Consider the following 114,186-nt stretch of genomic DNA (forward strand, 5'->3'; position numbering starts at 1 on the left):
GTTCGCGATCGCCTCGACGATGATCGCCAGCACCGTCGAGCCGAGGATGCCGATGAGGATCGCGCCCCGCACGCGGCGGGCCACCAGCACCAGCGTCAGCAGCAGCCCGACCACGAAGACCAGCAACGGCCAGCTCGTCAGCTTGCCGCCCACGCCCAGGCCGACCGGCACGGTCGTGTTCGCGACGTCCGGAATCCGCCGCACGAAGCCGGCGTCGACCAGGCCGATGATGGTCAGGAAGAGGCCGATGCCGACGCCGATCGCCGTCTTGAGCTGCGTGGGCACCGAGCGGAACACCGCGGTACGCAGGCCGGTCAGCACCAGCACGGCGATGATCACACCCTCGATCACCACCAGGCCCATGGCGTCCGCCCAGGTCATCTCCGGGGCGATCTCGTACGCGACCAGCGCGTTGACACCGAGGCCGGCCGCGAGGGCCAGCGGGAACCGGCCGACGACCCCCATGAGGATCGTCATCACACCGGCGACCAGCGCCGTCACCGCGGCGATCGCGGGAATCGGGAGGGTTTTGCCGTCACCGTCGACGGCGCTACCGAGAATGAGGGGGTTGAGCACCACGATGTAGGCCATCGTGAAGAAGGTCGCCAGGCCGCCGCGTACCTCGCGGCTCAGCGTTGAGCCACGGGCGGAGATCTCGAAGAAGCGGTCGAATCCGTTACGCGGGCGAGCGGGGTCGGGTGGTGTTCGGTTCTCGGGCGGCGCTACTGCCATCAGGTCCTCGCAGGTGATCTTCCGTCGGTCGCGCGCATCGTCCCAGATCAACGGCCGGCCAGGAAAGTTGATCGCGTACGCTTGCCGCGTGCCGAAGGAGCAACAACCGCGCCCGGAGCCGCTCGACCCGCCCATGGTGCCGTTCGCGATCGCCGGAATGGTGGGCTGGGCGATCGTCGGTCTGGTCCTGCTGGTCTTCTTCCGGGACTGGCTCACCGAGCACGGGCACGAGAACTGGCTCTGGATCTGCCTGGCCGGTTTCCTGTGGGGGATCCCCGGTCTCGCCGTGATGATGCGGCACGACGCGAACCGTCGCCGCCGTCGCACCGCACGCGCCTGACCCGAGCCGACCCCCGCTGACCTGCGCGGACGGCTCGGGCCGCCGGATCAGGGGTGGCCGTACGGCTCCGCCGGCTCGGCCGCCTCGACCGACCCTTGGGCGCGGCTCACCGCGACCGTCTCCACGGCGCTGTCGTCGTAGACCGTCGGCATCTCGTCGACGGACGTCTCGGCGGCCTCGATGAGCGTCTCCGAGTGGGCGCCGCAGCCGTGGTCGGCGCTCACCACGCGACCGTCGTCCGGGGCGTAGAAGTTGCCGCAGGCGCCGAAGGCCTGGCGCAGCGAGCCGGCCAGCGGCAGGTAGAAGCCGCAGGTGCCGCAGCGGGCGGACGCCGGAGCGGCCGTGGAGATCGGCGCCGAGGGGCCGTGCTCACCGTCGTACCACCGCTGGGCGGCCTCGGAGCGGCCCTCGCGGGACAGCACCCGGGCCCGGCCCAGGCCCAACTCCCACGCGGTCTCCTCGACCGCCGGGTCGTCGGAGAGCACATAGCCGGGGGCCAGCCGGTCGTCGTCCGGGGGCGTGGGCAGCAGGTCGCCGGGGCCCAGGTCGCCCGGCTTGAGCCGCTCCTGCCACGGCAGCCAGCCGGGCGCGAGCAGCGCGTCGGTGCCGGGCAGCAGGACCGTCTCGCAGATGGTCACGGTGCGGCTGCGGGGCACCCGGGTCACGGTGACCGCCCACCGCCAGCCGCGGTAGCCGGCCAGCCGGCACTCGAAGTAGTGCGTGACGAGCCGTTCGCCTTCGGCGACAGCCTGGAGGTGGTCGCCGACGTCGGCGGGGTCCACCTCGGTGATGCCGGCGCGGGCCACCTCTACGGCGGCGGCGCAGACCTGGTCGAGGCGGGCGGCACGGGTGGAGGCGGGCCTGGTCACCCGACCATTGTTCCCCATGCGTACGTCCCCGTGTCAGGGACTCCCCGACCACCTTCTGCTCAACTGGTGCGGCATACGGCCATCGGATCGGAGAGGATGGTGCACATGTCGCCGTCCTCCCGCCCCGAGCGTTCCGTCCTCGGGCGGACCGTCGGCACCGGCATCCGCGCGACGCGTCTGCTGCTGCGCGGCTCGGTGGGCGGCGGGCGGTGGGTGACCCGGCGGGCCGGCCGGGCCCGGGCGCGGGGCGCGGGCGGCGAGGTCGGCATGGTCCGCCTGTTCGACCTGCACGCCCTCTCCTGCGCCGGCGACACGCTCATCGCCATCGGCCTGGCCGGGACGATCTTCTTCAACGTGCCGCTCGGCGAGGCACGCAGCAAGGTCGCGCTCTACCTGCTGATCACCATGGTCCCGTTCGCCATGCTCGCCCCGGTGGTCGGGCCGCTGCTCGACCACTTCCGGCACGGCCGCCGGTACGCGCTCGCCACCACGATGCTCGGCCGGGCCTTCCTGGCCTGGCTGATCTCCGACTACATCCACGGCTTCGGGCTCTACCCGGCGGCCTTCGGGGTGCTGGCGCTCTCCCGGGCGTACGGGGTGGCCCGCTCGGCCGCGGTGCCGAGGCTGCTGCCCGAGGGGCTGGGCCTGTCCCAGGTGGGCGCCCGCGCGAGCGTCTACGGCACGGTGGCCGGCGCCCTCGTCGCCCCGATCGGCCTGGCCGCGTTCTGGTTCGGGCCGCAGTGGCCGCTGCGGGTCGCGTCCGTGATCTTCCTGGTCGGCATGGTGATCTCGCTGCGGCTGCCGCCGAAGGCCGACTCGGAGCCGCCCGAGCGGGTGCCGCGGGCCCTGCGGGCGCTGGGCCGCCGCTCGGGCGAGCGCCCGCTGGGCCGGGGACGGCCCGCCGGCCGGCTGGTGATCGCGACCCTGATCGGGGCGGCCACCCTGCGCGCGGTCTACGGCTTCCTGCTGCTGTTCCTCGCCTTCGCCATCAAGAAGGGCGACCTGACCACCGTCGTGTTCGGCCGCGATCTGACCGACGAGGCGGCGCTGGGCCTGGTGGGCGCGGCGCTGGCCGTGGGCACCTTCCTGGCGACGGCGATCGGCACCCGGCTGCGCATCCACCGCCCGACGGCCATCCAGTCCAGCAGCATGATCATCGTGGCCGGCGTGGCGGTGCTGGCCGTACTGAAGTTCTCGCTGCCCATGGTCGCCCTGTTCTGCCTGGTCGCCGCCCTGTTCAGCGGCCTCGCCAAGCTGGCCGTGGACGCCTCGATCCAGGAGCGGATCCCCGAGCGGCTGAGGGCCAGCTCGTTCGCCCACTCGGAGACCGTCCTCATGCTCGCGTTCGTGGTGGGCGGCGGGCTCGGGTTGGTGCCGTTCGCGGGCCGGATGGGCATCGCGGTGGCCGCCGGGGTGGGTGTGCTCGCCGCGATCCGGGGCGTGCTGGTCGCGGCGCGGCTCCGCGGCGAGCGGCTGGAAGGCCGGCCGCTCGGCGACGACGAACTGGCCGAACAGCTCGCCGAGGAGCCCACGGTCGCGGAGGCCGACGACCCACGCCCGACGTCGCCGCCACCGGCGCCCAGCGACTCGGCAGGCTACGAGCCCGGTCTCGCCCCGCCGGGCTACCACATCTACCGCCCCTCCTCGTCCGTGGGCGGGCCGGGCGGCAGCGACGACGACACCCGCCACGAACCCCGCGGACCGCGCCCGTGACCGGCCTGCTGGTGGTCACCGCCGTGCCGGCCGAGGCGGACGCGATCCGGGCAGGCCTTCCCGACCCCTCCGTGGCCATCACCCCGGTCGGGGTGGGCCCGGCCGTCGCCGGTGCCGCCACCGCCCGCCTGCTGGCGCTGGCCGAGGCGGCCGGCCGGCCGTACCGTGCGGTGGTCAGCGCCGGGGTGGCGGGCGGTTTCCGCGGGCGCGTGGCCGTGGGCGGCACGGTGCTGGGCACCGCGAGCATCGCCGCCGACCTGGGCGCCGAGTCGCCGGAGGGCTTCATCCCGATCGACGCGCTCGGCATGCCGCCGGCGCTGCTGGGCGGCGGCAGCGTCGTCCCGGCCGACCCGGAACTGCTGGCCGCGCTGCGCGCCGCACTGCCGGACGCCACCATCGGCCCGGTGCTCACGGTCAACACCGTGACGGGCACCGCGGCCAGCACCGAGCTGATCGCCGGGCGCTACCCGGACGCCGTGGCCGAGGCCATGGAGGGGTACGGCGTGGCGGTCGCCGCCGCCCAGGCCGCCCTGCCCTTCGCCGAGCTGCGTACCGTCTCCAACCCGATCGGCCCGCGCGACCGCGACGCGTGGCGCATGCGCGAGGCGCTGGCCGCCCTCACCGAAGCCGCGTCCGCCCTCGGCCAGCTCGCGCCCGGGCTCAGCCGCGTTCCCTCCCCCACCCGGGACGCTGCCGCCGGTCCAGGCGCAGCGCCGTCGGCCGGCTCGCCTCCAGCGCGAACCCGCACGCCATCAGGAAGCTGACCCCGCCGGACCCGGCCGTCGCCCGTGCCGTCCGGATGCCCGCCCGCGCTCCGGGGCCAACCCTGTGATGGTCCCGACCGCGGGACCCGGCTTCAACAGCCCACTCGTACCTGTGGACAAGTCTGTGGACAACCCAGCCACACCAGGCTCGCTGCACGGCCACGCGCATGATCGACTCGACATCCTTGAAGTCGCGGTGTCCACCGGACCCGGACACCGCGATATCCACGCAACCCGTGTCGATCACCGTCCACCTGCCAGACGAGGCCACCCGACCCCGGACCGGCGCCCTCGCCGCCCACCTGCCTGGTCAGCTGAGCATGATCCACACCGGATCGGCGATATGACGGCATCCAATCCGCTGGGACCCCGCCACATCGGCGGAATGGAGTCGATCAAGCGGGACAGGCCGTCCACAACCGCATGATCGACTCGACATCCTTGAAGTCGCGGTGTCCACCGGCGCCGGACACCGCGACATTCACGCAACCCGTGTCGATCACCGCGCGTGACCGCCGGGCACATGTCACAGTGGTCGGCCCCCGAAACGAGGGTTGGAACGGCGGCGGGTCTACGGTGGGGGTGTGGCGCTCTCCCTCGCGTTCTCGCCCTGCCCCAACGACACCTTCGTCTTCCACGCGCTCGTGCACGGCCGGGTGGCCGGCGCGCCGTCGTTCGACGTGACGTACGCCGACGTGGACGTCACCAACACGGCGGCCGAGCGCGGCGCCTTCGACCTCGTGAAGGTGAGCTACGCGGCGCTGCCGTGGCTGCTGGACCAGTACCACCTGCTGCCCTGCGGCGGTGCGCTCGGTCGCGGCTGCGGCCCGCTGGTGCTCACCCGCGGCGACCGGGCGGACCTCACCGGCGCGACCGTGGCGGTGCCCGGTGACCGGACCACGGCGTACCTGCTGTTCCGGCTGTGGGCGGCCGACCGCCCGCCGGCGCGCATCGAGGTCGTGCCGTTCCACGAGATCATGCCGGGCGTGGCCGCCGGCCGGTACGACGCCGGCCTGGTGATCCACGAGGCGCGGTTCACGTACCACCGGCACGGCCTGACCGCCCTCGTCGACCTCGGCGAGTGGTGGGAGGGCGACACGGGCCTGCCCATCCCGCTCGGTGCGATCCTGGCCCGGCGCGGCGCCGTCGACCCGGAGGCCGCGGCCGCGTGGATCCGGGAGTCCGTCCGGCAGGCGTGGGCCGACCCGGCGGCCAGCCGGGAGTACGTGCTCGCGCACGCCCAGGAGATGGAGCCCGACGTGGTGGACCGGCACATCGGCCTCTACGTCAACGAGTTCACCGCCGACCTGGGGGACGCGGGATTCGCCGCCGTGGAGGCGCTGCTGGGCCGGGCCGCCGACGCCGGGCTCGTGCCTCAGACCTCCAGCTCGCGCGCCACGGCGTGGACCAGCTGAGCGATCTTCTGGGCCGTACGCCGGTCGGGGAACCGGCCGCGGCGCAGGTCCGGCTGGACCTTCGCCTCCAGCACCTTGATCATGTCCTCGACGAGGCCGTGCAGCTCCTCCGCCGGCCGGCGGCGCAGCTCGGCCACCGACGGGGGCGCCTCGAGCAGCTTGACCCCCATGGCCTGGGCGCCCCGGCGGCTGTCCACCACGCTGAAGTCGACCCGCTGCCCGCCCTTGAGGTCGGTGACGCCAGCCGGTAGCGCGCCCTTCGGCAGGAACACGTCGCCACCCTCGTCACTGGTGACGAACCCGTATCCCTTGGCCGCGTCGTACCACTTCACTCGACCCGTAGGCACCTGAGATCCCCTGCTTCGCTTGAGCCGTCTACTGCTCCAAGGCTAGCCGGATCATGCCGTCGAGCGCCGCCGGGAATCCGGTGAGATCATCGAGCACCACGTCCGCGCCCGCCTCGCGCAGCTCGTCCGCCGAACACGGGCCGGTCGTCACCCCGATGCCCGGCACCCCGGCGGCCGCTGCGGCGACCATGTCGGCCACGTGGTCCCCGACGTAGTGGGTCGCCCCGTGCTCCCGCAGGGCGACGGCCTTCTGCTCGGCGAACAGGTCGCCCGCCACCTCGTCCACCTCCAGGCCGAGGTGGTCCAGGTGCAGCCGGGCCAGCCGGCCCATCTTCGAGGTGACCACCAGCACCCGACCGCCCCGCGCCCGGACCGCCTCGATCGCCTCCCGGGCACCGGGCAGCGGGACGGTCGGGGTGATCGCGTACGCCGGGTACAGCTCCCGGTAGAGGACCACGGCCGACTCGATCTGCTCCGGCGGGAACCAGCGAGCGATCTCGGTGCGCAGCGGCGGACCGAGCCGGGACACCGCCGCGTCGGCGTCCACCGGCACGCCGGTGCGCGCGGTGAGCGCCCGGTAGGCGGCGGCGATGCCGGGACGCGAATCGACCAGGGTCATGTCGAGGTCGAACCCGACCGTCGGTGCGAGCATGCGCAGACCGTACCCGGGCCCGTGGACGAGCCGGACGTCCGAGGGGCGGGAGCACCCACCGCCGGGCTAGCGTGGAACGACGATGACCACCTCACTCGCCGACCACCTCCGGTCGCTGCCCGACGAGTCCCTGGCCGCGCTGCTCCAGCTGCGGCCGGACCTCGTCGTACCCGTGCCGTCCGACATCTCCGCCCTCGCCACCCGGGCCCAGTCGCGGGTGTCGGTGGCGCGGGCGCTGGACGGGCTGGACCAGTTCACCCTCCAGATCCTCGACGCGGCCCGGCTCACCCGTGACCCGGCCGACGGCACCACCTCCACCGACGCCGTGCTCGCCCTGGCCACCGCCGGGCCGCGCCCGCCCGCGCCGACCAGCGTCCGCGGCGCCGTCAACCGGCTGCGCGCGCTCTTCCTGCTGTACGGCCCGGAGGGCGCCCTCACGGTGGTGGCGAGCGTCGACGAGGTGTCCCCGTACCCCGCGGGGCTGGGCCGGCCGGCGGCGGAGTTGGACCCGCGCACGGCGGCGCTGTGCGCGGACCCGGCGAAGCTGCGGCGCACGCTGCTGGCCGCGCCGCCCTCCGCCCGCGCGATCCTGGACCGCCTCGCGGCCGGCCCGCCGGTCGGCAGCGTCCCGCCGGGGGCGCTGCAGGCCCCGGCGGTCGGCGCGGAGGACACGCTCCCGCCGGACCCGGTCAACGGCGGCGCGCCGACCGGTTCGCCCGTGCGCTGGCTGGTCGAGCACCGGCTGCTCGTGCCCGTCTCGGGCGGTAAGTCCGGCTCCACGGGCACCGTCGAGCTGCCCCGGGAGATCGGGCTGCTGCTGCGGCGCGACAGCGGGCCGCTCGGCCCCCTGCGCACCAGCCCGCCGGAAGTCGCCGCCACCCCCCGCGAGGCGAAGGCCGTCGACTCGGCCGGTGCCGGGCAGACCATGGAGGTCGTACGCCACACCGAGGCGCTGCTGGAACAGCTCGCCGCCGATCCGGCGCCGGTGCTGCGGTCCGGCGGCGTCGGGGTGCGTGACCTGCGCCGGCTGGCCCGCACCGGCGGTCTGGACGAGCCGACGACCGCGCTGCTGATCGAGGTGGCGTACGCGGCCGGGCTCCTCGGCGAGCTGGAGCTGCCCGGGGTCACGACGACCCGGTACGGCGCCGACCAGCAGGTGCTGCCGAGCGCCGGGTACGAGGTGTGGCGTGCCGCGTCGCTGGCCCAGCGCTGGGAACAGCTGGCCCGCGCCTGGCTGACCATGACCCGCCAGGTGGGGCTGGTGGGTCAGCGCGACGACCGCGACCGGCCGATCACGGTGCTCTCGGCCGAGGCCGAGCGGGCGGGCGCACCGGGTGCCCGGCGGGCCGTGCTCGGGGTGCTGGCCGACCTGGAGCCGGCGACCGCGCCGACCCCCGACGAGGTGCTGGAACTGCTCGACTGGCGGGCGCCGCGGCGCAGCCGGGGCCGGGAGGCCGCGCACCGGGAGGTGTTGGCCGAGGCCGCCCAGCTCGGGGTGACCGGTCTGGGGGCGCTCACGTCGTACGGGCGGCTGCTGCTGGCCGACGTGACCGACGGGGACGCCCGCGCGGACGACCCGCTGGGGCTGCACGCGGAGGCGGACAGCGAGGAGCCGTCGACGGCCGTACGGGCGCTGGACGCGCTGCTGCCCGCTCCCGTGGACCATTTCCTCGTGCAGGCGGACCTGACCGTGGTGGTGCCCGGCCCACCGGACCCGACGCTCGCGGCCGAGCTGGACGCGGTGGCCGAGCCGGAGTCGGCCGGTGGGGCCAGCGTGTACCGCGTGACGACGGCGAGCGTGCGTCGGGCGCTGGACGCCGGCTACACGGCCGACGACCTGCACGCCCTGTTCCGCCGGCGGTCCCGGACGCCGGTGCCGCAGGGGCTCACGTACGTGATCGACGACGTGGCCCGCAAGCACGGCGGGCTGCGGGCCGGTTCGGCCGGGGCGTACCTGCGCAGCGACGACGAGGCGCTGCTCGCCGAGGTCTTCGCCGACCGGCGGTTGGAGTCGCTGGCGCTGCGCCGGCTGGCGCCCACGGTGCTGGCCACCCCGTACCAGGTGGGGCGGCTGCTGGGCGCGCTGCGCGACGCCGGGTACGCGCCGGTGCCGGAGGACGCGAGCGGCGCGGCCGTGCTGTCCCGCCCGAAGGCGCGCCGCGCGCCGGCCCGGGTGTCGGTGGCGACCCGGACGTTGGACCCGCTGGCCGCGCCGCGGGTGCCGATGCCGCGCCTGCTGGGCGTCGTGGAGCAGATCCGGCGCGGGGACGCGGCGGCGCGCGCGGCCCGGCGGGCCCCGGCGGCGGTACGCGGCGGCCCGCGGAGCGCCACCGGCCCGACGCCAGTGCAGGGGCACAGCGACGCACTCGCGGTGCTGCAACAGGCGGTACGCGATCGGGCGCTGGTCTGGGTCGGCTACGTCGACGCGCACGGGGCGACCGCGTCCCGGCTGGTCAAACCGGTGTCGATCGGCGCGGGCTACCTGCGCGCCGAGGACGAGCGGACGGAGATGCTGCACACGTTCGCGCTGCACCGGATCACGGCGGCCGTGCTGGCCGACTGACCTCAGCGGCGGCTACGGCGTACGGTGCCGACGACCGAGATGATCAGCAGCAGGGCGAACCCGGTGCCGGCCGCCTCGCCGACCGAGTTGATGAAGCCCTGGCGCAGCACCAGCCAGCCGTAGAGGAACCAGCCGAACAGGACCACCGCGGCGACCGTGTACGCGATCACGGTCGCCGTGGACACCTGGTCGCCGGCCCGGTCGTGCTCGCGGGCCACCTCATGATCGAGCGCCATTCGCGCCTCCCCGTCCGGTACGACGCCGGTGTCCAGCGTGGCACCGTCGGGGCGGGAGTGACAGGGGATAAAACCCTGGCTTCCAGCCCGCTGACCAGCCGCTCAGGTGCCGGGGCGACGGCCGACGAGCACCACCTTGCTGCCGACCTTGCCGAGTTCCCAGTAGCGGACGGCGTCGGCGTGCAGCAGGTTGACGCAGCCGTGCGAGCCGATCGACTTGTTGTGCAGGTAGGTGGTGGTCTCGTGAAAGCCCATGCCCTGGGTGAAGTGCTGCCAGTAGGGCAGCCAGACCTCGTACGGGTTGGACCACTCCTTGATGTTGCGGTAGTTGATCGTGTAGGTGCCGGACGGCGTCCGGTAGCCGGGCATCCCCGTACGGGTCACCGTGGGCTCGACGAGTACCTTGCCGTTGCGCATCACCCACGTGGTCTGCCGGGTGAGGTCGATGCAGAAGGTGGTGCCGGAGCCGGCCTCGCAGCGACCGGTGTCGGTGGTGGCGAGCCGCTTGGCCACGTCGTACGTGGTGGGCCCGGCGCGACCCTCGACGGGGCGGATGCCGTACCTCTTCTGGAACTTCTTGATGGCGGCGCAGTCGGCGGCGGACTGCCTGCCGTCGACGGTCACGCGGCCGAACCCGCCCAGCTGCGCCAGGTACGTCTCCACGGCGCGCTGGTGCTCACCCTGCGGGCAGCCGGCCGGCGTCGCGCTGGTGGTGGGCTTCGGCGTCGTACGGCTCGGCTTCGGCTTGGGCGGCGGCGTCGGCTTCGTGGGCGGGGTCATCCGCGTCGGCGTCGGCTTGGGTTTCGCGGGCGTCGCGGGCCGCTGGCCCGGCCCGGGCGTGCCGCTCGCCCCCGTTACCTGCTCCGCCGCGCCGACCGGGGTGGTGCCCCCGCTCCCACTCCCGCCGGCCTGCGGATCGAACGCGCACGCACCAGCGCCGACCAGCGTCACCACGATCAGGGCGACCACCCGGGAAGTGGACCGGACACGCTTCATGACGCCTCCCCTGGACAGTCGTCCCATTGTTAGACGTTTGGGAGTGCCGGCACGGTTGCGCCCGGTGCGCATTTTTCTGCCGGCATCCGGCCGCGTGCAACACTGGATGGTCGGCCTGCGGCGCGGTCAGCCGCGTGGCGGGTACTCGACGGCCATCCCCGAGAAAGGACGCTGGCGTGAGCGGTGGACCCCTGATCGTGCAGTCGGACAAGACCCTGCTGCTGGAGATCGACCACCCCGACGCGCAGGCGTGCCGGATGGCCATCGCGCCGTTCGCCGAGCTGGAGCGCTCCCCGGAGCACGTGCACACGTATCGGCTCACCCCACTGGGCCTGTGGAACGCCCGGGCCGCCGGCCACGACGCCGAGGGCGTGGTCGACTCGCTCATCAAGTACTCGCGCTACCCGGTGCCGCACGCGCTGCTGGTCGACGTGGCCGAGACGATGGACCGGTACGGCCGCCTCCAGCTCGCCAACGACCCGGCGCACGGCTTGGTGCTGCGGGCGCTGGACCGCGTGGTGCTCGTCGAGGTCGCCAAGAGCAAGAAGCTCGCCGGCATGCTCGGCAACCGGATCGACGACGACACCATCGCCGTGCACCCGTCCGAGCGCGGGCGGCTCAAGCAGGCGCTGCTGAAGCTCGGCTGGCCCGCCGAGGACCTGGCCGGGTACGTGGACGGCGAGGCGCACCCCATCGACCTCGCCGAGGCCGGCAAGGACGGCCGCAAGCCGTGGACGCTGCGGTCGTACCAGCGGGAGGCCGTCGAGGCGTTCTGGGCAGGCGGCTCCGGTGTCGTGGTGCTGCCCTGCGGCGCCGGCAAGACCCTCGTGGGCGCGGCCGCGATGGCCGAGGCGAAGGCCACCACGCTGATCCTCGTCACCAACACGGTGGCCGGGCGGCAGTGGAAGCGCGAGCTGGTCGCCCGCACGTCGCTCACCGAGGACGAGATCGGTGAGTACTCCGGCGAGCGCAAGGAGATCCGCCCGGTCACCATCGCGACGTACCAGGTGCTCACGTCGCGGCGCGGCGGCGCCTTCACCCACCTCGACCTGTTCAACGCCCGCGACTGGGGTCTCGTCATCTACGACGAGGTGCACCTGCTGCCCGCGCCGATCTTCCGGTTCACCGCGGACCTCCAGGCCCGCCGCCGGCTCGGCCTCACCGCCACGCTGGTCCGGGAGGACGGTCGCGAGGGCGATGTGTTCAGCCTCATCGGCCCGAAGCGGTACGACGCGCCGTGGAAGGACATCGAGTCGCAGGGCTGGATCGCCCCGGCCGAGTGTGTCGAGGTACGCGTGACGCTGACCGACGCGGAACGGCTCGCGTACGCGACGGCGGAGGCCGAGGAGCGCTACCGGATGGCGTCGACGGCGCGGACGAAGCTGCCGGTGGTGCGTGCCCTCGTGGAGCGGCATCGCGACGACCAGGTGCTCGTCATCGGCGGGTACATCGACCAGCTCCACCAGCTCGGTGAGTACCTGGACGCGCCCATCGTGCAGGGTTCGACGACGAACAAGGAGCGGGAGCGGCTGTTCGACGAGTTCCGCTCCGGGTCGCTGCGCACGCTGGTGATCTCGAAGGTCGGCAACTTCTCCATCGACCTGCCCGAGGCGGCCGTCGCCATCCAGGTGTCCGGGACGTTCGGGTCGCGGCAGGAGGAGGCGCAGCGGCTGGGACGCGTGCTGCGACCGAAGGCGGACGGCCGGCAGGCGCACTTCTACACGGTGGTGTCCCGGGACACGATCGACACCGAGTACGCCGCGCACCGGCAGCGCTTCCTCGCCGAGCAGGGGTACGCGTACACGATCGTCGACGCCGACGACGTCCTCGGCCCGAAGCTCCCGACCGTCGACTGACGCTTGCCGATGCCGTGCGGCCGGAGCGGCCGCGGCTGCTTGATGACGTCGCGGATCGCCTGCTGAGTCGGCAACCGAGGCCTCGCCGCCGACGCTGGTGGCTCTCTGCAAGCATGGCGGCCATGGCGAGCTTCCACGCGCGGTACGTGTCCGGTGATCCCGACGACGTATGGCGCGACCTGCGCGGTCTCGGCCTACGGGTCTTCGACGCCCCGTACCGCGAGGACGCCGAGGCGGTGGCGCGCGAGTTCGCCGACCGTGCCCGCAGGAACGTCGAGACGCTCGTTGAGCGGCTGCAGGCGCGGGGCTTCCGTGCGGAGGAGAACGACGACGAGGGAACGCCGTGTAGCGCCCACGTTCCCCCGTCGCCGGGCGCGCCCGCGCTGGCCGACTGGCTGGAGGTGACGTTCGCGCCGTTCCCGATGACGATCAGCGCGTGGATCCGGCAGGTGGGCGATGTGTGGCTCGTCGGGGAATTGCCGGGTTGGCCGGCCAGCGTGCTCGCGGACCCGTTGGTGGTGCAGTTCGAGTGGGCCGAGCGGGGCGGCTCGCGCTCCTACTACGAGGCCGAGCACGCCGCGTACCTCAGGGACACCGCGCGCCGGGACGCCGGCATCCCGTTCCAGCTCGACTACGCGCCCGACGAGCTCCACAAGGCGAACATCAGCGGCGACGCGCCCTACGGCATCGACCTGCCCGGCCCCGGAATCGACGGGAAGGTGGGGCCCGCGATCTGGTTCGTCGACGATCTCAACACTGCGTTCGCGGCCGGCGGCTTTCCCGGTGCGCTGTGGGACGAGGGCTACCAGGAGCCGCCCGCCGGATTGCGTGAGTCGCTCGCCGCGGGGCTGCTGCGGCTCTGAGGCCGCCAGACGGCAACGGCGTCTTGATCGGCTCCGCTTCCTGGAAGTCGCGGTGTCCATGTCACTCGGACACCCCCACTTCAAGGAAGCGGAGCCGATCTCCGCGGGATGCGGTCAGTACCGCGGTGTGATGAAGATGCCCGCCTGGTCGACGATCGCGTGGGTGGTGCCCGAGCTGTTGTTGTAGAGCTTCAGCCCGCCGCTGGTGCCGACGATGGCGAGATTCGAGGCGGTCTCGCTCGCCACGAAGTTGACGTTCGACACCGCCGGGCGCGCCGCGTTCCCTGGATGCGCGATGAGGAACCCGGCCGCGGTCGGCTTGGTGACGGTAAGGTTCGCCACCATCGCGACGGCCACGCAGCAGTCGCTCGGATAGACGGTGACCGTCTCCCGCGGCTGGAGCGGCTTCGCGCCCCCACGGTAGGGAAGGCCCGTGGCATCCCGGCTGTCGGCGATCCGCAGCGGCCCGTTCGGAACGTAGCCGAGCTGGCCGTCCGACCCGAAGTACCCGGCCAGGTCCGCCACCACGTGGGTGCTGCCGGAACTCTGGTTGTGGATGCTCAGCTTGAGGTCCTTGACGGGCACGATCACCAGATTCGGGATGGTCTGGCCGGTGACGAAGTTCAGGTTCGACGCGGTCGGTACCGGCGATCCGTACGGGAACACCTTCAGCACGCCGTTGGCCCGCGGCGCGGTGACCGTCACGTTGAGGACGACGGCCGTGGCACCCGGGGAGACCTTCAGGTCCAGGTCGAGTGTCCGAGTGCTGTTCGGCGCGAGCGCACCACCCCCGGTACGGGTGTCCAGGACCCGCTTCGGCGTCTGCGTGGCGAAGCCCTGGCCGGCGGCCCCGTACCAGCCCTGGAGGTCGGCGACGACGTGCACGGTGCCGCTGCCGCCGCTGTTCCGGATCCTGATCTTGCCGTTGGTCATCGGCACGGTCACCAGGTTCGGCACCGTCTCCTTGGCCACGAAGTTCACGTTCGAGGCGGTGGGCAGGCTCGTGCCGTCGGGATAGACGGTGAGGAAGCCGGAGGTCGTCGGCTGGGTCGCGGTCACGTTCAGCACCACCGCGCTGATGTCCGCCGCCGGCACCCCGCCGATGCTGGGGATCGAGAGCACCACCTCCGAGTAGGCCGGCACGGGGGTGGTGGTGCCGACGCCGATCGCGGACCGGGTGTCCAGCAGGCGCGTCGGCGCCACCGCCGTGTAGTGCGCACCGAGCGTCGTGCAGGTCCGGGAGCTGCCGCCAGCACTGGACCGGAAGCCACTCCAGCTGACGTACACCAGCACGCAGGCAGCCCCCGCCCGACGGAACCGGTGGTTCACGTCCAGGGACGGCCCGCTGACCCCCCAGAGGGGCGAGTCTTCGTACTTGTAGGCGAAGGAGCCGACGGGTCCGTCGGTCGTCCACTGGTTCGAGGTATGGCCGCGGAGCGTGGTGTCGAACGGACCGGCGCCGATCGTCCGGTGGAGAGGCTCGAGAGAGGAGCCGCTTCCCCCGATCAGCTCGACCGCCCCCCGGTCGTGAAAACCGTTGCCCGAGCCGGTGTTGGCCTGGGTCGGATCATCGGCGTGCGAGTTGCCGAACAGGTCGGTGGCCGGAACGCCGCGCGCATTCGCGTCGGCCGAGTCGATGCCGGGAGAGCCCGGCTTCAGCGGGAGGTAACCGCGGTCACCGGCCTTGGTCAGGTCGAGCAGCGGGTCGGCGGCGATGTCGTTCGCGCCCTGCCCGGTGGCCGTTCGGAAGTCGGCCAGGGTCGAGTAGGTCGTCCCGTCCCAGGCGTACGGCGCCCAGCCGGCGGTGGGATCGATCAGATTGTGGTGCGCGACCGTTCCCGGCACCGACCCGGCCGACACCACGACGGCCGTCTCGACGACCGGCTGGATACACGGCAGTTGGTCGGCCAAGGGTTGAACGACGTTGTTCGCGATGACGGCACCGGGTGAGGTGCCGCTGACGTCGATACCCGGTCCGCAATAGGCCAGGACAGTGTTGTTGGTGACGGTGGAAACCGGCGCGTCCGTGAGGACCATGGTGCCGAACGGGATCTGGTTGGCGACCAGGGTCGTGCCCGTCGCTCCCTCCTCGACGACCAGCGCCGGCCTGCCGGCATTGTTCAACCAGTTCCGGCTCACGGTCACGTCCTGCGATCCGCCGGTGACGCGTACCGTAGCCGGCGCACGCACCTGGTTGACGGCCAGGCCGTCGACGGTCACCCGCGACGAGCCGTCCACCACGACGGCCGGAGTCTTCCCGTCGCCGTGGAGGGTGAATCCCTCGACGACCACGTCGTGCACCTGGCGGATGCTGAAGATCGTGCCGGAGACGGCGGTGGTGTTGAGCCGTCCCACCCGGACCATGCCGCCCCGGATGTTGACGGCCCGGAACGTGATCGGTGCCGCCTCGGTGCCCGACCGGGTGAAGGCCACGTTCTCCTGGTAGATCCCCGGCTGCACGAGCACGGTCTGACCGGGCTGCACGACGGCTGCGGCGGCCGAGATCGTGCAGAAGGGCGCGTCCGGGCTGCCATCGCCGCCGGGCGCGCAGTTCGTCTGGCTGACGAACAGCTCCGACCCGCTGTATGCCGCCGGGGCGGGGGCCGCGACGGCGGCGGGTGCCACCGGCACGACCAGACCTGCCGCTCCGATCAGGGGTACGAGCGCGAGCAGGGAACGGACAGGCCTCTTCATGAGCACCCCGTGATGATCAGCGAATGACGTGCCGCGGGAGCGTACCCCGGCGCACGGGCGCGCGATGACCGCCGATCGGTGGCCGACGGGTCAGCGCCGCTTGGATTCCGACACGAAGACGCCACGACCTGGGCGGCCCACCAGCACGCCCTGCTTCCGCAGCCGCGCCACGGCTCGGCTGATCGTGGACTGCGAGACGTCGTACTCATCTGCGAGCGCTCGCCCGGATGGCAGCTGCGATCCAGGTGGATACGTCCCGTTCTTGATTCTCTTCAACAGATCGTCGAGCAGCTCGTCCATTGTGGGCGGGATAGGCACGTCAGGCCCCTTGCAGTCGGTTGGCCCGCTCAGTATCGATCAAGCGCTGCGCTACAGGCAACGCATGTAGCGCTGGTGACATAGGTGGGTAGCTGACTCGAAGACATGCTTGACATAGGTGACTCGGTGGCAATACCGTCGCTCTCGGTGATGCGGTGCCGCTGCGGTCGGTTGGCGCCTCTCGTACCGGTCTCGCATCGCCGCCGAGACCTCACCCTCCGCGCTCCCCCGGCGCGGCCCTGCCGCCGCACCATCACACCTGAGGCGGCAGGGCGGGGCGGCCTCCGTCGACCGCAACCGGCGGAGGCCGCCCCCTCCCACAGCTCACGAGACCCCGACGAAGGGCGATCACCCGTGCGCGACCTGATCCGCCGGCTGGCACGCCGGCGCGACGAACCACGCCCGGCACCACCGGCCCCGCACCCGACGCGGATCCGCCCCTGGCACATCCGAGAGCGAACCTTCAACGTCCGCCGTCGCGGCCTCGATCCGGTCGAGATCCGCGCGTTCCTCCACCAGGTGGCCGACGAACTCACCGTCGCGCAGACCGCCCTGGTCGCGGTGCAGGAGGAGAACGTACGCATCAAGAGCGCCCTGCGCGCGTGGCAGAGCGCCCAGTCGGCGGACCGCCGCTACCGATGACCGAGCGCTGGGTGATCCACCTGCCGGTCACGGCGACCGACCTGCGCCGCGCCCGGCTCTACGCCCGCACGGCCGCGCGGGTGCTGGCCCGGCTGAACCCACGGGTCGAGCCGGGCGGGGTGACCGTGTCGGCCGAGGACGAACAGGGCGTACGCCATTGGGTCTTCTGTGACCGGTCACTACCCGGCGGCGGGCGGTGTGCGCTGCCGGCCGACCACCTGTCGGCCTGCTCCCGCCGGCCGCTCCGGTTGCCACGGAATCGACGCCTGTAGCGCTGGTCCGGCATCGGCGCAACCCGACGAAGATCGGTTTACCGGGCGGAAAGCAGTCGGCAACATCAATGTGACCGCTCATGCGTGACGATCCTCGCGGCAGCGGCACCTCGGGCGGTCACACGCCGCCTTCCTGGCAGACGGGAGCCTTCATGCGCAACGGAACGACAACCCCCTCCACCGTCGACGACACCCGGTCGGGCGTCAGCCGTCGCACCCTGCTCGGCGGCAGCGCCGCCGCGGCGGGCGCCACCGTGGCCGGTCTGGCCGCCGCGCAGCCGGCCGCGGCGGCGCCCGAACCCACGTCCGACCTGCTCAAGCACCTGCCCCCGGTCGGCCAGATCCCGCGCCGGTCGCGCCTCGTGGACTACGAGGTGAGCGAGCTGATCGTCCTGCTGCGGGCGCGGAAGGTGACCTCGGTGGAGCTGACCGAGGCCTACCTCGACCGCATCGCGCGGCTGAACGGTCCGTTCGAGGTGTACGGCGACAACGGCGGCTACAACGCGTTCGTCCGGATCGACCGGGACGGCGCGCTCGCCCAGGCGGCGGCCGCGGACAGGCGGCTGCGTACCGACCGGAAGGCGCCGCCGCTGTGTGGCATCCCCTTCGGGATCAAGGACTCGATCGCGGTCAAGGGACTGGAGGCGAAGAACGGCACCCACGCGTACGACGGAAACCTGTCGCACCGCGACGCGACCCTCGTGGCACGGCTGCGCGACCAGGGCGCGGTGATCATCGGGCACACCATCGCGTCGGCGTTCTCCGGCACCATCGCCGGCACGTTCGCCGGCAACGCCTGGAACCCGCGCTTCATCCCGGGCGGCTCCAGCCAGGGCTCCGGGGTGGCGACCGTGGCCCGGTTGGCCGCGGCCACCATCGGTGAGGAGACCGGCGGCTCGATCATCATGCCGTCGGCGGCGAACGGTGCGAGCGCCATCAAGCCGTCGCTCGGTCTCGTCTCGACCGGCGGGGTGATGCCGCTCTCCCCCGGCTACGACGTGGTCGGCCCCATCGCCCGCTCGATCCGGGACGCCTCGCTCGTGCTGGCCGCCGTCCTCGGGCCGGACCCGGCGCCCGACCCGCTGACCCTGTCCGCCCCGCACCCCTTCCCCGCACTGCCCCTGGCCGCCCGCGACGGCCGGCGGCCCCTGACGGGCACGACCATCGGCATCCCGCAGACCGACTGGATGACGCGGGGCGGCACCGGCGTCGCGCCCGCCGAGACGTACGACGGCGACTACCTCGCCGCGTTCGAACGGTTCAAGGCCGAGCTGGTCGCGCTGGGGGCCACGGTGAAGGAGTTCCCCGGCCTCGACGTGACGGTGCCGGAGAACGACCCCTACTTCCGGACGAACGAACGCCTGCCACTGCCCGACGGCAGCGTGGTGTCGCCCGCCACGGCGGTGCTCAACCCGAACCGGTACGAGATCCGGTACTGGCAGGCGGTCCAGGCGTTCGCCGAGTCGCACCCGGCGAACGCCGAGGCGTTGACCCGGCAGTTCGGCGACTTGGCCCGGGCCACGGCCGCGGCCGGAGCGATCCCCACCGCCGTACGGGACGAGGGCGAGCGACGCCGCCGCACGTTGCAGGCCAACTACCAGCGTGCGCTCGACGAGGCGGGCGTCGACTTCATGCTCGTGCTGCCGATCGGCGCGCAGATCGGGCCCCGCTTCGGCGGCACCCAGCTGCGCAACTACCGCAGCTTCTACCAGCTCCCCAACGCACTCACCTGGCCGATGGTGACCTTCCCGATCGGGTACGACAGCACCGAGGGGCTACCGATCAACGCCGCGTTCTGGGGGCCGCGCTTCTCCGAGCCGGCACTGATCCAGGCTGCCCTCGACTACCAGGACCGGCACCCGCAGCACCACCGGGCGGCACCGCCGGACCCGGTCTTCCCGCCGCCGCAGCGGGCGGGACGCCTCGCGCCCGTCGAGGAGACCGTGCCGCCGGAGCTGTCCAACGACCCGCTGGTCGCCGAGGAGGCCTGGTCATGACGGAACCGTTCCTGACCGTCGAGTGGCAACCGCTGCGCAACGCGGGCCTCCCGCTGCGGGACCCCGACGACGAACCTGAGCCGGCACTGACCGTCGAGTGGAGGCCGAAGCTCGGCACGAGCTGGTACGCGTACGGCGACCACCTCGCGGAGGACACCGACGCCCGTTGACGGACCGGCCGGCCTCCCCTTCCCGGGCGAGGCCGGCCGGACGTCCTCGTGTGTGACCTGGCGCGGCGATGCTCCCCGTCGATCATGCAGTTATGGTGCCCCACAAAGGGGGCATAACCGGGCCGATCGGGCACCACAAGTGCATGATCGACGGCTTGAAAGCGCGGGGCCTACAGCACTCGGGTCACCTGTTCGGCGCTGATGCGGGTGTCCAGGGTGGACCGGTCCAGGTTCGCGCACAGGACCACGGACGCGCCCACGGACAGCGGCGCGAGCAGCCACTTCAACGGCTGCTCGTGCTCGGCCGCGTCGATCAGGAGGCGGTCACCGGCCCGCAGCTCCCACCTGTCGGCCATCTCCCGGGCGAGCGCGCCCCACTGGCCGTACGTGGTGCCGTCGGGGCTGGCCGCGTCGGTGGGGCGGATCGCGGCGTGGTCCGGCGGGACGTCGGTGTGCCGCAGCACCTCGGTGGACCAGTCGAGCCAGCCCACGGGGACGTCGGTCAGCGGCTCCCGCCGGGTGCCCACGAGGTAGCGGTGGGTCCCGTCCGGCACGTCCTCGAGCCAGTCGTCGAGGCGTTCCGGCGTCACGAACACCGCGTCGTACGGCGTGTTCCCGCCCGGCTCGAGCACCGGCAGCCCGGCGGTGGCCCGCGGCCGGAACGACACCGCGAGGCCGAGCGACCAGGCGCCCAACAGCACCGCGGCGGTACGCCAGTGCGGCGGCAGCAGCACCGCGACCCGATCGCCGGCGGCGAGGCGGCAACCGTCGCGCAGCAGGCCCGCGCTGCGCGCCGCCCAGTTGCCGAGGTGCTGCGCGGTGAGGTCGACGCGCTCGCCGGTCGCGTCATCGAGGTAGGTGAGCAGGGGCCGTTCCGAGCCGACCGGAGGCGTGCCGGTGGGCAGGGCCGACAGGTCGGCCGCGACGGATCGCTGCATCTTCACCCTCCCGGAGACGACGTCCCGCCCACCCTAACCACCCGTCGACGCACTTAGCGCCGCTAGCCATTCTGTCGCCGCTCTGCTAGCGTCGCTCCTGCATCTAGCGCTGCTAGCAAACGGAGTCGGACATGCTCAGCCCCCTCGCCTACGGCCTCGCCGTCGTCCTCAGCCTCTTCGTGGTCTTCATCGGCGCCCGCTTCCTCCTGGCACCGCAGGCCTCGGCCGCCGGTTACGGGGTCCCGGCCGCTCCGAACGGCGACCCCGCCTACCTCACGATCAAGGGACTGCGCGACCTCAGCTACGGCCTGCTCGGCCTCGCCCTGATCGCCTTCACCACCGCCGACGCGGTCGCCTGGTTCATGTTGATCGTCGCGCTCAACCCGCTGGGCGACACGCTCGTCGTGCTGAAGCACGGCGGTACGAAGGCCACCGCGTTCGGCATCCACTTCGCCACCGCGGTCGTCGTCCTCCTCGACGCCGCCCTGCTGTTCGCCCTGTGAGCACCTGCGAGGGCCGGCTTCTCGGCCGTGGCCGTGCCTGGGCGGTGCCGCGTGGGGCTGAGACGACCTTCGCCGACTGTTCACGTACGCGCAAGCTGATGATCCCCCACGGGTGCCAGCCTCCGTCCGGGCACGACCCTACGGAGGAAGTCCTTGACATTCAGAAGAACATTCACCGCGCTCACCGCGGTCGGCGTCGCGGCCGCGAGCCTGACCGGCGCCACCTCCGCCTCGGCGGGCGGACACCACCACGGCAAGCCGCTCGCCTTCGACCGTGTCGCCACGTTCCCGGTCTTCCAGAACCGACCGGCCGGTGAGGACCCCACGTCCCCGACCGTCGCCGAGATCTCGACCGTCAGCCAGGACGGCCGCACCCTCATCTACACCGACGCGCTGGGCCGACGGATCGGGTTCCTCGACATCTCCGACGCCGACAAGCCGCGCGGCCTCGGCACCCTCTCGCTGTCGCAGCTCGGCGACGCCGAGGACGAACCCACCTCGGTCGCCGTGGTCGGCCCGTACGTGCTCGTGGTCGTCAACACCAGCCGCAGCTACACCGAGCCGTCCGGACGGCTGGACGTCATCGAGCTGGCGACCCGCGAGCGGGTGCGCAGCCTCGAGCTGGGCGGCCAGCCCGACTCGATCGCCATCAGCAAGGACCGCCGCTACGCGGCCATCGCCATCGAGAACGAGCGGGACGAGGAGGCCACCCCGCCCGGCGGCGAGGAGGGCGACCTGCCGCAGCAGCCCGGCGGCTTCGTGCAGATCGTCGACCTCACCGGCGCGTCGCCGGCCGGCTGGCGGTTGCGGCCCGTACCGCTGACGGGCCCGAACGGTCAGGCCCTCCCCGCGCTGGTGGAGGCCGGCCTCGCCGCGCCGACGGACCCGGAGCCGGAGTACGTCTCGATCAACAGCCGCAACCAGCTGGCGGTGACCCTCCAGGAGAACAACGGCGTCACGCTGATCGACCTGCGCAGCGGCCGGATCGACCGGGTGTTCAGCGCGGGTACGGCGTCCATCAGCGGCATCGACACCGACGACGACGGCACCATCGACCTGACCGGCAGCATCACCGACGTGCCGCGCGAGCCGGACGCGGTGGCCTGGATCGACGACCGCTACCTCGCGACCGCCAACGAGGGCGACTGGCGGGGCGGCACCCGCGGCTGGTCCATCTTCGACAGCCGCACCGGCCGGGTGGCCTGGGACGCCGGCAACACGTTCGAGCGGCTCGCCGCCACGTACGGCCTCCACAACGAGGACCGCGGCGGCAAGAAGGGCACCGAGCCCGAGGGCGTGGCCGTCGCCGAGTACGACGGTGTCCGGTACGGCTTCGTCGGTTCGGAGCGCAGCAACTTCGTCGCCGTCTACGACCTGAGCGACCCCACCAGGCCGGCCTTCCGGCAGGTCCTGCCCTCCACCAACGGGCCCGAGGGGCTGCTGCCCATCCCGTCGCGCGGGCTGTTCGCCATCTCCAGCGAGGAGGACGACGCGTCGGTCAACGTCCGGGCCTCGGTCTCGCTGTACCGGCTGGGCCAGGGCACGCCGGCCTTCCCGACCATCGTGTCCGCCTCGGACAAGCGCGGTACGCCGATCGGCTGGGGTGCCCTGGGCGCGCTCAGCGCGGTGCCCGGCAAGCGTGACCAGCTCGTGAGCGTCACCGACGCGGCGTACTCGCAGACCCGCATCCTGACCATCGACGCGAAGAGGTCCCCGGCCGTCATCACCGGGACGCTGGCCGTCACCGACGCCGCCGGCACGCCGGTCGGCTACGACGCCGAGGGCATCTTCGCCCGTCCGCAGGGCGGCTACTGGCTCGCCGTCGAGGGCGCCAAGGGCTCGGAGAACGCGCTGGTCCGGCTCGACTCCGCCGGGGTCACCCGGCAGGTCGTGCCGCTGCCCGCGGAGGTCGCCGCCGGTCTCGGCAAGCAGGGCCTGGAGGGGGTCACGGCCAGCACCGACCGGAGCGGCCGAGAGGTCGTCTGGGTGGCCGTACAGCGGGAGCTGTCCACGGACCCGGCCGGCATCGTGCGGATCGGCCGGTACGACGTCGCGGCCGGCACCTGGAGCTGGTTCGGCTACCGGTTGAACACCACCACCGTCGCCGGTGACTGGATCGGCCTGTCCGAGATCACCGTGGTCGGTGACCGGCTCGCCGTGATCGAGCGGGACAAGCTGAACGGCCCCGCCGCCGCCCTCAAGCGGGTCTACACCGTGCCGATGCCCGACGCGGCCGCGGTGCCCGGCCCGCTGCGCGTGCTGCCGAAGACGCTCGCCGTCGACGTGCTGCCCGCGCTGCGCGCCACGAACGGGTGGACGCAGGAGAAGCTGGAGGGCTTCACCGTGGCCGGCAACGGCGAGGTGTACGCGGTCACCGACAACGACGCGCTCCAGGACGCCACCGGCGAGACGGTGTTCCTGAGGCTCGGGTCCAGCCGGAAGATTTTCGGGCGCGGCTGACCCGTAGCGGCCCGGCAGCGGTCGGCTGGGCCGCCCGGCCCACCGCTCCGTCGATCATGCAGTTGTGGTGGTAGACGAAGACGGCATATGGGGGTGGGCCGGGCACCACAAGTGCATGATCGACGGGCTTCAGGCCCGGAGCAGGTAGCGCGCTCGGCGGCCGGCGTCGGCGAAGCCCAGGCGCCGGTAGAGCGCCGCGGCCGGATTGTCGTCGTTGACGCAGAGCCACGCCTCCGGGGCCCCGTCGGCCGCGAGCGACCGCAACGCGCACGCCACCAGGTACGCCCCGACGCGCCGCTTCCGCCACTCCGGTACGACACCGACCTGGTCGATCCACGTGCCGATCACGTTGACGAAGCCGATCGCCCGCCCGTCCGGGTCACGGGCCAGCAGGGAGAGGTCCGGCCGGTACTCGTCGTCCTCGCGCAGCTCCCCCAGCCACTCGTCGGCATCCGGGAGGCTGAAGCCGGGCCGGTCGGCGAAGGACCGGTGGTACGCCTCGAACAGCTCCGGGCCAGCCTCCCAGGTCACCGACTCGGTGCGTACGCCGTGGGGCGCGGCCACCTCCGGGAGCGCGGCGAGGTCGTGGCGCAACACCCACTCGACGAACGTGCGCTCGAAGCCGCGCGCGGCGAACAGGGCCTCGCCGCCCGCGCTCCACGTCTCGGTGGTCACCAGCAGGTCCTCACGGCCGGCCTGTTCGCCCGCCCAGCCCAGCAGCCGTCCGCCGAGGCCCCGCCCCCGCCAGTCGGGGTGCACGAGGCCGGTCGCGGTGACGGGCCGGCGGTCGGCGTCGACACCGACCGCCGCCACGAGGTGGCCATCGTGCCAGGCACCGAGGGTACGGCCCTGGAGCAGGCGCGCCCGCAGCAGCGGCGGCCGGGTGAACAGCGGCAGCCCGCCGTCGGCCGCGAGGCACGCCTCGGCCAGCCCGGTCAGGGCCGGAAGGTGGTCCTCGCCGAACGGCGTCCAGCTGAGGGAGGTGTCGGTCCGGTCCACCGTGGTCCTCCGTGATCCGCGCCGCGGCCCGGTCGGCCAGGCGTCCGCGGAGAAGTAGGCGCGCGGACGGGTGCCGACGTCAACCGGATTCGACCGCGGCGTCCGGCGTCCGGCGTCCGGCGTCCGGCGTCCGGCGTCCGGCGTCACTTAGTGTGATGTTCTCCCACACTATTGCCCACCTGGTTCGGACGCTTTGCTCTGCACCCCTATAAGCAACAGTGACGGTCGGTCACCGACCGCCACCGACCGCCTGCGGGCGGAAGATGGATACGCGCAGCTCAGAGCGGTGTTGCATATGTGGGTGCAGAGCAAAGCGGGCGAAGGCCGGTAGGCCCACCGGCCAGGGGCGGTGACTCCGAGTTATCACACCCTGTGCCACGCTGAGTGACCCGGCTGGCCGCCGTGGCACCGGTCCGGGCGCTCAGCCCTCCGGCAGCTCGGGGCCGCCGTCGAGGATCGGGGCGAGCAGGTCCCCCGACTTCTCCACCCGCTTCAGCACCTCGCCCGCCGTGTACGGCTTCGCCGCCGGCCGCTTCCCGGCCGCGCCCGCCTCTACCTCGTCCCACGTCAACGGCGTCGACACCGACGGCACCGACTGTGCCCGCAGCGAGTACGGCGCGACCGTCGTCTTCGCCGCGTTGTTCTGGCTCCAGTCGATGAAGACCTTGCCGGGGCGGAGGTTCTTCGCCATCTTCGACACCACGAGCTTCGGATGTGCCCGTTCCAGCTCCTGGGCGATGCGTTTGGCGTACGCGGAGACGTCGTCGGAGGACTGGGTGCCGGCGATCGGGCAGCAGAGCTGCATGCCCTTCTTGCCGGAGGTCTTCGGGTAGCTGTCGACGCCGTCGTCGGCCAGCCGGTCCCGCATGAGCATCGCCACCTGGCAGCACTGCTTGAGCGCGGCGGGGGCACCCGGGTCCAGGTCGACCACCATCATGTCCGGGTGCTCGCCGACCTTCCACTGCGGCGTGTGCAGCTCCAGCGCGGCGAGGTTGGCCAGCCAGACGAGCGTCGGCAGGTCGTCGGCGACCACGTAGTCGATCGTCTCCCGCCCCTTGCTCGACCCGGGCGCCGGCAACGTCTCGGTACGCACCCAGTCGGGCGTGGCGGCCGGGGCGTTCTTCTCGAAGAACGAGCCGCCGTCGACGCCGTTGGGGTAGCGGATCCGAGTGAGCGCCCGATCCCGTAGGTGCGGCAGGAGCACCGTGGAGATCCGGGTGTAGTAGTCGATCACCTCGCCCTTGGTGAACCCCGCGGCCGGAAAGAGCACCTTGTCCAGGTTGGACAGCTCCAGCGAGCGGCCCTCGACGTCCACCCGGAACCGGTCAGCCGGCATCGTCGACCTCCTCGGGCGGTTTGTCCGGTCGGAGCCGGAGCACCCGGGGAAACCGTAGCCGCCCGTCGGGGGTGCGCTGGCCGTACTTCACCTCCACCACGACCCGGGGTGTTACCCAGATCGCCGTGCGCGCATCCTCGCGGGGCACGTCGCCGGCGAACGGCGAGGTGGGCGTACGCAGCGGCTCCAGCTCGGCGAGGAGCTGCCGCTCGACGGCCGCGCCGATCCCGCCGCCGACCCGGCCACGGAACGTGAGCCGACCGTCCGGGCGGGGGACGCCGACCAGCAGCCCGCCGATCTTCCGCGCCCCGGGCCGCCAGCCACCGACCACGAAGTCGCCCGTCACCTCCAGCTTGACCTTCACCCAGTCCGGCGAGCGCACCCCGGGCCGGTAGGCCGAGCCGAGCCGCTTGGCCATCACCCCTTCCAGGCCGTGCTCGCCGGCCGCCTGGTAGGTGGCCGGGCCGTCGGAGAAGACCGGCGGTACGGCCCAGCGGGCGCCGCCGAGGCCCAGGCCGTCCAGCGCCTCCCGGCGGCGCTCGTACGGCCAGCCGATGAGGTCCTCGCCGTCGAGGCGGAGCACGTCGAAGATCATGTACGTCACCGGCATGACCGCCGCGAGCCGGGCGGCACGGTTCCGGTCCCGGACGTGCATCCGCTCGGCGAGGGCCGTGAACGAGGGCTGGCCGGATTCGCCGAACAGCACCACCTCGCCGTCGAGCAGGGCGTCGGCCACCTGGTTACGGAGCGTGGCCAATTCGGGGTACGCCGCGGTAATCTCGACGCCGGAGCGGGCGTACAGGTGCTGCTGGCCCTCGGAGATGTCGGCGAGCGCGCGCACCCCGTCCCATTTGAACTCGTACGCCCAGCCGGCGCCCGCCGGGAGCTGCCCGGTCATCGCGAGCATCGGCTTCACAGGCGCGCCGGGCACGTCCTGACTGTAGTTCGGGGCGGAAGTCCTCGCGCCCGCTTCGATCATTTGCGATCCTGGGCAGTACCGGGGAGAGGAGCTGACATGCGGGCCATCTGGAAGGGAGCGGTCTCGTTCGGGCTGGTCTCGATCGCGGTCAAGCTCTACTCGGCCACCGAGGAGAAGGACATCCGGTTCCACCAGGTCCACCGGGAGGACGGTGGCCGGATCCGCTACAAGCGCACCTGCTCGATCTGCGGCGAGGAGGTCACCTACGACGACATCGCCAAGGGGTACGACATCGGCGGCGGCGAGATGGTGATCCTCACCGACGAAGACTTCGCCGAACTGCCCCTGAGCACGTCACGCGCGATCGACGTGCTGGAGTTCGTCCCCGCCGAGCAGGTCGACCCGATCCTCTACAACAAGGCGTACTTCCTGGAGCCCGACGGTTCGGCCACCAAGCCGTACGTGCTGCTGCGGAACGCGTTGATCGACTCCGAGCGGGTAGCCATCGTGAAGGTGGCGCTGCGCCAGCGGGAGCAGCTCGCCACGCTGCGGGTACGCGAGGGCGTCCTGCTGCTCAACACCATGCTCTGGCCGGACGAGGTGCGTAAGCCCGACTTCGGCTTCCTCGACGAGGACCTGAAGGTCCGGCCCCCGGAGCTGGCGATGGCCAGTTCGCTGATCGACTCGATGACCGGCGACTTCGAGCCGGACGCGTTCACCGACGACTACCGGGCGGCGCTCCAGGAGGTCATCGACGCGAAGGTCGAGGGCCGCGAGGTGGTGCAGCCGGAGGAGGTCGAGGAGGCCCCGGCCGCGGCCGTGGACCTGATGGCCGCGCTGAAGGCGTCCGTGGAGCGGGCCAAGGCGGCGCGCGGCGAGCCCCGCGGCGGCGGCGCCGGCGAGCCGACCCCGATCTCGGCGGCCCGGTCGGCGCAGAAGAAGGCCGCCGAGAAGAAGGCCACCAAGGCGCCCGCGAAGAAGGCCGCCGAGAAGAAGGCCGCGCCGAAGAAGGCGGCCGCCAAGAAGGCGGAACCGAAGAAGGCCGCCCCGGCGGAGAAGAAGGCCGCCACGAAGAAGGCGGCGCCGAAGAAGACCGCCCGCAAGACCGCCTGACGAGGGGTCTCAGCCCCGGCCGAGCTTGTGGGTCGGGGTCACCCGCACGAGCACCCGCTCCTCGCCGGGCTGACGGAACGGGTAGGTGTCCTGCCCGAGGTACTTCATCGCCATCCGGTCGATGTGCGCGTCGGCGCCCTCCGACAGCAGCTCGGCGGTGCCCTTGACCCAGAGCGTACGGAAATCGTCCGCCTTGTCGGCCACGGAGATCGCCACGTGCGGGTCGCGCCGGAGGTTCTCGTACTTGACCCGCCCGCGGACGGTGTTGAACAGGATGTGCTCGCCGTCGGTGTCCACCCAGACCGGGGTGACGTGCGGGCTGCCGTCGGGCTCGATGGTGGCCACGTGGGCCAGCTGCGGCTCGGCCAGCAGGGCGAGGTCTTCGTCGGTGAGGATCCCCATGGTCGGAATCTACCGACGGGCCGGCCCGGTTTCCCGGGTTCGGCCTTGCCTTGACGTCGGCGGCAAGGTCTAGCTTTCAGTGCGACGCCAGCGGCGAGGGAGGTCCGATGCTGATCGGCGAACTGGCGGAACGCGCCGGCACGAGCACCCGTGCGTTGCGGTACTACGAGACGCACGGGCTCGTACGCCCGGCCCGCTCGGCGAACGGTTACCGGGTCTACGACGAGGCCGAGCTGCACGTCGTACGCGAGATCCGGGCGCTGCTCGCGGTCGGGTTCGGGCTGGACGACATCCGTCCGTTCGTCGCCTGCCTGCGTGCCGGCAACGCCTCCGGGCACGTCTGCCCGGATTCCGTCGCCGTGCTGCGCCGCAAGCTCGCCGAGGTCGACGCCGGCCTCGAGCGGCTGCACGCCGTACGGCAGGAGTTGCGGGACCAACTCGCCCACGCCATCGCCCAGCGGGAGGAAACATGCCTCAGGTTGCGCACCACGCCCTGACCACCGTCACCGACGACAGCTTCGCCGAGACCGTGCTGGCCGCCGAGCGGCCCGTGGTGGTCGACGTCTGGGCGGAGTGGTGCCCGCCCTGCCACGCCATCTCCCGCAGCCTCGGCGAGCTGGCCGAGGAGTTCGCGGGGCAATTGACGATCGCCACGCTCAACTCGGACGAGAACCCGGAGACGACCCGCCGCTATCAGGTCATGTCGCTGCCCACCCTGCTGGTGTTCCGGCGGGGCGAGCTGGTCGGCTCGATCGTGGGTTCCCGGCCGAAGAACCACCTGCGGCAGGCGCTGGCCCGCCACCTGGAGGGCTGAGCGGCCGCGGTTTTTCCCGGTGCCGGGTGAGGCGCTGCGGGCGTCCGGGCGGGTACCGTGTGCGTCGGCTGTCCCCCCGGCACCCGCTGCCGGCCACCCCACCTTCTTCGCAGGGAGTCGACGAGTGAGCGAGCGGACCGAGAACCGGTCGAAGTCGGAGCGGCGCCTGGCCGCGCAGTTGGCCGCGCAGAAGGCGGCCGAGGCGAAGCGCCGCCGGCAGGCGTGGCTCGGCGGCCTGGCGGGCCTGGCCGTCGTGGCCGTGCTGATCACCGTCTTCGTGATCGTCGGTCAGGGCGGCGACGACGATGCCGCCCCGCAGGCCGACGCCGCCCCGTCCGCGAGCGCACCGGCCGACCAGCCGGCCGCTCCTCCCGCACCGCAGCTCCCCGAGGACGCGGACCCGGCGCTCGGCACCAAGCCCGCCGTGACGGCCGGCAAGGGCGACCTGACGAAGCTGACCGTCACGCCGGTGATCAAGGGCACTGGCCCGGCGGTGCAGGCCGGGCAGACGATCACCACGAACTACGTGGGTGTCTTCTACAAGGACGGCAAGGAGTTCGACTCGTCGTGGGAGGCCGGGCAGCCGGCGAGCTTCCCGATCGGCGTCGGGCAGGTCATCAAGGGCTGGGACCAGGGCCTCGTCGGCGTGACCGTGGGCAGCCGGGTGCAGCTCGACATCCCGGCCGACCTGGCGTACGGCAACGACGGCTCCGGTGGCCGTCCGGCCGGTCCGCTGCGCTTCGTGGTGGACGTGCTCGCCGCGCAGTAGCGCCGCACCACCCTCTCCGGGTGGTTGTGGGTCGTCCGTCACCTGGTGGCGGTGCATTTGCCCACAGAGGGCTTCCGGCCCGTTACACACCTCCAGTAGGTTCCTGGTCACCCTGGACACCGGCGTCCGGGGGATCCGGATTTCGACGCGGAGGTGCACGTTGACGGCGCTGGACGGCCCCGGGCGGACCGCCCGGCTCATGTGGACGCACTACGAGCCCGTGCACGCGGTGACCTACTTCCACCCGCGGGCACGGGCCGCGTACGAGGCGGCCGGGCTGCGAGGGTACTGGCGGGGCTACTTCGCGGGCCGGGTCGCCCCGCTCGGCGCGGTCGACGCCGCACCGGTGACGGCCGCGTTCTTCAATTTCGCCCCGGCGATGGTGTCCCGGGCGCTGCCGTCGATCTGGCGGCTGGCCACCCCGCAGGAGGCACTGCGGGCGCGGCTCACCGGAGCGGTCCAGGCTCTCGCCGAGCTGACGTACGAGCTGCCCGAAACGCACCTGTCCGAGGCCGCCGACCTGCTGGAGGCGGCCGCGGGCGCGGTCGAGACCGCCGGCCGGGTGCTCGGTGCCGCCAACGCCGCGCTCCCCGCCGGGGAGTACCCGCTGGCCCGGCTCTGGCAGGCCGCCACCACGCTGCGCGAGCACCGCGGCGACGGGCACGTGGCCGCGCTGGTCGCCGCCGACCTCGACCCCGTCGAGACGCTGGCCTGGCGGGTGGCCGTGGACATGCCGCCGCAGAACCTGCTGGGCCGCGGCTGGACCGAGGAGCAGTGGCAGGCCGCGCGCGAGCGGCTGATCGCCCGGGGCTGGCTCGACGCGGACGGCGAGCCCACCGAGCGGGGACGCGCGGGCTTCCAGGCCGTCGAGGACGCCACCGACGCGGCGGCCGCCCGGCCCTGGCAGGCCCTCGGCGCGGACCGGACCGACCGGCTGCGCGAACTGCTCGATCCCGTCGCCCGCGCCTGCCACACGATCATCCCGGCCGACAGTCCGATCGGCCTGCCCGCACTGCCGGCCTGACCCCGGCTCCACCCGTCACCCGGGCCGGTCGGGCAGGATGGGGTCGTGGTGGATGCGGTGATCTTCGACCTGGACGGCGTGATCGTGGACTCGGAGCCGGTATGGGAGGAGGTCCGCCGGGCGTACGTGGCGACGCACGGCGGGACGTGGCAGCCGGACAGCCAGCGCCGGCTCATGGGGATGAGCACCGGCGAGTGGGCGCGCTACCTCAGCGACGAGCTGGGCGTCGCGCGTACTCCCGAGCAGGTGGCCACCGAGGTGGTCGACGAGATGACCCGGCGGTACGCGGCGCGCGTACCGCTGATCGACGACGCCGACCAGGTGGTACGCCGCGTGGCCGCGCGGTGGCCGTTGGGCCTGGCCAGTTCCTCGCCGACCCGGCTGATCGCGGCGACGCTGGCCGCCACCGGCCTCACCGACACGTTCCGCGCGACGCTGTCCACCGAGGAGACCGCGCGCGGCAAGCCGGCGCCGGACGTCTACCTCGCTGTGGCGGAGCGGCTGGGCGTGGACCCGACGCGCTGCGCCGCCGTCGAGGACTCGTCCAACGGGGTGCGGTCGGCGGCGGCGGCCGGGATGCGGGTGGTGGCCATCCCGCACGGGTCGTACCCCCTGGACGAGGACGCGACGCAGCTCGCGGCCGTGACGCTGGGTTCGGTGCACGAGCTGACCCCCGAGGTCGTGGAGCGCCTCGACTGACCGGTTGCGTCCTTCTCCTCCCTCCGGGCGCGCGGTTGTACGGTTTCGGAGGCCGCCGGACGGAATGATCGGAGCGCGTCCGGGTAGGGCAGCGCGGGCCACCGCGGGGAGGAGAGGCGATGAAGGCGATCGTGTACGAGCGCACCGGCGACCCGTCGGTGCTCCAGTTGGTCGACCGGCCGGTGCCGGAACCCGGCCCCGGTGAGGTCCTGGTGCGGATGGCCGTCTCCGGGGTGAACCCCACGGACTGGAAGGCCCGCCGGCAGTGGCCCCTGCCGGAGGGCTGGCAGACGCCGGGGCAGGACGGCGCCGGGGTGGTCGAGGCGGTCGGCGAGGGCGTCGACCCGGACCTGATCGGCGAGCGGGTGTGGCTGTGGGAGGCCGCGTGGCAGCGGCCGTGGGGCACCGCCGCCGAGTACACGGTGGTCCCGGTCCGTCAGGCCGTACGCCTGGGCGACGCCTCGTTCGACCTGGGCGCCTGTCTCGGGATCCCGTTCCTCACCGCGCACCGCTGTCTCACGGCCGGCGAGTACATGCCGGACAACCTGCGTGCCGGTGCGCTGAGCGACCACACGGTGCTGGTGCAGGGCGGTGCGGGCGCGGTGGGCAACGCGGCGATCCAGCTCGCCCGCTGGGCCGACGCCTGCGTGATCGCCACGGTGAGCAGCGCGGAGAAGGCGCAGCTCGCGGCGGCGGCCGGCGCCTCGTTCATTATCAACTACCGCGAGCAGGACGTGGTCGAGGAAATCCGCAAGATCGCGCCCGACGGGGTGCACACGATCGTCGAGGTGGCGCCGAGTGCGAACGCGGCCACCGACGTGGAGGTGCTGCGCAACGGGGCGGCGGTGTGCGTCTACGCCGACGACGGTGGCGGCGAGGTGACCCTGCCGGTGCGGAAGCTCATGATGCCGAACGCGCGCTGGCAGTTCGTCCTGGTCTACACCGAGCCGAAGGCGGCCAAGGCGCAGGCGGTCAGGGACGTCGCGGCGGCGGCCGCGCAGGGTGGCATCCGGGTGGGCGAGGAGGCCGGCCTTCCGCTGCACCACTACCCGCTGTCCGCGACGGCCGCCGCGCACCAGGCGGTGGAGGGCTCGGCCGTCGGCAAGGTCCTCGTGACGACGAGCGGCCAGTAGCCGACCCGCCGGTGGGCGAATTTCGCGGTCGCCGACAGGAGATTTCCCGTCATCGGGACGTAGGCGAACAAGTCTCGCAATAATGGCATTGCGGGTCGCCCCGCATTAAACGGGCGGCCCCGGCGCGGTGCGAACGCCGGGGCCGCCCCTGGGGAGGAAGGTCTGACAGGAAGGTCCTGCCCAACAGGCGTCCGCCCGTGGGAAAACGTTACGGCGCGGCCAGCTCCCGGACGGTGAGTTCCCCCTCGGCGTACCGCGAACGGACGACCTTCTTGTCGAACTTGCCCACGCTCGTCTTCGGCACGGCGTCGATGAACGCCCACCGCTCGGGCAACTGCCAGCGCGCCACCGAGGCGGCCAGGAAGTCGCGCAGCTCCTCGGCGGTGACCGACGCACCCTCGCGGACCACCACCGTCGCCAGGGGACGCTCGTCCCAGCGCTCGTCCGGCACCCCGACGACGCAGGCCTCCAGCACGGCCGGGTGCGCCATGAGCGCGTTCTCCAGCTCCACCGACGAGATCCACTCGCCGCCGGACTTGATGACGTCCTTCGCCCGGTCGGACAGCGTGATGAAACCGTCCGGCGAGAGCGTCCCCACGTCACCCGTCCGCAGCCAGCCGTCGCGGAACTTCTCCTCGTCCGGGGTCTCGTCGCCGACGTACCGCGCGGTCACCCACGGCCCGCGGACCTCCAGCTCGCCCACGGACGCCCCGTCTGCCGGCAGCGGCTCGGCCAGCGGGCCCACGATCCGCGCCTCCACCCCCGCCGGGATGCGGCCCTGCGTGTAGCGGTAGCGCCACGCCTCCTCCCCGGTCGCGCCGGCCGGCGGGCGGGAGACCGACCCGAGCGGCGACATCTCGGTCATCCCCCACGCGTGGATGACCTGGATGCCGTGGCGCTCGGCGAACGCGTGCATCAGCGCCGGCGGGCAGGCCGACCCACCGACGATCACCTCCTTGAGAGAGGAGGTGTCCACCTCGTGGCTGTCCAGGTAGGCCAGCAGGTCGGTCCAGATGGTCGGTACCGCGCCGGCCAGGGTGGGCCGCTCGGCGGCGATCATCTCGGCGATCGGGGCGGCCTGCAGGAACCGGTCCGGCATGATCAGCGAAGCCCCCGAGAGGAACGCCGCGTACGGCAGCCCCCAGGACATGGCGTGGAACATCGGCACGATGGCCAGCTCACGGTCGGTCGGGCCGAGGCCGAACCCCTCCGGCATACAGACCTGGAGGGAGTGCAGGTAGATCGAGCGGTGCGAGTACGCCACGCCCTTGGGGTTGCCGGTGGTGCCGGAGGTGTAGCAGAGGGCGGCCGCGTCCCGCTCGTCCACCACGGGCCAGTCGTACGTGTCGGGGCGGCCGGCCAGCAGCTCGTCCCAGGTGTGCACGGTGATCCGGTCGCCGGCCGCCTCGACCAGCGGCGCGGGGTCGCCGCCGCCGACCACCACCACGTGCCGGACCGTGGTCATCTGGCCGATCACCCGAGCGAGCAGGGGGATGAGCGTGGTGTCGACCAGGACCACCCGGTCCTCGGCGTGGTTGGCGATGTACGCCACCTGGTCGGGAAAGAGCCGGATGTTCAGCGTGTGCAGCACGGCGCCCATGCTCGGCACCGCGAAGTAGGCCACCAGGTGCTCGTTGTTGTTCCACATGAACGTGGCGACCCGCTCGTCGCCGGTCACGCCGCACTCGGCGCGCAACCCGTGGGCCAGCCGGGCGGCGGCCCGCCCGACCTCGGCGTACGTCATCCGGCGCGGCTCGGCGCCGGTCCACGTGACCACCTCGGCGGTGCCGTGCACGGTGGCGCCGTGTTCGAGGATCCGGGCGACCTGGAGAGGGGCGTCCATCATCGTGCTACGCATGGGTGACAAGCTAGTGTCGCCGGTCACACCTTGGGAACCCCGGAAACCCGGCCGCCCCCGGCCGCGCCTCGTAAATTGTCCGGGTGAGCATCTCCTGGGCCGACTCGTACGTGGGGCAGCTGCGCGCGCTGGCCGGGGACCGGACGCTGATGTTCGTCGGTGCCCGGGCGGTCGTACGCGACAACGCCGGGCGCGTCCTGTTGATCCGGCGCTCGGACAACGGCCAGTGGGCCATGCCGGCCGGCGCCATGGAGCTGGGTGAGTCGATCGCCGACTGCGCGGTCCGCGAGGTGCGTGAGGAGACCGGGCTCCGGGCGCTGCGGGTCTGCGCGTTCGCCCTCTACACCGGCCCGGAGCGCACCAACACGAACATGTACGGCCACACGTACCAGATCTTCACCACGGCGTTCCGCGTCGAGGAGTGGGACGGCACGCTGTCGCGGGTGACCGACGAGACCACCGATGCGGCCTTCTTCCACCGCGACCAGTTCCCCGCACCGCTCTCGACGTCGGTGCCGGAGACCCTCGCCGACCTCGACGTCTTCGAGCAGACCAACCGCCTGATCCTCAAGTGACCCACGGCCCGGGCAGGGCCCCGCGGAGCCCGTCCTAGATCATCGTCTGGGACTTGGCCTCCATCTCGGCGGCGGCCTGGTCCTTGGACTCCCGCGACAGCGGCTTGCCGCCGGGCGCCGGGGCCTCGCCGCCCAGCCCGTCGGTGCCACCGGTGTTGCCCGCCGGGCCGGTGCCGCGCAGCTGCGCGTTCGGCATCACGAGCGTGACCAGCACCGCCGCGATGGCGATCAGGCCGGCGGTCAGGAAGACCTGGTGCAGCCCCTCCACGAACGCGGCCTGGATGGCGGACCGCACCGGCGCGGGCAGCGCCATGATCGTCGCCGGGTCGTTGATCGAGATGTTCGGGCCGCCGCTCGCCGCGACGGCCGCCTGCTGCTGCGGCGGCAGCTGGGCGATGGCCGGGGGCAGCCGGTGGGTCAGCTCGTTGGCGAGCCGCGAGGACAGCGCCGCGCCGAGGATGGCGACACCGAACGACCCGCCCAACGACCGGAAGAAGGTCGCCGAGGACGTACCGGACCCGAGGTCCCGGATCGAGACGGCGTTCTGCACGGCGAGGATCAGCGACTGCATGCTCAGGCCCAGCCCGACGCCGATCACCACCATGTAGCCGAACGCCGTCCAGAGCGAGCTGTTCACGTGCAGCTGGGTGAACAGCAGCATGCCGGCGAGCAGCACCGCCGAGCCGACCACCGGGAACCACTTGTACCGGCCGATGCGGCTCATCGCCCGGCCGGTCAGGACCGACGTCACGATGATGCCGGCCATCATGGGCAGCATCAGCAGACCGCTGCGGGTCGGCGAGGCGCCCTTGACGATCTGGAGGTACAGCGGGATGAAGATGATCGACCCGAACATCACCAGACCGAGCACGAAGCCGGCCAGGTTGGCCAGCGTGAACGTCCGGTTGCGGAACAGCCGCAGCGGCAGGATCGGCTCGGCGACCCGCGACTCCTGCACCACGAACAGCACCGCCAGCGCCGCGCCGGCCGCGAACAGGCCCAGGATGACCGGCGAGCTCCAGGCGTACTCGGTGCCGGCCCAGCTCAGCGCCAGCAGCAACGAACTCACGCCGGCGACCAGAAGCCCCGCGCCGATCCAGTCGATGGCGTGGTCGCGGCGCTGGAACGGGACGAGCCGCATGACGTGGTAGCAGACCACGATGGCCAGGATCGCCAGGGGCACGTTGATGTAGAAGATCCACCGCCAGTTGGTCTCCGCGAAGTACCCGCCGACGAGCGGGCCGGCCACCGACGAGATGCCGAAGACCGCGCCGAAGAGACCCTGGTAGCGACCGCGCTCCCGGGGCGAGACCACGTCCGAGATGATGGTGAACGCGAGCGTCATGAGACCGCCGGCGCCCAGACCCTGGATGCCTCGGGTCAGGATCAGCTGGGTCATGTTCTGCGACAGCCCCGCCAGCAGCGACCCCAGGAGGAACGTGCCGATCGAGAAGAGGAAGACCGGGCGGCGCCCGTACAGGTCGGCCATCTTCCCGTAGAGCGGCGTCGACGCGGTCGAGGCGAGCAGGTACGCGGTCACCACCCACGAGTAGTGGTTGATCCCGCCCAGCTCACCGACGATGGTCGGCAGGGCCGTACCGACGATGGTCTGGTCGAGTGCCGCCAGCAGCATGCCGGTCATCAGCCCGACCATGAGCAGACGGATCTGACGAGTGTTCAGGACCGGGGCGGCATGGGCTTCCGTGGTCACCCGGCCTTCTTCCCCACAGGGCTGGAGCCATGCCCGGCGGATCGGGCGAACTTGACCCCGCAGGTCACGGCGGTGGCGGCGTCACCGGGGAACCGGTTCCGCCGCCACCGTCATGATCGCTGAGGCCGGGGATCGTCAGTGGCGACCCTCGGCGAACTCCTCGACGATCTTCGCGCAGAACGCCGGGAGGTCGTCCGGCTTGCGGCTGCTGACCAGGCCGTTGTCGGTGACGCACGGCTCGTCCACCCAGGTCGCGCCCGCGTTCGTGAGGTCGGTGCGCAGGCTCGGCCAGGACGTGATCCGCCGGCCGCGCACCACGTCGGCCTCGACGAGCGTCCACGGCCCGTGGCAGATCACCCCGACCGGCTTGCCGGCGTCGAAGAACGCCCGCACGAACCGCACCGCGTCCGGGTCGGTACGCAGGAAGTCCGGGTTCGCCACCCCGCCCGGCAGGACCAGGGCGTCGTAGCTGCCGGCGTCCGCGTCCGCCGCGGTGACGTCGACGTCGTACGTCTTCGACTGGTCCAGGTGGTTGAAGGACTGGATGGAGCCGGGCTTGAGCGACACCAGCTCGACCGTGGCGCCGGCGTTCTCCACCGCCTCCCGGGGCTGGACGTACTCGACCTCCTCGACACCGTCGGCGGCGAGGAACGCGATGCGCTTGCCCTGAAGTGTCGTCGCTGCCATCTCGAATCGTCTCCTCTCCGGGGGTCCCTACGGATCGTTCCCGGGGCGCAACGGGCGAAACCCGGCATCCGGTGACCCGCACCACGGATGGCCGCAGCGGTGCCGGCCGGCGCGGGCCCAGGTTTGACCCATCGGGCCGGGGGGATCCCGGAAGGCATGGCAGGAGCAGCAGCGGAACAGCGGCGACTCGCCAGCGTCGTGGAGAGCTGGCAGGGACGCCCCGTCCTGGTGATCGGCGACGCCATGCTCGACGAATGGCGGTTCGCGGAGTCCGACCGGCTCTGCCGGGAGGCCCCCGCGCCGGTGCTCACCCTGCGCCGGCGCATCAGCGCGGCCGGCGGCGCGGCGAACACCGCGGTCAACGTCGCGGCGCTGGGCGGCCGGGCCGTGCTGGTCGCCCCGGTCGGCGCGGACGTGGCCGGCGACGAACTGCACGACTGCCTGGACCGGGCGGGAGTCTGGGACCGTACCGTCAACCAGCACGGCCGGCACACCCCCGTGAAGCGTCGGATGCTGGCCGGCAGCCAGATCCTGCTCCGGGAGGACTCCGGCGATCCGGACGACGCGCTCGACCCGGACGGCGTGCAGCGGCTGCTCACGGCGCTGGACTGCGCCACCGAGGAGCTGCGGGCCGCCGCGAGCGGGGAGCGCCCCACGCTGGTGGTCTGCGACTACGGGCTCGGGGCCCTGCCCGCACCGGTACGCGCGTGGCTGGTGGCCAACCGGGAGCGGTACGCCACCGTGGCGCTGGACGCCCACGACCTCGCCGACTGGCGCGGCCTGGCGCCCACCGTGGTGACCCCGAGCTTCGCCGAGGCGACCCGGCTGCTGGCCCGAGCCGCCGGCGCGGCGCGTACCGGCGGTGGGGCCGAGCTGCACCTGGACCACCCGGACAACGACCCGACCGACGGCCCGTCCGAGCTGAGCGTGGGCGCGGCGCCCGGCGAGCGGACGTCGCGGGTGCAGGTCCCGACGACCGGGGCCGCGACACGCGCCGACCGGACCGGCCCGACCGGCGAACCGACCCCCGGCGAGGACCGGGTGTCCATGACCGGCGACGGGCTCAGCGTGACCGCCACCGGCGTCACGGTGAACGCGGAGGCCGGTGAGGGCGTCGACCGGGCGGTGCTGGCCGAGTCCCGCCTCGCCGAACTGCACGCGCACACCGGCGCCGACGTGGTGGCGGTGACCCTGGACACCGAGGGCGCCGTGGTCGGCGGGGCCGACGGCGAGCGCCGCCGCAGCCACAGCACGCCGGTGCCGGCCAGTCACGCCGTCGGCGCCGGGGACGCGTACCTGGCGGCCATGACGCTGGCGCTGGCCGCCGACGCCCCCCTGTCGACCGCGGCGCAGCTCGCCCAGCTCACGGCCACCATCACGGTGTCGGACACCGGGACGTGTGTCTGCCGGCGGGAGGATCTGCTCACCGCGCTGGAAGAGACGCCCGCCCCGGACGCCGGGCACCCGGTGCTGGTCGGCGCGGACGAGCTGGCGGCCATCGTGGACGAGCACCGGGGCGCGGGCCGCTCGGTGGTCTTCACCAACGGCTGTTTCGACGTGCTGCACCCAGGGCACGTGCGGTATCTGGAACAGGCCCGCCGGCTCGGCGACCTGCTCGTCGTGGCGGTGAACTCCGACGGCAGCGTACGCCGGCTGAAGGGCCCGGACCGCCCGGTGAACCCGGTCGAGGACAGGGCCACGCTGCTCGGCGCGCTGTCCTGCGTGGACCACGTGGTGGTCTTCGAGGAGGACTCACCGGCCGAGCTGATCAAGGCCGTCCGTCCGGACGTCTACGTCAAGGGCGGGGACTACCCGCCGGAGATGGTGCCCGAGGCGCCGCTGGTCCGCCGGCTCGGCGGGCAGGTACGCACCCTCGGCTACGTGCCGGACCGGTCCACCTCGCGGATCATCGAGCGCATCCGGTCGCACGGCCCGCAGCGGGAGACCGACCCGTCGCTGTCCCGCAAGCCGTCGTGAACCGCCCGCTGGAGCCGGGCGAGCGGGAGCAGTTCCGCGCCGACCGGCTGGTCGACGTGCTGATACCGACCCGCAACCGCCCCGCCGAACTGGCGGTCACCCTCTCCGGGCTGGCCGCCCAGGAGGGCGCGCCCGGGTTCGGGGTGGTGGTCAGCGACCAGTCCGACGGGGAGCCGGCGTACGCCCACCCGGCAGCCGCCACCATGGTCCGGGCGCTGCGTCACCGGGGGCACCCGGTGCTGCTCACCCGCCGGCTGCCACGGCGGGGGCTGGCCGAGCACCGGGCGTACCTGCTGGACGCGTCGACCGCCCGGTACGTGCTCTGCCTCGACGACGACGTCTGGCTGGAGCCGGGGACGCTGCACCGGCTGGTGACGGCGATCCGCGAGCTGGGCTGCGGGTTCGTGGGCAACGCGGTGCACGGTCTCTCGTACGTCGACGACGTGCGCCCGGAGACCCACGCGCACTACGAGGAGTGGATCGGCGCGCCGGTGCCGGAGCGGATCCGCCCGGGCACCCCGGAGTGGGACCGGGCGCAGATCCACCCCGCGGCGAACCTGCTGCACATCACCGAGAAGCTGGCTCTGCCGCCGGGCGCGTGGCGGGCGTACAAGGTGTCGTGGATCGGCGGGTGCGTGCTCTACGACCGGGCCAAGCTCGTCGAGTCGGGCGGGTTCGACTTCTGGCGCCGGGTGCAGGAGAAGCACCAGGGCGAGGACGTCGCCGCCCAGCTCGCCGTGCTGGCGCGCCACGGCGGCGCGGGAGTGCTGCCCAGCGGCGCGTACCACCTGGAGTCGCCCACGACGGTCACCGAGCGGGACGTGGAGGCGTGGGAGGTCGTCCTCGCCGACGAGGACGCCCCGCAGCCCGCCTGACCGCCGGTCGGGGTCAGGGGGCGCCGGGCTCGGGACGGAGCAGTTCCCGCGCCGCTTCGAGCACCTCGGCGACGGGCACGTCGGTGACGAACGAGTCCCGGTGCGGGCACTCGCCGTCGCCGGGGCGGTGCGGGTAGATCCCGGGCGTGCAGTCGACGCCGCAGACCGGGCAGTGCACCGTCCACGAGCTGATCGGGCGGTGGCGGCCGCGCAGCGGGCTCGCGGTGTTGATGAAGTTGCCGACCCAGAAGATCCCGACCGTCGAGGTCCCCACCGCCGCCGCCAGGTGCAGCGGCCCGGTGTCGTTGGAGACGACCAGCGCGCAGCCGGCGTAGCAGCCGGCCAGCCCGCCGAGGCTCAGCGTGCCGACCTGCGGTCGCAGCGGCACCCCGGCCGCCTCGACGACCCGGTCGACCAGCTCCCGCTCGGCGGGCGTCCCGGTGACCAGCACCTCGCACCCGTCGCCGACCAGCTCGCGGGCGACCTCGGCGAAGCGCTCGGCGGGCCAGCGCCGGCGGGTGTCGGTCGCACCCGGATGCAGCGCCACGCGCGGCCCGCGCGCCGGCCCGAGCACCCGCGCGGCCTCGGTCCGGTCGGCGTCGGTGACGGCCAGGGCGGGCAGGATCGTGGTGGCCGGTGCCCCGACGAGGGCGGCGACCTCCAGGTAGCGGATCACCTCGTGCTGGTAGTAGACGTACCGGATCCAGCGGTCCAGCGGCGGCGCGCTCTCCGTCCGCAGCCCGGCCGTCACCCGCGCGCCTAGCGCGGAGATCAGCGGGTTCGAGTTGGCGCCGCCCCCGTGAAGCTGCAACGCCAGGTCGAAGCGTTCCTTGCGGGCCCCGGCCAGGAAGTCGTCAAGGCTCGCGGCCGGCTCGTCGGGCTCCGGGTGGCGGATGCCGTCCGCCGGCGGCACCACGAGCACCCGGTCCACCGGGCCGGGGCGGTCGCGCCACAGCTTCGCGTGCCAGGGCGCGCCGAGCAGCACGATCTCCGCCTCGGGGTACGCGGCGCGCAGCGCGTCCAGCGCGGGCAGCACGAAGATGAAGTCGCCGAGCGCGTTGGCGCGCAGCACGGCGATCCGCTCGACCTCGGGTACGCGCTCGGCGACCGGGCCGAGCAGGGACAGGGCGACCACGCGGCCCTACGGCCGGTCGATCTCGCCGGCTGCGGTGTCGGGCCGGTGCAGCTCCCGGTCCGCGGCGGGATCGCCCGGAGCCGGCGTACGGCCGCCGAGCGGACCGGTGCGCGGCCCGGCACGGCCGACGGTGATCGTGCGCGGCGTGGGCCGGGCGGCGCGCGGCAGGCGGACGCGGAGCAGCCCGTGGTCCATGACCGCGTCGATCCCGTTCGGGTCCACGCGGGACGGCAGGTCGACGCGGTACTCGAAGCCGCGCGTCTCGAAGCCACCGGGGATGCCGTGGTCGGCGTTGACCTCCGCCTCGGAGCGGGCCCGTACGCAGAGTTCCCGGTCGTCCAGCTCGACCGCCACCTCCTCCGGTGCCACGCCGGGGAGCCGCACCACCACCTCCCAGCCCTCGGCCGTCTCGCCCAGCTCCACGTCCGGGGGCCCGGACCGGCCGCCCACGAGCCGGCGCAGCTCGGCGCGGAGCGACTGGAGTTCGCCCATCGGGTCCCAGCCCTGCTGCCGGCTCAGCCAGCCGCGCCCGAACCCTCCGCCCTGGTCGCTCATGCCGGCGGCACCTCCCCTCGCCGCGCGACGACGGATCGGCTCTCCATCTCCGGCCTCCACTGGTCGGTCCGCGCGCGTCGCGAAGGCGGTACCCCCGGCTCCGGCGGGCAAACCTGGCGCTGGCCGCGCTCACTAGGCTGGCGGTCGGGGTCGCAGGGTGGCGGCGCCGCCATCATGGTCAACGCCTCGGGGGAGGGTCACGTGACGGTGGAGATCACGTCGCACGACGAACTACGTGAACTGCTCGGTACGCCGAACGCGCGGGCGGCCAACAAGGAGCGCACACGCCTGCACGAGCGGGACCGGGAGTGGCTGGCCGCCTCGCCGTTCTGCCTGGTCGCCACCGCGGGGGCGGACGGCAGCTGCGACGTGTCGCCGAAGGGGGACCCGCCCGGGTTCACCCTCGTGCTCGACGACCGGACCATCGCGGTCCCGGAGCGCCCGGGCAACCGGCGGGCGGACGGCTACCGCAACATCCTGGACAACCCGCACGTCGGGTTGATCTTCTTCATTCCCGGGCGGCCCGACACGCTGCGGATCAACGGCCGAGCCCGCCTGGTGCGGGACGCGCCCTGGTTCGACGAGCTGACGGTCAAGGGCCACCGGCCGGTCCTCGCCGTGGTGGTGGAGATCGAGCAGATCTTCTACCACTGCGCGAAGGCGTTCCTCCGGTCCGAGTTGTGGAAGCCGGAGACCTGGCAGCCGGAGGCGCTCCCCTCCCGGGCCCGCCTGGTCAAGGAGGTCGAGGCGCCGGAGCTGGACCTCGCCGATCTGGAGCGCCACTACGGCCCCGGCTACACGCAGAAACTGTACGTGTAAGGGGCTCCCCCTCCCCGCGATCTTGCACTTTGTGCCCCTTAGATGCGGCTTTTACGCCGCTTTGCCGGGGCCGAAAGTGCAAGATCGCGGGGGGTTGGCGGTTGCTAAAGATATCTTTCTAAAGATAGCTTTAGCTTATGACGCTGCCCCGGGTGACGCTCACCGATCCGAAGGCGCTGCGGGGCTACGCCCATCCGCTGCGGATGTCCCTGATCGCGTTGCTGCGTGCCCAGGGGCCGACGACCGCCACCCGGGCCGCCGAACAGCTCGGCGAGAGCGTGGCCAGCTGCTCCTTCCACCTGCGACAGCTCGCCAAGTACGGACTCGCCGAGCGGGCGCCCGGCGCCGACGGCCGGGAGCGGCCCTGGCGCGCCACGGCCCTCGCCACCTACTGGGACGACGACTCCGACGACCCGCAGGTGCGCGCCGCCACCGACGAGCTCAACGCGGCGCAGCTCGCTCTCTACACCCGCCGGGCCCAGGAGTTCCTCGCCCGCCGCCCCGAGGAGCCGGCGGCCTGGCGGGCCGTGACCGCGTTCTCCGACTGGCCGCTCCACGTCACGCCCGAGGAGCTGGCCGAGCTGGATGAGCGGATCGACGCCGTCCTGTCCACGTACGACGACCGCATCACCGACCCCTCACGGCGGCCGGCCGGCTCGCGCCGGGTCAGCTTCGTACGCCTCGCCGTCCTGCCGCCACCGGCGGCCCCCGAGGCCGGCGAGGGCGAATCCGACCCGAAGAGGGCGGCTGACCGCGATGAGCGGTGACCCGCCCACCACCCCGGTCGTCACCCCCGCTCCCGACACGACCGCCACCACCCCGATCCCGACCGCCGCCGGCCCGATCCCGGCCCCCGCCCCACGATCGCTCCTTCATCGCCGGCTGCCGCGGTTGCTGCGCGAGGTGACGTTCCGGCGGTACTGGTCGGCGCAGACCGTGTCCTACTTCGGCGACGAGGTCACCACGCTGGCGCTGCCGCTGCTGGCCGTGCTCAGCACCGGCGCCGGCCCGGCCGAGATGGGCTACCTCACCGCCGCCCTGCTCACGCCGAACCTGCTGTTCTCGCTGATCGCCGGGGCCTGGGTGGACCGGCTGCCGTACAAGCGGCGAATCATGGTGCTCACCGACATCGGCCGGGCGCTGCTCCTGGCCACGATTCCGGCGGCCTACCTGTTCGACCTGCTCACCATGCCCCAGCTCTACGCCGTGGCCTTCGCGATGGGCACGCTCGCGGTGTTCTTCGAGGTCGCCCGCGGTGCGCTCATCGTGTCCCTGGTGAAGCGGCCCGACTACGTCGAGGCGAACACCCTGATCAACGGCAGCCGGGCGATGTCCCTGGTCGCCGGGCCGAGCATCGGCGGCGTCCTGGTGCAGGTGCTCACCGCGCCGATCGCCCTGGTCACCGACGCGCTGTCGTACGTCGTGTCCGCGTACTTCCTGGGGCGCATCCGGCCCGCGGAGCCGGCGCCGAACCGCGATGCCGGCCTGGGGATCGTCGCCGGTCTACGGTTCATCGCCCGGACGCCGATGATCCGGGCGATCCTGCTCGGCACGACCACGGTCAACCTGTTCAACTTCATGTTCGCCGCGCTGTTCGTGCTCTACGCCACCCGGCACCTGGGCCTCTCCCCCGGGCTGCTCGGCGTCGTGCTCGGCGCGGGCGCCGTGGGTGGCCTGCTCGGCGCGGCGATCACGGGGAGGTTCACGCGCCGGTTCGGCGTCGGGCCCGCCCTCCTGGTCGGGCTCGTGCTCTTCCCCGCGCCGCTGATCCTCGTCCCGCTGGCCGGTGGGCCGACACCGCTCGTGCTGGGCACGCTCTTCGCCGCCGAGTTCCTCTGCGCGGTCGGGGTGATGATGCTCGACATCGTGGCCGGCGCGGTGCAGACGGCGATCACCCCGGAACCGCTGCTGGCCCGGGCCACCGGCGTCCGGCGCACCATCAACTACGGCATCCGCCCGATCGGTGCGCTGATCGGTGGGGGCCTCGGGGCCGCCATCGGCGTACGGGAAGCTCTCTGGATCGCGACCGTGGGCGCGCTGACCGGCGTGCTCTGGGTGCTCTTCTCGCCCGTCCGCCGCCTGCGCGACCTGCCCGAACCCGCCGACGCCTGACGGACGTTTGGCCCGGCGCCTCGGGGTACTGACTGTGCGGAGAACCCGGCGCGCCTGCGCGCCACCCCCGACATGGTTCGACGGACCCAGTGGGCCGAGGAGCGCGCGCCGCGAACAGCGGGACGGCGGGCCGCCTGACCCGACGGCACCCGGAGTCGGCGATGTGGCGGTGTCCGGGACTGCCGGAGACCGCCACACCGGCGGATTCGGGACCTCGCGGCGGCGCTCAGTCCGCTGGCGGAAGCCCGAACAACTCCCGGCAGGCGTCGAGGCCGTCGACGGTGACGGCGGCACGGTCGCTCGCCGCCCAGTCGCGCCGGCTCAACCGCAGCCGCTCCGAGACACGTACCTCGCCGTGCAGGACGTCCCGGCTGATCCCGTCGGGCTGGTAGCCCAGCCGCTTCGAAACCGCCAGCGGGGCGGGGTTGTCGGCGAAGGACTCGGTGACGGCGTACTCGGCGTCGAGGCCCGCGAACGCCAGGTGCAGCATGGCGGCCCGCATCTCCCGCCCGATGCCCTGCCCGTGGTGTTCCAGGCCGAGCCAGGACGCGCTCTTCACCTCACGCAGCACGGCGAAGTCACGACCGGAGACCTGCTGGACGCCCACCGGACGGCCGTGCGCGAACACCGCCAGTTGCAGCGTCCACCGCTGCGGCGTCCACTCGCCGCGGGTCTGCCACTGCCACTGCACCACCCGCCGCGCCAGCTCCCGCGGCGGCAGGTCGGTCCACGGGGTCAGGAAGGGCCGCTCGTCGGGCCGGTGGACACCGTGTACGGCCAGGTCGGCGAGGTCGGCGAGCTCGTCGTCGGTCGGGAGCCGCAGCTCCAGGCGGTCGGTGCGCAGGCGCAGCCCCAGCAGGGGCCAGTGGTCGATCAGCACAGCGCATTTCTACGCCCGCCGCCCGACCCACGCACCCCGGTTACCGGCGCCGTGCCATGCTGGCGCCATGTCGAGCCACCCCTTCGCCGACACCCCGGAACCGCCGTACGTGGCGGTCATCTTCACGTCCGTCCGCACGCCCGGCGACAACGGGTACGCCGTGATGTCCGCCTCGCTGGACGCCCTCGCCCGGGAGCAACCGGGCTTCCTCGGCGTCGAGTCCGCCCGGGAGGGTGTCGGGATCACCGTGTCGTACTGGACGGACCAGGCGGCGGCACAGGGCTGGAAACGGGTGGCCGCGCACCTCGTCGCCCAGCGGCGGGGCCGCGACGTCTGGTACGAGGACTACCGGGTCCGGGTCGCCACCGTCGAGCGGGAGTACGGCCGGGACACGTCGGGGCTCGACGCCGGCTGACCGGCGGGCCGCGCCGGTGCGTCGAGGCGCGCCCGGCCGCGTCGAGCGGGCGGGGCCGCGCGGAAGCGCCGGGTCGCTTACCGGGTCCGCGGGTGCGGGGGCGGCCGGGTCGCTACCGGGTCCGCGGGTGCGGCACGCGTACGGAGGCCATCCCGGCGGCCGTGGCGGCCTGGATTCCCATGTCGGTGTCCTCGAACACGAGGCAGTCCTGCGGGGCGACACCGAGCAGGTCGGCGGCCCGTAGAAAGGCCTCCGGGTGGGGCTTGGCGTTCGCGTAGTCACCGGCGCAGACCAGCACGTCGAACCGGTCGAGCAGGCCCAGCGTGGTGAGCGACGCGGTGACGGACTCGCGGGTGCTGCCGGAGACGACCGCGAACGGCACCCGCCGGTACGCCTCGTTGATGTGGTCGAGGACGCCGGGCACCGCGGTGAGCCGTGGCAGGAGTTCCCGGTAGAGGTCCTCCCGGCGTTCGGCGACGGCCGCCACCGGCATGGCGAGACCGTGCCGCTCGTTCAGGTCGACGATGATGTCCGCCACCGGCCGGCCGCCCCACGCGTAGAAGAGGTCCTCCGGCAGGTCGCAGCCCCACTCCGCGAGCGCCTGCTGCCAGGCGACGTGGTGCAGGGGCATCGAGTCGGCGACGGTCCCGTCGCAGTCGAAGAGGTAGGCCCGGTAGTCACCGGCAGGCAGGGGCAGGCTCACCCCTGGCAGGGTATACAGCTCGCCTGGCGGGCTCCCAGCGGTGGCAGCCCGTCGGCGTCCGTTAGATGCCCGTGGCGTCGGAGTCCGGATCTAGCCTTGGGTGTGATCGACGCTGGCAGCCGCAGGCGGAACCAACCGGCACCACCTCACGTGGTCTTCGAGGCGCTGACCGAGCCGGACCGGGACCTGAGCCGCCCGTGGCTCGTACTCATCGATGACGAGCAGCGCCCTCGGACGCTGCGTGCCGAGCGGCCCGGGCTCGTCGTCTGGTCCTCCATCTGGCCCCGGCAGCCGGACGCCGTCGTGCGCTTCGACCTGCCGTCCGACGGCGCCGGCGGCACCGCCCTCCGCTGGACCCTCCTCCTGCCCGAACTGCCGGAACCGTCGTTGCTCGGGCACCTACGCAAGCGGCTCAACCAGTTGATCAACGCGAACCTGCGGTACACGTTCGGCCAGTAGCCGGGGCGGGTCACACGTCGAGCGCGTAGGACCGGTCGATGAGGTCCGTCATGGCCCGTTGGAAGTCGCGCCGCCGCCCGTCGCTCCAATCGGCGGTCAACTGGTCGAAGACCTGCTCCTGCCAGCGATGAGCCTCGTCCAGCATGGATCGACCTGCCCCGGTGAGCGACACCTCCCGGCGGCGACCATCTGCCCGGGACGCCTCGATGGACAGGTGTCCCGCCTCGGTCGCGCTCTTGATCAGCCGCGAGGCTCCGCTCTGGTCGATGCCGATCTCGTGAGCCACCGCGTTGACGGTCGCGGCGATCCCGCGCTCGGTGAGGGCGTGGACCGCCTCCGCGACGAGCACCAGCCGGCCCTGCTCGGCCGCCCCCGGATCGCCGAGCGAAGACCTACGCGCCCAGTGCCGGACGAAGGCGAACAGCACCTGGCCCGGACCCTGCGGGTTCATTCGGTCGCCGCCATCTCGCGGCAGATGTAGGCCAGTTCGAGCGCCGACCTCAGGTCGGGCAGCCGGAGCGCCGCAGTGATCTTCCCGTCGGCCGCCCGGAACACCGTCGCCACCCGGACCGGCCCCGCACTCTCGGGCCAGGTCGCGTCCTGTTCCACGACCATGAGTCGATCACTGACCGGGTGCCACGAGCGCGGGACCAGTCTGATGCCCGAGCGCTCCACCCAGTCGGCGAACTGCTCGGGCGTGATCGGGCCGGCGCCCTTCGGTCCCAGGACGACGACCGGATTCCCGACCGCCCTCGCCGACCTCCCGAGGTCGCCATCGTTCACGCTCGCGTGCCACTCGTTGATCGCTGCCTCGAGACTCGACTCCATACAACCAGTATATGCGAAACGCATACATCTGTCTGTGGCCCGAGTGAGTGATCGACTCGGCGTCCCCGAAGGCGCGGTGTCCACGACACCCGGACACCGCGACATCCAGGAACCCGGGTAACCCTCGGCCGGTCCGCCCGCCCGCTCAGGCGGCCGTCACCATCCAGAGGTGACCGTCGGGGTCGGCGAAGGTGGCGACGTAACCCCACGGCTGGTCCGTCGGCGGCGTCACGACGCGGGCGCCCGCGGACTGGGCCTGGTCGACGATCCGCTGGACCTCGGCGGGGCTCTCGGCGGTCAGGCCGAGCACGCACTCGGTGTGGCCCCGGTCGGCGACCTCGTGGTCGCCGATGACCCAGCCGAAGCCGCCGCTCGGCACCAACATCAACCGCAGGCCGTCGTTCACGACGAACTGCAGCGGCTCCGGGACTCCGTCCGCCGCCGGCTCGCCGAGCGCCGCCAGGCCGAGTGCCTCCGAGTAGAAGCGGTACGACGTCGGGCGGTCGGCGATCGGCAGGCTGACGATGACGGGCGAAGCAGGCATGGCAACTCCAGGTCTGAACGGAGAACGGTCAGCGTGATAGACCGGCCACCCCGTCGAAACTCATCGTCCACCGACCTGGCCATCCCCGCGGGAGCACGAGGATGCGGCGCTGCCGGCTCGCGGTAGCCAGCGCTGAATCCCTGGCTACCGCTCGCCGGAAGGCCGTCTCACCACTGGAGCCGATCGCACGCTCAACGGCCGGATGGCCGCCCGGTCATCCGTTCCGCGAACCGCCGTAGCTTCTGCTGCGTGCTCGGCTTCGCCGCCTCGCGTCGCCCGCGTTCGATAATCTTGCGACCCTGGGGGCTGTTCATAAACCCTCTGATGCGTTGGCCGACCGATGTCATGGCCTGCCCCTTCCGTACTCGTCACCTACCGTTCGGGACGGGCGGGTGGATGCTGATGATCCACCCGCCCGTGGCGCACTACCGAGCTCTTACCGCCGGCGGCGGCTGGGCTCGGGGATGTTCGCCTCGATCTCCTCGTGACGGACCTGCTCATCGATCGGCTGGTCCTCGACCACCTCGTTCTTGGCGAGGTGGACCCGCTCGACCGGCACCCGGTCCTTCGCCACCACGGGACGCTCGGCGCGCAGCTGCATCTCCTGCTCGCCGGCGCCCATCTCGGCGCGAACGTTACCGGCGTCTGCGGCGGTGATCGGCTCGCGCTCGACGTACACCTCGTCGTGCTCGACCGGCACGGTGGTGTGCACGTCCTCGGTGACCACGTTCTTGCGCAGTACCGCCTTGCCAGCAGGCCGGCTTTCCGTGCCCACCCGCAGCCGCTCCTCGGAGCGGATCAGTTCCTCACGGCTCTGCGGGGTCTGCCTGTCCTGCGTCCGGTAGTACGCGTACAGCTGAGCGGTCTGCTCCGCGTTGAGCGGCGTGGTCGTGCCACGCGGCACACTCGGGGCGTTCTGAACGGTTGCCTTGTCGTAGGCAACCTTGAGCCGCCCGCCCTGCATCTGGGCGTTGCCCAGCGGAGCCATCGGCTCCTGGCCGTCACCGGTATGCACACTGACCCAGGCCGGGTGGCCCGCAGTGGCCCATACCTGGCCGACACTGCCGATCCTGGCACCCGTCTGGTCCTGGACGTCCTGGTCAAAGAGCGAACGCACTTGCTGTTCATTGAATTGCACGGTCGTCCTCCTTCCGTGTAACCCACGCGTACCCGATGAGCCCGCGGCCATTCGCTGCCCCCCGAGTCCGCGTGGGTTGCCCGTACACGTCCACTGATCAGGTGCATGACGCGGCGTTGTCGGTACCGGTTGTTAGCGTGCCGGCATGACGGGAGTCGAAGGTGAAAAGGGTGTGCTGCACGAATTTCTGACGTTTCAGCGGGCGAGCGTCCAGGCGATCCTGTCGGGCCTCGACGAGGCCGCGCTACGAACGCCCGTCCTCCCCTCCCGATGGACACCACTCGGGATGCTCGAACATCTCGGGCACGCGGAACGTCACTGGTTCCAGGACGTTCTCACCGGTTCGGCGACACCACTGCCCTGGCCCGACGACGACCCGCCACTCACCACGTCCCGCCCGACGTCCCTGGTCTGCACCTTCTACCGTGACCAGTGCCGTATCTCGGATGAGATCATCGCCATCACGCCACTCACGGCCGCACCCGTGGGCAGGCACATTACGGAACCACTGGCCTCGCAGACCACCGACCTGCGCCGGATCATGCTGCACATGATCGAGGAAACCGCCCGGCACGCCGGTCACCTGGACGCGGTACGCGAGCTGATCGACGGGCGCGTCGGGCTGGGGCCGCGATGACCTGACGCGAACGGAATGCGACAGTCGACGGCATCATCCGGCGGCAAGCAGAAGGCCCGCCTCTCCATGGAGCCGCCTGGGCACGTGGGCAGCTACGAGCCGCAGGCTTCATTGGCTCCACTCCTTTTCGTCCGCCGAGGAGACGGAGCGCGGAAACGACCCAAGCCTTACCGTCACCCACGGCCCGGCCTCCGGATCGGCCCCCTCGTCGCTCATCCACTCCGCTGGCAGCCGCACGCCGGTCCGCCGCTCGACGAACGCCATCGCCGCGGATGTCACGTACTCGGTGCCCTGCGCGGCGCGCACGTCGTCCAGGTCGTCGGCGAACACAGACGGGTCATCGCCGTGTCGCCGGTCGGGATCGTTCATGTCCATCCAGGCGAGTACCTTGCCGTGCAGCGCGTAGGTGACGCCGCCGTTGCCGTTGATGGTCCACTCGACCGTGTGCACCCGCATGCCGTCGCTGAGCCAGCGCAGGACTTCGGGCCGGCTCAGCGCACAGCCGTTGTCCTGGAACACCACCACGTTGGGGCCGATCTGAGCCAGGTCGGCGAGCTCGCCCACATGGTTGTCACCCGGCTCGACACGCCTGGCCCGCAGGCGTTTGATGACCCCATCGACAGTGGCCTGGGCACTTGCCGGCTGAACCACCGCCCAGCTCAGCCCTTCGGCGAGCCAATCCCGGTCGGCTAGGAAATCGTCGTAGTAGCGCACCAGGTCCGACACCATCAGAAAACAGTACGACGATCTGCTCCATTGGCCTCCATCTAAAGCCCGGGTGGGCCCGGGTACTCCAGATGGCTGCCGGCCCAGCCGATGCTCGCGGGCGGTCGCTTCCACTCGTTGGCGAGCCCGGGCCGCTGACCCCTGATCTGTAGCCTCGACGCGAGCCCGGTCACGGACGGGGGCACCGACGTGGCGTGATCGACGGTAATCTCTCCACGTTTTGGCCTGCAGCGGGGAGGAAGATCCACATGCGATGGAAGCTACCGGCCGGCGTCCTCATGGCGCTGGCCTTCCTGATTCCGGCGGCACCGGCGATGGCTCAAACCGAACCGCCCGTGCTGAACGAGGCCTGCCAAACGGTCGAGCGCAAGCTGTACAAGGACATCCGCGAGCTCGTCACCATCGACCTGGATACCGCCACCAATGTAGAAGTGCGCGTGTTGGCCAACCAGATCCTGGCCGCAGCGAACGCCGACTCGCTGCCCAGGTTGCCTGCGGTGATACAGGATCGGCTGGACGGCACCTCCGAGGATCTGCGCGCGTTCCTCAAGGCGGACGTGCAGGTTGCCTGGTCGACGGACCTGCGGATCACGGTGATCCGGACATTGACGGGCGCTGGCGCCAAGGTGAAGGCGGCCGCCCAGACGGCGCTCGATGAGGGGACCGTCGATGCCTACCTGGCTTACCTGAACAACGGCCTGTACGCCGCGCGTGCGCTCGACTGCGCTCAGCCCGCACCGACACCGACCCTAACGTCTGCACCGACACCGAGCGCCACGCCCAGCGCTACGACCACTGCACCGGCCCCTGCTTCCTCCGCCAGCCTGGGCGCTCCCGGCGGTGGCGAGGGCGGTGGGCTGCCCGTCACCGGTGCCGGCACCGGGACCGTGGCCAGCATCGGCGGTGTGCTTCTGCTCCTGGGCGGCGCGGGCTACCTGGTCGGACGCCGACGCCGTTCCCGCTTCGTGGCATAACCCGCTCGACGCGCCCGGCTCGATGCTTCGTCGGGCCGGGCGCGGTCAACGCGATGCGTGGCGAGGTTCGTCGCGGCCCGCGGAAGCCTCGACGGTCCGCGGCACGGGCGCGAATCGCGGCATGGCCACGTCCCCTCTGGCTGGAACGAGCTTGTCCTATCCCTGTGCTCCAATCCCGTCATGCATGTCGTCGTCACCGGCGCACTCGTGGAAAACGGCACGGTCCTGCTGGTACACCGCAGGCCGACCAAGCGGGCATACCCGGATGTCTGGGATCTGCCCGGGGGGCAGGTCGAAGCGGGTGAGTCGGAACTACAGGCCCTCGCGCGTGAGATGCACGAGGAGCTCGGTGTTCAGATTGTGGCGGAGTCCGCTTCACGGTTGGGCGTCCTGCATGACGGCAGCGGTGAGGACGCCGTTCACGTGGGCGTCTGGCAGATCGGAAATTGGGTCGGCTCTCCGGCGAACCGTGCACCTGACGAGCATGACGACATCGCATGGGTCGGGATCAGCGAGCTGGGTGGTCTTCCCCTGGTGCATGGTGTCTTGGCGGCACTGGTTCGTTCCCGGCCTGAGTTCGAGTGGGCCCGCAGGCACTCAGAGGTCACCGACCGTAACCTGGACGACCGAGGAACCACGGCTGACTGTCGCGCATGTGGTGTGACGGGTTCGTCAGGCTTCAGGTGGGATCGGGCACCCTTCAGCGTCAAATGACCTTGGACGCGTACGCGGGCCTGTTCGGTGACGACCTGGACGCCGTTGCCAACCGAGTGGACGAGGCGGCCGCGGCGCAGGATGCGGACCACGCAGGCACGTCCGGCGGTGATCGACCTTCTGTGGACTAGATACAGGCCGCTGCGGGTTCGGCCATCCGGCATCTGCCGGCGCACAGTCGCAACGTCACAGCTCACGTCTCGCCCTGGCAGCTGCTACGCCCTGCTGGGCCGCTCCGGCCACGCGCAGCGCGCTGATCGCGGCAGATGCGTACACGTGACCTTGGTCGACGCCGGGCCGGAGTGTCGACCAAAAGGGCGAACCCGATCTGGCGCGACAGTGGGTCACCTTTCGGACAGCCCCTGGAGGCGATCCGCCCGCCCTCCCTGGCCGGAGGTGCCGTTTGAGTACTTATCTGTGGAGGCCGAGACACGCACGCCCGCGACGAGATGGCGGACGACCTCGGGATCGCCGATGATGACGGCGCCGGCCGCTACGAGCCCGGCGAGGTCATCGCTGCCGAAGGCGGCGAGGAGGGCATCCGTCGTGGTGATCAGAACGGCGTCCGGATCTTCGGGCGGCTCGTGGGCGACCGCGGCGCCGGCCGACGTGAGGCGGACGCCGAACACTCCGGCAGGACCGTGGTCGCGTAGTTCGATCCGGAGCGTCGCCTCGGGCTGTTCCGGCGTCGGCACGAAGAAGGTGCGGATACTCAGCATGGCGCTGTCCGCGCTCACGAAGAGCTGTTCCGCGGTCGGCGGGGCGGCCAGCGCCCAGGTGCCCAGCGCGACCACGATCGGCTCGAGGCCCCGCCCCCACGCGGTCAGCTCGTAGACCCGGACGTTGCCTGGCGGAGGCAGCTGCCGACGGCGTAGGACGCCCGCGTCGGCCAGCTCGCGCAGCCGGTCGGACAGTGCGTTCGGGCTGGCGGTCGGGAGCGCCTGCTGGAGGTCGGTGAACCGTTTCGGCCCGAGCAGCAGCTCGCGCACCACGAGCAGCGACCACCGCTCGCCCACGATGTCGAGGCCGCGTGCGACGCCGCAGGCCTGCCGATAGCCCCGCTGGGTTGGCATGGCACACCTCCCTCTCGTACTTGCTCGATCCTAGCAGCCGCTATTACGGTCATAGCGACCGGCCCGAGGAGGAGCCCATGACCACGCCAGCAGCACCCCCGATCACCGACCGCGAGACCTGGCTGAAGCAACTCGACGAGCTCCGGCTCCGCGAGAAGGCGCACACGCGTGAGGGCGACGCCATCGCCGCGGCCCGTCGGCGCCTGCCGATGGTCGAGGTCGACCCGACCACCCGCCTGGTCGGCGCCGACGGCCCGGTGCCCCTGCTCGACGTCTTCGAGGGAAGGACCCAGCTGTTCGCGTCGTACCACATGTGGCACACGGGCAGGCCGGCAGCCGACCAGTGCGAGGGCTGCACATTCTTCACCGGCCAGGTGCTTGAGCTGTCCTACTTGCACTCGCGCGACGTCACGTTCGCGGTCTTCTGCCAAGGGCCGTTCGAGGAGACCTCGCGCTACCGCGACTTCATGGGCTGGCAGGCGCCCTGGTACTCGGTGCCCGCAGAGTCGCTCGACTCCCTCGTCGCCGGGCGCGCGTTCGGAATGAAGGCGTGCTACCTGCGCCAGGGCGACCGGGTGTTCGAGACCTACTGGACCACCGGGCGGGGCGTAGAGGCGATGGCACCGTCGTACGGCCTGCTCGATATGACCGTCTACGGTCGCCAGGAGGGCTGGGAGGATTCACCGGAAGGCTGGCCGCAGCGCTTCCGGACCGACGGCGACCAGTTCCGGCTCGACGGCCGGCCCACATCACAGTGGTCGCGCCTCGCCGCCGGCCGTGACGACGACCTGGGTGCCACCGAGCCGGCCGGCAGCGAGCACCAGTGCTGCCACTGAGGTTCGGCGCCTGCCAGAGGCTCCGCCACCGTTCGTGGGGCCGATGATCGGAATTGCCCCTCTCCGATGGTTGCTGACGGTGGCGTTCGGAGGGGCGGCCGTCTTTCACCTGCTCCGGTGCCTGCGCCCACCCGCTGCGTGGCTCTCTCCGGTAGCGGGGCATCGACTCTCCGAGATGTTGCACCTGGTCATGGGCCTATCGATGATCGCGATGATCTGGCCGTGGGGTGCGGCGGTCCCGGCAGCCGCCTGGATTGTCGTTCTCCTGATGTCGACGGGGTGGTTCGTGGCGCGGGCGGTGCGGACGTCGCGACATCGTGCGGTCCCGGTGTTCATCGCCACCGCGACAGGGACGATGGCGTGGATGGGTGCCTGGATACCGGGGCACGCCTCCACCAGCGGCGGCGGCATGGACATGGCCGGGATGGGTCATGCGCCGGTCGGGTGTGCCGGATGGGTCGCTGCGCTGCTCGGGGGCTACCTGGTGCTCGCCGCATTCTGGTGGGTGGGCCGCGCGATGCGCATCGGTGGTCTGTCCGCGGCGACGACGGACGAGCCGGCGTGTCCGCTCGACTGGTCGGCGCTGTGCCACGGTGTGATGAGCGCGGGTATGGGCATCGCCCTACTGGCGATGGTGTGAACGACGGGCGCCAGGCGGGACGCTCGCGGCCGCAGGGCACACCGAAGAACCACCAGCACCGGTCGGTGCCTCTTCGCGCCAGCGGCGGCGTCGGTCGGGCTGGCCGGGCTGACTCCGCACGACCTGCGGCACACGGCGGCGAGTCTGGCCGTGGCGGCGGGAGCCACCGTCAAGGCGGTGCAGCGGATGCTCGGGCACGCCTCGGCGTCGATGACCCTGGACGTGTACGCGGGGCTGTTCGGTGACGACCTGGACGCCGTTGCCAACCGCCTGGACGAGGCGGTCGCTGCACGGGATGCGGACTATTTGCGGACTGGCGCGGCTGGCGGCAGCGTGGTTGACCTCGGGAAACGGCGAAGCCCAGGCCGTTGACCTGGGCTTCTTTACCGAGCCGCCTGACGGAATCGAACCGTCGACCTACGCATTACGAGTCAGTCCCGGGGCGCTGGTCGGCCGTTTGGTCGTCCTGTCCGACCTGGTGCCCGCGTCCGCGCTCGTCCGCTGTTGCTCGCCGGCTTGGCTGCTCATTTGGCTGCTTGGCACTGGCAGAGGTCGCCGGGCATACCGGCCCGACTGACCGGGCCTAGCATGCCTCCATGACGACCGCCGATGTCGATCCGACCCCTGCGCCGGGTTCTTCCGGCCGGACCTTGGCGCGCGCGCAATTGGCCTTGGCCGCTGTCTACATCGGCGCCATCGGCGTCGCCCTAGGCCGAGCCGCTTCCTTCTCCGGGTACCTCTACCTGCCTCACCAGGGCGACGACTACACCGGGAGCGCCAATCTCTGGCCGGGCCTCTGGGCGCCGGCGGCGCTGGCGATGATCGCCGTGATCGGCGTAGCGCCGTACGTCGCTGCAGTGACAGGGCTCGTCGCCGTCACCCGGCTTGCGACGGCTCGGATGCGGGCCTCCGTGCACCGGCGAAGCCTGATTGTTAGCACGGTTCTCGCGGCACTCGTTGCCGCCTCCTCGTTGACGCCACCGGTCAAGACGTTGCTCAGCTGGCTCCTCGACTAGACACGTTGGCGGCTGACCGGCCTCATCTCGCGCCTGGCTGGCCGCGTCGCCGCTGCTCGCGCCACTGTCCGTCAGTCGAGCCAGCCCGAGATCGATCCGCGACGTCTCGCTTACAAGGCGCTTTCGGCAAAGGTCACCGCGTCCGCTGACGTCCACCGGGTCCGAGTGCGAGGCGGCACCCGTCCGCACTCGTCCGTCCTGAGCCACCGCCGTTGATGTCACCGGCTGATGTCATGCCGCCGCTGTTGCCGGCATCCTGTCCGCTGGTGGCTGACCCCCGCCGGGGGGAGCAGGCACAGGTTGTCGATCGGTGAAATCGGGTGCCAAGAAGGCTGGATCTCGCCCGGTGCCAGCGGTTGAATGACGAGGCTTCGGCAGCCTTGGCCGCAGCGTTCGCTGCCTCCTTGCTGCCTCTACCGCTACCGGACCACCGTCACGCCCGACGTCGTTGCTAGACGGAGTCGACGAATGCCTCAGCCTCCACCGGGCCAACGTTGCGCTCGCTACGGACTGCAAAGATCGCCTCCTTGCGGCGTCCGCTGTCCCTAAGACCTTGCACTCGGCTCGCCAAATCGGGTCCGCCGGGCATTGGGAAGTCCGGGAGGACCTCTCCGGATCGAAGACGCGACGCGGCCACCTTGGCCTCGGATCGATCGAGCTGAGCCTGCTTCCGCAGCACGCGCACGGCCTGACGAAAGCTGCCGGACTCGATCAGGTCATGGGCGCGAACTTGGATGTCGACCGGCACGAACAGGGGTAGCTCGTAGAAAACCCGAATCCTGACCGGCCGCCATCGAAGCACCTGTCGATCATAGGTGCGACTACCGGCAATTTGATCGACCAGCTTGCCCTGAGGCGTGGCGACCTCTCGCTTACAAGTTCTGTGCGCACCGTCCGCTCGCGTCCGTCTCCGGCTGCGACCTCGGGGAGCCGTCCGCCGCTCGTTGGCCGCGGCCTGCCGAGTCCGGGCACATTGCTGTCACCGTTGCCGTCGGCTCTAATCGCCAAGAAGCGCTAGGTCGGTCTCGGCTCGACCCAACCGTTCAACTCCGCGCGAGTCGACTGGTCAGTTCGTTCGCGATCTCCTCGGTCGGGCGGGTGGCGTCGACGCTGATCAAGAGACCTGCGACGCGGTAGACGGCCAGGACGGGAGCGCTGTGCTTGTGGTAGACGCTCAACTGGTGGGCGACGGCAGCAGGGAAGTCGTCCTCGCGATGGAACAACTCACTACCGCACCGGTCACAGACACCTTCGACGAGCGTCGGCGACGACTCGACGTGCCAGACCTCCCCGCAGCCCCGACACAAGCGGCGTCCAGTCAAGCGCCGTGTTGCTTCGGCATCGGATAGGACCAGCTCGACCATTTGAATCATCAACGTCTCCAGTGACCGCAGCACCGGCAGCACCGGAGATTCCGTCCACCAGACGAAGCCGCCAACCACGTCAGGCTCGCCAAGCCGGCGCAGCACGATCGCGGCGACGAGCTCGAGCGGTGGCACCTGCTCGGCGCCCATGAACCGACGCAGATCGTCCCTCAGCTCCGATCCCGCACGCATCCCTGACTGCACCGCGTCCCGCATGGAGATCAAGGGAAGCCCAAGCCCGCCGGCGAGACGACCCGCTACCTCGGCCGTCTCCGCGCCAGGCGGCCCAATCAAGACCAGCCTAGTCACCGCCAATGCCACGACTAGATCCTAATTCTCCGAAATCGATGATCCTCGAACCTGACCCCACACTGCCAGGATCGGGCGGCCCTTGGTCAGCCTGATCCAGGGCTGGTCGATCAGTCCGCTGGCGTCCGGCACCATCCAGCCGAATCCGCCGCCTTGGCTACTTCCGTGGCTACTCGTCGGCCCGCCCGCGTGGTCATGGAGATCCTCGGTCATTCGCAGATCAGCGTGGCCCTCAACATCTACGCCCACGTCGCGCCCGAGATCGCGCCGGAAGCCGCGTCGCGCCTGGAAGGGGCGCTGTGGTCGGGTGAATAGGTTGGCTGCTCGGCCACGTGACGGCAGGCAAAAGGCCCAGGTCATGATCGGCGATCAAGCCGGTGACCTGGGCCTTTCCCGTGGAGCCGCCTGACGGAATCGAACCGTCGACCTACGCATTACGAGTGCGTCGCTCTGACCGACTGAGCTAAGGCGGCAACGATCGTCAAGTGTACGGCACGCACCCCGGCCGGCCGAACCCGATACCCCCGGCGCCGCTCTCCCGGCCCACCCTCGCCGCCGTGATCGACTCCGGTTCCAGGAAGTCGCGGTGTCCCGCGCGTCCGGACAGCGCGACTTCAAGGAAGTCGAGTCGATCACGCCCGGACGGGCCGCCATCCGACCCCACAAGAAGACCGGACATCCGCCCCAATCCGTCGTCCGCCGGACAGCGACCTCATCGGGAGCGGACTACGCTGCGGCGCGTGACCGATGATCACTCCCGCCCCGACGAGCCGGCCGCGCATCCGGACGGTGAGCGGGCGGCCCCCCGGCCACGGACCACGGACCCGCTGGAGCTGGGCTTCACCCCGCGCAAGCCGGTCCCCTGGCTCGCGCCGTTCCTGCTCATCAGCACTGGCATCCGTACGCTTCTCGCCATGCTCTTCGGGGCGTACCTCGACAAGCGGGAGCTGCAGAACTCCCTCGACGCCCGCATCGAGCGGCAGGTCGGGCCCGACGGCGGGCTCTGGCTGGACTACGTGGCTGACCTGGGCGACGGCTTCAACGCCACGTACTCGATCGCCTACCTGCTCGCCCAGCCCGAGCTGGAGGTCGACGGGCACCGGCTGCCGCGCGCGCAGACCCTGGTGATGGGTGGCGACCAGGTCTACCCGTCGGCCGCCTACGAGGCGTACGAGGACCGGTGCAAGGGGCCCTACCAGGCGGCGTTGCCGGTCACCCCGCCCGAGCGGCCCACCCTCTTCGCGGTGCCCGGCAACCACGACTGGTACGACGGCCTGACGGCCTTCCTGCGGCTCTTCGTCCGTTCCCGGGACCGGCACTTCGGCGGCTGGGGCACCGGCCAGTCGCGCTCTTACTTCGCCGTCGAGTTGCCGGGCGAGTGGTGGCTGCTGGGCCTGGACGACCAGTCGGGCTCCTACCTGGACGATCCGCAGCTCGCCTACTTCGACACGGTGGCGCAGAAGCTGGGCCCGCAGAGCCGGGTGATCCTGACGGTGCCGGCGCCGACGTGGGTCAAGGCCGTCGACCACCCCACGGCGTACGACTCGATCGACTACTTCATCCGTACGATCGTCTCGCCCACCGGCGCGCAGGTGCGGCTGCTGGTCTCCGGCGACCTGCACCACTACGCCCGGTACGCGGGGCCGGATCGGCAGCTCGTCACCTGCGGCAGCGGCGGCGCCTACCTCTACCCCACACACAAGCTGCCCGAGCGGATAGAGGTGCCCCCGAAGGACACCCTCGCTCGCCGGGCCAGCCGCTCCCGCCCGTACGACCTGGTGGCGCGCTTCCCGGACGCGGCCCGCAGCCGGCGGTACGGCTGGGGCATCTTCCCCCGGCTGCCGCTGCGGAACCCGGGCTTCACCACGTTGCTCGGCACCCTGCACACCCTGCTGATGCTGTCGATGGCCGGCGTAGCGGCCAACCGGGTCGGCGCCACCGAGCAGCGTCTGTTCAGCGTGCCGCTCGTGCTGATGCTGGTGGTCACGCTGCTCGGGGCCGCGTTCTTCGCGAAGCCGCCGAGCGCGGGCGGCAAACGGCACGCCCGGCACTGGATCCTCGGTGTCACGCACGGCCTCGCCCACGTGGCGCTGGGCGCGGCGGGCACCTGGGTGTGGTTGCAGCTGCCGTTCTACGACTGGCCGTGGCCGCTGCCGGTGGTCGCCGCGGCGGTGCTCTACGGGCCGGTGAGCGGGCTGGTGGCGAGTCAGCTGGTGGCGGCGTACCTGCTGGTCGCCGGCTCGTTCGGGGTGAACCTCAACGAGCTGTTCGCCGGGCAGGGCATCGAGGACTCGAAGGCGTTCCTGCGCATGCGCATCGACCCGGACGGCACGTTGACCATCTACCCGATCGGCGTCGACCGGGTCGCCCGCGGCTGGCAGGTCAACCCCGACCAGAGCCCGTCAGCCAGCTGGCTGACCCCGAAGACCCCGCTGACCCCCCACCTGATCGAACCCCCGATCAAAGTCCCCTGACCGAGCCACCCGACCCCCACACGGCCCGCCCGCGCGGCCGGCCCTGCCCGGCTGGCCTCGTCCGTTGATCATGAAGTTATTGCTCCGACACGCCGACGCGACGGGCAATAACTTCATGATCAACGGGGGGAGTGGGCGAGGTGGCGGGCGCTGGCCGCCACCCCGGACCCGTCGCGGGGGACGCACTCCGTGAGGTACGCCCCCCGCAGGTCAGGTCAGGGCGCCACGTAGAAGCTGTAGGACGTGGTGTCCGTCCAGGTGCCGTCGGCGAGCCGGCCACGCACCGTCATCGTGTAGCCGGTCCAGTACGGCGGCGTCCAGGTGACCGTCGCCGTGCCGTCGATGGCTGGCACGGTCCGGGCGTCGTCCTCACCGACCTGGAACTCGAATTCGACAATCCCGGCGGTGCCGCCGCTGAAGGTGAAACGACCGGCCTGGCCAGCGCCGCCGCTCCAGCTACCCGCCGGGTACTCGGCCGAGGTTACCCGCGGCGCGGTGCCAACTTCGAAGGAGAATTCGGTCGCGGGCGACACTTCCCCGTTACGCAGCACTTGGCGCACGGAGAGGGTGTTCGTCCCGTTCCGGTCCGGGGTCAGGGTGAACGTCGTGCCGGTTCCGTCGGTGCTCGCGGCCAGGGTCTGCTCCGGGCCGTCGTTGAGCTGGTACCGGTACTCGGTGACGTCCCGGAAGAGCTCCGTCCAGAAGGTCATCGACCCGGGTACGCCGATGCCGCCGTTGATGCCCCACTCGTTGTAGTACCCGTACACAGTGACCTTGTCGCTCTTGACGATGAATGCGTACGTCCGGGTCTGGGAACTGGTGCCGTCTGCACCGTGGCTGGTGACCTCCAGCGTCTGGTACCCGGCCAGGCCGGGCGTGTACCTCACGCTGGCGGTGCCGTCCGCGGCCGCGTCGACGCTCTGCTCGTCGCCGCCGTCGAAGCGGTACGTGTACCGCTGCACATCGGGCAGGCCAGGCTGGAAGGTGAAGGTGGCCTCCTTGCCGACACGACCGTCGACGCTGTCGGAGTCGTAGGTGGTGGATCGGACGACGGGCCCGGTCCAGACCTGGAAGGGCCACACCGCCGGCGGCGAAAGCTCGCCCGAGGCGTACCGGGAGCGGACTGTCACCTGCCGCTCGCCCGCGCGGTCCGGAGTCCACGTCACTCGGGCCGACCCGTACTCCGCCGCTACCGTCCGCTCGACCTCGCCGTCGAACTGGTACACGAACTCCGTCACATCCGGCATCGCGGTGTCGAACGAGAATTCGATGGGCAGCCCGAGGCCGTCGCGGCGGGGCCAACTGACCAGGTTTCCGGAGTAGACCGTGGGCCTGTTGTCGATGACCGAGAACTCGTACGACCGTGGCGCGGAAAGGGAGCCGTCAGCGCGCTCCGACCGGACGTACAGGGTGTACCAGTTCGCCTGCTGCGGTGTCCACGGCACGGTGGCCGTGCCGTCCGCCGCAGCCGCCACCCGGATCGGCTCCTCGTAATCGAACGAGTAGCGGTAGGCCACCACGTCGGTGGTACGCGGACGGAAGGTGAAGCTGCCCTCCCGGCCGACCACCCCGTCGTGCTCCGGGAAGGCGAAGTCCGCCGACTCGACGGTCGGCGCGTCGTTCACCAGCACGTTGTCCGTCGCCACCCCGGACAGCTGGTCACCTACGTAGGCGGCGACGGTCAGCTTGTAGGTGGCGGAGTCGGGGAAGACGAGTTCGACGGTGGCGGCGCCCGCCGACGCGGGAACCCGGGTCTCGGCACCCTCCCCGACGCGGTAGCCGAAGCTGGTCACCTCGGTCACCGGCGAGCGCATGGTCAACGTGCTGGGCAGCCGGGTACCGGCCACCTCGACCCGGATCTCCGGCTCGGTGTCGCGCACCATGAACTCGTACACACGGACGGGCGAGGCGTTGCCGACCGGGTCGACCGCCGTGACCTCGAACCGGACGGGCCCGCTGCGTCGCGGCGTCCAGGTGGCCTCGGCGGCGGCGCCAGGCGTCGGGGCGTCAACCCGCATGTCCATGCCGGTGCTCGTGTCGTACAGGCGGTAGCTGGTGACGTCGGTGTCGCCACCGGCGTCGAGGCGGAAGGTTCCGGGCACGCCGACGCCGCCGGACCCGGGCCAGTCACGGCCGGCCGGGTAGTCGGTGGAGCTGACCTCGGGGGCCTGCGCCGGCGGCTGCCGGTCCACTCGTACGTAGCAGGGCGCGGCCCAGTCGGAGTAGCCGTCCCCGTCGAAGCTCCGGGCGGTCCAGGCGACGACGGTACCGTGCGGATAGCTCGACATGTCCCACTCGGTGCGGTGCTCCTGACCGCCGCCGTAGCTGCCGCCGCCCCTCTCGGTGCGCTGGTCCGGCTGGTCCACCGGCCACGCGGCGAATGTGACGTCGACCCATTCGTTCTGGTCCGGGTCGCTGGCTTTCGCCGCGAAGGTCGTGGACCTGCCGACGGCCACCGGATGCGTCGCGTCGCCGCAGCCCCGACCCGGGTAGACCGAGAGGGCACCGACGGTCGGCAGGCCATTGTGCTGGACGCTGAGAGTGGGCCGGTACCACAACCAACGGCTGAGAGAACGGTCCCGCTCGGCCTCCGCGCTCAACCGCAGTTCAAGGTGGAGCGCTTTCTCGCCGCGGGCGAGGGCGGCGTGGACGGCGTCGGCCAGATCCTGGGCGAGCGGGCCGGAGCACTCGCGGCCGGCGCCGGCATCGATCGTGCCCAGTCTCTCCAGCTCGGCCGGCGGGTTCTTCCATGAGTTTCCGCTGGTGAAGGCGGCGGTACGCCACAACTCGACCGACGCGCCCTTCGTGCAGTCGGTGACCTTCTTCTCGCGGGCGACCAGGTCGACGTCGAGCAACTGCCGACCGGCGAGGGAACTGAGATCGAGCGTGAAGTAGAAGCGGGATGTGTGCGCGTTCTCTTCGGCGTCCAGCCAACGGCCGACCGGCGCGTCGGCCTGGGCGCCGACGACGGCCTGGTGCGGCCTGCTGGAGTCGGTGTACGCCCAGCTCGACGCTGGAATCTGACTGTAGCTGTAGGCGTGGACCGGGCTGGGGACGGCGAGTGCGCCACCGGTCGCGACGGTCACCGCCACTGTGGTGGCGAGCAGCCTTCGACGAAACACTGTGGATGAACCTCCGGGAGGGCATCGGCGTGGATCACGCCGGAGGTGCCGACGTTAATGATCGACAACCGTTCCCGCTGTCCCCGATGCTCACCGTTCAGGCGATGTCCCCTCGGCCGAGTGGGTGGAAACGCGACTCAGAGCCGGGGTGGCTGCAGCCGCGCCGGCCGAAGCCGACGGCATTGCGCGCGACGACGCCCGCTGGGCGGGGGAGAGTGGGCGGCGTCAGCCGTTGTAGTGCTGGTCGTGGGCGCGGCGGGAGCCGCAGACGTCGGCGCGGGAGCACATGGAGCGCGAGCCGTCGGCGTCGAGCCGGACGAGCACCGCGTCTCGTGGCACGTTGTGCCCGACCACCCGACCACTGCCCTCCGGTGTGGTGACCCGCTCGCCGGTCGCCGGGGCCGACTCCTGGAACCGCTGGTAGAGCGGGTGCTCGTACTTGAGGCAGCACATGAGCCGGCCGCACGCCCCGGAGATCCGCAACGGGTTGAGCGGCAGGTCCTGGTCCTTCGCCATGCGGATGGTCACCGGTTCGAAGTCGGTGAGGAACGTCGCGCAGCAGAGGTCCCGCCCGCAGGAGCCGATGCCGCCCTGCACGCGCGCCGAGTCGCGGGCGGAGAGCTGGCGCAGCTCGACCCGGCAGTGCAGGGTGGCGCCCAGGTCGCGGACCAGCGACCGGAAGTCCACCCGGTGCGGGGCCGTGAAGTAGACGGTTGTCCGCTCGCCGCCGCCCTCGCCGGAGCCGAGCACGTGGTCGACGGCCACCACCTTCATGGGCAGGCCGTGTGCCCGGATCAGGCGCTTGGCGGCCACCTTCGCCTCCGCCTTGCGCCGGCGCAGCGCCTCGTCACGCTGGAGGTCCTGCTCGTCGGCCATGCCGGCCAGCCGGGGGAACCCGTCGGTCTCCTCGGTGACCCACTGCGCGGCCCAGACGCACTCCGCCACCTCGGGCCCGTCGTCCGTGGGCACCAGCACCTTGTCGCCGACCTGCGGTCGCAGCTCGCCCGGGTCCAGGTAGTAGAGGCGCCCGTACCGGTTGAAACTGACCGCGCAGAGCATGCCCATGCCCCCACCCTACGACGCACCGGCGGCTCGCGCCCCGCCGGGCGTCGCCGGACGACTACACCATGCAGCCATCCATGACCGTCGACTCGACCGACCCGCCGGTTGCCCCGTCGTGCCATTGGGCCTCGCCCGGACGGCTGAATCCGGGCCGGCACGGGCGACAAACGGGCGGCGGAAGCGTTGAGTGGACACCAGACCTGCGGGGGGTGCAGGGGGAAGCCACGGCGTCGCCGCCGGTGCCCGGCTCGTCCGGGCGCCCGAGCGCGACGCCGTCGGCTGTCCGGAGTTCTACCAGTTCCCCGGGTGGGTGGACGGCCCACGAAACGGGGGCGTCACCAGCCGACGCGGGTGCCGGTGTCGTAGCGCGTCCGCCCGGCCACCGCCGGCCGCCAGGGCGACTCGGCGAGACTCGGCGCCCACTGCCGCACCAGCGTCTCGGCCCCGTCGTACGCAACGCAGAGCACCGCGAGCACCCGGGCGGCGATCTCGGCGGCCTCGACGCGCGGCCCGCCGGACGCCGGCCGGGACGCCCCACCGGCGGGGAGGGACGTGGCGGCGACGACGGCCACCGCCTCGGCCGAGCGGAGCACGTCGGCCAGCGCGCGGGCCAGCGCGAGCCGGCTGCCCTCCACCCAGTCGGCGAGCGCGTCGGCGTAGCCGGCGGTGGACTCGAGCCGCCCGACCAGGCTCTCCGGGCCCTCGTCGAGGTGGTGCAGCAGGGCGGTGCGCGTCTGCCCGTACGCCTCGGCGCCCGGCCCGGACCACAGCACCGGGTCGGCCAGCGTCGCGGAGACGTCGTCGTAGCCGCGTACGAGCCGGCGGACCGTGTGCCCGGCACCGGCCAGCGGCTCCGGACGCAGGTCGAGGAACGCGCGCACCGCCTCGCCGGGGAGCACCTGCATCCGGCGCAGCAGCGGCCAGACGCGGTGCCCCTCCGGGGCCCCGGCAGCGAGCAGCGTGTCGACCCGGCGCAGCAGGTCGAGACCGGGCTCGGCGAGCCGGTCCAACGCGTCCATCACGCCTCCCCGACCAACCGCCGCCGCGCCGAGCGGTCGGCGTCGGAGTAGCCGTCGGCGGCCTCGCGTACGGCGGCGGCGCCGGCGCTCAACCGGACGGCGGCCGCCCGCGCCTCGCGGGACCGGTTGTCGGTGGCGGCCGTCCACTGCCGGTGCAGCGCCCGCCCGATCTCACCCGGGCGGCCCGGGGCGTCGGCGCCGAATGCGGCCTGTGGCGGGTCGCCCGCGGTGACCGTGTGGGAGAGCGTGGTGAGGGTGGCGCTCGCCTCGTCGAGGCGGGCGGCGAGGGTGCGCAGCACGTCCATGTCAGGCTCCCGCCAGCGGCCGGTAGGCGGCGAAGGTCTCGTTGTGCAGCTTCTCCCGGGCCCACTCGGCGGCGTCGGCCGCGGCCGTGACCGCCGCCCGCACCGAGCCGGCCACGTCGCGCGGGTTGCGGGCGTGCAGCGGGCCGAGGAAGCGGACGTCGGTGATCCGGCCGCCCGCGGTCACCACCACCTCGACCAGCCCGTCGGGCGAGCGCACGGTGACCTCCACCGTCGACACCGCCTGGTCGAACTCGGCCTGGAGGGACTCGATCCGGCGGTAGCGCCGCACCGCCTCCTCGATCCAGACCTCGTCGATCTCGCCACGCGGCATCGGCCGACCCCTCCCCGGGCTGATCCTCACTGAGCGTGGTGGAACCGTCACCACGACATTCCGGGACCGTACCGTATGGGAATCGCAGCTGTCGATGCCTGTGGACGACCGGTCCGGCCCGCGGGACCCACGGGAAGGAGCGGCGCGTCGGCGGGACGACCGGGACGGACGGTCAGCCCCGCCACAGGGCGAGCATCATCGCCTCGACGGCGATCCGCGGCTTCACGTTCGCCTCGATGGCCGCCCGGCACGCGAGCACCGCCTCGAGACGGCGCAGCGCACCCTCGGCGTCCCACTTCTGCGCCCCGGCGCCGGCCATCGCGGCGGTGTCGGTGTGCACGGGCTCCACGGGGGCGCGCAGCGCCATGACGAGCGCGTCCCGGTAGAAGCCGGCGAGGTCCACGAGGGCCCGGTCCAACGCGTCGCGCTGGGCCCGGGTGGCCCGCGACTTCTGCCGCTTCTCCAGGTCCTTGAGCTGCCCGGCGGCCCCCCGGATGGCGCCCGCGGCGCCCCGGCCGGTGCCACCGGCGCCGAGCGCCGTCTCCAGCGCCGCCCGCTCGGCGGCGTCGGCCTCCGCCACCGACGCCTCGGCCTCCGCCTCGGCCGCCTCGATGAGCGCGGACGCCGCGTCGAAGGCCGCGCCCACACCGGTGAGCCGGCGCGGGACGGCGAGCACGGCCTCGCGCCGCTTGCGGGCCTCCGGGTCACGGGCCAGCCGCCGGGCCCGCCCCACGTGCCCCTGCGCGGCCGCGGCGGCCCACTGCGCCACGTCGGGTGCGATGCCGTCGCGGCGGGCCAGCACCTCGGCCACCGCAGCCGCCGGCGGCTGCCGCAGCGGTACGAGCCGGCAGCGCGACCGGATCGTCACCGAGATGTCGTCCGGGTGGGTGGACGGTGCGCAGAGCAGGAAGACCGTACGCGGTGGGGGCTCCTCGATCGCCTTGAGCAGCGCGTTGCCGGCGGCCTCGGTGAGCCGGTCGGCGTCCTCGATGATCACCACCTGCCAGCGCCCGCCGGACGGGGTGCTCGCGGCACGCAGCACCAGCGCCCGCATCTCGCCGACACCGATGGAGAGCCCCTCCGGCACGACGAGCCGGACGTCGGCGTGGGTGCCGGCCATGGTCGTGTGGCAGCCGGGGCACTCCCCGCAGCCCGTCCCGTACGCGCACTGGAGGGCCGCGGCGAACGCCCGCGCGGCCACCGAGCGCCCGGACCCCGGCGGGCCCGTGAAGATCCAGGCGTGGGTCATGCCGGCGCCCGGGTCGCCACCCGGCGTGCCGTCACCGGGCGGCAGGCCGAGGCCGGCGGGGGCGAGCATGCGTTCGCCGGCCGCGTGCCGCAGCACGGTGGCCGCCGCCGCGGCGGCGCGGCGCAGGGTCGCGACCGCCTCGTCCTGGCCGACCAGGTCGGCGAAGACGTCGGGCATCAGGTCCGTTGCTCCATCGTCACCAGCTCCGCTTCGGATAACTCCGGCTGCACCGAGGTGTCCGGGCCCTGCGCCGGCCTCGGGTGCACGATGCCGCCCGGGTTGCCGAGCATCTCGTCGATCCGGCGGGCCACCAGCCGGGCGATCTCCTCGGCCGGGCGGCCGGCGTCGAGCACCAGGTAGCGCTTCGGGTCGGCGGCGGCGAGGTCGAGGAAGGCGTACCGGACGCGCTCGTGGAAGGCGACGGACTCGGCCTCCAGCCGGTCGGCGGCCTGGTTGCGGGCCGCCGCCCGGGACAGGCCGGTGCGCGGGTCGACGTCGAGCAGCACCACGAGGTCGGGCTTGAGCCCGCCGGTGGCCCAGGAGGAGAGCCAGGAGACCTCGTCGACCGGGAGCGTGCGACCGGCGCCCTGGTAGGCGAGGGACGAGTCGACGTACCGGTCGCTGACCACCACGCCGCCGCGCGCCAGCGCCGGGCGGACCACGGTGGCCACGTGATGGGCCCGGTCGGCGGCGTAGAGCAGCGCCTCGGCCCGGGGAGACGGCGCCTCGCCCTCGTCGGTGCCGAGCACCAGCGACCGGATCCGCTCGCCGACGCGGGTGGCACCCGGCTCGCGGGTGACCACCACGTCGCGCCCCTGGCCGCGCAGCCGCTCGGCGAGCAGCGCGAGCTGGGTCGACTTCCCGGCCCCCTCGCCGCCCTCGAAGACCACGAAGAGCCCGTTGGACACGAACGGCTCGGCCGGCATCAGCGGGCGGCCGCGGATCGAGCCCCAGAGGTCGGCGAGGACCGGTACGCCCTTCTTGTCGTCCATCTGCCCGAACGCGCTGATCCCGGCGAAGATGCCGGCTGCGCCGGCGGCGAGCAGCAGCAGGCGGGTCGACGAGATCGAGACGCCCAGGTCGGCGATCTCCAGCTTGCGCGAGCCGCCGACGCCGGCGAGCAGGCTGCTCAGCGCGATGGCCAGGATGAGCACGAGCCGGGTGCCGATCTGCACCACGGCGAAGACCCGGCCGCGCACCTCGTCGGCGATCTCCCCGCCGAGCAGCGTGGTGCCGGCCAGGAAGGCCATCCCGGCGCCCGCGCCGACCAGGACCGCGCCGACGATCGCCATCGACAGGTGGATGGCGAAGGCCAGGGTCATCACGGCGGCGCTGGCCAGCACGATGCTCATGCCGAACCAGCGGCGGCGGGACATCTCCTTGACGATCATCGGGCCGAGGCCGATGCCGATCGCCAGCCCGATGAAGATGGCGGCGAAGAGCAGGAAGAAGGCGGCGTCACCGGCGCCGAGCGAGTTGGCGAAGAACCGGGCCGTACCGATCACGATGCCGCCGCCCGCGAAGGCGCCGAAGATGCCGAGCACCAGACCGCGGACCAGCGGCGTGTGGGAGATGAACCGCCACCCCTCGACGAACTGCCGGGTCATGCTCTGACCGGCGTGCTCGTGGTCCTTGCCCCGCGCCTGGCTGATCTCCTTGATGCCGAACGCCACCACGATCGCGGTGGCCAGCCGGGAGAGGGAGTTGAACCAGAGCGCGAGCTGGGCGGGCTCCGCCCAGCCGGGGACCTCGCCGCCGGTCGCCGCCCGGACGCTGCGGTCGAGCCCCGCGATGGCGAGCGCGGCGAACACCGGCGTCAGGCCGTACGTGGTGATGAGGGTGAGCTGGTTGGCGGTCTCCAGCCGGGCCCGCGGGATCAGGTTGGGGACCGCGGCCTCCTTGGCCGGAATCCAGAGCAGCGTGATCGACTCGATGAGGAACGTGGCGATCGCGGCCCAGGTGACGACCAGGCCGCCGCTGGCGCCGGTGAGGGCGTAGAGCGGGATCGACGCGAAGAGCACGAAGCGCAGCAGGTCGCAGATGACCATCGTCCAGCGCCGGTCGAACCGGTCGGCGAAAACCCCGGCGATCGGCCCGAGCACCAGCGCCGGCAGCAGCCGTACGGCGATCACACCACCGAACGCGGCACCCTTCGCCGTGCTCCCCTGCACCTGCGCGGCGGCGAAGACGGACGTGGCCAGCAGGCCGAGCCAGTCGCCGAAGGAGGCGGCGCCGAGCACGATCCAGAGGCGCCGGAACGGCCGGATGCGCAGCACCGAGCGGATGGCGCTGTAGCCGGAGTGATCGGTCTGGGGCGTGCCGGCCGGCTGGCCCTTGGCGCTGCCGATCTGCCCCGCGGCGCTGCCGAGCGGGGCCGAGGCGTTCCCCCGCCGCCCCGCGCGGGGGTCGGGCTCGTTGCCGGATGGCGACACGCCGGGCGACTCGCCGTTGTTCTGGCTTTCGATGGCCGTACCTCCACGTGCCGGCCCATCGCTGGGCATCCCCGGTGCAACACTCTAGACCCGGTGGGCAGCCGTCCCACCACATGACATTCTCCTGCTCGCCGAGCCTAGGCCGCCGGGACCGCCCACGACACCCCGGGCAGACGCGAGGGTATTTCGCATTGACCCGTCCGACAGTTAGCGTGCACACGTGGCCACCGAACGCGACAAACTTCGCGAGCGCCTGGACCGGGCGACCGCCCACCTCGATCCCCCCTACGCCGTCGTCGACCTGACCGCCTTCGACGCCAACGCGACCGCGCTGGCCGGGCTCGCCGGCGGCAAGCCGGTCCGGCTCGCCAGCAAGTCGGTACGCAGCCGCGAGCTGATCAGCCGGGCGCTGCGCCGCTCCGGCTGGGCCGGCGTGATGGCCTTCACGCTGCCCGAGGCGATCTGGTTGGTCCGGTCCGGCGTGGCCGACGACGTCCTGGTCGCGTACCCGACCGCCGACCGGCAGGCCCTCACCGCGCTCGCGGGCGATCCGGCCGTGGCCGCGGCGGTCACGCTGATGGTCGACGGCACCGACCAGCTCGACCTGATCGACGCCGTACGCTCTCCCGGCAACCGGCCCGAGCTGCGGGTGTGCCTCGACCTGGACGCCTCCTGGCGTCCGCTCGGGGGGCGGGTGCACGTGGGCGTGCGCCGTTCACCGGTGCACAGCGCCGAGGCGGCCGGCGCGCTCGCCGCCACCATCGGGAAGCGGGCCGGGTTCCGGCTCGTGGGCCTCATGGCGTACGAGGCGCAGATCGCCGGCCTCGGCGACGCGCCGCCGGGGCAGGCGGTGCTCGGCCGGGCGATCCGGGTGGCCCAACGGGGCTCGTACCGGGAGCTGCTGGCGCGCCGGGGCGCGGCCGTGGCCGCGGTACGCGAACACGCCGACCTGGAGTTCGTCAACGGCGGTGGCACCGGCAGCGTGGCCGCGACCAGCGCCGATCCCGCGGTCACCGAGGTCACCGCGGGATCGGGGCTGTACGGCCCGACGCTCTTCGACGCGTACCGCGCGTGGCGCCCCACCCCGTCGGCCTACTTCGCCTGCGCGGTGGTCCGCCGGCCGGGCCCGGGCCTGGCCACCGTGCTCGGCGGCGGCTGGATCGCGTCCGGGCAGGCGGCGGCCAGTCGGCTGCCCCGGCCGGTCCTGCCGGCCGGGCTGAAACTGCTCGGAGCCGAGGGCGCGGGCGAGGTGCAGACCCCGCTCGCCGGCCCGGCGGCGGCCACACTCCGGATCGGTGACCGGGTGTGGTTCCGGCACGCCAAGGCCGGCGAGCTGTGCGAGCACGTCAACGAGCTGCACCTGATCGAAGGGGACGAGATCGTGGCCACCGTGCCCACCTACCGGGGCGAGGGCCACGCCTTCCTCTGATCCGCCGGCCCGGCGCACCCCGGACCACACGTCCTACCGCACGAGCACCCGGCGCACCCCGGGAACCGCACCTTCTACCGCACCGCTGCCCGGCGCACCCCGGGCACCACGTCGATCGCACCGTCGCCCGGCGCACCCCGGGCCTCCTGCTGCCGCCTCCCCCGCACCGGGTCGGCGACCGGCGGTCAACCCGCCTGGGCGTCCGCCGGGGCGTCGACCTGCCGGTGCAGGTACTCCCGGATCAGCGCCTTCGCCTCGGCCAGCACCCGCTCGTCGCCCTCCGGCTGGCGCCGGAAGGCCAGCTTGATCAGGGCGTCGGCGGTCTCCACGGCGATCTCCAGGTGGAACCGGAGGCCCGGGACGCCGGTCAGCCCGAAACGCTCGGTGAGCACCCGGGCGAGCTGGTCGGCGATGACGCCGTTGTTGTCCCTCTGCTCGTCGAGCAGGTGCAGGTCGACCACGTCGCCGAAGTGCAGGGTACGGAAACCCGGGGTCGTGCGGTGCATCGTGATGTACTCGTCGATGGCCGCGTCGACCCCGTCCCACCAGTGTTTCAGGTCGTCCGACGCGAACCGCTCGTCGAGCCGCTGGAGGTACGACTCCATCGTGCGCAGGGTCAACGCCTGCACGATCGCCCGCTTGTCCGGAAAGAACTGGTAGACCGACCCGATCGCGACCTCGGCACGTTCGGCGAGAAGGGTCGTGGTCAGTCCCTCGTACCCCACCTCGTCAACGAGTTCGGCGCAGGCGTCCAGCATCCGCTGGACACGCGCGACACTTCGACCCTGCACCGGCACCCGGCGCAGTGGCCCGGTCGTGGCGGCTGGTGTGGACACTCAGCGCCACCCCCCTTCAACGGATGAAACATATCTGTACGTCACTGTTCGTGACTACCGGTACAACGAACGGGACTCAATTGCGGTATTTACCTCGCACAACGTTCCCTGATATGAAGTCAGTTCATATTCATGTCGAGGAGCGTATATGGCTGGCACCGCACCGCCCGCCGTCCCGTGGTCCAACTGGGCCGGCAATCAGCAGGGCTCCGCTACCACCATCCTGCGCCCCCGCTCCACCGTCGAGGTCGCCGAGGCCGTCCGGGCCGCCCGCGCCGCCGGTGGACGCATCCGGGTGTCCGGCAGCGGCCACTCCTTCACGGCGGTCGCTCTCGCCGACGACCGGCGGATGGACCTCGCCGACCTGGACACGGGCGTACGCGTGGACGCCGAGCGACGGCTGGTCACCGTACCGGCCGGGATGACGCTGCACGCGCTCAACGACCTCCTGGCCCGGCACGGCCTCGCCCTGCCCAACCTTGGCGACATCGACGCGCAGACGGTCGCCGGGGCGATCTCCACGGGCACCCACGGCACCGGCGCCGCGTACGGCTGCCTCGCGACGTTCGTGGAGGCGGTCACCCTCGTGACCGGCACCGGCGAGGTGCTGCGCTGCTCGGCGGAGGAGCACCCGGACGTGCTCGCCGCCGCCCGGGTGTCGCTCGGAGCGCTCGGCGTGCTGGTCGAGGTGACGCTGCGGTGCGTCGACGTGTTCGTGCTGCACGCGCACGAGCGTCCGGCGCCGCTGGACGCCGTGCTCGCCGAGGTGCCGGACCTCGTCGAGGCGCACGACCACGTCGAGTTCTACTGGTTCCCGTACACGGCCCGTGTACAGGTCAAGACCAACGACCGGGTGCCCGCCGACGACCGCCCGCTGTCCCGGCTGCGCGGCTGGCTGGACGACGACTTCCTGGCCAACACGGTCTTCGCGGGGGCCTGCCGGCTGGGTCGCGCGGTGCCGGGGCTCGCGCCCACGATCAGCGCGGTCTCCGCGCGGGCACTCACCGAACGCCGCTACACCGGCCGCTCCGACACGGTGTTCTGCACCCCGCGCCGCGTCCGCTTCGTGGAGATGGAGTACGGCCTGCCGCGCGCCGCGCTCGGCGAGGCGCTGGGCGCGCTCCGCCGGATCGTCGACGGGTTGCCGTTCCGGGTGCTCTTCCCTGTGGAGGTGCGGTTCACCGCCGCCGACGACATCTGGTTGTCGCACGGGTACGGCCGCGACTCCGTCTACCTGGCCATCCACCAGTACGTCGGCATGCCGTACGAGCCGTACTTCACCGCCTTCGAGCAGGTCGCCGCCGGTCTGGGCGGCCGCCCGCACTGGGGGAAGCTCCACTGGCGGGACGCCGCCACGCTCGCACCCGCCTATCCCCGCTGGGCCGACTTCCGGGCCGTCCGCGACCGGCTGGATCCGGACCGCGTCTTCACCAACCCCCACCTGACCCGGGTTCTCGGCGCCTGACGGCCCGTCCCACGACCGTCGGATTTTTTACGCGATTCATACGCTTCAGAGGTTTCATGATTTTGTGAAATGAGCGTAGCGTTCGGGGCATGACTAGTGCTATCTCCGTCTCCGCCCTGGTGAAGACCTTCGGCCGGGTGCGGGCGCTCGACGGCCTCGACCTGGAGGTCGAGGCCGGCGAGGTGCACGGGTTCCTGGGCCCGAACGGCTCCGGGAAGTCCACCACCATCCGGGTCCTGCTCGGGCTGCTGAGGGCGGACTCCGGGGCGGTCAGCCTGCTCGGCGGCAACCCCTGGCGGGACGCGGTGACCCTGCACCGCCGGCTCGCGTACGTGCCCGGCGACGTGAACCTGTGGCCGAACCTCACCGGCGGGGAGGCCATCGACCTGTTCGGGTCGCTCCGCGGCGGCCTGGACAGACAGCGCCGGGACGAGCTGATCCAGCGGTTCCAGCTCGACCCCTCGAAGCGGGCGCGCACGTACTCGAAGGGGAACCGGCAGAAGGTCGCGATCGTCGCCGCCTTCGCCTCCGACGTCGAGCTCTACGTCCTCGACGAGCCGACCTCCGGCCTCGACCCGCTCATGGAGGCGGCCTTCCAGGAGTGCGTACGCGAGGTGAAGGGCCAGGGCCGCACCGTCCTGCTCTCCAGCCACATCTTCTCTGAGGTCGAAGCGCTCTGCGACCGGGTCAGCATCATCCGGCAGGGCCGGACGGTGGAAAGCGGCACCCTCGCCCAGCTCCGCCACCTGACCCGCACGTCGGTCTCGGTGGAGACCACCCTGCCCATCACCGGGCTGGCCGACCTGCCCGGTGTGCACGACGTCGACGCGACGGCCACCCACGCGACCTTCGCCGTGGACACCGCCGAACTGAACAACGCGCTCGCGTACCTCACCCAGTTCGACGTCCGTGCCCTCTCCAGCGCCCCGCCGTCGCTGGAGGAGCTGTTCCTGCGCCACTACGGCGACGAACTCGCGGGAGCGGTCCGATGAACAGCGCCTTCACGGGCACCGGCCGGCTGGCCCGCCTCGCGCTGCGCCGCGACCGGGTCCAGCTTCCGGTCTGGATCCTCAGCACCGTGGCGCTCGGCGCCTTCGCCCGCTCGGCGCTGGACACCCAGTACCCGACCGAGGCCGACCGGCTCGCCGTCCTGCGGGTCGCCGTCGACACGCCCGCCGTGCTGATGTTCCGGGCCGCGCCCACCGGCACCAGCACCGGCGAGATGACGGCGTTCGGGATCCTGGCGTTCCTCGCGATCCTCGCCGGCTTCATGAGCACCCTCGCCGTCATCCGGCACACCCGGCAGAACGAGGAGACCGGCCGTGCCGAGATGATCGGCGCGACCGCCGTGGGCCGGCACGCCGGCCTGACCGCCGCGCTGGTCGTCGTGGTCGGCGCCAACGTCGTGCTCGGCGCGCTGATCGCGCTGACCCTCGTCGGCGCCGGCGAACCCGCGGCGGGCTCCCTCGCCGCCGGCGCGGGTGTCGGAGCCGCCGGCATCGCCTTCGCGGCGGTCGCGGCCGTCGCCGCGCAGCTGACCCAGAGCGCGCGCGCCGCCAACGGCATCGCCGCCGCGGTCGTCGGTGCGAGCTACCTGGTCCGTGGTGTCGCCGACGCGTTCGGCGAGGTCCGGCCGAACGGTTACACGATGACCAGCGCCTGGCCGTCCTGGCTCTCGCCGATCGGCTGGACCATGCAGATGCGGCCCTTCGCCGAGGGCGGCAACCGGTGGTGGGTCCTCGCGCTGCCGCTCGCGCTCCTCGTGGTCGCGGTGGCGGCGGCCTTCGCCCTGGCCGGGCGGCGAGACGTCGGGATGGGCCTGCTGGCCGACCGTCCCGGCCCGGGCCAGGCGTCGCCCGCGCTGCTCAGCCCGCTCGGGCTGGCCTGGCGGCTGCAACGCGGCACGGCGCTCGGCTGGGGGATCGCCATCGGCGTGTTCAGCCTGGTCCTCGGCTCGATGGCCAACGCGGTCGACGACCTCGTGGCCGAGAACAGCGGCGTGACGGGCACGATCAACGACCTCGCCGGTGGCGGCGCCCACGCGATCATGGACGCCTTCTTCGGCGCCATGATGGCGACCATCGGCGCGCTGGTCGCCGGCTACCTGGTCCAGGCGCTGATGCGACCCCGCGCCGAGGAGGCCGGCACGCGGGCCGAGCCGGTGCTCGCCACCGCGACCGGGCGGCTCACCTGGCTGGGCGGTCACATCGCCGTCGCCACCGCGGGCGCCGTCGCGATGCTCGGGCTCGCCGCGGTCGCCATGGCGTTGGTATACGGCCTGAGCGTCCACGATCTCGGCGGTCAGCTCGCGCACCTGGCCGGCACCGCGTACCTGCAACTGCCGGCGGTGCTGACCCTCGCCGGGCTCGCCGTGGCGCTCTTCGGCCTCGTGCCACGGTTCGCGGTCGGGTTGACCTGGTTCGGCTTCGCCCTCAGCTTCGTGCTCGGCCCGTACGGTGCGCTGCTGGGCGTACCGGAGTCCCTGCGGGAGCTCTCGCCGTTCAGCCACACCCCGGCGGTCCCGGCCGACGCCACGGCCGCGCCGATCGTCGTCATGTCCGCCATCGCCCTGGTGCTCGGCGCGGCGGGTCTCGCCTGGTTCCGCCGGCGCGACCTCGCCACGTGAGCCCGGCGGGCGATTCCACCCGCGGCGCGACCGGCTCCCAGCCGGCCGCGCCGCCGGCGTTCCGAAGACTGATGAAAGATAAGCAGATGCAGCTCGCAGGCCACCGCGACGAGGAAGCCGTACGACGCTTCGTCGAGCACTTCGCCCTCACGTTCAGCGACATGGGCGTGCCCCGGATGCCTGCACGGGTGCTCGCGGCGCTGATGGTCGCCGAGCAGCCCGGGATGACCGCCGCGCAGATCAGCGAATGGCTCCGGGTCAGCCCGGCCGCCGTCTCCGGCGCGGTGCGCTACCTCATCCACGTCGGCATGGCGGTCCGCGAACCGGCCCCCGGCTCCCGGCGGGACCTCTACAAGGCCGCCGAGTCCAGCACGTACACCTCGATGATCCGCAGCGGGATCTACCGGAGGTTCGCCGACATGGTCCACGAGGGCGTGGAGGCGGTCGGCGACGAGACGTCCCCCGCCGGCGCCCGCCTCGCCGAGATGCGCGACTTCTTCCTCTTCGTGCAGGACGAGATGAGCGCCGCCGCCGACCGGTGGGAGAAGATCCGCGCCGAGCGGCAGCGGCGACAGCCGGAGGGCTGAGCCGGGCCCGGGCGGAGCGCCGGCCGGTCGGAGCCGGCCCGTCGCGCCCCGCCTCGGCGGACTACTCGGTGGCGGAGGTGGCCTTCCGGGGAGCCGCCTTCTTGGGAGCGGCCTTGGCCGTCGTGGTCTTCTTCGCGGCCGTCGACTTCGTGGCGGCCGCGGTCTTCTTCGCCGCCGTCTTCTTCGCCGGAGCGGCCTTTTTCGCCGCCTTCTTGCGCGGCGCCGGCCCCTTGGCCCGCTTCTCGGCGAGCATCTCGGAGGCCTCCTCGATGCTCAGCGCCTCCGGGGTCTGGCCCCGCCGCAGGGACGCGTTCGTCTCCCCGTCCGTCACGTACGGCCCGAACCGGCCGTCCTTGATCACCAGCGGCTTCTCGGTGAGCGGATCCGCGCCGAGCTCCCGCAGCGGGGGCGCGGCGGCCCGCCGCTGGCGGGTCTTCGGGGCGGCCAGCAGGGCCAGCGCCTCGTCGAGCGTGACGGTGAACATCTTGTCTTCGGAGTCGAGCGACCGGAAGTCGTCGCCCCGCTTCACGTACGGGCCGTAGCGGCCGTTGTTGGCCACGATCTCGTTGCCCTCGGGGTCGGTGCCGACCAGCCGGGGCAGCGTGAGCAGCTGCAACGCCTGCTCGAGGGTGAGGGTGTCGGGCGACTGCGACCGCAGCAGCGACGACTTGCGCTCGCCGCTGGCCACGTACGGGCCAAACCGGCCGGACTTGAGCACGATCGGCTCGCCCGTGCCCGGGTCGTCCCCGAGCTTGCGCTCCCCGCCGCCACCGAGGAACAGCTCGTGCACCTTCTCCGGCGTCAGCTCGTCCGGCGCCAGCCCCTCGGGGATCGGTGCCCGGTCGCCGTGGGCGCCGCCCTCCTCGCCCTCACCCGCGGGCGCGGGCTGCTCGCCCGGCAGCGCCCGCTGCAGGTACGGGCCGTAGCGGCCCACGCGGACCACGACCTCGCGGCCCTCGTCGTCGGTGAACAGCGGGATCGAGTTGACGCTGCGCGCGTCGATCTCGCTGAGGTTCTCGGTGACCAGCTTCTTCAGCCCGCCGGCGTGCGCGATGGCCTGGTCGCCGGTGCCGTTGGTGCTGCCGAAGTAGAAGGAGGTGAGGAAGTCGACCGCCGCGTGGTCACCGCCGGCGATCTCGTCCAGCTCGTTCTCCATGCTGGCCGTGAAGTCGTAGTCGATGAGGCGCGGGTAGTGCCGCTCCATGAGCCCGATCACCGCGAACGCGAGGAAGGTCGGGATCATGGCCTGGCCGCGCTTGTTCACGTAGCCGCGGTCCTGGATCGTCTGCATGATCGACGCGTACGTGGACGGGCGGCCGATGCCCAGTTCCTCCAGCGCCTTGACCAGCGACGCCTCGGTGTAGCGCGCGGGCGGCTGGGTGTGGTGCCCCTGCGCGGCCAGCTCCTCGGCGCTGAGCGGCTGGTCCTTGACGAGGGTGGGCAGGCGGCGCTCGGCGTCCTCGGCCTCGGCGTTCTCGTCGTCGCTGGACTCGACGTACGCCCTCAGGAAGCCGGGATCGGTGATCGTCTTGCCGGTGGCCCCGAAGTCGACCTCCTCCCCGGTGCTGGAGAGCGCGCGGATGCGCACCGAGACGCTCGACCCGACCGCGTCGGTCATCTGCGAGGCGATGGTGCGCCGCCAGATCAGCTCGTAGAGCTTGAACTCCTCGGCCGACAGCTCCTTGGCCACCTCGCCCGGGGTGCGGAAGTTGTCCCCCGCGGGGCGGATCGCCTCGTGCGCCTCCTGCGCGTTCTTCACCTTGCCGGTGTAGCGGCGCGGCTCCGGCGGCACGCTGCGCTCGCCGTACAGCTCGACGATCTGCCGCCGGGCCGCCGCGATGGCGGTCTCCGACAGGTTCACCGAGTCGGTACGCATATAGGTGATGTAGCCGTTCTCGTAGAGCCGCTGCGCCGTGCGCATCGTCTGCTGCGACGAGAACCGCAGCTTGCGGGCCGCCTCCTGCTGGAGGGTCGAGGTGATGAACGGCGCGTACGGGCGCCGGCGGTAGGGCTTCTCCTCGACCCGGGTGACGGTGAACGGCCGCCCCTCCAGGCGGGCGGCGAGCCCGCGGGCCCCGCCCTCGTCGAGGTGGACGACCCCGGCGCCGGGCTTCACGCGACCGGTGGTCGGCTCGAAGTCCTTACCGGCGGCGATCCGGTCGCCGTTCAGCGCGATGAGGGTGGCGTTGAAGGTGCGCGGCCCCTCGCCGGCGTTCTGGACGGCCAGCGTGGCGAGGATGTCCCAGTACTCGGCGGTGCGGAAGGCCATCCGCTGCCGCTCCCGCTCGACGACGATCCGGGTGGCCACGGACTGCACCCGGCCCGCCGAGAGCTTCGGCATGACCTTCTTCCACAGGACCGGCGAGACCTCGTAGCCGTAGAGCCGGTCGAGGATGCGCCGGGCCTCCTGGGCGTCGACCAGGTCGCGGTCGATCTCGCGCGGGTTGGCCACCGCCGCCTGGATCGCCGGCTTCGTGATCTCGTGGAAGACCATCCGCTTGACCGGCACCTTGGGCTTGAGCGTCTCGACCAGGTGCCAGGCGATCGCCTCGCCCTCGCGGTCCTCGTCCGTCGCCAGGAAGATCTCGTCGACCTCCTTGGCCAGCTTCACCAGCTTGCTGATCTGCTGCTTGCGGTCGGCGGAGACCACGTAGAGGGCGTGGAAGCCGTTGTCGACGTCGACCCCGAGCCGGGCCCACGGCTCGCCCTTGTACTTGGCCGGCACGTCGGCGGCGTTGCGCGGGAGGTCCCGGACGTGGCCGAAGCTGGCCTCCACGACGTACCCCGGGCCGAGGTAGCCCGAGATCGTCTTGGCCTTCGCCGGTGACTCGACGATGACCAGACGGGTGGTTCCCGCGTTGCTCGGCACGTCTCTCCCTGACCTCACTCCTGCTCGCGACCGTCCCGGTACCCGTTTCGGGCCGTGTTCGACCCGCCCGGACCCCGGCGGCCCGGATGTCCAACGTAACGCGCCGCCCGCGTTTCGGGTTTCGCGGGCGGCAAACCACCCCGGCAGGGGATGGATCTGCCGGACGGCGCCACCGTACACCGTGGGTAGGGCCCGTAGCGGGCCACTGTGATGATGGCGGACCCACGGCCGAGGCCCCAACTGTCCCTTTTCTGCGCGTTTCGACCTCCGGGGTGTCCGCCACCTGACAGGCGGCGGCGGCCGGGGTCAGGGCCGCTCGGGCCAGGCCGGCGGCGGCACGGCGGGCGGCCGGTCGCCGACCAGCTCGGCGAGGCGGCGCAGCCGTCGCCGCCCGGTGACGAGGTACGCCGGCCCGCCGGCCGTCGGGTCGAGCAGGTCGCCGCCCAGACCGACGGCGGCCAGGGCGGCGCCGACCGGCTCCCAGCACTCCTGGTCCGCCGGGCCGAGCCGGAACAGGAAACCGGGCGGTTCGGCCACCCCGGCCGCGGCGAGCCACAGCCGCAGCCGCCGGCCGTTGAGGTGGAAGCCCGCCGGGGGCCGCTTGGTCGTGCCGCGCAGCCAGGCCGCCGCGAGCGGTTTCAGGGTCCGGGCGTACGAGGTGCGCACCGCGTGCCGGTCGTCCCCGGTCGGCTCCCAACTCGCCGCGATCCCGCGCTGGGCCAGCTCGGCCACCAGCACGTGCACCCGCCAGGCCGCGTCGACCACGACCGAGATCCGGGCCGTCCCGCCCATCCGCACCACCTCGGCCGGGCCCGCGAGCAGCCCCGCGAGGTCGGCCAGCACCGGTTCGGCCGTTTCCGCGCCGAAGAAGACGAGCTGCCGCCCGTCCTCGGCCGTTCCGGGACGGGCCGGGCCGCTCCCCGGCGGCTCCGGGCCGTCCGCCGCCTCCGGCCGCGGCACCCGGCGTCGGGCCGGGGCCGGCGTGGCCGGGTCGGGCACCGGAAAGAGCGCCGGGAGGATCTGGTCCCCCGGCGGCTCACCGAGCCCGTTCAGCGGCACTCGGGCACCTCGTCGAACGCGCGTTTCAGCTCCTCGGAGTTGAGCCGGCTGGTGTCCAGCGCGCTGGCGTCGTACTCCTTGTTCAACGTGTCCACCGCGGCGCGGACGCCGTCGTAGAAGGCGGTGGCCTCGCGGGTGTCCAGCCGCTCGATGGTGTCCCGCGCGCGGCCGTACGCGTCGCGCATCTTCCCCAGCGAGGTGCGGAACCCGGTCGAGATCTCCTCACCGTGGTCGGTCTCCGGCACGCCGGCCTCCTCGACCTTGCGCCGGGCCGTCTCGCTGGCCTGCTCGGCGCCCCCGAAGAGACGGACCAGATTCTCCTTCGCCTGCGCGGGCGTGGTCTGCGCGGTCATCTGCTGGTCGGTGCTGCTGGTCAACCTGCTGATCTCCGAACGCCACGGCGTGAGCGCGGCGCACACCGAGGCCGCCCAGGCCCTCGGGCTGGGACCGCCGCACGCGGTGACGACGAGGACGAGCGTGGCCAGGACCACCGTGAGCTTTCCGACGGCAGTCGCCCGGCACGTACGCATGCGTTGCAGCGTACGGCCTTCGTCGAACGCTGGCACCGCTCAGGTTTGCCGACGACGGGGCCCCGACCGGCTACGGACGCCGGCCGGGGCCCCGGTGCGGTACGGGTCAGGCGGGGACCGTCTCCGGCCGCTGCTCGGCGCTGCCCGAGCCGGTGCCGTCGCCGTCGCCGGAGTCGGACATCGCCACACCCTTGCGCTTGCTGAACACCACCGCCGCGACGACGACCAGCGCCGCCACCAGCGCGATGGCGATCCGCAGCCCGGTGTTCTTGTCGTCGCCGATGCTCCAGGCCACCACGGCCGGCGCGATCAGCAGCGAGACCAGGTTCATCACCTTGATCAGCGGGTTGATCGCGGGGCCGGCGGTGTCCTTGAACGGGTCGCCGACGGTGTCACCGATGACGGTCGCGGAGTGCGACTCGGAGCCCTTGCCGCCGTACGCGCCGTCCTCGACCAGCTTCTTGGCGTTGTCCCAGGCGCCACCGGAGTTGGCCAGGAAGACGGCCATCAGCGTGCCCGCCCCGATCGCGCCGGCCAGGTACGCGGCGAGCGCGCCCGGGCCGAGGCCGAAGCCGACGGCGATCGGCGCCATGATGGCCAGCAGACCGGGAGTCATCAGCTCGCGCTGCGCGTCCCGGGTGCAGATGTCGACCACCTTGCCGTACTCCGGCCGCTGGGTGCGGTCCATGATGCCGGGCAGCTCGCGGAACTGCCGGCGGACCTCCATGACGACCGCGCCGGCCGAACGCGAGACCGCGTTGATGGCCAGCCCGGAGAAGAGGAACACCACCGCCGCACCGACGATCAGGCCGACCAGGTTCCGCGGGTTCGCCACGTTCAGCGAGTTGAGGATCTCGGAGCCGACGTCGCCCACCCCGGCGTCCGCGTACGCGGTGCGCAGAGTGTCGGTGTACGAGCCGAACAGCGCGGTCGCCGCGAGCACCGCCGTGGCGATCGCGATGCCCTTGGTGATCGCCTTCGTGGTGTTGCCGACCGCGTCCAGCTCGGTCAGCGTCCGGGCGCCGTGCTCGTCGATGTCGCCGGACATCTCGGCCACGCCCTGGGCGTTGTCCGAGATCGGGCCGAAGGTGTCCATCGCGACGATCACGCCGACCGTGGTCAGCAGACCGGTGCCGGCCAGCGCCACGGCGAAGAGCGACAGCGTGATGGAGCTGCCGCCGAGCAGGAAGGCGCCGAACACGCCGGCGCCGATCAGCAGCGCCGAGTAGACCGCCGACTCCAGGCCGATGCTGATGCCTGCGAGGATGACGGTGGCCGGGCCGGTCTGCGAGCTCTTGCCGATGTCCTGCACCGGACGCCGGTTGGTCTCGGTGAAGTACCCGGTCAGCGCCTGGATCGCGGCGGCCAGCACGATACCGATGACGACCGCGCCGATGGCCACGACCCGCGGGTTCTCGGTGACGTCGGTCAGCCCGCCCTCCAGCTCGGCGAAGCTCGCCGGCAGGTACGCGTACGTGGCGACGGCCACCAGCACCGCCGCGAGGACGGCCGAGGCGTAGAAGGCCCGGTTGATCGCGGTCAGACCGGAGCGGTCCGAGGCGCGCAGCCGGGTGATGAACACGCCGATGATCGCGATGACCGCGCCGATGCCGGAGACGATCAGCGGGAAGACCAGGCCCTCCTCGCCGAAGGCCGCGCGGCCGAGGATCAGCGCCGCGACCAGCGTCACCGCGTACGACTCGAAGAGGTCGGCGGCCATGCCGGCACAGTCACCGACGTTGTCGCCCACGTTGTCGGCGATGGTGGCGGCGTTGCGCGGGTCGTCCTCGGGGATGCCCTGCTCGACCTTGCCCACCAGGTCGGCGCCGACGTCGGCGGCCTTGGTGAAGATGCCGCCGCCGACCCGCATGAACATGGCGAGCAGCGCGGCGCCGAAGCCGAAGCCCTCCAGCACGGTCGGGGCGTCACCGCGGAAGATCAGCACGACGAGCGCCGCGCCGAAGAGGCCGAGGCCGACGGTGAGGAAGCCGACCACGCCACCGGTGCGGAAGGCGATCTTCATGGCCGACTCCCGGCCGCCCTCCCGCTCCCGGGCGGCGGCCGCGACGCGCAGGTTGGCCCGGGTGGCCAGCCACATGCCGGCGCCGCCGATGAACGCGCTGAACAGCGCGCCCACCACGAAGAAGGCCGACCGGCCGATCTTCACGGCGATCTCACTGCCGTCGGTGTCGTGCACCGGCAGCAGGAAGAGCAGGATCACGGCCACCACGACGAAGATCGCCAGTGTGCGGAACTGCCGCAGCAGGTACGCCGAGGCGCCCTCCTGGACCGCCCCCGAGATCTCCTGCATGTTGGTGGTGCCCTTGCCGGCCGCCAGGACCGCCCTGGTCAGGGCGGCGGCGAAGACGAGCGCCACCAGCGCGATGACCGCGGCGATGACGACGTACGTGACATTGGCTCCGGTAAGGGAAAGCCCGCCGCCCTCGGCGGCCAAGGTCTCGGACATCTGTGTCCTCCTGTACCGAACACGCGCCGGCCGGTGGAGACGCACCGCCCGGCGCCTGGATGCGGACTCGCAAGCGCCCGCCGCGCCCACCCCAGCGGACCAGCGATGAACTTCCGTTCCCGCTGGCTGCGGGATGGATCACTTGCTGACAACCCGGGTACTGTAGCCCTCCGCAGTGTTGGAGGTCACACCGAGGGTGCACCCCCGGCCGATGATCTTCGTCGCTGTGTTATGAACCAAAATCTGATATAGGAACGGGTCCATGCCGAAGAGGCCGCGTCCCGACGGGAACGCGGCCTGTGTGGAGAATGTCGTCAGCGGCCGACCGGCCAGACCATCCGCACCTCGGTGCCGACACCCTCGTCGACCGGACGCACCTGGAGGTCCTCGACGAAGCCCGCGAGCAGGGCGAAGCCCACGCCGGTCGTGAGGGCCTCGTCGGTGAGCGACTCGTCGGCCAGCTCGTCCGGGGGCAGCGCGGCGAGACCGATGCCCGCCTCGATCGGCGCCCGGTCGACGACCCGGACGGCGTACTGCCCGGCGTCGGACATCTCCACGAGCACCGGGTCGTGCAGGCCGTACTGGCGGTGCAGGGCGACCGCGCGGGTGCACGCCTCGCCGATCGCCAGCCGCACCTCGTCGAGCAGGTCCTCGCGCACACCGGCCCGGCGGGCGACCGCGACGCCGACCAGCCGCGCGGTGCGCACGTGCACCGGGGCCGGGGAGAACGAGAGCCGTACCGTGGCCATCACGCGCCGGCGCCGGTCGTGTCGGCGCCGACCGCCGCGTCGACCGTGGGGTGCAGCGGGAAGACCTGGTCGAGCGCGGTGATGCGGAAGATCTTGAGCAGCGGCTCCTTGTCGCAGACCAGGGCGAACGAGCCACCCGCCGAGCGCAGCCGCTTCAGCGCGCCGACCAGCACACCCAGCCCCGTGGAGTCCAGGAAGTCCACCCGGCCGAGGTCGACCACCACGTGCCGGGCGCCACCGTCGATCAGTTCGAGGAGCCGTTCGCGCAGGCGGGGGGCGGTGTAGACGTCCACCTCACCGCCGACCTCGAGCACCGTGTGCTCCCCCACGGTGCGGGTCGCCAGCGACAGCTCCATCGGTCCTCCTCGCAAGAGCCGTAAACTCTCCAGGGCATCTAACCACTACCGCCGGCCGACGCCGACGTCACCGGCGAAGCCTCCCCCATACCCCGGGCCCCGGCTTTTCATCTCCGAACACCAGTGCGAGAGTGCAGGACGTGACTGTCGACGGCTTCAGCGCGGCGCGCCTGGCCCCGCGCCACGACCCGGAGCAGCCGTCCGCCGCCACCGTGTCCACGCGTCCGCCGGCCGACCTGCTGGGTCGGCTGCGCGCCCGCGGCGACGCCGACCCGGTCACGCACGTCGAGCGGGTGCCGGCCCGCACCGGCATCCCCGCGCCGTGGCCGCAGTGGGCGCCGGAGGAACTGCGGGCGGCGTTCGCGCGGCGCGGCGTGACCGCGCCCTGGCGGCACCAGGCCGAGGCGGCCAGCCTCGCGTACGACGGTCAGCACGTCGTCGTGGCCACCGGCACCGCGTCCGGCAAGTCGCTGGCGTACCAGCTGCCGGCGCTGGCCACCCTGCTGGCCGAGCCCCGGGCCACCGTGCTCTATCTGGCGCCGACCAAGGCGCTCGCCGCCGACCAGTTGCGCGCCGTCGCCGAGCTGGACCTCGACGGGGTACGCCCCGCCACCTACGACGGGGACACTCCGCGCGCCGAACGGGAGTGGATCCGGCAGCACTCCCGGTTCGTGCTCACCAACCCCGACATGCTGCACCACGGCATCCTGCCCGGGCACGCCCAGTGGTCGGGCTTCCTGCGCCGGCTCGCGTACGTGGTGGTCGACGAGTGCCACACCTACCGCGGGGTGTTCGGCTCGCACGTCGCGCACGTGCTGCGCCGGCTGCGACGGCAGTGTGCCCGCTACGGCCGTACGCCCGTCTTCGTGCTGGCCTCCGCAACGTCGGGCGACCCGGCGACGGCAGCCGGGCGGCTCACCGGCCTGCCGGTGGCCGCGGTGACCGAGGACACGTCGCCGCGCGGCGGTGTGACGTTCGCCCTCTGGGAGCCGCCGCTGCTGCCCTCGGCCGACACCTCGTCCGACGCGGCCGACCTCGCGCCGGTCCGCCGGTCGGCGCTCCGCGAGACCGCGGACCTGCTCGCCGACACCGTCGTCGAAGGGGTCCGCACCCTCGCGTTCGTCCGGTCCCGGCGGGGCGCCGAGGTGGTGGCGGCGAACGCCCGACGGGCCCTCGACGAGGCGGTGCCCGGGCTGGGCGAGCGGGTGGCCGCCTACCGCGGCGGCTACCTGCGGGAGGAGCGGCGGGAGCTGGAACGGGCGTTGCTGCACGGCGACCTGCTCGGGCTGGCCTCGACCAACGCGCTGGAGCTGGGCGTCGACCTGGTCGGCCTGGACGCCGTGCTCATCTGCGGTTACCCGGGCACCCGGGCGTCGCTCTGGCAGCAGGCCGGCCGGGCCGGGCGCTCCGGCCAGGAGGCGCTGGCCGTGCTGGTCGCCCGGGACGACCCGCTGGACACCTACCTCGTGCACCATCCGGAGGCGGTCTTCGGGCGGCCGGTGGAGGCCACCGTGCTCGACCCCGCCAACCCGTACGTGCTCGCCCCGCAGCTCGCCTGCGCCGCCGTGGAGGCCCCGCTCACCCCCGCCGACCTGGAACTCTTCGGCGACGGGGCGAAGGAGGCCGTCGAGGAGCTGGTGGCGGCCGGCGCGCTGCGGCAGCGGCCCACCGGCTGGTACTGGCGGCACCGGGAACGGCCCGAGGTGGACCTGCGCGGCGAGGGCGGCGCGCCCGTCTGCGTCGTGGAGGCGTCCACCGGCCGGCTGCTCGGCACGGTCGACGGCGGCTCGTCGCACTTCCTGCTCCACCCCGGCGCGGTCTACCTGCACCAGGGCGTCTCGTACGTGGTGGACGACCTGGACCTGGCCGACGGGTGCGCGCTCGTGCACGCCGAGGAGCCGGACTGGTCCACCCACGCCCGGGACGTCACCAACGTCTCCGTGGTGTCGGTGCGCTCGTACGTGGACGCCGGGCCGGTCGGGATGTTCCTCGGCGAGGTGGACGTCACCAGCCAGGTGGTCTCGTACCAGCGGCGGCGCATCGCCACCGGCGAGGTCATCGACACCCGGCCGCTGGACCTGCCCGTCCGCGAGCTGCGCACCGTCGCGGTCTGGTTCACCCTGTCGCCCGAGTCGCTCGCCGCCGCCGGAGTCGAGAACGCCGACGTGCCGGGCGGGCTGCACGCCGCCGAACACGCGGCCATCGGGCTGCTGCCGCTGATCGCCACCTGCGACCGCTGGGACATCGGCGGGCTCTCCACCGCCCTGCACCCGGACACGGAGGCGCCCACCGTGTTCGTCTACGACGGGCACCCGGGCGGGGCCGGCTTCGCCGAGCGCGCGTACGGCACGGCGTCGACCTGGCTGCGGGCCACCCGGGACGCGATCGCCGAATGCGGGTGCGAGACCGGCTGCCCGTCGTGCGTGCAGTCGCCGAAGTGCGGCAACGGCAACAACCCGCTGTCCAAGGCGGACGCGATCCGCGTACTGGACGTGGTGCTGGCCAATCTGCCCGGGTGAGCGGCCGGTCGGGGCTTGATCGGCCGGTCGGGCCCTTGATCGACTCGACTTCCTGGAAGGCGCGGTGTCCCTCGCGGCCGGACACCCCGACTTCAGGAAACTCGTGTCGATCAAGGCTCGGTCGTCCGCCGCGTGGCCGCGGGTCGGCCGTTGGTTGGACGGATCGACGGGCGGGCGGGCAGCGCCCGAATGTGGTGTGCGACACTCCGGCGCATCCATCCTGAGGAGAAAACATGCAGCTCGATGTCTTGCAGTCCCAGCAGCAGTTCCACATCCGCCAGCGAATCCGGATGATGGTCAACCAGTACGAGGTCCACGCCGTGGCACCGGACGGCTCGGAGGGCGGCCTGCTGGCCTTCGCCCAGCAGAAGCGGCTCGCCTTCAAGGAGCAGGTGACCATCTACACGGACGACACCAAGCAGCAGCCGCTGCTCGGTTTCAAGGCGCGCCAGCGCCTCGACCTCGGCGCCACGTACGACGTGACCGACGCCGCGGGCAACCCGATCGGCCTGTTCCGCAAGGACTTCGCGCAGTCCCTGCTGCGTTCCACCTGGCACGTCGAGCAGGCCGGCCTGCCGCAGGTCACCGGCCAGGAGCGCAGCCTGCCGGTGGCGCTGCTGCGGCGCTTCGTCGACTCGCTCTCCTGGCTGCCGTACCACTTCGACTTCACGGCCGGCGGCCAGCCGGTGTTCTCGGTCGTCAAGAAGTGGGGCCTGCGCGACCGCTACGTGGTCGAGATCCAGAACCCGCAGATCGACCGGCGCCTCGTCATCGCGATGGCCGTCGCCCTGGACGCCCTCCAGGCCCGCTGACCTCCCGTCGACTGACAGCCCAGCCCGGGACGCCGGCCCCACGCCGGCGCCCCGGACCGCGGTGGGTGGAGTGCAACGTCTCCGTCGGGCTCACTCCGCCTGAGTCTCCCGGTTCGCTCAGCCACGCACCGGACCGGCGCGGGCGGTGGCGGTGGCGAGGCGGGTCAGGCCCGGCAGCGGGCTCACGACAACCTCCGCCGTCACCAGGACGTCCAGGCCGTCGAGCCGACAGGCGACGAGCCGCCCGCCGTTCCGGCTCACGAGGTCGGCTGCCCGGGCGCACCCGGACGCGTCGCCCTCGACCGCGCGGCCGGCGCCGGCGAGCGCCCCGAGGTCCGCGGCGACCAACGCCTGCTGGCGCGCCGTCCGGGCCGCGCCCGCCGCCGCACCGGCGACCGCGACCAGCACGAAGACCAGGCCCACTGCCAGCAGGCACACGGTCGCCCCACCCCGCTGTCGCTCCGCGTCGTCGCGGCGCGCCGTGACGAATCCGCTGCCCCAGCGCGCCGTCGCGGGTGTGCCGCCGCGACGCACCATCGCGGGTCCGCCTCCGCAGGGCTCCGCCACGAATCCGCTGCCGCGACACGCCGTCGCGGGTCCGCCGCCACGGCGCACCGCCACGAGACGGCCACCGCGACGCACCGTCACAGGTCCGCCAGCGCGACGCGTCGTCACGGTTCCGCCGCCGTGGCGCCGGGTTCGACGGCCGCGACCGCCGTGGCGACCACGGTGATCCGTGGCAGGCGCGCACCGAGGGCCCGCACCGGAGCGCGGACGGTCGCCTGTACCCGCTCGTCGCCCACCGAGAGCGTGACGTCGGCTCCCGGTGGCAGCGACCGCGCGGCGGCCGACGGGCCGTCCTCGCCCCGGGAGGCGGCGAGCGCCGCCTCCCGGGCCGCGTGCAGGCAGCCCCCCCGGGTGGTGACCGCGTTGACCGCGGTCAGCCCGGCGAGCAGGAGCAGCAGCAGCGCCGGCAGGCCGGCCGCCAGTTCGGCGGTGAACGAGCCCCGGTCGCGGCCGGCCAGCCGGCGCCGGATCACTTGAGTGCCCGGTCGATGACGGCGGTCAGCGCGGCCTGGACGTTGCCGGACGTGAGGACCTTCAGGAGGATGCCCGCGAAGGCGACCGCCGCGAGCGTGCCGACGGCGTACTCGGCCGTGTTCATTCCGGCGTCCCCACGCAGGCGGGCGCGAAGTCTGCGCACTGTCGTACCCCTTTCTCGATGGTTGTCAGAGCACGTCGCCGAGGACGGCGACGATCACCGGCACGAGGCCGGCGAGAATGAAGGCCGGCAGGAAGCAGAGCCCGAGCGGCAGGACGATGAGGACACCCGCGCGGCGGGCCGAGGCCTCGGCGGCGGTCGCCCGGTCGGATCGGAGGTCGTCGGCGAGCCGGGTGAGCGCTCCGGCGAGCGCGGCCCCGCTGTGCGACGACCGCTGGGCGGCGGTCGCCAGCCGCTCCGCCCCCGGCACCCCGTCCAGCGCCGACCACGCCTCGTCCGGGCCGCCGCCGAGCAGCAGCGTGCGCCCCACCCGTCCGAGCCGGGCGGCCAGCGGACCGTCGAGCGCCTCCGCCACCGCGAGCACCGACCGGTCGACGGGTGCGCCCGCCCGCAGGGCCGCGGCCAGCAGGTCTGCGGCGAGCGGCAGGTCGGCCTCCTCCTGGAGCCGGCGGGTGCGTACGGCGGGCGACTCGATGCGCCGGAGCAGCCGGTCGAGGAGCAGCACCGTGGGTACCGCGCCGAGCAGGCCGAACCAGCCGCCGACCAGGACCGCCACCGCCACGCCGCCCAGTGCCGCCGCGAGGCGGATCCGGTCGGGCCGGCCCAGCCAGGCAGGACACGGACCGGCACCCCGGGTTCCCACCGGCGGGTCGCCCGGAAGCGACGGGTGTGGACCGTCCACGGGAGGTCCCGCCCGGCGCGCCGCGTCGAGCGCGCGCAGCCGGTGCAGCGGCCGGCGGCCGGTGATGGCGGCCAGCAGCGCCGCCGCGAGCAGGCAGCCAGCAGCCAACGTGGTGCCGGACATCAGCCGGCCCTCCCGGGTACGGCGCCGAGGCGTTCGGCCCAGAACAGCCCCGCCACCTGGAGGACCACGGCGAGCACCGCGCTGACCCCGCCGACCGGGGTGTGCAGGAGCACCTGCACCGGGTCGACCCCGATGCCGTAGCCGAGACCGATGCCGCCGAGCGGCAGGGCCGCCAGCAGCCACGCGGTCGCCCGCGCCCCGGCCGCCTGCGCGACGGCCGCGGCCAACCCCCGGTCGGACGACCGCGCGTCCGCCTCGATCCGCTCCACGAGGTCGGCAAGGGGCGCTCCCGTGCGATCGGCGAGCCGTACGGCGGCGGCCGTGAGCCGGTCGAGCCGGGTCGCGGCGGTGTGGTCGGCGAGCGCCGGAACGGGCAGGCCGGCGCGGAGGTCGGCGGCGAGCCCGCAGAGCTGGTCCAGCCGCTGTCGCCGGGCCTGCCCGGCATGCCGGGTCACCTGCCACCGGATGGCGGCGCGGACGGCCAGCACGCCGTACGCGGCGAGGGCCACGGCCCCGACCGGGCCGGCGAGCAGGCCGCCCAGTATGACACCCAGCAGACCCGTGAGGAGCAGGGCCCGCCTCGGCGCCCGGGTCAGCGGCGCGAGCCAACCCGTACGGCGGGACCCGGTCGCAGACGGAGTCAGAGACCGTCGACGGTGGATCGTGGTGGCCGCGGACGGCGTACCGCCGAGACCGGCCGGACCCCGGTCGTCCCGGCGACCGGGCGGGCGCGACGGACCGGGCGGGCGTGACGGACCGGGCGGGCGCCCGAGGTCCACCGCGCTCCGGGCCGAGTCCCGCCGGGGCGGCCGGGGCCCCGACCGGCCGGACCGCTCGACGGACGCCGGCCGCCGCGACGGCTCGACGGACGCCGACCACCCGGACGGCTCGACGGACGCCGACCACCCGGACGGCTCGACGGACGCCTGCCGCCCGGACGGCTCTACAGACGCCGACCGTCCGGACGGCTCGACAGGCTCCGGCGCGGCGGCGCTCACCGGGCCGCGGGGCGTGTCGACGGCCCGACCCAGCTCGGCGACCCACTCGATCAGTGGGTCCTCCACCGGCCGGCCGGACCGTTTCGCGGTCGCCATCACCAGGTGCCGGCGGACCCGGGCGGTGTGCAGTGGCCAGGCCACCAGGACGGCCGCGACGACCACCAGCATCGCCGTCCACCAGGCTTCGGCGTTCATGCCGGCCCCGCCGATCCGGGCCACGGCTGCGCGAGGATCTGCGGCACCGGTGCGCCGCGCTCCCGCAGCAGCGTGGCGAGCGTAGGGGCGGCGGGCCCGGGGCCGGACCCGCGCACCCAGGCGGGCACCACGCCGACCAGCCGGTCCGGGCCGTCGGGCAGCAGCAGGCAGACGGACTCCAGCACGCGTCCCTGCTCGCCGCGGCGTACCTGCAACAGCACCTGGAGCGCGGCGGCCACCTGGGCGTGCAGGGCGGCGCGCGGCAGCCCGCCGAGCATGCCGAGCGCCTCCAGCCGGGCCGGCACGTCCGACGGCGCGTTGGCGTGCAGCGTGCCGGCTCCGCCGTCGTGGCCGGTGTTGAGCGCGGCCAGCAGGTCGACGACCTCCCCACCCCGGCACTCCCCGACCACGAGCCGGTCCGGTCGCATCCGCAGCGCCTGCCGGACCAGGTCGGAGAGGCCCACCACGCCCGAGCCCTCCACGTTGGCGGTGCGTGCCTGGAGCCCCACCACGTGCGGGTGCCGCGGCTGCAGCTCGGCGGCGTCCTCGACCAGCACGATCCGCTCGGTCGCCGGCACCAGCCCGAGCAGGGTGTTGAGCAGCGTCGTCTTGCCCGACCCCGTGCCCCCGGTCACGAGGTACGCGAGCCGGGCCGACACCAGGGAGCTGAGCAGCGGCGCGACCGGCGGGGGCACGGTGCCGTGCCGGACCAGTTCGTCGAGGGTGAACGGCCGCTGCCGGAACGTCCGCAGCGACAGGTACGGCCCGTCGGTCGCCACCGGCGGCAGGACGGCGTGCAGCCGGGTGCCGTCGGCGAGCCGGGCGTCGGCGTACGGGGAGCCGTCGTCCAGCCGCCGGCCGGCGCTCGCGGTGAGCCGCTGCGCCAACCGGCGTACGTCGTCGACCGACCCGAGCGGCACCGCGACCTGGTGCAGGCCCTGCCCCCGGTCGACCCACACCCGGGTGCCGTTCACCAGCACGTCGGTCACGGCCGGGTCGGCCAGCAGCGGCGCGAGCGGGCCGGCGCCGACCAGTTCGTCGCGCACCCGGTCGGCCATGCGCAACAGGGTCGTGTCGCCCAGCACGGCGGCGCCCGACTCGGCCCGTACCGCGGAGACGATGGCCGCCGGGGTGAGCGGTGTCGCGTCCGCCGCCATCCGCTGCCGTACGCGGGCGGGAAGGCCGTCGTCGGTCTGCCCGCTCATGCCGCACCCGCCGAGGGGACGCCGGTCAGCTCGGCGACGATCCGCTGGCAGAGGGCGGCGAGCGGACCACGGCCACTCGCCGCCGGTGCCTCGCCCCGCTCCAGGCCACGTACGATCGCCGGCTCCGGCCGCAGCGTGCCGCCCAGCGGAAGCCCCAGCGCCCGGGCCACCTCGGCGGCGCGCAACCGCCCCGGCGCCGGCCCGCGCACGATGACCGCGAGTTCGGTGCAGTGCGTTGCCGCGGCGGCCACCACCCGCGCCGCCGCCGCGGTCGCGCGTAGCTCGGCCGGGACGACCACGTACGCCCGGTCGGCGGCCTGCAACGCGGTGACGGCGGCGTCGTCGAGCTGCCGGGGCAGGTCGACGACCACGAAGTCCCGCCCGCGGCGGGCCGCGTCGAGAGTCGCCGCCATCGCCGGGGCGGGCAGGGCCAGCAGGTCACCGCGGTCCCAAGAGAGCACCACGAGGTCACCCCGGCTGGGCAGGGCGCGTACCAACGCGGGAGCGTCGACCCGGCCGTCGGCGTCGCTGAGCGCGGGCCACCGCAGCCCCTCCAACTGTTCCCAGCCGAGGACCAGGTCGAGCCCGCCACCCAGCGGGTCGGCGTCCACGAGCAGGGTCCGCAACCGAGCCCGCGCGGCGGAGACAGCGAGCCCGCCGGCCAGGATGCTCGCCCCCGCACCGCCCCGCCCGCCGAGCACCGCGACGACCCGGGCAGCCGGCCCGACCGGCCCGTCGGCGCCGTGCTCGGCGAAACGGTCGACGAGCCACGGCTCGGCCGCCGGCAGGGTGGCGACGTGTTCGGCGCCGATCAGCTCGGCGACCTGCCAGCCCGGGTCGAGCTGCCCGGAGTGCCCGACCAGCACCAGCCGGGGGCGGTGCGGCAACCGGGCCCGCAGGCAGGGCTGCGCCTGGTCGACGCCGACCAGAACGAGCGGCGCGGGCAGCCAGCGGGTGCGGGCCGCCGCCGGGTCGGGCGCCAGCTCCACCTCGGTGCCGCCGGCGGCGGCGAGCCGGAGCAGGTCGTCGAGGAGGTCACCGTCACCGGTGACGACCAGCGGTCTCCGGACGGGTGACGGGACGGAGGTACGGGGTGGCATCGCGGCCTCCAGCGGTCGGTCTCGGGTGCTGACCGAGACACTGCTCGCGCACGGTGCCGCGAGGCCGCCCCGCCGTGGCGTCCTGTGGACAACGTGGCCGCCTGTGGACAACGCCCGCCGCGGCTGTGGATCTGGTATGCGCGGCACCTGCCGTACCGTGCGTGACCTGCGGCGGAGCACTGAGCCTCTGATGCCCGGGCCGGATCACGCTCGAGGATCGCGTCCCGGTCGGCTCGCCCTGATCGTCGAGCCCCCGGAGTCACGAGCAGTCCCGTTATGCTCCGGAGCGATCTTGGCGAGTGAGGAGCGCTATGAGCGGCAGCGAACCACCCTTCCCCGCCTGCCCCTGCTGGTGCTGTCTCGGCGACGCCACCCCGCTGGCATGGCTGAACTGCGCCCAGGACCTGGTCTCGGCACTGGTTCAGCACCCGCTCGCGTTCCTGCACGCGGTGCGCCTCGGTGGTGGGCCGACGGGTCTGGCCCTCGGCCTCATCCGCCGGTACCAGACCGAGATCTCGGCCCATCTACCGGCGCGCTGCCCCTTCGTTCCCAGTTGCAGCACGTATGCCGCCTCGGCGTTGGAGACGTTCGGCTTCTGGCGTGGTCTGGCGCTGACGGTCGGTCGCCTGTGGCGCTGCCGGACGAACGTCGCCTGGGGGACTCCCAACCCGTGCCCGGCGGCCAGTCCCGGCCCGGCTCAGGCGATCCGCCCCGCCTGACGGAAGGAACTCATCGCCTCGGCCGTGGCCCGTCCGTGTAACGCAGGTCGCTCGGTCCAGTCCACGGCGGCACGTCCGCGAGAACCGCCGCCGCCGCGTGTCAGAATGCCCCCAAACCTGGAGCGAAGCCGGCAGAACGGGCGAGCTGATGGCGACGAGCGGGCCAGCCGAGCTGATGCGGAAAGCCGAGGACCCACAGCGGGCCACGTTCCTGGAACTCTTCTTCGACCTGGTGTTCGTCCTCGCGCTCGCTCAGCTCTCGCGCGGCCTGGCCGAGGACCTCGGGTGGAGCGGGGCCTTCCGGACGCTGGTGCTGTTGGGGGCCGTCTGGTGGGTCTGGTCCAGCACCGCGTGGCTGACCGACCGGACGGACCCGCACCAACCGGTGATCCAGTCGCTGGTCATCGCGACCATGGTCGGCAGCCTCGTGATGGCGGCTGCGGTGCCCGAGGCCTTCGGCGACACGGGCCTGATCTTCGCGGGCGCGTACGTCGCCATCCAGCTCGGCCGCGGCCTCGTCCTCGTGGCCGTTCTGCGTGGCCAGGAGCTGCAGCGCATCGGCATGCGCGGGTTGTTCTGGTACGGCCTGTCGGCGCTGCCGTGGATCGCGGGGGCGCTCGCGCACGGTGCGGCGCGGGGCGCGTTGTGGGCACTCGCGGTGGTCCTCGACCACACGGCGGGCAAGATCGGCTTCCCCACTCCGGGGGCCGGCCGCACGCCCAGCCAGGACCTCGTGATCTCGGGCGAGCACCTGGCCGAGCGCTACCGGCAGTTCTTCATCGTCGCGCTCGGCGAGCTGATCCTGGTGACCGGACTGGCGCTGAGCAGCAGCGGCTTCGCGCGGGGCCACGTAGCCGCGTTCGCCGTGTCGATAGCGACCACCGTGCTGCTGTGGCGGATCTACATTCACCGCGCCGGGCAGGTCCTGGCGGAAGCGATCGCCGTGTCCGCCGACCCGGTCCGCCTCGCCGAATCGGCGTCGTACGCCCACCTGGCCATGGTGGCCGGCGTGGTCGCCGTCGCCGTCGGCGACGAACTGGTCATCGCCCATCCGCTCGGGCACACCCCACCGGCCTGGATCGCCGTCCTAATCGGCGGACCCGCCCTGTACCTGGCCGGGCGCGCCCGCTTCGAGCACGCGGTGTTCGGCCGCGTGTCCCGGTCCCGACTGATCGGCGTCCTCGCGCTGGCCGCCCTGACACCTGCGATGCTCCCCCTGCCGCCGGTGGCGGTCGCCGCCGCCGCTGCCCTCGTCCTGACCGGGATCGCCGTATCCGACGCGGCCCGTGGCCACGGGCGCCCGCCCGAGCCGCCGTCACCACCGTGCTAGCCGGAGGCTGGCCGCAGCACGATCTCCGGAAAGGGACGACCCCCCCGTCGGGGGGGCCGGGGGGGGAGAGACGGGGTAGGGGCGTACCAACGGCCACGGCTGAATGTCAGCGACTGCCGATACGTGCGCCGTGTCGGCCGGCCGGTGGCACCCGGCCGCAGCCGTTGTTGTAGCGTTCGCTGCCTTTCCGCTGCCTCCGGCAATCCGGGTCGATGTGCCGCAATCTAGCTCGTCCACCACCCCGCCCGGCGAATCATCGAGGCGTGTGGGAACACGCCAATGCACCGGCGGTCGGCGGTCCAGTGGACGGCCGAGACGTCACTGTACGGGTCAACGACGAGGGGTTCCCGCCTGACGAACTCGATCAAACTTGGCTGTGGGTGGAGTACGGCGGCGAACTGCTGGACGCCGACGTGAACGGCATCTATGTACGCGAGTCGGTTGCTGGAGCCGGGCCGCCCGGGGTCTACCGGTGGGTGCCCGATCTCCCCGGGCGAGCTTGATCTCTTCGTCCGTCGCTCGCGGCAAAGTGGTTGCCGGAGGTCGCTTACGACGTCAACCGGCATGACCACGTCCGGTGCCGCCTCCCGCGGGTTGCTGTACTTCCCCGCTGTACGCCGATCCTGCTCGCGGCTACCTTGTCCCCCGATCTTGCCGGAGTCACGCTGAGGACAGGTCCAAGGGCGGCTGGCCGCGAGAAGTCACGACGCACCCTCGGGCTTCGCCTGCTCGCTGCCTGGAATCGCCAGATGGTTGAACGCGTAGTACACGGCCAGTAGTCCGTGCACGGTGAGCATCGCCCACGGCGAGACCAAGGCCAAACCCACGGTCGCCGGATATACCAGGACGCCGAGATTGAACCGGATCCGGGTGGCCCGTGCCGCCTCGACGTCCACCCTCGGATTCAACAGCTGCCGTCTGCGGGTGACATACCACCAGATGCCTCCATAGATCAGCGCGTGCACCACCATCAGGCCGCTGTAGATGACGCCAGCGATCCTCGCGTCGTCGGTGTTGCGAAGGTGCTCGGCGAGCAGCGCTGTCGGCCAGGGCAGCGCGGCGACCACCATGAGCAGCAGGAGGTTGAGGAAGACCAACGTGCGGTCGACCTTCGCCAGGTGACCGAAGAGTGCGTGGTGGTTGACCCACATCACGCCGATGACCAGGAAGCTGACGATGTAGGCGAGATAGGACGGCCATTGGTGGGCGAGCGCCTCGGTCAGCTTGTGGCCGGTCTCCTCGGGCACGCGGATTTCCAGGATCAGCAGCGTGATGGCGATGGCGAAGACCCCGTCGCTGAACGCCTCGACGCGTCCGGAGTTGCTCACACCAGCCCGTCCCAGCCCCAGCGCGGCGTCGGCCCCGGGTCGCCGAGGTCCTCCGCGACCGGTCCAGCCGAGACGTCGCGAGCAATCCGGGTTCCCCAGTCGAAGTACTCCATGACTCGGCGGCGCAGCAGCTCGTTGACCGGGAGCTCCTTGTCGACGGCGGTGGCCATCAGCTCCATCCAGCGGGTCCGCTGCTCCTCCGAGATCGACAGGCCAAGGTGGGCGCGCAGCAGCGCCTGGTGGCCGCCGAGTTCAGCGGTGAAGCGCGCGGGGCCGCCGAAGATCTCGGCGAGCCAGACGGCGACGTGCTCGATGTGCGTCCGGGTGAAGTTGGCGAAGACTGGGGCGAGCAGCGGGTCCGCCAGGACACCTTCGTAGAAGGTCTCGCTCAGTCGGCGGAGTGCATCGATTCCGCCGACGGCCTCGTACAGATTCGTGGCGCGCTCGGTCATGCTGTCCCTCCGGCTGCGGACACCACGGATGTTCTCGCGTAGTGCTTCATCTCCTCGATGTCGCCGATATAGGGGCGGATCGCGGCGAGGAACGGGGGGAAGTGCCGGCCGCCGCGGAAGCCCTGCTCGTGGTCCTCGACGGAGGTCCACTCGATCCGCAGGATGTAGCGGTCGGGTTCCTCGATGCCGTGGGAAAGTTCATATCCGAGGCACTGGGGGGCGAGGTCCAGCTGCTCGGCGGCGGCCGCATAGGCCTTCTCGAAGTCGACTCGGCGTCCGGATTCCGCGATGCGGTAGCGGATGTACTCCACGATCATGTGATCCTCCAGAGGTCGCTTCAGCCATGATCCACGATGGCCGTCGGGAGCCCAAGGTGTTCGCGGGTGGCGTATGAAACGGAGTCGCCGCATCGGTGAAGCCCTGGTCCGGTCCGGCCGCTGTCCTCGTCTCGGTTCGTTGCTGTCACCGTTGCTGTCGACAGCCACCAGGCGCCCGGTCGTCCGGCGACGACCCTTGGATTAAGAGTGCTCCCTCTCCCTCATGGTCCTGCTCTCTGACCTCGCCTCGCCCTGCTGGGCCGTCGTGCCGGCGGTGCTGGCTTTACGGCTGGTTGGGGTCGCGCTGCGGTCAGGGACCAACAGCTTGGGAATCGGATCGGTTTGCACGTCCAGTAGCCGTGCGCCCCGGTCGAGAAGCACCAAGTGTGTTCGCGCCAGGGCAGCCCGGAGCCCGCCGCTGGCCCTTGCTGACTCCTGTGTCGGGCACGGTTCGGGCACGCCGGACTGCGCGCCTCACGCCGTACCCTTAGGTTGGGACGAGTGACGTGGGAACCCCTCCGCGACGAACTGCCCGCAGTGTTGCGAGACGCCGCCGAGGCGCACGACTTGGTTTACATCCTCGGGATCCGAGAGAAGCCGATTGCAGAGTCGTGGTCGCTGATATTCCAGGAATGCTCCGGAGCCAGCGAGGAGGACGAATCTCGCGGAGGGGACACCTACTGGATCGGGGTCGGCCGCTACGGCCAATGGGGCTGCTACGGAGAGGTGATCGAATGCGAGCTGACACCCTCGCGGCAACCAACGCTGCCCATTATGCCTCCCAGCGACACGACTGACTTGCGGCTGGTCTTCACCGATCAGACCGCAATGGACCTACGCCTACCGACGGAGGTCCACTTCACCCTTCGCCTGCCTGATCAGCAGCTCCAGATCATCAAGCGAGGTCTGGTCCGGGTGCTGACTTCGGGTAGGCCCAGCTCCTGCCCTCGCCTACTACGGGTGTAGTGCTCGCCTTGTATGGCGTGCTGTAGTCAATTGCGCCACCAGCGCCTCACCTTGAAGCCTTCCCGTCTGCCGTCGACCCGCCCTCTGGGGGAGCGGGCCGCCGCCCGACCCGCCAGGTCAAGCGGACCTTGACGGCTCGTACGGACGCTGGCGGGTCGGGCGGTGGTCTGCTCGGCTTGCCCGGGTCGATGGCAGGCGGGAAGGCTCCCACCGCAACCACCCACGGACCGCGACCCGCCGACGCAGCTCCGGCCATCCTGGAGCCGGAGCGCCCCGGCCGGAGGTGCAGTGACCGCAACCCCGCTACCACCGGCCAGCCGCCGACGGACGCGGCGTGCGCTCCCCTACGCCGCGCGGGCTCGTGGCCGCGCAGCCCGGCCGGCTGCCGGCCCACCGTGCCCCGGTCAACGCTGCTGTCGTTCGACGGCGGCCCACCGGGCCCCCGGCTTCCCGCGCCAGCCGCCGGGCATCAGGCGTGACGGCCGCAGAGCGACAGCGGCAGCGGCCGGCGCGCGCCCAGGCGGCGGCGCGTGCGGCCCGCTCAGGGCCGCCTTGACCACCGAGCGGGAGGTCGTCGCCTGTGTGGCGGCCAAGGCCGTCGGCGGGATGCAGTTCCATGATCTGAGACACGCCTACGCGACCTGGCTGGTCACCGACGGCGCGCCGGTCAACCTGGTGCAGCGGGTCATTGGCCACGAGCGCGTCCACGACGCTCAACCGGTACACCCACACCCCGGACGACTACGCCTCCCGCGTCCTGGCTGCCTTCGACAGCTCTGCTGCCTCCCTGCTGCCCCAGACCGAGGAACCGCCCTCGGATGGGGCCTTCGGCGGGGACGGAGACGACCTGTGACCTGGGCCGCAGTGCTCGACCCGGAAAGGGACGACCCCCGTCGGGGGGAGACGGGGGTCGTCGGGAGGTTCGGCTCCGGGGGGGTCGAGCCGAACCCACTCAGCGGTCACGGGGGGTGCAACCGCCGAGGGTCTGCGTCTGTCCGAGATATGAGTACTCGTCGTGCGGACAAGTCTGCCTGAGCGGACCTGTTACGTCGAGTGGTGTGTACTCCACTCCCTGCGAATTTGTTTTCGCAGAGTGTGATCGCGATCACTGGGAGCGGAGGTGATCGGGTTGGCCTGCAGGTCCAGGGAAGATCGGACCCCGGGCACCCGCCGACCATAGACCATCGGGCTAGACTTTCGCGCCGTGGGCCGAGGTGCCGCTTTTTTCGATCTGGACAAGACCGTCATCGCCAAGTCGAGCGCGTTGGCGTTCGGCCGCCCGTTCTACCGGGACGGGTTGATCACACGGCGTGACGTGGTCAAGTCGGCGTACGCGCAGCTGATGTTCCGGCTGGGCGGCACCGACGAGCAGACCATGGCGCGTACCCGGGACTATCTGGCCGCCCTCTGCAAGGGCTGGCCGGTGGAGCAGGTCCGCCAGATCGTCGCGGAGACGCTGCACGAGCTGATCAACCCTTACGTGTACGCGGAGGCCGCCGCCCTGATCGAGGAGCACCAGGCGGCCGGCCGGGACGTCGTCCTGGTCTCCGCCTCGGGCGAGGAGATGGTCCGCCCGATCGGTGAGCTGCTCGGCATCACCGACGTGATCGCCACCCGCATGTCGGTGGAGGACGGGCGCTACAGCGGCCAGGTGGAGTTCTACGCTGCCGGCCCCAGCAAGGTCGAGGCGGTGAGCCGGATGGCCGAGGAGCGGGGCTACGACCTCGCCGACTCGTACGCCTACTCCGACTCGTACACCGACCGGCCGCTGCTGGAGTGCGTGGGCCACCCGACCGCGGTGAACCCGGACCGCCAGCTGCGCAAGCTGGCCGCCGAGAACGCGTGGCCGGTGCTGGAGTTCCGGCATCCGATCCCGCTGGGCCGGCGGCTGCGTGAGCGCCCCGCCGTGCCGGTGGCCGCGGCCGCGCTCGGCGTCGGCGTGGGGGTGGCGATCGGCATCGCCTGGTACGGCCGTCACCGCCGCACCCGGACCGCCTCCACCACCGCCTGACCCCTCCCCGCCGCCGGGGGAACACCGGCGATTCGCTCCATTACGCCGATGTGGCGGTATCCCACACACGGGGATACCGCCACATCGGCGTTCTGGCGTTGATCACCGCGCACCAAGACTTGAGCGACCGCTCAAACCCTCCTATGCTCGCGTTTGAGCGATCGCTCAAACACGGGGGAGGAATCATGGCGGAAGCGGACGAGACACACCCGAAGCCCACCACCGCGAACTGGGTCCTGGCCGCCCTCATCACGGTCTTCGGTCTGGTGGTCTTCGCGTTCGCGGTGGCGGAGGACCGCGCCGACAGCGCCCTGCTGTTCGTGGCGCTGCCGGTGCTCCTGGCCGCGGCGCTGGCCCTCCGTCCGGGCCGTACCGCCCACGGCCGGGTCTTCGTCGTCACCACCATCGCCCTGCTGCTGGCGGCGGTGGCGCTGCACGAGGGCGCGATCTGCGTGGTGCTGGCCGCGCCCCTGGTCTACGCGGTGGCCCACGGCAGCACGGCGCTGATCCGGCTGGTCGGCCGGTCCTCACGGACGTACGCCGTCATCGCCGTACCGCTGTTGCTCCTGCCGGGCATCGAGGGCAGCGGGATCGGGCCACGGATCGATCCCGAGCAGTCCGTCGAGGTGACCCGCGTCGTCGCGCTCCCCGCCGACCAGGTCGCCGCCCGCCTCGCCGCCGGCCCCCGACCGTCGCCGGCGCGGTCCGTGCCGCTCCGGCTGCTGGGCGTACCGACGCCGAACCGGGTGGACGGCGACGGCCTGGATCCCGGTGACCGCTGGGTGTTCGGCTACCACGGCAGCGCGCACGGGCCCGGCGGCCATCTGCTGGCCGAGGTCGAGGCCAGCGAGCCGGGCCACCTGAGCTTCCGGTTCGTCGAGGACACCTCGATCACCGGCCGCTGGTTCACCTGGCGGCACGCCGACGTGCGGTGGCAGCCGGCCGGCGGCGACCGGACCCAGGTGCGGATCACCGTGGACTACCGCCGCGGGCTCGACCCGTCCTGGTACTTCGGCCCCCTCCAGAACGCGCTGCTCGGTGAGGGTGTGGAGCACCTGCTCGACATGATGGCGCTGCGATGACGACCGAGCGCTACCTGTGCCTGGCGGTGCCGCTGCTCGCGGTGCTGGCCGCGAGCCGGTCGGAGCGGCGCCGGGACGCCCGCGCGGCCGCGCTGCTGGCATTCGTGGCGAGCGCGATCGGCATCGCCGCGCTCCACGAGGTCGCCCGGCTCACGGGGTGGTTCTCCTTCGCCCCGGTACGCGGCTCCTACCGCGGCCTGCCGGTCGACCTCTGGATCGGCTGGGCCGCGCTGTGGGGCCCGCTGCCGGTCCTGCTGCGCCGGGCGCTCCCGCTGCCGGTCGCGCTGGGCCTGCTGTTCTGGTTGGACGCGCTGGCGATGCCCGCCCTGCACCCGCTGATACGGCTCGGACCCGACTGGATGGTCGGCGAGGTGGCCGGCCTGCTCGTGGTCGCCCTGCCGGCGCAGCTGCTCGGCCGGTTCGGCGCGGACCGCCGCCACCTACGTACGCGGGCGCTGCTCCAGCTCGTCGTGTTCACCGCCCTGGTGCTGTGGTTCGTGCCGACCCTGGCCTTCGCGCAGGGCGGCGGCTCGTGGGACCGGCTCACCGGGCTGCCGGCATCCGCGTTGCTGCTGCTCGCGCAGGTCGGCCTGCTGGTCGCCGCACCGGCGCTCACCGCGGTACGCGAGTTCGCGGTCCGGGGCGGCGGCACCCCCTATCCGTGGGATCCGCCGCGTCGGCTCGTGACCACCGGCCCGTACGCCTATGTGGCCAACCCCATGCAGCTCGGCGTGGTGGTGCTCCTGCTGCTCGCCGCCGCGGTCACCGGCAGCCTGCCGCTCCTCGTGGCGGCCGCGACGGCGGTCGCCTTCAGCGCGGCGGTGGCCGGGCCACATGAGGCGTACGACCTCGCCACCCGGTACGGGCCGAGCTGGCACGACTACCGGGGCCGGGTGCGCGACTGGTGGCCGCGCTGGCGACCCCACGCGGGGAGCGGCCCCGCCGTGCTGTGGCTCGACGACGACTGTGGCCCGTGCGTGGCCGTCCGGCGTTTCCTGGAACGCCGGCGTCCGGTGGGCCTCACCATCGCGCCCGCCGCGGAGCACCCGGAGGTGCTGTGGCGGGCCCGGTATGCGGGCGGCGACGGCCACACGGAACGGGGGGTGGCCGCCGTCGCCCGCGCGCTCGAACACGTCGACCTCGGCTGGGCCTGGGTCGGCTGGACGGTGCGGCTGCCGGGGGTCACCTGGCTGGCGCAGCTGGTCACCGATGCGATGATCGCACCGCCCCACCCGGTGACGCGGCGAGGAGAGCCATGTCCGACACCAAGCAACGGCTGCTCGACGGCACGATCGCCGCGATCCGTGAGCACGGCATCGCGGGTGTCTCGGCCCGTACCATCGCCGCCGCCGCCGGGGTGAACCAGGCGCTGGTCTTCTACCACTTCGGCACGGTCGACGACCTGCTCGCCGCGGCCTGCCGGGCGAGTACCGCGGAGCGGGTCCGGCACTGGTCGGCCCGCCTGGCCCAGGTGGGTTCCCTGCGCGAGCTTCTCGACGTGGGGCGTGCGCTGCACGATCAGGAACGGGAGCTGGGCAACGTCTCGGTCCTGGCCCAGCTGCTCGCCGGCGCGCAGGGGGACGAGCGGCTCGCCGCGCCCACGGCCGCGGCGCTCCGGCTCTGGGTGGACGAGATCGAGTCGGTCCTGGGCCGGTTGCTCGCGGGCTCCCCGTTCGCCGAGGTCGCCGACGTTCCCGGCCTCGCCCGGGCGGTCTCCGCCGCGTTCATCGGGCTGGAGCTGTACGACGGCGTCGACCGGGCGGCCACCGAGCGGGCGCTGGCCGCGCTCGACCAGCTGGCCGTGCTCATCGAGGTCGTCGACGACCTCGGCCCCATCGCCCGGCGCGCGCTCCAGAGCAGGATCACGAGAGCCACCCGCCGGAGCTGACGGCCCGCCTGTGCCCTCAGGACGCGGCGAGCACCTCGTCGCCGATGCGGGTCAGCTCGTCGGCGCCCACCTCGACGGCCGTCGTGTAGTGCCGCAGCCAGGACCGGAGGCCGTCCGGGGTGCCGGTGGCGAAGGCGCCCGCGGATCCGACGTACTCGGGTTCGCGGTCGTGGTGCCCGACGTCGACCGGGAGCAGGCCGCGCGGGTCGGTGCCGCTGGCCAGCAGCACCAGCCGCGCGGCGCCGCGCGCCACCACGCCGGACGGACCGGCGAACGGCCGCAGCGCGAGCAGTTCCCCGTGCACCACGGCGGCGAGCACCAGCGGGGAGACCGTGGTGCCGCCGGCCACCAGCGCGGCCAGGCCGTCGAGCCGGGCGCCGACCACCGGGTCGGCCGCCGGCCGGCCGAGGTCCGGTTCGGGTACGACGTCGCGGGCGGCGAGCACGTGCAGCCTCGCGAGCGCCTGCCGCGGCGCCTTCGGCCACAGCTCGGTCAGCCCGGGCAGCGCACCGGCCACCCGCAGGGCTCCCTGGAGCACCGGGTCCGTGATCGTGCCGGCGCGGACCGCCTCGCGGTCGTACGCGTACCCCTCGAGGGCGGCGCTGGCGACCGCGGACCGGAGGCTGACCTCGGCCGCGACCTGGCCGCCGTGCCGGCGTAGGGCGCGGTGCCGCAGCGCCTCGTCGAACCGCTCGCGGGCCCGCTCCACGGCGGGAGCGACGTCGGCGAGCGCGAGCAGCGGGGCGAGCGGGTCGGTGGTCACCCCGTCACGCTAGCGACCCGGTCGCCGGCGCAGCGGCCAACCGTCCCCGGAGGCGACCGGCGCCATACAACTGGGCGCGCGGCGCGGGCCGCTCGGCGCGGTACGGGCAGGCGGCGGTCGCCCACGCGGGACTCCCGGACTAACCTCTCCTGACGAGACGCAGGTCACCCCGAGCGACGAGGAGTTCCCGCATGAGCGAGGCATTGGCCAACTTGCTGAACGAGACGCGCCAGTTCCCGCCGCCGGCCGAACTCGCCGCCAACGCCAACGTCAAGGCCGACGCGTACGACGAGGCGGCGACCGACCGGCTGGCCTTCTGGGAGCGGCAGGCCGGGCGGCTGGCCTGGTCGAAGCAGTGGGACCAGGTGCTGGACTGGTCGAACCCGCCGTTCGCGAAGTGGTTCGTGGGCGGCCAGCTCAACGTGGCGTACAACTGCCTCGACCGGCACGTGGAGGCGGGCCGGGGCGACAAGGTGGCGATCCACTGGGAGGGCGAGCCCGGTGACACCCGCACGCTCACGTACGCCGACCTGCACAAGCTGACCTGCCAGGCGGCGAACGCGCTGACCGAGCTCGGTGTCACGGCCGGCGACCGGGTGGCGATCTACCTGCCGATGATCCCGGAGGCGGCGGCCGCGATGCTGGCCTGCGCCCGGATCGGGGCCACGCACAGCGTGGTCTTCGGCGGCTTCTCGGCGGACGCGCTCACCAACCGCATCCAGGACGCCTCGGCGAAGCTGGTGATCACCGCGGACGGCGGGTACCGGCGGGGCAAGCCGTCGGCGCTCAAGCCCACCGTGGACGAGGCGGTGGCGAAGTGCCCGTCGGTGGAGCACGTGCTGGTGGTCCGCCGCACCGGCGAGGACGTCGCGTGGTCGGAGAAGGACCACTGGTGGCACGAGACGGTGGAGACCGCCTCCCCGGAGCACACCGCGCAGCCGTTCGACGCCGAGCACCCGCTGTTCATCCTCTACACGAGCGGCACCACGGCCCGGCCGAAGGGCATCCTGCACACCACGGGCGGCTACCTGACCCAGACGTCGTACACGACGCACGCGGTCTTCGACCTGAAGCCGGACACCGACGTCTACTGGTGCACGGCCGACATCGGCTGGGTCACCGGGCACTCCTACATCGTCTACGGGCCGCTCTCCAACGGCGCCACCCAGGTGATGTACGAGGGCACCCCGGACACCCCGCACAAGGGCCGGTTCTGGGAGATCGTCGACAAGTACAAGGTGACGATCCTCTACACCGCGCCGACGCTCATCCGCACAATGATGAAGTGGGGCGAGGACATCCCCGCCGGCTACGACCTCTCGTCGCTGCGGCTGCTGGGCAGCGTGGGCGAGCCGATCAACCCGGAGGCGTGGATCTGGTACCGCCAGCATGTGGGCCGGGGTGAGCTGCCGGTCGTCGACACCTGGTGGCAGACCGAGACCGGCTCCATCATGATCTCGCCGCTGCCCGGGGTGACCGAGGCGAAGCCGGGCAGCGCCATGACCGCGCTGCCGGGCATCGCCGCCGACGTGGTGGACGACCAGGGCCAGTCGGTGCCCAACGGCGGTGGCGGCTACCTGGTGCTCAGGGAGCCGTGGCCGTCGATGCTGCGCACCATCTGGGGCGACGACAACCGGTTCATCGAGACGTACTGGTCGCGCTTCGGGGCCGGTGCCGGGGGCGGCGAGTCGGGCGGCGACTGGGTCTACTTCGCCGGTGACGGGGCGAAGAAGGACGACGACGGCCACATCTGGCTGCTGGGCCGCGTGGACGACGTGATGCTGGTGTCGGGCCACAACATCTCGACCACCGAGGTCGAGTCGGCCCTGGTCTCCCACCCGTCGGTGGCCGAGGCCGCCGTGGTCGGCGCGACCGACCCGACCACCGGTCAGGCGATCGTGGCGTTCGCCATCCCCCGGGGCAGCGTGGAGACCGGCGGCGACGCGGGCGAGCAGCTCATCGCCGACCTGCGCAACCACGTCGCCCGGACGCTCGGCCCGATCGCGAAGCCGCGTCAGATCATGCTGGTGCCCGAGCTGCCGAAGACCCGCTCCGGCAAGATCATGCGGCGGCTCCTGCGGGACGTCGCGGAGCACCGGTCGCTGGGCGACGTCACCACGCTGCAGGACTCCTCGGTCATGGAGCTGATCGCGAAGGGGATGAGCGGCGGCAAGTCCGACGAGGACTGACCACAGGCGTACACCGTGGAGGGTGGCGGCCAACGGCCGCCACCCTCCGTCATGTCTTACGGGCTGCAACACCATTCGGTACACGGCGTCACATCGGTCGGTCGGAGGAACGGTGAGAAGCTGAACGGACACAGGCATGCTCCGACCCCTGTCGCTCCGGACCCCTCGTGATTTAGGTTCACGCCGGTCGCGTCGCTTCGACGAACATCACATCGATGCGTATCCGGCCGTGGTCCTGCCACCCATGCCCGAGAAACGGAGCGGCATGAACAGAAAACCCCAGTCCGGGGCACGCCGACGCCTACTCGTCGCAGTGCCCGCCATCGCCCTCGCCGCCACGTCACTGACCGTGACCGGCAGCGCCTCGGCGGCCGAGCCGTCCGCCGCGGCCCGGGCGGTGATCGGGTCCGACGAGTACTACATCAACTACGCCGAGCCAGAGGTGCAGCCCGACACGGCCGGCCGTGAGGTCAAGGGCCGGGACGGCGTGTACGCCCCGCAAGGCGACGCGGCGCGGGCCTTCGACCACAAGCACGCCCGGGGCAACCCGGTCACCGCGCGGGAGCTGGCCAAGATCGAGGCGAAGTCGATCAAGACCGGCAAGAACCCCCGGGAGATCAAGCAGGCGCCGAGCACCCAGACGGCGAAGCTGCTGACGCTGCTGGTGGAGTTCAACGACCAGGCCAACGACGACTTCACCAACGTCATGGTGCCGCGGACGGTGTTCGAGGACCGGACCTGCATCCCCGGCACAGTGCAGAACGGCCCGAAGCACAACCAGATCCCGAACCCGGCGAGCCTGCCGCACAAGGACAACAACTCGATGTGGGTGAACGACTTCTCGCCCGCCCACTACGACAAGATGCTCTACACCAAGACGGGCATCACCGAGCGGGTGCGCAAGGACCTCCGGGGCCCCGACGGCAAGCCCGGCATCGACCTGTCCGGCCGCACCATGCACAACATGTACCTGGAGATGTCCAAGGGCGCGTACACGGTGGACGGGCAGGCCAGCCCGTGGATCACCGTGCCGCACTCGGAGGCCTGGTACGCGGCGAACCGCTGCTTCCAGGACGCGAACGGCAACTGGGTCGCCGGTCGTGAGCAGTCGATGAACGGCCACCCGGACAACCCGGCCGGCGCCGGCCGACTGGCCACCGACGCGATCGCCACGCTGGCCGCGAACGACCCGACCTTCCCGTGGGCCGACTACGACATCGAGGACCAGGCCGACCGTGACGGTGACGGCAACTTCTTCGAGCCGGACGGTGTGATCGACCACCTGGTGCTGGTGCACGCCGGCAAGGGCAAGTCCAGCGGCGGCGGCGCGCAGGGCGTCTACGCCGTGTGGGCGCACTCCTCCTCGGTGCCGGGCGGCTTCACCATCCCGGGCACCAACCTCCAGGTGTCGAACTACATCGTGCAGCCGGAGGACGCCGGCGTCGGCGTGTTCGCGCACGAGTTCGGCCACGACCTCGGTCTGCCGGACCTGTACGACACCTCCGGCAACGCCGACTCGGACGTGGACTTCTGGGACCTGATGGCCTCCGGTTCGCACTCCGGTGAGATCTTCCAGGCGCTGCCGACGCACATGGGCATCTGGGACAAGTGGGTGCTCGGCTGGGCCGACCCGCTCACCGTGGCCCCCGGCTCGCGTCCGCGCAGCGTGGAACTCGGGCAGACCTCGCGTACGCCGGTCGGCACCGCGGACGGCATCAAGGTCGACCTGCCGGACAAGGTCATCACGCTGGCCGAGCCGCACAGCGGCGCGAACATGTGGCACAGCGGCAACGACCAGGACTGGGCCGACGTCAAGCTGACCCGGTCGATCGCCGTGCCGAACGCGGCCGACGCGAAGTTCTGGATGTGGAACAACTACGTCATCGAGGCGGACTGGGACTACGGCTTCGTCGAGGTGTCGACCGACGGCGGGGCCACCTGGGCCGAGCAGAAGGTGTACGACGAGGCCGGCACCGTGGTCACCACCCCGGACAACTACCCGGACCCGAACGGCCGGATGAACGACTTCGGGGGCAAGAAGTACGGCCTGACCGGCGGCACCGACGGTTGGCGGCACGACTACGTCGACCTGTCGTCGTACGCGGGGACGACCATCCAGCTGCGCCTGCGCTACGCCACCGACGAGGCGTTCGTGGAGCGGGGCTGGTTCGCCGACGACTTCTCGGTCACCGGCGGCGGTGCCACCACCTGGAGCGACGACGTCGAGAGCGGTGCCAACGGCTGGACGGGTACCGGCGGCACCTGGGTCGACACGACCGGTGAGGGCTGGAACATCGACAGCGGCACCATGGTCCAGGCGCACTACTACCTGGCCGAGTGGCGCAACTTCGACGGCTTCGACAAGGGCCTGAAGTACGCGTACGACACGGTCTACTCGCGTGACGCGTGGAAGGTCGACCGGATCGCGTACAACGCCCCGGGCATGCTGGTCTGGTACCGGGACACCGCGCTCGGCGACGTCAACCACGTCACCGGGCAGCTCACGGCCCTGCCCAGCTACGGCGCCAAGGGTGGTCTGCTCATCGTCGACTCGCACTTCGACCCGTTCCGTCGCACGGGCGAGGCGGCCGTGAAGGACCCGTCGGTGACCGACAACCTGCCCAGCCGTCCGCAGTCGTCGAACGCGGCGTTCTCGCTGAACCGGACGTACCCGTTCCAGGAGTGCCTGGAGGCGGCGGACGAGCCGTACAGCGAGTACTGCACCAAGTTCGGCTCGCAGCCGGCGGTGAAGGGCTTCACCGACGCCAAGGGCTGGTACCCGGGCATCGAGATCCGGGACGACGGGGCGTACGCCCGCGACAGCGACGCCTCCGTGGTGGTCCCGTCGCGGGACAACGCTCCGTACACCACCCGGGTGACCAACCCGGACGGCACACCGGCTCCGGAGTACTACGGCGTGACCCTCGGCAACGGCGCGATCGTGCTGGGCACCGGCAACCCGGGTGACCAGGGCGTCAACTACGGCGTCTCGCTCACGATCAAGAAGGCCGAGCGGGACAACACCTCCGCCACGATCTACGTGACCCCGGCGAGGAACTGACCCGGTCTGCCGACCCACGGCGGCCCGTCCGGAGCAGCACGCTCCGGACGGGCCGTCCGTCTGTTACGGCGGAAGACTCTTCCACGCCGCCGACGTGACGTTCTCGCGGACGTCAGCGCTCCCCTCAGGGGACCTCATAATCCCTGTCACGAAGAGTGATCGTGGCCGAAACGTAACGTAAACGGTTGCCCAAGGCGACGGCCGGTACGAGATAACTTGTCCTACTAAAACACGCCAGACAGCGCGCCAGGGATCGGCAATTGACTCGTGACAACCGCTCAGCTCTCTGTCAGGGTGAGTGACGCATCTCATGACAGTGACTGCTTCGGCAAGGCCTGTCATGTAACAGATCCACAAAGGAGGAGACCTTTGAGGAGACGAGTCACAGCCGGCCTGGCCACCGCCACGGCCGCGCTGCTGGCGGCGGGAGTCGTGGCGACGCCGGCCTCCGGCGCCCCGGCGGCGGGCCCGACCCCCGGTTCCGACAAGGCGAAGCACGGCCGGGACAACCTGCCTGACCCCAAGGCGGATCAGCAGCGGGAACTCCGGAAGCAGGCCATCGCCGACCTGCTCGCCGGCAAGGCCAAGCTTCAGAAGCGCAACGGCTCCGAGGTCATCCAGGTCAAGGACGACCTGTTCGTCGAGTACCAGCAGCCGCCGAAGACCGACCCGATCTTCACGATGCTCGTCAACTTCGGCGACCAGACCGACCCGCGGACCGGCGGAGCCCCGGGTCCCGTGGTCAACCAGATCCCGGAACCCGACCGGAACTGGGACGGCAGCGCCACCGACGACAACAGCACGCTGTGGCGGCCGGACTTCCACCGCGAGCACTACGTCGACATGTTCTACGGTGACGGCGAGTCGATGCGGGACTTCTACCTGAAGCAGTCCGGCGGCCGGTACACCGTCGGCGGCGACGTCAGCGACTGGGTCACCGTGCCGTTCAACGAGGCTCGGTACGGCTCGAACGAGATTCCGGAGAGCGACGGCTACTGGAACTTCGTCAAGGACAGCGCCACCGCCTGGTACGACTCGCAGGTCGCCGCCGGCAAGTCCTCGGCGCAGATCAAGGAGTACCTGGCCCAGTTCGACGTGTGGGACCGGTACGACTTCGACGGTGACGGCGACTTCAACGAGCCCGACGGCTACATCGACCACTTCCAGGCGGTGCACGCCGGCGAGGGCGAGGAGGCCGGTGGCGGTGCCGAGGGCGAGGACGCCATCTGGTCGCACCGCTGGGCCGCGTTCCCGAACCTGGCCGGCACCGCCGGCCCGGAGGGCAACAAGTCCGGCGGCGTGCAGATCGGTGACACCGGCATGTGGATCCGTGACTACACCACGGAGCCGGAGAACGGTGGTCTGGGCGTGTTCGCCCACGAGTACGGCCACGACCTCGGTCTGCCGGACCTGTACGACACCGCCGGCGGCGACAACGGTGTCGGGTTCTGGAGCCTCATGTCCTCGGGTTCGTGGCTGAGCCACGGCACCGACGACATCGGATCCACCCCGGGCTACATGGACCCGTGGTCCAAGCTCTTCCTCGGCTGGCTGAACTACTCGACCGTGGACGAGAACAGCGGGGCCACCCAGGTCACCCTCGGGCCGGCCGGCGACAGCGACGGTCCGAAGGCGCAGGCCGTCGTGGTCAACCTGCCCTCGCAGACGCAGACCACCGAGTACAACACGCCGTTCGGCGGGTCGTACGAGTGGTGGGGCGGCAGCGCGGACGACCTGAACACCACGCTGACCCGGCAGCTGGACCTGACCGGTGCGACGTCCGCGTCGATCACCGCGAAGGCCCAGTACGACACGGAAGAGGACTACGACTTCTTCTACGCCGAGGTCTCCAACGACGGCGGGGCGACCTGGACCCAGCTGGGCAACGCGGCGATCGATCCCGGTGAGACCGGCATCGACGGCTCCACCAGCGGCGCCTGGGTGGACCTGACCTACGACCTGTCCGCGTTCGCCGGGCAGAACGTGCAGTTCCGATACCGCTACGCCAGCGACGGTGGCGTGCACTTCGCGGGCCTCTTCCTCGACAACATCTCGCTCGTGAAGAACGGTTCGGCCGTCTGGACGGACGACGCCGAGACCCAGGCCGCCGAGTGGGCCGTGAAGGGCTTCACCCGGATCACCGGCTCGGTCACCGACGTCTACCCCCGCTTCTACATCGCGGAGAACCGGACCTACTTCGGGTACGACGACACGCTGCGGACCGGTGGGTACAACTTCGGATACGGCAACACCCGCCCGGACTTCGTGGACCGGTTCTCGAACCAGCCCGGCATGCTGGTCTGGTACGTGAACTACGCGTACGGCGACAACAACACCTCGGCGCACCCGGGCTACGGCCTCAACCTGCCGGTCGACGTCCGGCCGGACGCGATCAAGGTGAAGAACCAGGGCACGATCACCAACCGTCGTAACGGCTACGACGGCACGTTCAGCCTCTACACCAAGCCGGCGCAGACCTTCCGCCTCAACGGGGTGGCGATCACCGTGCCGGAGCTCAAGCCGAACGCGGTGTTCGACGACACCCGGGCCAACCGCTACTGGACCGCCAACAACGAGCAGAACTCGGTGAAGGTGGCCGGTACCGGCACTCGGATCGAGATCCTGGAGCAGGGCACCAACCCGACCGACGACATGGTCGTGAAGGTCACCAACTGATCCATCGATCAATCGTGGGGCCGGTGGCGGAGACGCCGCCGGCCCCACTTTTTCGTGCCTCTGACGATTTGATCGAAATGCGCCGCTGCACGTGCGAGCCCGGCGGTCCGCCCCTGCTGGGGGACATTGACAGAGCGCTCAGGGTGTGACGGCTGACGACGGAGCAAACAAAATCTTGCAACAAATCGATGTGTCTGTCTTCCCACCTGTCCCGCCAGTGTCTATGTTCACCATTGGTCCCACCCGTGGGATCGATCTTCACCGGTCCGTACCCCCGTAGGGCCGGTTCCCTCACACCGGAGGTACCACGTGCGCAAAGTCGCAGTGGGTCTGCTCGGGCTCTCACTGACGGCGACAGGTCTGGCTTTCGGCCCGTCCGCGTCGGCGGCGCCCCAGCCCAAAATGCCGGCAGCCGCTCCTACCGCAGCAGAGCCGCAGGCACTGAAGGACGAACTCCCCGACAAGCTCGAGGAGAAGCGTCGGGCGCTGCGCCAGGAGGGCCTCAGCGAGGTCCTGAGCGGCCGTAGCAAGCCCATGGAGGTCAACGGAAGCACGGTCGTCAAGGTCGGCGAGACGAACGGCCCCGGCGCCAACGCCCGGACGCTCGCCGCCGGCACGCAGAAGAAGCACCAGTACGTCGAGCTCAAGCGCGAGCGCACCGACAAGATCTTCGTGATCCTGGCGGAGTTCGGCGACCAGCGTCACCCGGCGTACCCGGACAAGGACATGAACCCGGACATCGCCGGGCCGACCACCTTCGACGGGCCGCTGCACAACCAGATCCCGCAGCCCAACCGGGCGGTCGACAACTCCACCGTCTGGCAGCCGGACTTCAGCCCGGAGCACTTCCGTCAGCTCTACTTCGGCACCAACCCGGGCGACGAGTCGCTGAAGCAGTACTACGAGGCGCAATCCTCGGGCCGCTACACGGTTGACGGCATGGTCACCGACTGGGTGAAGGTCCCGTACAACGAGGCCCGCTACGGCCGCTCGGACGACCCGATCCCGGACCCGGAACCGGGCGAGGAGCCGGACCCGCGCGACGACCCGGCGGTCTGCGGCGACAACGTCTGCTCGAACACCTGGGACCTGATCCGCGACGCCATCAACGTCTGGTACAACGACCAGAAGGCCAAGGGCCGCACCGAGGCCCAGATCGCGGCGGACCTGAAGTCGTACGACACCTGGGACCGGTTCGACTACGACGGCGACGCCAACTTCAACGAGCCGGACGGCTACATCGACCACTTCCAGATCGTCCACTCCGGTGGCGACCAGGCCGACGGTGACCCGCACCAGGGCGAGGACGCGATCTGGAGCCACCGCTGGTCGGCGTTCAACAGCTCGCCCGTCGGCCCGCCGAGCTTCCCGATCGGCGGCACCCAGATCGGCAACACCGGTCTCTGGGTCCGCGACTACACGATCCAGCCGGAGAACGGTGGCCGGAGCGTCTTCTACCACGAGTACGGCCAC

The 114,186-nt window shown here is 72.2% G+C and carries 107 protein-coding genes, 1 tRNA gene and 3 pseudogenes (2 of these 111 only partly in view); 57 read left to right on the forward strand and 54 right to left on the reverse strand.

What is annotated here, in order from left to right:
* Positions 1-732, reverse strand: the beginning of a protein-coding gene (locus D7193_RS09105; protein ID WP_120779369.1) for an NCS2 family permease. It extends 747 nt beyond the left edge of the window; the window shows 732 of its 1,479 coding nt (coding positions 1-732); its start codon is at positions 730-732; its stop codon lies beyond the left edge, outside the window.
* Between the two features lie 88 nt (positions 733-820).
* Between D7193_RS09105 and D7193_RS09110 the strand changes: the two genes are divergently transcribed.
* A complete protein-coding gene (locus D7193_RS09110; protein ID WP_120778827.1) occupies positions 821-1,072 on the forward strand; it encodes a DUF2530 domain-containing protein in 252 nt (83 codons plus the stop codon).
* A 47-nt stretch (positions 1,073-1,119) separates the two neighbouring features.
* Here the strand turns inward: D7193_RS09110 and D7193_RS09115 are convergent, their stop codons facing one another.
* Positions 1,120-1,959, reverse strand: a complete 840-nt coding sequence (locus tag D7193_RS09115; RefSeq protein WP_120778828.1) for a DUF3027 domain-containing protein — start codon at positions 1,957-1,959, stop codon at positions 1,120-1,122.
* An 87-nt stretch (positions 1,960-2,046) separates the two neighbouring features.
* Here D7193_RS09115 and D7193_RS09120 point away from each other — a divergent pair, with 87 nt between their 5' ends.
* The 3 genes and pseudogenes from D7193_RS09120 to D7193_RS09130 all read left to right on the forward strand — a co-directional run bounded on the left by D7193_RS09120 (position 2,047) and on the right by D7193_RS09130 (position 5,833).
* Complete coding sequence (locus D7193_RS09120) at positions 2,047-3,654, forward strand: MFS transporter (protein WP_120778829.1); 1,608 nt, start codon at positions 2,047-2,049, stop codon at positions 3,652-3,654.
* A pseudogene (locus D7193_RS09125) lies at positions 3,651-4,295 on the forward strand (futalosine hydrolase); the annotation flags it as partial. The gene D7193_RS09120 and the pseudogene D7193_RS09125, both read left to right, overlap by 4 nt.
* Before the next feature lie 707 nt (positions 4,296-5,002).
* A complete protein-coding gene (locus D7193_RS09130; RefSeq protein ID WP_120778831.1) occupies positions 5,003-5,833 on the forward strand; it encodes a 1,4-dihydroxy-6-naphtoate synthase in 831 nt (276 codons plus the stop codon).
* On the opposite strand, the gene D7193_RS09135 is transcribed toward D7193_RS09130, so the two are convergent.
* Together D7193_RS09135 and D7193_RS09140 are read right to left on the reverse strand one after the other, a co-directional pair.
* A complete protein-coding gene (locus D7193_RS09135; protein WP_088977134.1) occupies positions 5,794-6,180 on the reverse strand; it encodes a cold-shock protein in 387 nt (128 codons plus the stop codon). The two genes, D7193_RS09130 and D7193_RS09135, sit on opposite strands and share 40 nt — an antisense overlap.
* 28 nt (positions 6,181-6,208) lie before the next feature.
* Positions 6,209-6,832, reverse strand: coding sequence for an HAD family hydrolase (locus D7193_RS09140; protein ID WP_120778832.1), 624 nt, complete (start codon positions 6,830-6,832; stop codon positions 6,209-6,211).
* A gap of 82 nt (positions 6,833-6,914) precedes the next feature.
* Between D7193_RS09140 and D7193_RS09145 the strand changes: the two genes are divergently transcribed.
* Positions 6,915-9,395, forward strand: coding sequence for a helicase-associated domain-containing protein (locus tag D7193_RS09145; protein ID WP_120778833.1), 2,481 nt, complete (start codon positions 6,915-6,917; stop codon positions 9,393-9,395).
* A 2-nt stretch (positions 9,396-9,397) separates the two neighbouring features.
* Here the strand turns inward: D7193_RS09145 and D7193_RS09150 are convergent, their stop codons facing one another.
* Positions 9,398-9,631: a hypothetical protein gene (locus D7193_RS09150; protein ID WP_120778834.1), complete on the reverse strand. Its 234-nt coding sequence runs from the start codon at positions 9,629-9,631 to the stop codon at positions 9,398-9,400.
* A 102-nt stretch (positions 9,632-9,733) separates the two neighbouring features.
* Entirely contained in the window at positions 9,734-10,627 is an 894-nt protein-coding gene (locus D7193_RS09155; protein WP_120778835.1) for a L,D-transpeptidase family protein, read from the reverse strand.
* Between the two features lie 176 nt (positions 10,628-10,803).
* On the opposite strand from D7193_RS09155, the gene D7193_RS09160 reads away from it, so the two are divergent.
* Entirely contained in the window at positions 10,804-12,483 is a 1,680-nt protein-coding gene (locus D7193_RS09160; protein ID WP_120778836.1) for a DNA repair helicase XPB, read from the forward strand.
* Between the two features lie 122 nt (positions 12,484-12,605).
* Positions 12,606-13,346, forward strand: a complete 741-nt coding sequence (locus tag D7193_RS09165; RefSeq protein ID WP_147434346.1) for a uroporphyrinogen-III synthase — start codon at positions 12,606-12,608, stop codon at positions 13,344-13,346.
* A 114-nt stretch (positions 13,347-13,460) separates the two neighbouring features.
* Here D7193_RS09165 and D7193_RS09170 read toward each other — a convergent pair whose 3' ends face one another.
* A complete protein-coding gene (locus D7193_RS09170) occupies positions 13,461-16,040 on the reverse strand; it encodes a DUF1565 domain-containing protein (RefSeq protein WP_147434347.1) in 2,580 nt (859 codons plus the stop codon).
* Between the two features lie 90 nt (positions 16,041-16,130).
* Complete coding sequence (locus D7193_RS09175; protein ID WP_120778839.1) at positions 16,131-16,340, reverse strand: GntR family transcriptional regulator; 210 nt, start codon at positions 16,338-16,340, stop codon at positions 16,131-16,133.
* A gap of 372 nt (positions 16,341-16,712) precedes the next feature.
* Here D7193_RS09175 and D7193_RS09180 point away from each other — a divergent pair, with 372 nt between their 5' ends.
* From D7193_RS09180 to D7193_RS33385, 4 genes are all read left to right on the forward strand, one after another.
* Complete coding sequence (locus D7193_RS09180; RefSeq protein ID WP_120778840.1) at positions 16,713-17,000, forward strand: DivIVA domain-containing protein; 288 nt, start codon at positions 16,713-16,715, stop codon at positions 16,998-17,000.
* Positions 16,997-17,272 (forward strand): hypothetical protein, encoded by a 276-nt coding sequence (locus D7193_RS09185; RefSeq protein ID WP_120778841.1) that lies wholly within the window; start codon positions 16,997-16,999, stop codon positions 17,270-17,272. Before D7193_RS09180 ends, D7193_RS09185 begins: the two co-directional genes overlap by 4 nt.
* 152 nt (positions 17,273-17,424) lie before the next feature.
* Positions 17,425-19,269, forward strand: coding sequence for an amidase (locus D7193_RS09190; protein ID WP_120778842.1), 1,845 nt, complete (start codon positions 17,425-17,427; stop codon positions 19,267-19,269).
* Complete coding sequence (locus D7193_RS33385; RefSeq protein ID WP_158674784.1) at positions 19,266-19,439, forward strand: hypothetical protein; 174 nt, start codon at positions 19,266-19,268, stop codon at positions 19,437-19,439. The genes D7193_RS09190 and D7193_RS33385 overlap by 4 nt, the downstream gene beginning before the upstream one ends.
* A gap of 170 nt (positions 19,440-19,609) precedes the next feature.
* Here D7193_RS33385 and D7193_RS09195 read toward each other — a convergent pair whose 3' ends face one another.
* Positions 19,610-20,377: a TIGR03089 family protein gene (locus D7193_RS09195; RefSeq protein ID WP_174242567.1), complete on the reverse strand. Its 768-nt coding sequence runs from the start codon at positions 20,375-20,377 to the stop codon at positions 19,610-19,612.
* Positions 20,378-20,508: 131 nt separating this feature from the next.
* Between D7193_RS09195 and D7193_RS09200 the strand changes: the two genes are divergently transcribed.
* Positions 20,509-20,880 carry a DUF4267 domain-containing protein gene (locus D7193_RS09200; protein ID WP_120778843.1) on the forward strand — a complete coding sequence of 124 codons (372 nt, stop codon included), beginning with the start codon at positions 20,509-20,511 and terminating at the stop codon, positions 20,878-20,880.
* A 153-nt stretch (positions 20,881-21,033) separates the two neighbouring features.
* Positions 21,034-23,340 carry an esterase-like activity of phytase family protein gene (locus D7193_RS09205; RefSeq protein ID WP_120778844.1) on the forward strand — a complete coding sequence of 769 codons (2,307 nt, stop codon included), beginning with the start codon at positions 21,034-21,036 and terminating at the stop codon, positions 23,338-23,340.
* Positions 23,341-23,469: 129 nt separating this feature from the next.
* Here the strand turns inward: D7193_RS09205 and D7193_RS09210 are convergent, their stop codons facing one another.
* The 3 genes from D7193_RS09210 to ligD (D7193_RS09220) form a co-directional block, all read right to left on the reverse strand.
* Positions 23,470-24,339 (reverse strand): GNAT family N-acetyltransferase, encoded by an 870-nt coding sequence (locus D7193_RS09210; protein ID WP_120778845.1) that lies wholly within the window; start codon positions 24,337-24,339, stop codon positions 23,470-23,472.
* A gap of 421 nt (positions 24,340-24,760) precedes the next feature.
* A complete protein-coding gene (gene ligD / locus D7193_RS09215; RefSeq protein WP_120778846.1) occupies positions 24,761-25,675 on the reverse strand; it encodes a non-homologous end-joining DNA ligase in 915 nt (304 codons plus the stop codon).
* A complete protein-coding gene (ligD, locus tag D7193_RS09220) occupies positions 25,665-26,606 on the reverse strand; it encodes a non-homologous end-joining DNA ligase (RefSeq protein ID WP_120778847.1) in 942 nt (313 codons plus the stop codon). The genes ligD (D7193_RS09215) and ligD (D7193_RS09220) overlap by 11 nt, the downstream gene beginning before the upstream one ends.
* 84 nt (positions 26,607-26,690) lie before the next feature.
* On the opposite strand from ligD (D7193_RS09220), the gene ku reads away from it, so the two are divergent.
* Entirely contained in the window at positions 26,691-27,707 is a 1,017-nt protein-coding gene (gene ku / locus D7193_RS09225; protein WP_120778848.1) for a non-homologous end joining protein Ku, read from the forward strand.
* A gap of 9 nt (positions 27,708-27,716) precedes the next feature.
* Here the strand turns inward: ku and D7193_RS09230 are convergent, their stop codons facing one another.
* Complete coding sequence (locus D7193_RS09230) at positions 27,717-28,109, reverse strand: PPOX class F420-dependent oxidoreductase (protein WP_120778849.1); 393 nt, start codon at positions 28,107-28,109, stop codon at positions 27,717-27,719.
* A 107-nt stretch (positions 28,110-28,216) separates the two neighbouring features.
* On the opposite strand from D7193_RS09230, the gene D7193_RS09235 reads away from it, so the two are divergent.
* The 6 genes from D7193_RS09235 (at position 28,217) to D7193_RS09260 (ending at position 32,548) form a co-directional block, all read left to right on the forward strand.
* Positions 28,217-28,606 (forward strand): MerR family transcriptional regulator, encoded by a 390-nt coding sequence (locus D7193_RS09235; RefSeq protein ID WP_120778850.1) that lies wholly within the window; start codon positions 28,217-28,219, stop codon positions 28,604-28,606.
* The gene (locus D7193_RS09240) at positions 28,579-28,923 is read left to right on the forward strand and encodes a thioredoxin family protein (RefSeq protein ID WP_120778851.1); all 345 of its coding nucleotides are present in this window, start codon (positions 28,579-28,581) and stop codon (positions 28,921-28,923) included. The genes D7193_RS09235 and D7193_RS09240 overlap by 28 nt, the downstream gene beginning before the upstream one ends.
* Positions 28,924-29,047: 124 nt before the next feature.
* A complete protein-coding gene (locus D7193_RS09245; protein WP_120778852.1) occupies positions 29,048-29,692 on the forward strand; it encodes an FKBP-type peptidyl-prolyl cis-trans isomerase in 645 nt (214 codons plus the stop codon).
* Positions 29,693-29,891: 199 nt separating this feature from the next.
* Positions 29,892-30,716 (forward strand): SCO6745 family protein, encoded by an 825-nt coding sequence (locus D7193_RS09250; RefSeq protein ID WP_120779371.1) that lies wholly within the window; start codon positions 29,892-29,894, stop codon positions 30,714-30,716.
* Positions 30,717-30,761: 45 nt separating this feature from the next.
* Positions 30,762-31,415 (forward strand): HAD family hydrolase, encoded by a 654-nt coding sequence (locus D7193_RS09255; protein ID WP_120778853.1) that lies wholly within the window; start codon positions 30,762-30,764, stop codon positions 31,413-31,415.
* Between the two features lie 119 nt (positions 31,416-31,534).
* Positions 31,535-32,548 carry an NADPH:quinone reductase gene (locus D7193_RS09260; protein WP_120778854.1) on the forward strand — a complete coding sequence of 338 codons (1,014 nt, stop codon included), beginning with the start codon at positions 31,535-31,537 and terminating at the stop codon, positions 32,546-32,548.
* 208 nt (positions 32,549-32,756) lie between these two features.
* On the opposite strand, the gene D7193_RS09265 is transcribed toward D7193_RS09260, so the two are convergent.
* Positions 32,757-34,391: a fatty acid--CoA ligase gene (locus tag D7193_RS09265; RefSeq protein WP_174242604.1), complete on the reverse strand. Its 1,635-nt coding sequence runs from the start codon at positions 34,389-34,391 to the stop codon at positions 32,757-32,759.
* Between the two features lie 98 nt (positions 34,392-34,489).
* Here D7193_RS09265 and D7193_RS09270 point away from each other — a divergent pair, with 98 nt between their 5' ends.
* The gene (locus D7193_RS09270) at positions 34,490-34,981 is read left to right on the forward strand and encodes an NUDIX domain-containing protein (protein ID WP_120778856.1); all 492 of its coding nucleotides are present in this window, start codon (positions 34,490-34,492) and stop codon (positions 34,979-34,981) included.
* Between the two features lie 34 nt (positions 34,982-35,015).
* Here the strand turns inward: D7193_RS09270 and D7193_RS09275 are convergent, their stop codons facing one another.
* Complete coding sequence (locus D7193_RS09275) at positions 35,016-36,692, reverse strand: MDR family MFS transporter (protein WP_241562859.1); 1,677 nt, start codon at positions 36,690-36,692, stop codon at positions 35,016-35,018.
* Positions 36,693-36,827: 135 nt separating this feature from the next.
* The gene (locus tag D7193_RS09280; RefSeq protein ID WP_120778858.1) at positions 36,828-37,379 is read right to left on the reverse strand and encodes a type 1 glutamine amidotransferase domain-containing protein; all 552 of its coding nucleotides are present in this window, start codon (positions 37,377-37,379) and stop codon (positions 36,828-36,830) included.
* 156 nt (positions 37,380-37,535) lie between these two features.
* Here D7193_RS09280 and rfaE2 point away from each other — a divergent pair, with 156 nt between their 5' ends.
* Positions 37,536-39,356 carry a D-glycero-beta-D-manno-heptose 1-phosphate adenylyltransferase gene (rfaE2, locus tag D7193_RS09285; protein ID WP_120778859.1) on the forward strand — a complete coding sequence of 607 codons (1,821 nt, stop codon included), beginning with the start codon at positions 37,536-37,538 and terminating at the stop codon, positions 39,354-39,356.
* The gene (locus tag D7193_RS09290; RefSeq protein ID WP_120778860.1) at positions 39,353-40,231 is read left to right on the forward strand and encodes a glycosyltransferase family 2 protein; all 879 of its coding nucleotides are present in this window, start codon (positions 39,353-39,355) and stop codon (positions 40,229-40,231) included. Before rfaE2 ends, D7193_RS09290 begins: the two co-directional genes overlap by 4 nt.
* Before the next feature lie 13 nt (positions 40,232-40,244).
* On the opposite strand, the gene D7193_RS09295 is transcribed toward D7193_RS09290, so the two are convergent.
* Positions 40,245-41,366 (reverse strand): glycosyltransferase family 9 protein, encoded by a 1,122-nt coding sequence (locus D7193_RS09295; RefSeq protein WP_120778861.1) that lies wholly within the window; start codon positions 41,364-41,366, stop codon positions 40,245-40,247.
* 6 nt (positions 41,367-41,372) lie between these two features.
* Positions 41,373-41,921 (reverse strand): Hsp20/alpha crystallin family protein, encoded by a 549-nt coding sequence (locus D7193_RS09300; protein WP_120778862.1) that lies wholly within the window; start codon positions 41,919-41,921, stop codon positions 41,373-41,375.
* 201 nt (positions 41,922-42,122) lie between these two features.
* Between D7193_RS09300 and D7193_RS09305 the strand changes: the two genes are divergently transcribed.
* From D7193_RS09305 to D7193_RS09315, 3 genes are all read left to right on the forward strand, one after another.
* The gene (locus D7193_RS09305) at positions 42,123-42,740 is read left to right on the forward strand and encodes a pyridoxamine 5'-phosphate oxidase family protein (protein WP_120778863.1); all 618 of its coding nucleotides are present in this window, start codon (positions 42,123-42,125) and stop codon (positions 42,738-42,740) included.
* A 137-nt stretch (positions 42,741-42,877) separates the two neighbouring features.
* Positions 42,878-43,507, forward strand: a complete 630-nt coding sequence (locus D7193_RS09310; RefSeq protein WP_120778864.1) for a winged helix-turn-helix domain-containing protein — start codon at positions 42,878-42,880, stop codon at positions 43,505-43,507.
* Between the two features lie 136 nt (positions 43,508-43,643).
* On the forward strand, positions 43,644-44,852 hold the full coding sequence (locus D7193_RS09315; RefSeq protein WP_241562922.1) for an MFS transporter: 1,209 nt from the start codon (positions 43,644-43,646) through the stop codon (positions 44,850-44,852).
* Between the two features lie 226 nt (positions 44,853-45,078).
* Here the strand turns inward: D7193_RS09315 and D7193_RS09320 are convergent, their stop codons facing one another.
* Positions 45,079-45,732, reverse strand: a complete 654-nt coding sequence (locus D7193_RS09320) for a GNAT family N-acetyltransferase (protein ID WP_120778866.1) — start codon at positions 45,730-45,732, stop codon at positions 45,079-45,081.
* A gap of 67 nt (positions 45,733-45,799) precedes the next feature.
* On the opposite strand from D7193_RS09320, the gene D7193_RS09325 reads away from it, so the two are divergent.
* Complete coding sequence (locus D7193_RS09325; protein ID WP_120778867.1) at positions 45,800-46,147, forward strand: antibiotic biosynthesis monooxygenase family protein; 348 nt, start codon at positions 45,800-45,802, stop codon at positions 46,145-46,147.
* 112 nt (positions 46,148-46,259) lie between these two features.
* Here the strand turns inward: D7193_RS09325 and D7193_RS09330 are convergent, their stop codons facing one another.
* The gene (locus D7193_RS09330) at positions 46,260-46,850 is read right to left on the reverse strand and encodes an HAD family hydrolase (protein WP_120778868.1); all 591 of its coding nucleotides are present in this window, start codon (positions 46,848-46,850) and stop codon (positions 46,260-46,262) included.
* 102 nt (positions 46,851-46,952) lie between these two features.
* On the opposite strand from D7193_RS09330, the gene D7193_RS09335 reads away from it, so the two are divergent.
* Positions 46,953-47,309 (forward strand): hypothetical protein, encoded by a 357-nt coding sequence (locus D7193_RS09335; protein WP_120778869.1) that lies wholly within the window; start codon positions 46,953-46,955, stop codon positions 47,307-47,309.
* Positions 47,310-47,319: 10 nt separating this feature from the next.
* Here the strand turns inward: D7193_RS09335 and D7193_RS09340 are convergent, their stop codons facing one another.
* From D7193_RS09340 to D7193_RS09355, 4 genes are all read right to left on the reverse strand, one after another.
* Complete coding sequence (locus D7193_RS09340) at positions 47,320-47,760, reverse strand: MarR family winged helix-turn-helix transcriptional regulator (protein ID WP_120778870.1); 441 nt, start codon at positions 47,758-47,760, stop codon at positions 47,320-47,322.
* The gene (locus D7193_RS09345) at positions 47,757-48,137 is read right to left on the reverse strand and encodes a hypothetical protein (protein ID WP_120778871.1); all 381 of its coding nucleotides are present in this window, start codon (positions 48,135-48,137) and stop codon (positions 47,757-47,759) included. Before D7193_RS09345 ends, D7193_RS09340 begins: the two co-directional genes overlap by 4 nt.
* 145 nt (positions 48,138-48,282) lie before the next feature.
* Positions 48,283-48,681, reverse strand: coding sequence for a VOC family protein (locus D7193_RS09350; RefSeq protein ID WP_120778872.1), 399 nt, complete (start codon positions 48,679-48,681; stop codon positions 48,283-48,285).
* A gap of 436 nt (positions 48,682-49,117) precedes the next feature.
* Positions 49,118-49,819: a YsnF/AvaK domain-containing protein gene (locus D7193_RS09355; RefSeq protein ID WP_158674785.1), complete on the reverse strand. Its 702-nt coding sequence runs from the start codon at positions 49,817-49,819 to the stop codon at positions 49,118-49,120.
* A gap of 145 nt (positions 49,820-49,964) precedes the next feature.
* Here D7193_RS09355 and D7193_RS09360 point away from each other — a divergent pair, with 145 nt between their 5' ends.
* A complete protein-coding gene (locus tag D7193_RS09360) occupies positions 49,965-50,456 on the forward strand; it encodes a DinB family protein (protein WP_120778874.1) in 492 nt (163 codons plus the stop codon).
* 108 nt (positions 50,457-50,564) lie between these two features.
* Here D7193_RS09360 and D7193_RS09365 read toward each other — a convergent pair whose 3' ends face one another.
* Positions 50,565-51,185: a DUF6461 domain-containing protein gene (locus D7193_RS09365; RefSeq protein ID WP_120778875.1), complete on the reverse strand. Its 621-nt coding sequence runs from the start codon at positions 51,183-51,185 to the stop codon at positions 50,565-50,567.
* A gap of 245 nt (positions 51,186-51,430) precedes the next feature.
* Here D7193_RS09365 and D7193_RS09370 point away from each other — a divergent pair, with 245 nt between their 5' ends.
* On the forward strand, positions 51,431-52,156 hold the full coding sequence (locus D7193_RS09370; RefSeq protein ID WP_120778876.1) for an LPXTG cell wall anchor domain-containing protein: 726 nt from the start codon (positions 51,431-51,433) through the stop codon (positions 52,154-52,156).
* A gap of 180 nt (positions 52,157-52,336) precedes the next feature.
* On the forward strand, positions 52,337-52,870 hold the full coding sequence (locus D7193_RS09375; RefSeq protein ID WP_120778877.1) for an NUDIX domain-containing protein: 534 nt from the start codon (positions 52,337-52,339) through the stop codon (positions 52,868-52,870).
* Between the two features lie 344 nt (positions 52,871-53,214).
* Here the strand turns inward: D7193_RS09375 and D7193_RS09380 are convergent, their stop codons facing one another.
* A complete protein-coding gene (locus tag D7193_RS09380; RefSeq protein ID WP_120778878.1) occupies positions 53,215-53,943 on the reverse strand; it encodes a winged helix-turn-helix transcriptional regulator in 729 nt (242 codons plus the stop codon).
* Positions 53,944-54,020: 77 nt separating this feature from the next.
* Between D7193_RS09380 and D7193_RS09385 the strand changes: the two genes are divergently transcribed.
* From D7193_RS09385 to D7193_RS09400, 4 genes and pseudogenes are all read left to right on the forward strand, one after another.
* The gene (locus D7193_RS09385; protein ID WP_120778879.1) at positions 54,021-54,779 is read left to right on the forward strand and encodes a DUF899 family protein; all 759 of its coding nucleotides are present in this window, start codon (positions 54,021-54,023) and stop codon (positions 54,777-54,779) included.
* 43 nt (positions 54,780-54,822) lie between these two features.
* The gene (locus D7193_RS09390) at positions 54,823-55,419 is read left to right on the forward strand and encodes a DUF5134 domain-containing protein (protein ID WP_147434348.1); all 597 of its coding nucleotides are present in this window, start codon (positions 54,823-54,825) and stop codon (positions 55,417-55,419) included.
* 45 nt (positions 55,420-55,464) lie between these two features.
* Positions 55,465-55,791 (forward strand): annotated as a pseudogene (locus tag D7193_RS34540) (tyrosine-type recombinase/integrase); the annotation flags it as partial.
* Between the two features lie 224 nt (positions 55,792-56,015).
* A complete protein-coding gene (locus tag D7193_RS09400; protein WP_120778881.1) occupies positions 56,016-56,435 on the forward strand; it encodes a hypothetical protein in 420 nt (139 codons plus the stop codon).
* A gap of 451 nt (positions 56,436-56,886) precedes the next feature.
* Here D7193_RS09400 and D7193_RS09405 read toward each other — a convergent pair whose 3' ends face one another.
* Together D7193_RS09405 and D7193_RS09410 are read right to left on the reverse strand one after the other, a co-directional pair.
* Positions 56,887-57,237 carry a hypothetical protein gene (locus D7193_RS09405; protein ID WP_120778882.1) on the reverse strand — a complete coding sequence of 117 codons (351 nt, stop codon included), beginning with the start codon at positions 57,235-57,237 and terminating at the stop codon, positions 56,887-56,889.
* A gap of 241 nt (positions 57,238-57,478) precedes the next feature.
* The gene (locus tag D7193_RS09410; RefSeq protein WP_120778883.1) at positions 57,479-58,120 is read right to left on the reverse strand and encodes an adenylate kinase family protein; all 642 of its coding nucleotides are present in this window, start codon (positions 58,118-58,120) and stop codon (positions 57,479-57,481) included.
* A 177-nt stretch (positions 58,121-58,297) separates the two neighbouring features.
* On the opposite strand from D7193_RS09410, the gene D7193_RS34545 reads away from it, so the two are divergent.
* Complete coding sequence (locus D7193_RS34545) at positions 58,298-58,423, forward strand: hypothetical protein (RefSeq protein ID WP_277749894.1); 126 nt, start codon at positions 58,298-58,300, stop codon at positions 58,421-58,423.
* A gap of 81 nt (positions 58,424-58,504) precedes the next feature.
* On the opposite strand, the gene D7193_RS09415 is transcribed toward D7193_RS34545, so the two are convergent.
* Positions 58,505-58,581, reverse strand: a tRNA-Thr gene (locus tag D7193_RS09415).
* Between the two features lie 258 nt (positions 58,582-58,839).
* On the opposite strand from D7193_RS09415, the gene D7193_RS09420 reads away from it, so the two are divergent.
* A complete protein-coding gene (locus D7193_RS09420; RefSeq protein ID WP_377456419.1) occupies positions 58,840-60,582 on the forward strand; it encodes a metallophosphoesterase family protein in 1,743 nt (580 codons plus the stop codon).
* 215 nt (positions 60,583-60,797) lie between these two features.
* Here the strand turns inward: D7193_RS09420 and D7193_RS09430 are convergent, their stop codons facing one another.
* The 7 genes from D7193_RS09430 to tmk form a co-directional block, all read right to left on the reverse strand.
* Positions 60,798-63,704, reverse strand: coding sequence for a hypothetical protein (locus D7193_RS09430; protein ID WP_147434349.1), 2,907 nt, complete (start codon positions 63,702-63,704; stop codon positions 60,798-60,800).
* A gap of 225 nt (positions 63,705-63,929) precedes the next feature.
* Positions 63,930-64,769, reverse strand: a complete 840-nt coding sequence (locus tag D7193_RS09435) for a PSP1 domain-containing protein (protein ID WP_120778887.1) — start codon at positions 64,767-64,769, stop codon at positions 63,930-63,932.
* 332 nt (positions 64,770-65,101) lie between these two features.
* The gene (locus D7193_RS09440; protein ID WP_120778888.1) at positions 65,102-65,785 is read right to left on the reverse strand and encodes a hypothetical protein; all 684 of its coding nucleotides are present in this window, start codon (positions 65,783-65,785) and stop codon (positions 65,102-65,104) included.
* Complete coding sequence (locus D7193_RS09445) at positions 65,785-66,090, reverse strand: hypothetical protein (protein ID WP_120778889.1); 306 nt, start codon at positions 66,088-66,090, stop codon at positions 65,785-65,787. Before D7193_RS09445 ends, D7193_RS09440 begins: the two co-directional genes overlap by 1 nt.
* A gap of 1 nt (position 66,091) precedes the next feature.
* A complete protein-coding gene (locus D7193_RS09450; protein WP_120778890.1) occupies positions 66,092-66,421 on the reverse strand; it encodes a YbaB/EbfC family nucleoid-associated protein in 330 nt (109 codons plus the stop codon).
* A gap of 172 nt (positions 66,422-66,593) precedes the next feature.
* Positions 66,594-67,847: a DNA polymerase III subunit delta' gene (locus tag D7193_RS09455; protein WP_120778891.1), complete on the reverse strand. Its 1,254-nt coding sequence runs from the start codon at positions 67,845-67,847 to the stop codon at positions 66,594-66,596.
* Entirely contained in the window at positions 67,847-70,171 is a 2,325-nt protein-coding gene (tmk, locus tag D7193_RS09460) for a dTMP kinase (RefSeq protein WP_277749895.1), read from the reverse strand. The genes D7193_RS09455 and tmk overlap by 1 nt, the downstream gene beginning before the upstream one ends.
* A gap of 151 nt (positions 70,172-70,322) precedes the next feature.
* Here tmk and D7193_RS09465 point away from each other — a divergent pair, with 151 nt between their 5' ends.
* Positions 70,323-71,531: an amino acid deaminase/aldolase gene (locus tag D7193_RS09465; protein ID WP_120778892.1), complete on the forward strand. Its 1,209-nt coding sequence runs from the start codon at positions 70,323-70,325 to the stop codon at positions 71,529-71,531.
* Between the two features lie 185 nt (positions 71,532-71,716).
* Here the strand turns inward: D7193_RS09465 and D7193_RS09470 are convergent, their stop codons facing one another.
* Entirely contained in the window at positions 71,717-72,289 is a 573-nt protein-coding gene (locus D7193_RS09470) for a TetR/AcrR family transcriptional regulator (protein ID WP_120778893.1), read from the reverse strand.
* 226 nt (positions 72,290-72,515) lie between these two features.
* Between D7193_RS09470 and D7193_RS09475 the strand changes: the two genes are divergently transcribed.
* The 4 genes from D7193_RS09475 to D7193_RS09490 all read left to right on the forward strand — a co-directional run bounded on the left by D7193_RS09475 (position 72,516) and on the right by D7193_RS09490 (position 77,045).
* Positions 72,516-73,832 carry a D-arabinono-1,4-lactone oxidase gene (locus tag D7193_RS09475; protein ID WP_120778894.1) on the forward strand — a complete coding sequence of 439 codons (1,317 nt, stop codon included), beginning with the start codon at positions 72,516-72,518 and terminating at the stop codon, positions 73,830-73,832.
* Between the two features lie 89 nt (positions 73,833-73,921).
* Positions 73,922-74,824, forward strand: a complete 903-nt coding sequence (locus tag D7193_RS09480) for an ABC transporter ATP-binding protein (protein ID WP_120778895.1) — start codon at positions 73,922-73,924, stop codon at positions 74,822-74,824.
* Positions 74,821-76,458, forward strand: coding sequence for an ABC transporter permease (locus D7193_RS09485; protein ID WP_120778896.1), 1,638 nt, complete (start codon positions 74,821-74,823; stop codon positions 76,456-76,458). Before D7193_RS09480 ends, D7193_RS09485 begins: the two co-directional genes overlap by 4 nt.
* 86 nt (positions 76,459-76,544) lie before the next feature.
* A complete protein-coding gene (locus tag D7193_RS09490) occupies positions 76,545-77,045 on the forward strand; it encodes a GbsR/MarR family transcriptional regulator (protein ID WP_120778897.1) in 501 nt (166 codons plus the stop codon).
* A 61-nt stretch (positions 77,046-77,106) separates the two neighbouring features.
* On the opposite strand, the gene topA is transcribed toward D7193_RS09490, so the two are convergent.
* From topA to D7193_RS09520, 6 genes are all read right to left on the reverse strand, one after another.
* Entirely contained in the window at positions 77,107-79,914 is a 2,808-nt protein-coding gene (gene topA, locus D7193_RS09495; protein WP_120778898.1) for a type I DNA topoisomerase, read from the reverse strand.
* Between the two features lie 306 nt (positions 79,915-80,220).
* Positions 80,221-80,973: a hypothetical protein gene (locus D7193_RS09500; RefSeq protein WP_120778899.1), complete on the reverse strand. Its 753-nt coding sequence runs from the start codon at positions 80,971-80,973 to the stop codon at positions 80,221-80,223.
* Positions 80,964-81,503 carry a hypothetical protein gene (locus tag D7193_RS09505; RefSeq protein ID WP_120778900.1) on the reverse strand — a complete coding sequence of 180 codons (540 nt, stop codon included), beginning with the start codon at positions 81,501-81,503 and terminating at the stop codon, positions 80,964-80,966. The genes D7193_RS09500 and D7193_RS09505 overlap by 10 nt, the downstream gene beginning before the upstream one ends.
* Before the next feature lie 106 nt (positions 81,504-81,609).
* The gene (locus D7193_RS09510) at positions 81,610-83,970 is read right to left on the reverse strand and encodes a sodium-translocating pyrophosphatase (RefSeq protein ID WP_120778901.1); all 2,361 of its coding nucleotides are present in this window, start codon (positions 83,968-83,970) and stop codon (positions 81,610-81,612) included.
* Between the two features lie 314 nt (positions 83,971-84,284).
* Entirely contained in the window at positions 84,285-84,722 is a 438-nt protein-coding gene (locus D7193_RS09515) for an ATP-binding protein (RefSeq protein WP_120778902.1), read from the reverse strand.
* Entirely contained in the window at positions 84,719-85,075 is a 357-nt protein-coding gene (locus D7193_RS09520; protein WP_120778903.1) for an STAS domain-containing protein, read from the reverse strand. Before D7193_RS09520 ends, D7193_RS09515 begins: the two co-directional genes overlap by 4 nt.
* Positions 85,076-85,245: 170 nt before the next feature.
* On the opposite strand from D7193_RS09520, the gene D7193_RS09525 reads away from it, so the two are divergent.
* The gene (locus D7193_RS09525; protein WP_120779373.1) at positions 85,246-87,594 is read left to right on the forward strand and encodes a DEAD/DEAH box helicase; all 2,349 of its coding nucleotides are present in this window, start codon (positions 85,246-85,248) and stop codon (positions 87,592-87,594) included.
* Between the two features lie 233 nt (positions 87,595-87,827).
* Complete coding sequence (locus tag D7193_RS09530; protein ID WP_120778904.1) at positions 87,828-88,406, forward strand: LURP-one-related family protein; 579 nt, start codon at positions 87,828-87,830, stop codon at positions 88,404-88,406.
* A gap of 117 nt (positions 88,407-88,523) precedes the next feature.
* Here D7193_RS09530 and D7193_RS09535 read toward each other — a convergent pair whose 3' ends face one another.
* The 7 genes from D7193_RS09535 to ssd all read right to left on the reverse strand — a co-directional run bounded on the left by D7193_RS09535 (position 88,524) and on the right by ssd (position 93,931).
* Complete coding sequence (locus D7193_RS09535) at positions 88,524-88,943, reverse strand: Rv3654c family TadE-like protein (protein ID WP_120778905.1); 420 nt, start codon at positions 88,941-88,943, stop codon at positions 88,524-88,526.
* Positions 88,944-89,077: 134 nt separating this feature from the next.
* Complete coding sequence (locus tag D7193_RS33665) at positions 89,078-89,446, reverse strand: TadE family type IV pilus minor pilin (protein WP_174242568.1); 369 nt, start codon at positions 89,444-89,446, stop codon at positions 89,078-89,080.
* Complete coding sequence (locus D7193_RS09540; RefSeq protein WP_241562862.1) at positions 89,443-89,571, reverse strand: DUF4244 domain-containing protein; 129 nt, start codon at positions 89,569-89,571, stop codon at positions 89,443-89,445. Before D7193_RS09540 ends, D7193_RS33665 begins: the two co-directional genes overlap by 4 nt.
* A gap of 64 nt (positions 89,572-89,635) precedes the next feature.
* The gene (locus tag D7193_RS09545) at positions 89,636-90,433 is read right to left on the reverse strand and encodes a type II secretion system F family protein (protein WP_120778907.1); all 798 of its coding nucleotides are present in this window, start codon (positions 90,431-90,433) and stop codon (positions 89,636-89,638) included.
* Entirely contained in the window at positions 90,433-91,626 is a 1,194-nt protein-coding gene (locus D7193_RS34110; protein WP_241562863.1) for a type II secretion system F family protein, read from the reverse strand. The genes D7193_RS09545 and D7193_RS34110 overlap by 1 nt, the downstream gene beginning before the upstream one ends.
* Positions 91,623-92,831, reverse strand: a complete 1,209-nt coding sequence (locus tag D7193_RS09555; protein WP_120778908.1) for a TadA family conjugal transfer-associated ATPase — start codon at positions 92,829-92,831, stop codon at positions 91,623-91,625. The genes D7193_RS34110 and D7193_RS09555 overlap by 4 nt, the downstream gene beginning before the upstream one ends.
* Positions 92,828-93,931, reverse strand: coding sequence for a septum site-determining protein Ssd (gene ssd, locus D7193_RS09560; protein ID WP_120778909.1), 1,104 nt, complete (start codon positions 93,929-93,931; stop codon positions 92,828-92,830). The genes D7193_RS09555 and ssd overlap by 4 nt, the downstream gene beginning before the upstream one ends.
* 311 nt (positions 93,932-94,242) lie before the next feature.
* Here ssd and yidD point away from each other — a divergent pair, with 311 nt between their 5' ends.
* The 3 genes from yidD (at position 94,243) to D7193_RS33185 (ending at position 96,483) form a co-directional block, all read left to right on the forward strand.
* The gene (gene yidD / locus D7193_RS09565; protein WP_120778910.1) at positions 94,243-94,650 is read left to right on the forward strand and encodes a membrane protein insertion efficiency factor YidD; all 408 of its coding nucleotides are present in this window, start codon (positions 94,243-94,245) and stop codon (positions 94,648-94,650) included.
* A 148-nt stretch (positions 94,651-94,798) separates the two neighbouring features.
* Entirely contained in the window at positions 94,799-95,980 is a 1,182-nt protein-coding gene (locus tag D7193_RS09570) for a low temperature requirement protein A (protein ID WP_120778911.1), read from the forward strand.
* A gap of 263 nt (positions 95,981-96,243) precedes the next feature.
* Complete coding sequence (locus D7193_RS33185) at positions 96,244-96,483, forward strand: hypothetical protein (protein ID WP_147434350.1); 240 nt, start codon at positions 96,244-96,246, stop codon at positions 96,481-96,483.
* A gap of 198 nt (positions 96,484-96,681) precedes the next feature.
* Here the strand turns inward: D7193_RS33185 and D7193_RS09575 are convergent, their stop codons facing one another.
* Genes D7193_RS09575 through D7193_RS09585 form a run of 3 tightly spaced genes read right to left on the reverse strand, consistent with a single transcriptional unit; the run spans position 96,682 to position 98,077 of the window.
* A complete protein-coding gene (locus tag D7193_RS09575; protein WP_120778912.1) occupies positions 96,682-97,308 on the reverse strand; it encodes a TMEM175 family protein in 627 nt (208 codons plus the stop codon).
* Positions 97,305-97,760 (reverse strand): group II truncated hemoglobin, encoded by a 456-nt coding sequence (locus tag D7193_RS09580; RefSeq protein ID WP_120778913.1) that lies wholly within the window; start codon positions 97,758-97,760, stop codon positions 97,305-97,307. The genes D7193_RS09575 and D7193_RS09580 overlap by 4 nt, the downstream gene beginning before the upstream one ends.
* Entirely contained in the window at positions 97,757-98,077 is a 321-nt protein-coding gene (locus D7193_RS09585; RefSeq protein ID WP_120778914.1) for an antibiotic biosynthesis monooxygenase family protein, read from the reverse strand. Before D7193_RS09585 ends, D7193_RS09580 begins: the two co-directional genes overlap by 4 nt.
* Positions 98,078-99,649: 1,572 nt before the next feature.
* Between D7193_RS09585 and D7193_RS34115 the strand changes: the two are divergent.
* The 6 genes and pseudogenes from D7193_RS34115 to D7193_RS09615 form a co-directional block, all read left to right on the forward strand.
* Positions 99,650-99,700: pseudogene (locus tag D7193_RS34115) on the forward strand (tyrosine-type recombinase/integrase); the annotation flags it as partial.
* Between the two features lie 31 nt (positions 99,701-99,731).
* Entirely contained in the window at positions 99,732-99,896 is a 165-nt protein-coding gene (locus tag D7193_RS34120; protein WP_241562933.1) for a hypothetical protein, read from the forward strand.
* A gap of 351 nt (positions 99,897-100,247) precedes the next feature.
* The gene (locus D7193_RS09600) at positions 100,248-101,054 is read left to right on the forward strand and encodes an HAD family hydrolase (RefSeq protein ID WP_120778916.1); all 807 of its coding nucleotides are present in this window, start codon (positions 100,248-100,250) and stop codon (positions 101,052-101,054) included.
* 185 nt (positions 101,055-101,239) lie between these two features.
* On the forward strand, positions 101,240-102,136 hold the full coding sequence (locus D7193_RS09605; RefSeq protein WP_120778917.1) for an SRPBCC family protein: 897 nt from the start codon (positions 101,240-101,242) through the stop codon (positions 102,134-102,136).
* The gene (locus D7193_RS09610; protein ID WP_120778918.1) at positions 102,133-103,497 is read left to right on the forward strand and encodes a methyltransferase; all 1,365 of its coding nucleotides are present in this window, start codon (positions 102,133-102,135) and stop codon (positions 103,495-103,497) included. The genes D7193_RS09605 and D7193_RS09610 overlap by 4 nt, the downstream gene beginning before the upstream one ends.
* On the forward strand, positions 103,392-104,024 hold the full coding sequence (locus D7193_RS09615; RefSeq protein WP_120778919.1) for a TetR/AcrR family transcriptional regulator: 633 nt from the start codon (positions 103,392-103,394) through the stop codon (positions 104,022-104,024). The genes D7193_RS09610 and D7193_RS09615 overlap by 106 nt, the downstream gene beginning before the upstream one ends.
* A 16-nt stretch (positions 104,025-104,040) precedes the next feature.
* On the opposite strand, the gene D7193_RS09620 is transcribed toward D7193_RS09615, so the two are convergent.
* On the reverse strand, positions 104,041-104,787 hold the full coding sequence (locus tag D7193_RS09620) for a Fic family protein (protein WP_120778920.1): 747 nt from the start codon (positions 104,785-104,787) through the stop codon (positions 104,041-104,043).
* Positions 104,788-104,978: 191 nt separating this feature from the next.
* Here D7193_RS09620 and acs point away from each other — a divergent pair, with 191 nt between their 5' ends.
* From acs to D7193_RS09640, 4 genes are all read left to right on the forward strand, one after another.
* A complete protein-coding gene (gene acs / locus D7193_RS09625) occupies positions 104,979-106,976 on the forward strand; it encodes an acetate--CoA ligase (RefSeq protein WP_120778921.1) in 1,998 nt (665 codons plus the stop codon).
* A gap of 265 nt (positions 106,977-107,241) precedes the next feature.
* On the forward strand, positions 107,242-110,037 hold the full coding sequence (locus tag D7193_RS09630) for an immune inhibitor A domain-containing protein (protein ID WP_120778922.1): 2,796 nt from the start codon (positions 107,242-107,244) through the stop codon (positions 110,035-110,037).
* Between the two features lie 369 nt (positions 110,038-110,406).
* The gene (locus D7193_RS09635) at positions 110,407-112,713 is read left to right on the forward strand and encodes an immune inhibitor A domain-containing protein (protein WP_120778923.1); all 2,307 of its coding nucleotides are present in this window, start codon (positions 110,407-110,409) and stop codon (positions 112,711-112,713) included.
* Positions 112,714-113,037: 324 nt separating this feature from the next.
* Positions 113,038-114,186, forward strand: partial view of an immune inhibitor A domain-containing protein gene (locus D7193_RS09640; protein ID WP_120778924.1) — the 5' portion only. 1,275 nt of this gene lie beyond the right edge of the window; the window shows 1,149 of its 2,424 coding nt (coding positions 1-1,149); it begins with the start codon at positions 113,038-113,040; its stop codon lies off the right edge, out of view.

The organism is Micromonospora costi, from assembly GCF_003626655.1.
Taxonomy (GTDB): domain Bacteria; phylum Actinomycetota; class Actinomycetes; order Mycobacteriales; family Micromonosporaceae; genus Micromonospora; species Micromonospora costi.

Coding starts and splice junctions, on each gene's coding strand:
- tmk (WP_277749895.1), bottom strand. CDS start 70,171: ATGCCCAGCGATGGGCCGGCACGTGGAGGTACGGCCATCGAAAGCCAG.
- D7193_RS09485 (WP_120778896.1), top strand. CDS start 74,821: ATGAACAGCGCCTTCACGGGCACCGGCCGGCTGGCCCGCCTCGCGCTG.
- D7193_RS09505 (WP_120778900.1), bottom strand. CDS start 81,503: ATGCGTACGTGCCGGGCGACTGCCGTCGGAAAGCTCACGGTGGTCCTG.
- ku (WP_120778848.1), top strand. CDS start 26,691: ATGCGGGCCATCTGGAAGGGAGCGGTCTCGTTCGGGCTGGTCTCGATC.
- D7193_RS09540 (WP_241562862.1), bottom strand. CDS start 89,571: ATGAACACGGCCGAGTACGCCGTCGGCACGCTCGCGGCGGTCGCCTTC.
- D7193_RS09360 (WP_120778874.1), top strand. CDS start 49,965: ATGACGGGAGTCGAAGGTGAAAAGGGTGTGCTGCACGAATTTCTGACG.
- D7193_RS09530 (WP_120778904.1), top strand. CDS start 87,828: ATGCAGCTCGATGTCTTGCAGTCCCAGCAGCAGTTCCACATCCGCCAG.
- D7193_RS09475 (WP_120778894.1), top strand. CDS start 72,516: ATGGCTGGCACCGCACCGCCCGCCGTCCCGTGGTCCAACTGGGCCGGC.
- D7193_RS09585 (WP_120778914.1), bottom strand. CDS start 98,077: ATGATCGTGGAGTACATCCGCTACCGCATCGCGGAATCCGGACGCCGA.
- D7193_RS09250 (WP_120779371.1), top strand. CDS start 29,892: ATGTGGACGCACTACGAGCCCGTGCACGCGGTGACCTACTTCCACCCG.
- D7193_RS09630 (WP_120778922.1), top strand. CDS start 107,242: ATGAACAGAAAACCCCAGTCCGGGGCACGCCGACGCCTACTCGTCGCA.
- D7193_RS09155 (WP_120778835.1), bottom strand. CDS start 10,627: ATGAAGCGTGTCCGGTCCACTTCCCGGGTGGTCGCCCTGATCGTGGTG.
- D7193_RS09370 (WP_120778876.1), top strand. CDS start 51,431: ATGCGATGGAAGCTACCGGCCGGCGTCCTCATGGCGCTGGCCTTCCTG.
- D7193_RS09200 (WP_120778843.1), top strand. CDS start 20,509: ATGCTCAGCCCCCTCGCCTACGGCCTCGCCGTCGTCCTCAGCCTCTTC.
- D7193_RS09510 (WP_120778901.1), bottom strand. CDS start 83,970: ATGTCCGAGACCTTGGCCGCCGAGGGCGGCGGGCTTTCCCTTACCGGA.
- D7193_RS09610 (WP_120778918.1), top strand. CDS start 102,133: ATGACGACCGAGCGCTACCTGTGCCTGGCGGTGCCGCTGCTCGCGGTG.
- D7193_RS09380 (WP_120778878.1), bottom strand. CDS start 53,943: ATGCCAACCCAGCGGGGCTATCGGCAGGCCTGCGGCGTCGCACGCGGC.
- D7193_RS09235 (WP_120778850.1), top strand. CDS start 28,217: ATGCTGATCGGCGAACTGGCGGAACGCGCCGGCACGAGCACCCGTGCG.
- D7193_RS09265 (WP_174242604.1), bottom strand. CDS start 34,391: ATGGACGCCCCTCTCCAGGTCGCCCGGATCCTCGAACACGGCGCCACC.
- D7193_RS09365 (WP_120778875.1), bottom strand. CDS start 51,185: ATGGTGTCGGACCTGGTGCGCTACTACGACGATTTCCTAGCCGACCGG.
- D7193_RS09555 (WP_120778908.1), bottom strand. CDS start 92,831: ATGAGCGGGCAGACCGACGACGGCCTTCCCGCCCGCGTACGGCAGCGG.
- D7193_RS09190 (WP_120778842.1), top strand. CDS start 17,425: ATGCGCAACGGAACGACAACCCCCTCCACCGTCGACGACACCCGGTCG.
- D7193_RS33385 (WP_158674784.1), top strand. CDS start 19,266: ATGACGGAACCGTTCCTGACCGTCGAGTGGCAACCGCTGCGCAACGCG.
- D7193_RS09140 (WP_120778832.1), bottom strand. CDS start 6,832: ATGCTCGCACCGACGGTCGGGTTCGACCTCGACATGACCCTGGTCGAT.
- D7193_RS09325 (WP_120778867.1), top strand. CDS start 45,800: ATGTCGAGCCACCCCTTCGCCGACACCCCGGAACCGCCGTACGTGGCG.
- D7193_RS09345 (WP_120778871.1), bottom strand. CDS start 48,137: ATGGAGTCGAGTCTCGAGGCAGCGATCAACGAGTGGCACGCGAGCGTG.
- D7193_RS09175 (WP_120778839.1), bottom strand. CDS start 16,340: ATGGACGAGCTGCTCGACGATCTGTTGAAGAGAATCAAGAACGGGACG.
- D7193_RS09400 (WP_120778881.1), top strand. CDS start 56,016: ATGACGACCGCCGATGTCGATCCGACCCCTGCGCCGGGTTCTTCCGGC.
- D7193_RS09435 (WP_120778887.1), bottom strand. CDS start 64,769: ATGGGCATGCTCTGCGCGGTCAGTTTCAACCGGTACGGGCGCCTCTAC.
- D7193_RS09470 (WP_120778893.1), bottom strand. CDS start 72,289: ATGCTGGACGCCTGCGCCGAACTCGTTGACGAGGTGGGGTACGAGGGA.
- D7193_RS09115 (WP_120778828.1), bottom strand. CDS start 1,959: ATGGGGAACAATGGTCGGGTGACCAGGCCCGCCTCCACCCGTGCCGCC.
- D7193_RS09385 (WP_120778879.1), top strand. CDS start 54,021: ATGACCACGCCAGCAGCACCCCCGATCACCGACCGCGAGACCTGGCTG.
- D7193_RS09300 (WP_120778862.1), bottom strand. CDS start 41,921: ATGAGCGACCAGGGCGGAGGGTTCGGGCGCGGCTGGCTGAGCCGGCAG.
- D7193_RS09615 (WP_120778919.1), top strand. CDS start 103,392: ATGTCCGACACCAAGCAACGGCTGCTCGACGGCACGATCGCCGCGATC.
- ligD (WP_120778846.1), bottom strand. CDS start 25,675: ATGCCGGCTGACCGGTTCCGGGTGGACGTCGAGGGCCGCTCGCTGGAG.
- D7193_RS09570 (WP_120778911.1), top strand. CDS start 94,799: ATGGCGACGAGCGGGCCAGCCGAGCTGATGCGGAAAGCCGAGGACCCA.
- D7193_RS09440 (WP_120778888.1), bottom strand. CDS start 65,785: ATGGACGCGTTGGACCGGCTCGCCGAGCCCGGTCTCGACCTGCTGCGC.
- D7193_RS09580 (WP_120778913.1), bottom strand. CDS start 97,760: ATGACCGAGCGCGCCACGAATCTGTACGAGGCCGTCGGCGGAATCGAT.
- D7193_RS09350 (WP_120778872.1), bottom strand. CDS start 48,681: ATGCCTGCTTCGCCCGTCATCGTCAGCCTGCCGATCGCCGACCGCCCG.
- D7193_RS09230 (WP_120778849.1), bottom strand. CDS start 28,109: ATGGGGATCCTCACCGACGAAGACCTCGCCCTGCTGGCCGAGCCGCAG.
- D7193_RS09520 (WP_120778903.1), bottom strand. CDS start 85,075: ATGGAGCTGTCGCTGGCGACCCGCACCGTGGGGGAGCACACGGTGCTC.
- D7193_RS09145 (WP_120778833.1), top strand. CDS start 6,915: ATGACCACCTCACTCGCCGACCACCTCCGGTCGCTGCCCGACGAGTCC.
- D7193_RS09490 (WP_120778897.1), top strand. CDS start 76,545: ATGCAGCTCGCAGGCCACCGCGACGAGGAAGCCGTACGACGCTTCGTC.
- D7193_RS09535 (WP_120778905.1), bottom strand. CDS start 88,943: ATGGTGCGTCGCGGCGGCACACCCGCGACGGCGCGCTGGGGCAGCGGA.
- D7193_RS09450 (WP_120778890.1), bottom strand. CDS start 66,421: ATGCCGCGTGGCGAGATCGACGAGGTCTGGATCGAGGAGGCGGTGCGG.
- yidD (WP_120778910.1), top strand. CDS start 94,243: ATGAGCGGCAGCGAACCACCCTTCCCCGCCTGCCCCTGCTGGTGCTGT.
- D7193_RS09340 (WP_120778870.1), bottom strand. CDS start 47,760: ATGAACCCGCAGGGTCCGGGCCAGGTGCTGTTCGCCTTCGTCCGGCAC.
- D7193_RS09185 (WP_120778841.1), top strand. CDS start 16,997: ATGACCGAGCGCTGGGTGATCCACCTGCCGGTCACGGCGACCGACCTG.
- D7193_RS09545 (WP_120778907.1), bottom strand. CDS start 90,433: ATGTCCGGCACCACGTTGGCTGCTGGCTGCCTGCTCGCGGCGGCGCTG.
- D7193_RS09280 (WP_120778858.1), bottom strand. CDS start 37,379: ATGGCAGCGACGACACTTCAGGGCAAGCGCATCGCGTTCCTCGCCGCC.
- ssd (WP_120778909.1), bottom strand. CDS start 93,931: ATGCCACCCCGTACCTCCGTCCCGTCACCCGTCCGGAGACCGCTGGTC.
- D7193_RS09260 (WP_120778854.1), top strand. CDS start 31,535: ATGAAGGCGATCGTGTACGAGCGCACCGGCGACCCGTCGGTGCTCCAG.
- D7193_RS34110 (WP_241562863.1), bottom strand. CDS start 91,626: ATGAACGCCGAAGCCTGGTGGACGGCGATGCTGGTGGTCGTCGCGGCC.
- D7193_RS09455 (WP_120778891.1), bottom strand. CDS start 67,847: ATGCCCGACGTCTTCGCCGACCTGGTCGGCCAGGACGAGGCGGTCGCG.
- D7193_RS09445 (WP_120778889.1), bottom strand. CDS start 66,090: ATGGACGTGCTGCGCACCCTCGCCGCCCGCCTCGACGAGGCGAGCGCC.
- D7193_RS09375 (WP_120778877.1), top strand. CDS start 52,337: ATGCATGTCGTCGTCACCGGCGCACTCGTGGAAAACGGCACGGTCCTG.
- acs (WP_120778921.1), top strand. CDS start 104,979: ATGAGCGAGGCATTGGCCAACTTGCTGAACGAGACGCGCCAGTTCCCG.
- D7193_RS09310 (WP_120778864.1), top strand. CDS start 42,878: ATGACGCTGCCCCGGGTGACGCTCACCGATCCGAAGGCGCTGCGGGGC.
- D7193_RS09195 (WP_174242567.1), bottom strand. CDS start 20,377: ATGCAGCGATCCGTCGCGGCCGACCTGTCGGCCCTGCCCACCGGCACG.
- D7193_RS09605 (WP_120778917.1), top strand. CDS start 101,240: ATGGCGGAAGCGGACGAGACACACCCGAAGCCCACCACCGCGAACTGG.
- D7193_RS09165 (WP_147434346.1), top strand. CDS start 12,606: ATGGCGAGCTTCCACGCGCGGTACGTGTCCGGTGATCCCGACGACGTA.
- D7193_RS09390 (WP_147434348.1), top strand. CDS start 54,823: ATGATCGGAATTGCCCCTCTCCGATGGTTGCTGACGGTGGCGTTCGGA.
- D7193_RS09170 (WP_147434347.1), bottom strand. CDS start 16,040: ATGAAGAGGCCTGTCCGTTCCCTGCTCGCGCTCGTACCCCTGATCGGA.
- D7193_RS09480 (WP_120778895.1), top strand. CDS start 73,922: ATGACTAGTGCTATCTCCGTCTCCGCCCTGGTGAAGACCTTCGGCCGG.
- D7193_RS09150 (WP_120778834.1), bottom strand. CDS start 9,631: ATGGCGCTCGATCATGAGGTGGCCCGCGAGCACGACCGGGCCGGCGAC.
- D7193_RS09120 (WP_120778829.1), top strand. CDS start 2,047: ATGTCGCCGTCCTCCCGCCCCGAGCGTTCCGTCCTCGGGCGGACCGTC.
- rfaE2 (WP_120778859.1), top strand. CDS start 37,536: ATGGCAGGAGCAGCAGCGGAACAGCGGCGACTCGCCAGCGTCGTGGAG.
- D7193_RS09240 (WP_120778851.1), top strand. CDS start 28,579: ATGCCTCAGGTTGCGCACCACGCCCTGACCACCGTCACCGACGACAGC.